Origin of the sequence: Pseudoalteromonas caenipelagi (assembly GCF_013140855.1) — a bacterium.
In the GTDB taxonomy this organism is placed as follows: Bacteria; Pseudomonadota; Gammaproteobacteria; order Enterobacterales; family Alteromonadaceae; genus Pseudoalteromonas; species Pseudoalteromonas caenipelagi.
Genome location: NZ_JABBPG010000001.1, coordinates 173,015 through 288,357 on the forward strand (window position 1 = coordinate 173,015; position 115,343 = coordinate 288,357).

Annotated in this window: 84 protein-coding genes and 1 riboswitch (2 of these 85 running past the window's edge); of the genes, 53 read left to right on the top strand and 31 right to left on the bottom strand. The window is 40.6% G+C overall.

The features are described from left to right. The 11 genes from HG263_RS00795 to HG263_RS00845 all read left to right on the top strand — a co-directional run. On the top strand, nucleotides 1-2,909 hold the 3' portion of the coding sequence (locus tag HG263_RS00795) for a non-ribosomal peptide synthetase/type I polyketide synthase (protein WP_171624187.1). The gene continues 7,048 nt to the left of window position 1, outside the view; only the last 2,909 of its 9,957 coding nucleotides appear in the window; its start codon lies off the left edge, out of view; the stop codon is at nucleotides 2,907-2,909. Nucleotides 2,910-2,911: 2 nt separating this feature from the next. Further along, nucleotides 2,912-12,841, top strand: coding sequence for a non-ribosomal peptide synthetase (locus tag HG263_RS00800; protein WP_171624188.1), 9,930 nt, complete (start codon nucleotides 2,912-2,914; stop codon nucleotides 12,839-12,841). After that, nucleotides 12,838-24,936 carry a non-ribosomal peptide synthetase gene (locus HG263_RS00805; protein ID WP_171624189.1) on the top strand — a complete coding sequence of 4,033 codons (12,099 nt, stop codon included), beginning with the start codon at nucleotides 12,838-12,840 and terminating at the stop codon, nucleotides 24,934-24,936. Before HG263_RS00800 ends, HG263_RS00805 begins: the two co-directional genes overlap by 4 nt. Nucleotides 24,937-24,995: 59 nt before the next feature. Further along, nucleotides 24,996-25,958, top strand: coding sequence for a TauD/TfdA family dioxygenase (locus HG263_RS00810; protein WP_171624190.1), 963 nt, complete (start codon nucleotides 24,996-24,998; stop codon nucleotides 25,956-25,958). Between the two features lie 97 nt (nucleotides 25,959-26,055). Continuing rightward, nucleotides 26,056-27,423: a serine hydrolase domain-containing protein gene (locus tag HG263_RS00815; protein ID WP_171624191.1), complete on the top strand. Its 1,368-nt coding sequence runs from the start codon at nucleotides 26,056-26,058 to the stop codon at nucleotides 27,421-27,423. A gap of 208 nt (nucleotides 27,424-27,631) precedes the next feature. Further along, nucleotides 27,632-28,183: a YcjF family protein gene (locus HG263_RS00820; protein ID WP_171624192.1), complete on the top strand. Its 552-nt coding sequence runs from the start codon at nucleotides 27,632-27,634 to the stop codon at nucleotides 28,181-28,183. Between the two features lie 69 nt (nucleotides 28,184-28,252). Then, nucleotides 28,253-28,426, top strand: coding sequence for a hypothetical protein (locus tag HG263_RS00825; protein ID WP_171624193.1), 174 nt, complete (start codon nucleotides 28,253-28,255; stop codon nucleotides 28,424-28,426). A gap of 100 nt (nucleotides 28,427-28,526) precedes the next feature. Beyond that, the gene (locus HG263_RS00830; protein ID WP_171624194.1) at nucleotides 28,527-30,188 is read left to right on the top strand and encodes a cyclic peptide export ABC transporter; all 1,662 of its coding nucleotides are present in this window, start codon (nucleotides 28,527-28,529) and stop codon (nucleotides 30,186-30,188) included. Then, nucleotides 30,185-31,327 (top strand): prohibitin family protein, encoded by a 1,143-nt coding sequence (locus tag HG263_RS00835; protein ID WP_171624195.1) that lies wholly within the window; start codon nucleotides 30,185-30,187, stop codon nucleotides 31,325-31,327. The genes HG263_RS00830 and HG263_RS00835 overlap by 4 nt, the downstream gene beginning before the upstream one ends. A gap of 133 nt (nucleotides 31,328-31,460) precedes the next feature. Next, nucleotides 31,461-32,138 (top strand): transporter substrate-binding domain-containing protein, encoded by a 678-nt coding sequence (locus HG263_RS00840; RefSeq protein ID WP_171624196.1) that lies wholly within the window; start codon nucleotides 31,461-31,463, stop codon nucleotides 32,136-32,138. Between the two features lie 66 nt (nucleotides 32,139-32,204). Beyond that, nucleotides 32,205-32,456, top strand: a complete 252-nt coding sequence (locus tag HG263_RS00845) for a YkgJ family cysteine cluster protein (RefSeq protein ID WP_171624197.1) — start codon at nucleotides 32,205-32,207, stop codon at nucleotides 32,454-32,456. A 45-nt stretch (nucleotides 32,457-32,501) separates the two neighbouring features. On the opposite strand, the gene HG263_RS00850 is transcribed toward HG263_RS00845, so the two are convergent. The 4 genes from HG263_RS00850 to HG263_RS00865 all read right to left on the bottom strand — a co-directional run bounded on the left by HG263_RS00850 (nucleotide 32,502) and on the right by HG263_RS00865 (nucleotide 37,717). Then, nucleotides 32,502-33,050: a DUF4136 domain-containing protein gene (locus HG263_RS00850; RefSeq protein ID WP_171624198.1), complete on the bottom strand. Its 549-nt coding sequence runs from the start codon at nucleotides 33,048-33,050 to the stop codon at nucleotides 32,502-32,504. Nucleotides 33,051-33,115: 65 nt separating this feature from the next. Further along, complete coding sequence (locus tag HG263_RS00855) at nucleotides 33,116-35,908, bottom strand: Mks condensin complex protein MksF (protein WP_171624199.1); 2,793 nt, start codon at nucleotides 35,906-35,908, stop codon at nucleotides 33,116-33,118. Then, a complete protein-coding gene (locus tag HG263_RS00860) occupies nucleotides 35,905-36,456 on the bottom strand; it encodes a condensin complex protein MksE (RefSeq protein WP_171624200.1) in 552 nt (183 codons plus the stop codon). Before HG263_RS00860 ends, HG263_RS00855 begins: the two co-directional genes overlap by 4 nt. Then, on the bottom strand, nucleotides 36,443-37,717 hold the full coding sequence (locus tag HG263_RS00865) for an MksB family condensin complex protein (protein WP_171624201.1): 1,275 nt from the start codon (nucleotides 37,715-37,717) through the stop codon (nucleotides 36,443-36,445). The genes HG263_RS00860 and HG263_RS00865 overlap by 14 nt, the downstream gene beginning before the upstream one ends. A 150-nt stretch (nucleotides 37,718-37,867) precedes the next feature. On the opposite strand from HG263_RS00865, the gene nhaD reads away from it, so the two are divergent. From nhaD to HG263_RS00885, 4 genes are all read left to right on the top strand, one after another. Then, the gene (nhaD, locus tag HG263_RS00870; RefSeq protein WP_171624202.1) at nucleotides 37,868-39,115 is read left to right on the top strand and encodes a sodium:proton antiporter NhaD; all 1,248 of its coding nucleotides are present in this window, start codon (nucleotides 37,868-37,870) and stop codon (nucleotides 39,113-39,115) included. Nucleotides 39,116-39,239: 124 nt separating this feature from the next. After that, nucleotides 39,240-39,412, top strand: a riboswitch (Lysine riboswitch). An 86-nt stretch (nucleotides 39,413-39,498) separates the two neighbouring features. Further along, the gene (lysC, locus tag HG263_RS00875; protein ID WP_171624203.1) at nucleotides 39,499-40,845 is read left to right on the top strand and encodes a lysine-sensitive aspartokinase 3; all 1,347 of its coding nucleotides are present in this window, start codon (nucleotides 39,499-39,501) and stop codon (nucleotides 40,843-40,845) included. A 184-nt stretch (nucleotides 40,846-41,029) separates the two neighbouring features. Beyond that, the gene (locus HG263_RS00880; RefSeq protein ID WP_171624204.1) at nucleotides 41,030-42,352 is read left to right on the top strand and encodes a sodium-dependent transporter; all 1,323 of its coding nucleotides are present in this window, start codon (nucleotides 41,030-41,032) and stop codon (nucleotides 42,350-42,352) included. 399 nt (nucleotides 42,353-42,751) lie between these two features. Then, nucleotides 42,752-43,648 carry a phytanoyl-CoA dioxygenase family protein gene (locus HG263_RS00885; protein WP_171624205.1) on the top strand — a complete coding sequence of 299 codons (897 nt, stop codon included), beginning with the start codon at nucleotides 42,752-42,754 and terminating at the stop codon, nucleotides 43,646-43,648. A gap of 79 nt (nucleotides 43,649-43,727) precedes the next feature. On the opposite strand, the gene HG263_RS00890 is transcribed toward HG263_RS00885, so the two are convergent. Beyond that, nucleotides 43,728-45,878 carry a carbohydrate binding family 9 domain-containing protein gene (locus tag HG263_RS00890; RefSeq protein ID WP_171624206.1) on the bottom strand — a complete coding sequence of 717 codons (2,151 nt, stop codon included), beginning with the start codon at nucleotides 45,876-45,878 and terminating at the stop codon, nucleotides 43,728-43,730. 252 nt (nucleotides 45,879-46,130) lie between these two features. Between HG263_RS00890 and HG263_RS00895 the strand changes: the two genes are divergently transcribed. From HG263_RS00895 to HG263_RS00910, 4 genes are all read left to right on the top strand, one after another. Further along, nucleotides 46,131-47,486 carry a DASH family cryptochrome gene (locus HG263_RS00895; RefSeq protein WP_171624207.1) on the top strand — a complete coding sequence of 452 codons (1,356 nt, stop codon included), beginning with the start codon at nucleotides 46,131-46,133 and terminating at the stop codon, nucleotides 47,484-47,486. Next, nucleotides 47,483-47,635 (top strand): DUF2256 domain-containing protein, encoded by a 153-nt coding sequence (locus HG263_RS00900; RefSeq protein ID WP_171624208.1) that lies wholly within the window; start codon nucleotides 47,483-47,485, stop codon nucleotides 47,633-47,635. Before HG263_RS00895 ends, HG263_RS00900 begins: the two co-directional genes overlap by 4 nt. Further along, on the top strand, nucleotides 47,632-49,203 hold the full coding sequence (locus HG263_RS00905) for a cryptochrome/photolyase family protein (protein WP_171624209.1): 1,572 nt from the start codon (nucleotides 47,632-47,634) through the stop codon (nucleotides 49,201-49,203). Before HG263_RS00900 ends, HG263_RS00905 begins: the two co-directional genes overlap by 4 nt. A gap of 122 nt (nucleotides 49,204-49,325) precedes the next feature. After that, nucleotides 49,326-49,949, top strand: coding sequence for a LysE family translocator (locus HG263_RS00910; protein ID WP_171624210.1), 624 nt, complete (start codon nucleotides 49,326-49,328; stop codon nucleotides 49,947-49,949). Between the two features lie 5 nt (nucleotides 49,950-49,954). Here HG263_RS00910 and HG263_RS00915 read toward each other — a convergent pair whose 3' ends face one another. Both HG263_RS00915 and HG263_RS00920 read right to left on the bottom strand, forming a co-directional pair. Beyond that, entirely contained in the window at nucleotides 49,955-50,542 is a 588-nt protein-coding gene (locus HG263_RS00915) for a hypothetical protein (RefSeq protein WP_171624211.1), read from the bottom strand. Nucleotides 50,543-50,831: 289 nt separating this feature from the next. Next, nucleotides 50,832-51,551 (bottom strand): substrate-binding periplasmic protein, encoded by a 720-nt coding sequence (locus HG263_RS00920; protein ID WP_171624212.1) that lies wholly within the window; start codon nucleotides 51,549-51,551, stop codon nucleotides 50,832-50,834. A 231-nt stretch (nucleotides 51,552-51,782) separates the two neighbouring features. Between HG263_RS00920 and HG263_RS22530 the strand changes: the two genes are divergently transcribed. The 5 genes from HG263_RS22530 (at nucleotide 51,783) to HG263_RS00945 (ending at nucleotide 58,740) form a co-directional block, all read left to right on the top strand. Next, the gene (locus tag HG263_RS22530; protein ID WP_281358232.1) at nucleotides 51,783-51,998 is read left to right on the top strand and encodes an RNA polymerase sigma factor; all 216 of its coding nucleotides are present in this window, start codon (nucleotides 51,783-51,785) and stop codon (nucleotides 51,996-51,998) included. An 11-nt stretch (nucleotides 51,999-52,009) separates the two neighbouring features. Next, nucleotides 52,010-52,381: a DUF6768 family protein gene (locus HG263_RS00930; protein ID WP_171624214.1), complete on the top strand. Its 372-nt coding sequence runs from the start codon at nucleotides 52,010-52,012 to the stop codon at nucleotides 52,379-52,381. 124 nt (nucleotides 52,382-52,505) lie between these two features. After that, complete coding sequence (locus tag HG263_RS00935; protein ID WP_171624215.1) at nucleotides 52,506-54,545, top strand: winged helix-turn-helix domain-containing protein; 2,040 nt, start codon at nucleotides 52,506-52,508, stop codon at nucleotides 54,543-54,545. A gap of 195 nt (nucleotides 54,546-54,740) precedes the next feature. Next, nucleotides 54,741-56,900, top strand: a complete 2,160-nt coding sequence (locus tag HG263_RS00940; protein WP_171624216.1) for a tetratricopeptide repeat protein — start codon at nucleotides 54,741-54,743, stop codon at nucleotides 56,898-56,900. Nucleotides 56,901-57,297: 397 nt separating this feature from the next. Further along, entirely contained in the window at nucleotides 57,298-58,740 is a 1,443-nt protein-coding gene (locus HG263_RS00945; RefSeq protein ID WP_246239849.1) for an amidohydrolase family protein, read from the top strand. Nucleotides 58,741-58,971: 231 nt separating this feature from the next. Here HG263_RS00945 and HG263_RS00950 read toward each other — a convergent pair whose 3' ends face one another. Further along, nucleotides 58,972-59,355, bottom strand: a complete 384-nt coding sequence (locus HG263_RS00950) for a VOC family protein (RefSeq protein ID WP_171624217.1) — start codon at nucleotides 59,353-59,355, stop codon at nucleotides 58,972-58,974. A 108-nt stretch (nucleotides 59,356-59,463) separates the two neighbouring features. Here HG263_RS00950 and HG263_RS00955 point away from each other — a divergent pair, with 108 nt between their 5' ends. Then, entirely contained in the window at nucleotides 59,464-59,895 is a 432-nt protein-coding gene (locus HG263_RS00955) for a hypothetical protein (protein WP_171624218.1), read from the top strand. 24 nt (nucleotides 59,896-59,919) lie between these two features. On the opposite strand, the gene HG263_RS00960 is transcribed toward HG263_RS00955, so the two are convergent. Further along, a complete protein-coding gene (locus HG263_RS00960; protein WP_171624219.1) occupies nucleotides 59,920-62,019 on the bottom strand; it encodes a hypothetical protein in 2,100 nt (699 codons plus the stop codon). A gap of 75 nt (nucleotides 62,020-62,094) precedes the next feature. Here HG263_RS00960 and HG263_RS00965 point away from each other — a divergent pair, with 75 nt between their 5' ends. Both HG263_RS00965 and HG263_RS00970 read left to right on the top strand, forming a co-directional pair. Then, a complete protein-coding gene (locus HG263_RS00965; protein WP_171624220.1) occupies nucleotides 62,095-63,834 on the top strand; it encodes an MFS transporter in 1,740 nt (579 codons plus the stop codon). 106 nt (nucleotides 63,835-63,940) lie between these two features. Beyond that, entirely contained in the window at nucleotides 63,941-64,909 is a 969-nt protein-coding gene (locus HG263_RS00970) for a hypothetical protein (RefSeq protein WP_171624221.1), read from the top strand. 185 nt (nucleotides 64,910-65,094) lie between these two features. Here HG263_RS00970 and astB read toward each other — a convergent pair whose 3' ends face one another. Next, on the bottom strand, nucleotides 65,095-66,435 hold the full coding sequence (astB, locus tag HG263_RS00975) for an N-succinylarginine dihydrolase (protein WP_171624890.1): 1,341 nt from the start codon (nucleotides 66,433-66,435) through the stop codon (nucleotides 65,095-65,097). Between the two features lie 156 nt (nucleotides 66,436-66,591). Between astB and HG263_RS00980 the strand changes: the two genes are divergently transcribed. From HG263_RS00980 to HG263_RS01000, 5 genes are all read left to right on the top strand, one after another. Next, nucleotides 66,592-66,942 carry a metalloregulator ArsR/SmtB family transcription factor gene (locus tag HG263_RS00980; RefSeq protein WP_171624891.1) on the top strand — a complete coding sequence of 117 codons (351 nt, stop codon included), beginning with the start codon at nucleotides 66,592-66,594 and terminating at the stop codon, nucleotides 66,940-66,942. Between the two features lie 14 nt (nucleotides 66,943-66,956). Further along, nucleotides 66,957-67,967, top strand: a complete 1,011-nt coding sequence (locus HG263_RS00985) for an ArsJ-associated glyceraldehyde-3-phosphate dehydrogenase (protein WP_171624222.1) — start codon at nucleotides 66,957-66,959, stop codon at nucleotides 67,965-67,967. Between the two features lie 5 nt (nucleotides 67,968-67,972). Beyond that, on the top strand, nucleotides 67,973-69,178 hold the full coding sequence (gene arsJ, locus HG263_RS00990; RefSeq protein ID WP_171624223.1) for an organoarsenical effux MFS transporter ArsJ: 1,206 nt from the start codon (nucleotides 67,973-67,975) through the stop codon (nucleotides 69,176-69,178). A 709-nt stretch (nucleotides 69,179-69,887) separates the two neighbouring features. Further along, entirely contained in the window at nucleotides 69,888-70,202 is a 315-nt protein-coding gene (locus HG263_RS00995) for a hypothetical protein (RefSeq protein ID WP_216628326.1), read from the top strand. A gap of 260 nt (nucleotides 70,203-70,462) precedes the next feature. Continuing rightward, nucleotides 70,463-70,900, top strand: a complete 438-nt coding sequence (locus HG263_RS01000; protein ID WP_171624224.1) for an acyl-CoA thioesterase — start codon at nucleotides 70,463-70,465, stop codon at nucleotides 70,898-70,900. A gap of 237 nt (nucleotides 70,901-71,137) precedes the next feature. Here the strand turns inward: HG263_RS01000 and HG263_RS01005 are convergent, their stop codons facing one another. The 7 genes from HG263_RS01005 to HG263_RS01035 all read right to left on the bottom strand — a co-directional run bounded on the left by HG263_RS01005 (nucleotide 71,138) and on the right by HG263_RS01035 (nucleotide 78,467). Further along, nucleotides 71,138-71,452, bottom strand: coding sequence for a hypothetical protein (locus tag HG263_RS01005; protein WP_171624225.1), 315 nt, complete (start codon nucleotides 71,450-71,452; stop codon nucleotides 71,138-71,140). 393 nt (nucleotides 71,453-71,845) lie between these two features. After that, complete coding sequence (locus tag HG263_RS01010; protein ID WP_171624226.1) at nucleotides 71,846-72,601, bottom strand: gluconate 2-dehydrogenase subunit 3 family protein; 756 nt, start codon at nucleotides 72,599-72,601, stop codon at nucleotides 71,846-71,848. A 2-nt stretch (nucleotides 72,602-72,603) separates the two neighbouring features. Further along, complete coding sequence (locus HG263_RS01015) at nucleotides 72,604-74,283, bottom strand: GMC family oxidoreductase (protein ID WP_171624227.1); 1,680 nt, start codon at nucleotides 74,281-74,283, stop codon at nucleotides 72,604-72,606. A gap of 1 nt (nucleotide 74,284) precedes the next feature. Then, nucleotides 74,285-74,977 (bottom strand): 3-keto-disaccharide hydrolase, encoded by a 693-nt coding sequence (locus HG263_RS01020; RefSeq protein WP_171624228.1) that lies wholly within the window; start codon nucleotides 74,975-74,977, stop codon nucleotides 74,285-74,287. Between the two features lie 24 nt (nucleotides 74,978-75,001). Next, nucleotides 75,002-76,222, bottom strand: coding sequence for an MFS transporter (locus tag HG263_RS01025; protein WP_171624229.1), 1,221 nt, complete (start codon nucleotides 76,220-76,222; stop codon nucleotides 75,002-75,004). A 25-nt stretch (nucleotides 76,223-76,247) separates the two neighbouring features. After that, the gene (locus HG263_RS01030; RefSeq protein ID WP_171624230.1) at nucleotides 76,248-77,300 is read right to left on the bottom strand and encodes a sugar phosphate isomerase/epimerase family protein; all 1,053 of its coding nucleotides are present in this window, start codon (nucleotides 77,298-77,300) and stop codon (nucleotides 76,248-76,250) included. Nucleotides 77,301-77,306: 6 nt separating this feature from the next. Beyond that, entirely contained in the window at nucleotides 77,307-78,467 is a 1,161-nt protein-coding gene (locus HG263_RS01035) for a Gfo/Idh/MocA family protein (protein WP_171624231.1), read from the bottom strand. A 162-nt stretch (nucleotides 78,468-78,629) separates the two neighbouring features. Here HG263_RS01035 and HG263_RS01040 point away from each other — a divergent pair, with 162 nt between their 5' ends. The 3 genes from HG263_RS01040 to HG263_RS01050 all read left to right on the top strand — a co-directional run bounded on the left by HG263_RS01040 (nucleotide 78,630) and on the right by HG263_RS01050 (nucleotide 83,516). Beyond that, on the top strand, nucleotides 78,630-79,355 hold the full coding sequence (locus tag HG263_RS01040) for an AraC family transcriptional regulator (protein ID WP_171624232.1): 726 nt from the start codon (nucleotides 78,630-78,632) through the stop codon (nucleotides 79,353-79,355). 448 nt (nucleotides 79,356-79,803) lie between these two features. Then, nucleotides 79,804-80,463, top strand: a complete 660-nt coding sequence (locus tag HG263_RS01045) for a YoaK family protein (RefSeq protein ID WP_171624233.1) — start codon at nucleotides 79,804-79,806, stop codon at nucleotides 80,461-80,463. A gap of 344 nt (nucleotides 80,464-80,807) precedes the next feature. Next, complete coding sequence (locus tag HG263_RS01050) at nucleotides 80,808-83,516, top strand: TonB-dependent receptor domain-containing protein (protein ID WP_171624234.1); 2,709 nt, start codon at nucleotides 80,808-80,810, stop codon at nucleotides 83,514-83,516. A 452-nt stretch (nucleotides 83,517-83,968) separates the two neighbouring features. On the opposite strand, the gene htpX is transcribed toward HG263_RS01050, so the two are convergent. Then, nucleotides 83,969-84,823, bottom strand: coding sequence for a protease HtpX (gene htpX, locus HG263_RS01055; protein ID WP_171624235.1), 855 nt, complete (start codon nucleotides 84,821-84,823; stop codon nucleotides 83,969-83,971). Nucleotides 84,824-85,015: 192 nt separating this feature from the next. Continuing rightward, nucleotides 85,016-85,543 carry an NADPH-dependent FMN reductase gene (locus tag HG263_RS01060; RefSeq protein WP_171624236.1) on the bottom strand — a complete coding sequence of 176 codons (528 nt, stop codon included), beginning with the start codon at nucleotides 85,541-85,543 and terminating at the stop codon, nucleotides 85,016-85,018. A gap of 107 nt (nucleotides 85,544-85,650) precedes the next feature. Between HG263_RS01060 and HG263_RS01065 the strand changes: the two genes are divergently transcribed. Together HG263_RS01065 and HG263_RS01070 are read left to right on the top strand one after the other, a co-directional pair. Next, nucleotides 85,651-86,553, top strand: coding sequence for a LysR family transcriptional regulator (locus tag HG263_RS01065; RefSeq protein WP_171624237.1), 903 nt, complete (start codon nucleotides 85,651-85,653; stop codon nucleotides 86,551-86,553). A 128-nt stretch (nucleotides 86,554-86,681) separates the two neighbouring features. Next, nucleotides 86,682-86,978: a DUF6172 family protein gene (locus HG263_RS01070; protein ID WP_171624238.1), complete on the top strand. Its 297-nt coding sequence runs from the start codon at nucleotides 86,682-86,684 to the stop codon at nucleotides 86,976-86,978. A 95-nt stretch (nucleotides 86,979-87,073) separates the two neighbouring features. On the opposite strand, the gene HG263_RS01075 is transcribed toward HG263_RS01070, so the two are convergent. Further along, entirely contained in the window at nucleotides 87,074-89,029 is a 1,956-nt protein-coding gene (locus HG263_RS01075) for an acyltransferase family protein (protein ID WP_171624239.1), read from the bottom strand. A 69-nt stretch (nucleotides 89,030-89,098) separates the two neighbouring features. Beyond that, nucleotides 89,099-89,692 carry a rhombosortase gene (gene rrtA, locus HG263_RS01080; protein ID WP_171624240.1) on the bottom strand — a complete coding sequence of 198 codons (594 nt, stop codon included), beginning with the start codon at nucleotides 89,690-89,692 and terminating at the stop codon, nucleotides 89,099-89,101. A gap of 82 nt (nucleotides 89,693-89,774) precedes the next feature. On the opposite strand from rrtA, the gene ggt reads away from it, so the two are divergent. The 7 genes from ggt to cspE all read left to right on the top strand — a co-directional run bounded on the left by ggt (nucleotide 89,775) and on the right by cspE (nucleotide 96,974). After that, the gene (gene ggt, locus HG263_RS01085) at nucleotides 89,775-91,538 is read left to right on the top strand and encodes a gamma-glutamyltransferase (RefSeq protein ID WP_171624241.1); all 1,764 of its coding nucleotides are present in this window, start codon (nucleotides 89,775-89,777) and stop codon (nucleotides 91,536-91,538) included. A gap of 172 nt (nucleotides 91,539-91,710) precedes the next feature. After that, on the top strand, nucleotides 91,711-93,405 hold the full coding sequence (locus HG263_RS01090) for an NAD-dependent malic enzyme (protein WP_171624242.1): 1,695 nt from the start codon (nucleotides 91,711-91,713) through the stop codon (nucleotides 93,403-93,405). 161 nt (nucleotides 93,406-93,566) lie between these two features. Beyond that, entirely contained in the window at nucleotides 93,567-94,319 is a 753-nt protein-coding gene (locus HG263_RS01095; protein WP_171624243.1) for an ABC transporter substrate-binding protein, read from the top strand. Between the two features lie 54 nt (nucleotides 94,320-94,373). Further along, nucleotides 94,374-95,084 carry an SIMPL domain-containing protein gene (locus HG263_RS01100; protein ID WP_171624244.1) on the top strand — a complete coding sequence of 237 codons (711 nt, stop codon included), beginning with the start codon at nucleotides 94,374-94,376 and terminating at the stop codon, nucleotides 95,082-95,084. Between the two features lie 104 nt (nucleotides 95,085-95,188). After that, a complete protein-coding gene (locus HG263_RS01105) occupies nucleotides 95,189-95,836 on the top strand; it encodes a sulfotransferase (protein ID WP_171624245.1) in 648 nt (215 codons plus the stop codon). A 76-nt stretch (nucleotides 95,837-95,912) separates the two neighbouring features. After that, nucleotides 95,913-96,485, top strand: coding sequence for a MiaE family protein (locus tag HG263_RS01110; RefSeq protein ID WP_171624246.1), 573 nt, complete (start codon nucleotides 95,913-95,915; stop codon nucleotides 96,483-96,485). Nucleotides 96,486-96,764: 279 nt separating this feature from the next. Next, nucleotides 96,765-96,974, top strand: a complete 210-nt coding sequence (cspE, locus tag HG263_RS01115; protein WP_070985466.1) for a transcription antiterminator/RNA stability regulator CspE — start codon at nucleotides 96,765-96,767, stop codon at nucleotides 96,972-96,974. Nucleotides 96,975-97,043: 69 nt separating this feature from the next. On the opposite strand, the gene HG263_RS01120 is transcribed toward cspE, so the two are convergent. Beyond that, the gene (locus HG263_RS01120) at nucleotides 97,044-98,666 is read right to left on the bottom strand and encodes a methyl-accepting chemotaxis protein (protein ID WP_171624247.1); all 1,623 of its coding nucleotides are present in this window, start codon (nucleotides 98,664-98,666) and stop codon (nucleotides 97,044-97,046) included. A gap of 206 nt (nucleotides 98,667-98,872) precedes the next feature. Here HG263_RS01120 and HG263_RS01125 point away from each other — a divergent pair, with 206 nt between their 5' ends. Together HG263_RS01125 and HG263_RS01130 are read left to right on the top strand one after the other, a co-directional pair. Continuing rightward, nucleotides 98,873-99,946 carry a porin gene (locus tag HG263_RS01125; RefSeq protein WP_171624248.1) on the top strand — a complete coding sequence of 358 codons (1,074 nt, stop codon included), beginning with the start codon at nucleotides 98,873-98,875 and terminating at the stop codon, nucleotides 99,944-99,946. 10 nt (nucleotides 99,947-99,956) lie between these two features. Then, nucleotides 99,957-100,364: a type 2 periplasmic-binding domain-containing protein gene (locus HG263_RS01130; protein WP_171624249.1), complete on the top strand. Its 408-nt coding sequence runs from the start codon at nucleotides 99,957-99,959 to the stop codon at nucleotides 100,362-100,364. 333 nt (nucleotides 100,365-100,697) lie between these two features. Here the strand turns inward: HG263_RS01130 and HG263_RS01135 are convergent, their stop codons facing one another. Further along, nucleotides 100,698-101,096, bottom strand: a complete 399-nt coding sequence (locus HG263_RS01135) for a hypothetical protein (RefSeq protein WP_171624250.1) — start codon at nucleotides 101,094-101,096, stop codon at nucleotides 100,698-100,700. Next, the gene (locus tag HG263_RS01140) at nucleotides 101,096-101,743 is read right to left on the bottom strand and encodes a hypothetical protein (protein WP_171624251.1); all 648 of its coding nucleotides are present in this window, start codon (nucleotides 101,741-101,743) and stop codon (nucleotides 101,096-101,098) included. Before HG263_RS01140 ends, HG263_RS01135 begins: the two co-directional genes overlap by 1 nt. Before the next feature lie 367 nt (nucleotides 101,744-102,110). Between HG263_RS01140 and HG263_RS01145 the strand changes: the two genes are divergently transcribed. The 6 genes from HG263_RS01145 to HG263_RS01170 all read left to right on the top strand — a co-directional run bounded on the left by HG263_RS01145 (nucleotide 102,111) and on the right by HG263_RS01170 (nucleotide 108,697). Beyond that, the gene (locus HG263_RS01145) at nucleotides 102,111-102,494 is read left to right on the top strand and encodes a response regulator (RefSeq protein WP_171624252.1); all 384 of its coding nucleotides are present in this window, start codon (nucleotides 102,111-102,113) and stop codon (nucleotides 102,492-102,494) included. Beyond that, nucleotides 102,491-103,396 (top strand): AAA family ATPase, encoded by a 906-nt coding sequence (locus HG263_RS01150; RefSeq protein WP_171624253.1) that lies wholly within the window; start codon nucleotides 102,491-102,493, stop codon nucleotides 103,394-103,396. Before HG263_RS01145 ends, HG263_RS01150 begins: the two co-directional genes overlap by 4 nt. A gap of 131 nt (nucleotides 103,397-103,527) precedes the next feature. Further along, a complete protein-coding gene (locus HG263_RS22630) occupies nucleotides 103,528-104,331 on the top strand; it encodes a DUF58 domain-containing protein (protein ID WP_171624254.1) in 804 nt (267 codons plus the stop codon). After that, nucleotides 104,321-106,264, top strand: coding sequence for a transglutaminaseTgpA domain-containing protein (locus HG263_RS01160; RefSeq protein WP_171624255.1), 1,944 nt, complete (start codon nucleotides 104,321-104,323; stop codon nucleotides 106,262-106,264). Before HG263_RS22630 ends, HG263_RS01160 begins: the two co-directional genes overlap by 11 nt. Then, nucleotides 106,261-107,583 carry a Na+/H+ antiporter family protein gene (locus HG263_RS01165; protein ID WP_171624256.1) on the top strand — a complete coding sequence of 441 codons (1,323 nt, stop codon included), beginning with the start codon at nucleotides 106,261-106,263 and terminating at the stop codon, nucleotides 107,581-107,583. The genes HG263_RS01160 and HG263_RS01165 overlap by 4 nt, the downstream gene beginning before the upstream one ends. 253 nt (nucleotides 107,584-107,836) lie before the next feature. Next, nucleotides 107,837-108,697: a gluconeogenesis factor YvcK family protein gene (locus tag HG263_RS01170; protein ID WP_171624257.1), complete on the top strand. Its 861-nt coding sequence runs from the start codon at nucleotides 107,837-107,839 to the stop codon at nucleotides 108,695-108,697. Here HG263_RS01170 and HG263_RS01175 read toward each other — a convergent pair. From HG263_RS01175 to HG263_RS01190, 4 genes are all read right to left on the bottom strand, one after another. Further along, the gene (locus HG263_RS01175) at nucleotides 108,684-109,034 is read right to left on the bottom strand and encodes an Hpt domain-containing protein (protein ID WP_171624258.1); all 351 of its coding nucleotides are present in this window, start codon (nucleotides 109,032-109,034) and stop codon (nucleotides 108,684-108,686) included. The two genes, HG263_RS01170 and HG263_RS01175, sit on opposite strands and share 14 nt — an antisense overlap. Nucleotides 109,035-109,423: 389 nt before the next feature. Beyond that, on the bottom strand, nucleotides 109,424-109,855 hold the full coding sequence (locus HG263_RS01180; protein ID WP_171624259.1) for an acyl-CoA thioesterase: 432 nt from the start codon (nucleotides 109,853-109,855) through the stop codon (nucleotides 109,424-109,426). Then, nucleotides 109,852-110,691 (bottom strand): M23 family metallopeptidase, encoded by an 840-nt coding sequence (locus tag HG263_RS01185; RefSeq protein ID WP_171624260.1) that lies wholly within the window; start codon nucleotides 110,689-110,691, stop codon nucleotides 109,852-109,854. The genes HG263_RS01180 and HG263_RS01185 overlap by 4 nt, the downstream gene beginning before the upstream one ends. Then, nucleotides 110,684-111,541, bottom strand: a complete 858-nt coding sequence (locus tag HG263_RS01190) for a 6-carboxytetrahydropterin synthase (protein WP_171624261.1) — start codon at nucleotides 111,539-111,541, stop codon at nucleotides 110,684-110,686. The genes HG263_RS01185 and HG263_RS01190 overlap by 8 nt, the downstream gene beginning before the upstream one ends. 195 nt (nucleotides 111,542-111,736) lie before the next feature. Here HG263_RS01190 and fabA point away from each other — a divergent pair, with 195 nt between their 5' ends. Further along, entirely contained in the window at nucleotides 111,737-112,252 is a 516-nt protein-coding gene (fabA, locus tag HG263_RS01195) for a 3-hydroxyacyl-[acyl-carrier-protein] dehydratase FabA (protein ID WP_171624262.1), read from the top strand. A gap of 65 nt (nucleotides 112,253-112,317) precedes the next feature. On the opposite strand, the gene rmf is transcribed toward fabA, so the two are convergent. The 3 genes from rmf to HG263_RS01210 all read right to left on the bottom strand — a co-directional run. After that, nucleotides 112,318-112,488, bottom strand: a complete 171-nt coding sequence (gene rmf / locus HG263_RS01200; RefSeq protein ID WP_152086001.1) for a ribosome modulation factor — start codon at nucleotides 112,486-112,488, stop codon at nucleotides 112,318-112,320. A gap of 685 nt (nucleotides 112,489-113,173) precedes the next feature. Continuing rightward, nucleotides 113,174-114,463, bottom strand: coding sequence for a metallophosphoesterase (locus HG263_RS01205; protein WP_171624263.1), 1,290 nt, complete (start codon nucleotides 114,461-114,463; stop codon nucleotides 113,174-113,176). Between the two features lie 39 nt (nucleotides 114,464-114,502). After that, nucleotides 114,503-115,343 carry the end of a TonB-dependent receptor gene (locus HG263_RS01210; protein WP_171624264.1) on the bottom strand. It continues 1,937 nt past the right edge of the window, so 841 of the gene's 2,778 nt are visible here — the last part of the coding sequence; its start codon lies off the right edge, out of view; its stop codon occupies nucleotides 114,503-114,505.

Below are 115,343 nucleotides of genomic sequence, written 5' to 3' on the forward strand. Positions count from 1 at the left end.
CCCAGCCGCTGATCCGCTTTGTGTTAATTCAATCACCAAACGATTGCTACTACCTGAGCGTGATTGCGCACCATTTGCTTTATGATGGTATGGCAATAACACAACTTATTAATGCAATAGCGTGTGGTTATAATGATGATGAGGGGAAAAATAATCCGCAATTTATCGATTTTACTCACTATAACTGCGCACTGAATGAGTATTGTCAATCGTCTCGTTATGCTCATGACGAGCAATATTGGTTGGCACAGTTACGAGGTATTGAGCCGCTCTCACTTGCAGTTAAAACGAATGCCCCAAGCACACACAATTACGAAGTGGATGGTGTTAAATATGCAATTGCCCATCAGGCGATAGATAATCTTAAAAACCTTGCTAAATCATTGGGAGTTGGACAGTTTGCAACGCAATTGGCCATGTACGTTTTATGGTTAAACAGATTAACGCGGCAAAATACCATCGCGGTGCTTATTCCCGTTTCTTGTCGGCAGTTACTGGCAACAAATTATGATAGTGATGAGTTAGACAGCGGCTTAATCGGCTATTGCACCAATATTTTGCCAATCGTTGTAGATTGTACGCCTCATGCCAATGTAGGCACTTTAGTAAAAGCGGTGCAAACGCAGTTGCTAGATGCATTTGAACATCAATATTACCCATATTCTGCACTGGCAAATCAAGACTTGGACTTACCTACTGTCATGTTCAACATGGATAAGGTCGGTGCGTTACCTGAATTTAAGGGAATAACCGCTAAGAATATTGACACTTTGGCCAAATATAACCAGTTCGAGTTGTCTTGTAATATTACGTGTGTTGGTCAGCAATGGTCATTACAGCTTGAATACAATAAAGGAAAGTTTGATAAAAGCTGGATCGAAAACAATCTACGTCAATTAATAGGGTTGTTTGGCCAACTAAAAGAATCTGATCTGTTAGAGAGCAAAGCGTGCTCATTACTGGATAATCAGGCTTATCAGCAGGTACTGTTATCTGCGTTTCAAAACGCACAAACGCAGACTCTGCAATCGGTGTTTTTAGATGATTTTGCAGATATGGTTAAAAAGTATGGCCAAAAAACTGCAGTAAAATGCGCTGAAACACAGCTGAGTTATAATGATTTAGATAAGCGTATTAATCAAATGGCTCTGTACTTGCGCACCAAGGGGATCGGTGAAGGCCAATTGGTGGCTATTGCTTTACCAAGACGCAACGAGTTACTGATAAACCTACTTGCGGTGCTCAGAATCGGTGCCGCATACTTGCCTTTAGATTTAGCTTATCCCATGCAGCGTATTAAAGATATATTGGAAGATGCACAGGTTTCGTTGCTAATTTGTGATAGCACAACGGATGTTAGTGAGCTAACAGAAACTGTCAGTTGTGATGTGATGAATTTGGACAACGAAGCTGAACAAATCGATATTCAACCAAACACTGAACTTAGTAATTGTGTAACCGCCGAACATACAGCATATGTCATTTATACCTCAGGCTCGACTGGTAAGCCTAAAGGTGTTGAGATCTCTCATGGTGCACTAAGCAACTTGCTGCGGGCTATGCGTGATAAACCAGGAATAACGCGTGATGACAAAATGCTAGCCATTACCACCATCGCTTTTGACATCGCAATGCTTGAGTTATTTTTACCGCTTACTGTGGGTGCGCAAACGATTATCGCGACTGAGCAAATATGTAGTGATCCTGAGGCTATCATTGAGCAGCTGGGTGTACACTCAGTGACGCATATGCAAGCTACACCAACATTGTGGCGCTTGTTGTTAAACACGGATAGTTGCAGTGTAGCGGGCCTTAAAGTGCTATGTGGCGGCGAGCCACTAGACAGAGTGTTAGCACAGAAGATGCTCACTGCTGGCGCTGAGCTTTGGAATATGTATGGTCCAACTGAAACAACGATATGGTCGTCTGTACGGCAAATAGATAATGCCAGCCAGATCACCATTGGTAATGGTATCGCAAGTACAGGGCTATATGTTATGGACGAACATGCTCAGTCTAAATCACTGCCACTACCCATTGGAGTATGGGGGGAGCTATGGATAGCGGGCGATGGTTTGGCGAAAGGTTATCTAAATCGTACAGACTTGACGCAGCAGCGATTTATAGATCATCAATTTGATGAACAACTGTCGCAACGGGTTTATAAAACCGGAGACCGAGCTCGTCGCCTCGCCAATGGAGAGATTGAACTACAAGGTCGCCTTGACCAGCAAATTAAGCTTAATGGTCATCGTATCGAGTTGAATGAGATTGAGTATCACATCTCACAATTACTAGGTACAAGCGATATAAAAGTGCTGGTATTAAGCGAAGCGCAAAACGCGAGTATCTTATGTGCCTATGGGGTGGATAAAGGCAACTTATCATCTAGTTGGGCATTACCTAAACTACGCCAGTCTCTTACAAAATATCTACCAAATTACATGCTTCCTGAGCAGCTTTGTTGGCTTCATGAGTGGCCTAAAACAGCCAATGGTAAATTAGATATTAACGCGCTACCCAAATCGCGAGCAGTGCAATCTTACAAACCAGCACAACTTAGCTCACCCACAACATTAAGTGAAGAAAAGTTATTAAAGTACTTCGAGCAAATTTTGAAGACTTCGCATTTTTGCACGACTCAGAGCTTTTTTGATGGTGGTGGTAACTCGGTATTAGCTATGCAATTGGTGTCAAATATTAATAAAGGGTTTGATATTAGAGTAACCGTTGCCGATGTGTTCGACTACCCAAGTGTCAGTCAGCTTGCGCAGCGAATTGATGACCTCATGCAAGCGAGAGCTGCATCCGGCGCAGTGCCAAAAGTTCAGCAGGTGAGTGACATTATCAGTGGCAGGGATATTGGTGACGCCTTAGCCGATCAATCCATGACGGAGATGGACTTGTAACTATGGATACGATAGCAATAGAAGAATTTTTAGCTGACTTAGATAGTCGTGGTATTTATGTATATCTGCAAGGTGGCAAGCTAAAACTAAGAACAAAACTAGAGAGTGTGCCTCAGGCTTTATTAGCCCAAATTAAGGCTAATAAAGAGCATCTGATAAGTTACATGAGTCAGCACGACGACAAACAAGGGAATTTATCTAGCGCTCAGCAAAGGATCTGGTTTATTTCTCAGTATGAACAGCAGTCATACGCTTATAACATGGCCGGTCTGATTAAGCTTTCTCGTGCTATCTCTGCCAATGCCTTGAACTTTGCAATAAATAGCTTGTTGTCTCGTTACGATATTTTAAGAAGCAACTTCTTTGATAGTGAAAGTGGCGGGATTCAAAAAGTAAACGAAGAATATCAGTTTAGCTTAACTGTACGACCAACTGACCCTAACACCTCAAAAACGAGTTTAATTAAACAACTACATAATGAGCTGACATACTGCTTTGATTTAGCAAATGAGCTGCTCATTAGGGGGACTTTATTTGCAGACGAGTCGGGTGAGCAAGGGCAATGGTTGTATTTGTCGATGCACCATATTGTTGCTGATGGCTGGTCGGTTGGTTTATTTGTTCAAGCCTTGTTAGAAGAATTGAGCGAACGGACTGCTGCCAATGATAACCCCTTGCAATATAGAGATTATGTGTATTGGGAGTCGCAATTTAGACAAACTGACGATTATCAAAAGCAGCTTGCTTATTGGCAAAACCAACTTAGCAGTCTTGAGTTGTTTGAGCTACCAACTTGTCATGCTCGCTCGGCGAGTAAAAATTATGACGGCGACACCATTTATTTTACGGTTGCTAATGATTTGCTGTCACGCTTTGAGCAACGCTGCCAGCACATCGAAATAACACCATTTGTTGGCTTTTTAAGCGTTTTTTATGGTTTATTGTATCGCTATAGTCATAAGCAAGATATCACTTTAGGTGTGCCCGTTTTAAATCGCACTCAAACTGAGTTTGAAGATATGATTGGGTGTTTCATCAACACCTTACCGATGCGAGTTAGGCTTGAACAGTCAGTTACTTTTGCGCAGCTTGCCGCTATGGTTAAGGACATGGCTAAACATGCTTTAGCGAACCAAAATGTTGCACTAGAAGACATTATTTCAACATTGAATTTACCAAAATCGAGCGCACACTCAGCTTTATTTCAAGTACTGTTTAATTACAATGGTGTTGATACAGATAAGCTTTCAGCGCATGGGTTATCTGCTGAACTAGTTCCTCTTGATAACCACAGTGCAAAATTTGATTTAACGCTTAATCTGTCACGAAATGGTTCGGGCTTAACCGCAAATATAGATTACAGCACACAGTTATTTGATAGCGCGTTCATAGAAACGTTTGCGTCTGATTTTATCGCACTTGTAGAAGCATTTTGTGACCAACATCAGCAAAGTATTGCACACGCAAGCTTACCCAGTGTGCAAAAGGCAGATCAGCTTTTAACGCATCAACCTACACAACAACAATTTGTGAGTATTGTTGAGCTAATTACACAGCAAGCTAAAAAACATCCTCAAAAGGTCGCCTTATATGACGACGGTGACAATAAATATAGCTACGCAGAGTTAGACTCACTGAGCGCGCAATTAGCCAGCGGCCTGAGAAATAACAGGCGATATACTGATGATAAAACTGTTGCATTGCTCGTGAATCGCTCTGCGGATAGCTTAGTGGCAATGTTGGGAATAATGCGAGCTGGCCTTGCGTATTTACCGATTGAGCAGGGGACGCCGTTAAAACGCATTTTAGAGGTATTAAATCAAGCTAACAGCACCCATTTGATCACCATTAATTCAGATGTATTGAGTGCCGACGACACAGCAAAACTCACTGATGAATCAATTATGGTGAATGCATACGAAACGCTCATCGCGAACGAAGCATTCATAGGGCCCATAAGTATTGATACTAAACCTGATGATTGTGCCTATGTTATGTTTACTTCCGGGTCTACCGGTGTGCCAAAAGGGGTGATGGTACCGCACAGAGCATTAGCGAGCTATATTCAGGGCGTTGGTGAAGTTATAGAGTTTACCTCTCAGACAAAGTCTGCGGTACTGACGGGTCTTGCTACTGACCTGTGTTTAACAGGTATTTACCCTGTGTTAGCGAATGGCGGAAGTGTTGTATTTCTTGCAGCAAAGCAATCACAGCTTGAGCCGCAATTTATTGTCAATGAGCTACAAAGACAGCAAATAAATTTAGTTAAGATCACACCTTCTTTTGCCAATGAAATATTGCCGTTAGCCATCAAACAGAAATCCTCAACAGTGGTCAAGCAATGGGTTTTAGGCGGCGAGCCTTTGACTGAATCTTTGGTCCAAGCAGTCCGCGATTATTGTCCAGATGCACATATATATAACCACTATGGTCCTACTGAAACATGTATTGGGGTGAGCGCTTATAAGTTGGCGTGGAACAGCGAGAGCAACTGGGGGAGCTATAGCATTGGTAACGGGTTTTCTCATGTTTACTTAAAAGTGCTAAATAGCTATTTACAAAGTGTTCCGGCAGGTAGCGCAGGAGAGCTATTCATCGGTGGTGACAGTGTAGCGTTAGGCTATATCAATGCACCTGAAATCAATGCAGACGCTTTTGTGACAATACAAGGACAGCGCTTTTATCGTACTGGAGACAAGGTGCGATTAAACAATGCGGGGCAACTTGAATATCTTGGCCGCTTGGATAACCAAGTTAAGATACGTGGCTTCAGAGTTGATTTACAAGATATTGAATCTAAGTTAAATGCCTTGGCGCAAGTTAAGTCTGGCGTTGTCATCAGCAAACCTCAAGCAGACTCTGCAGCGCTTGTGGCGTTTGTAGTCCCTGAGCCAAATGGATTGAGTACTGCGCAAATACAACTGCATATAACAGCGGATTTAAAACTATACTTGCCAGAGCCAATGGTGCCAAGTGTGATTGTTGTGTGTGAACAGTTACCTATGCTTGCAAATGGTAAAATTGATCGCAACGCGCTTAGCGTACAACCTCTACAATTGGATAGTGCAAACTTTGTTGAACCTAGCACTGACGTGCAAAGGACGCTAGCAAATATATTTGAGCAGTTAACCGGGCGCACCCGAATTGGTATACACGATGATTTCTTTGCTATCGGTGGACACTCCTTACTGGCGATGAAACTACTCAACAGGGTAAGAGATAGTTTTGAAATATCGCTGTCACTCAAAACAATTTTTGCAAATCCAACGATAGCTGAGCTTGCTGAATGTTTACAGCGCGCACAAATCGACAGTGCCGACAAAAATAGCAATAAGGGTTACAAACAAAATGAAAGTGTGCACTTTGGTACTCACCATCCCTTGTCATTTTCACAGCAAAGACTTTGGTTTATTGATCAATTTCAAGGCCATAGCAGTCAATATAATTTGCAAGGGATATTTAAATTACATGGTGAGCTTGACCGTAATGCGCTAGAAGCCGCGTTCAATAACATCATTGAGCGTCATCGTATTCTAAAGTTCAACTATAAGGTTGAATCAGGTGCTGATGCTCTGCAATTCGAAAATGAGCTAGCAAAATTTTCGTTAGTATTTCACGATTTAACAGCACTTGATGCTCATCATCAAAGTAACCGAATTGAGCAAACGATTGAGTCTGACTATAAGCACAGTTTTGATCTAGAACGAGATTTAATGATTCGCGGGCAGTTGATTCGGTTGCAAAATACAGAGCACGTGTTGATTGTTACTATGCATCATATTGTCTCAGATGGGTGGTCAATCGACATTCTTTGCAAAGAGCTAACGCAATTTTACGCTCAACATATTAGAGGAGAGCTGCCATCATACCAGCAACTGTCAAACAGTTATGTTGACTATGTTTATTGGCAGCGTCATCAATTTCAATCAGCCAACAATACAAACGAACTTGATTACTGGCGTACAAAACTGGCTGGCATTCCTAAAGTACACGACTTGCCGACGGATAGAGCACGACGCAACGAATCGCTCGTTGGTGGAGCGCTATATTGTCAGGCGATGCCTGCCAGTTTAGAAGCTAAATTACGTGAATACATAAAAGCGTCTGGGCATACATTATTTTTGGTATTACAAACCGCATTTGGCGTATGGATGAGCCGTTTATCACAGCAGCAAACAATCGCTTTAGGGACCCCTGTATCTGGTAGAGAAACGAGCGAATTTGAACCACTCATTGGTAATTTTATCAATACGCTGGTGTTGTATAATGAGGTCAACCCAGATAATACCTTTGCACAAGCGCTTTGCTCTTTTAAACAGACGCTTAATGAAGCGTTGCAAAACCAATCTATCCCTTTCGATTTACTCGTTGAGCAGTTAAATGTTGAGCGAAACATTGCCATTCACCCGCTGATACAAATTGTTTTTAGGGTCAATAATCAAATTAACGAGGCGTTACAACTAGAAGGGGTACAGGTTGAACTGCTTGATGCGCCAATTCGCCAAGCTAAGCTCGATTTAGAAGTCAGTGTTATTGATAGTCACGAACAGATAGTTGTAGAGTGGCTGTATGATAACGCGCTGTGGGATCAAAAGAGCATTGAACGCTTTTTTGCACAGTATTGTCATATTATCGAACAGTGTTTAACTCACTCAGATACCCAGTTAGCTAAGCTAGAAGTATGCTCTAAAGTTGAACAAGCGCAGCTGTTGAAGTATGCGCGTTATGTAGAAATTGACGCTGTGCAAGCTCCAAATTGGGTGCATAAATTTAGCTTATTAGCCCAGCAACAGCCCGATCATATTGCTGTTCGAAACAACAATACCTCGCTTACCTACGCTCAGTTGGACATGTTGTCTAACCAACTGGCGCATAGCTTACTAGAAATGGAGTTCTCTGTTCAAAGTCGAATCGGCATTTTGTTGCCAAGCAGTATGCATATGGTGCTCGGTGTTATAGCCATATTAAAAGCGCAGCACGTCTATGTGCCATTGCATATTGACACGCCAGTAGATGGGCTAGCAACTATCGTCGATGATGCAAATATGACGCTCATCTTAGCGCTAAGTTCAGATGCACCTAGATTGATTGAATGTGGTACTGACTTTTTATTGCTTGATGATATTTTTGAGCAACAGGGCAACTTTAGTATCTATCCAGCAACTTACCCTGAAGTGTTCCATACACACAACGCTCATGAGCTACTTTGCTACATCATTTATACATCGGGCTCTACGGGTAAACCAAAAGGCGTGGCTATCACTTACAGCAATCTAAACGCTTATCTGCAACATGCCTGTACACAGTACATAGAGCACACTGAAGAGCTCAAAGAATCCATAGTCAGTACGCCGCTTGCTTTTGACGCTACGGTAACATCGCTTATTCCGATGCTGATCACCGGAGGAACCGTTAACATTCTATCGGACGATGCGTCGCAGCTCTCAGTACTGACAGAGGCGTTATTTCATTCGCCTAACAACGTGTTATTTAAATTAACACCAGCTCATTTACAGGCTATACAAGCACTATCTGACGGTTTATTTAATTATGATTGTAAACATATCGTCGTGGTAGGGGGAGAAGCTCTGCCTGTTTCACTGATCAGCTCCTTAAAAAATAGACTTCCGCAAGTTAGTTGGATAAATGAATATGGACCAACCGAAACGACCGTAGGATCGAGCATTTATACCGTTGAACCGCATTTCTCGCTCCGTGATCTAGAAAAACTGCCTGATATGCCTATTGGTTTACCTATCGAGCAGGTTGGCATGATAGTGGTTGATAAATTTGATCAGCTTGCCCCATTTAACACGCCTGGTGAGCTGCTGATCTGTGGCCCTGTGGTAAGTCCAGGATATATAAATCAAACCCCATTAAATGATAAAAAGTTTGTAGATATCCGCGTACCTTTCAAAGAAGGGACTGTAAAGCAACGCTTCTATCGCACGGGAGATATTGTTAAATGGTACTCGAAGGATGGGATTGTCCCCAGTTACATAAGGTTCTGTGGGCGTTCTGATGATGTAATTAAACTACGTGGTTATCGTATTGATACAGGTTCGCTATGCCATCACATCAGAGCATTTGACGCGATTGTTGATTGCGCAGTAACGATGGATGTGGACGGGGCATTTCTATGTGCTCATTATGTTGTCACGCCACACTCATCATTTGACGTTAAAAAGCTCAAAAAGCACTTGGCAAACAAGTTACCGGCTTACATGGTGCCAAGTAAATTCAACCAAGTTGAATATTTACCTCTGACACCTAACGGCAAAGTTGATTTAACCGCGTTACATACACAGTTTGTTAATGCTGCAGTGCAACCGCCTGCAAAAATGGAGCTTGCCACTTTAACCGCGCTGCAAGCTTATTTGTTGCAGCTTTACAGCGAGATGTTGCAAGCGCCCAATGTGATGTTGGAGGACAGCTTTTTTGAATTAGGTGGCCACTCACTGCTGGCAATTCGCCTCATTAGTCAAATCCGAGCAGACAAAAATTTTGATATCACGTTAGAGCAATTGTTTAAAACCCCAAGTGTTTTGTCTCTTGCCGAGGCTTTAGAACAATGCCCGTTAATTGATGACAGCAATATCATTGTTTCAGTGTCTCGCTCAAAACGCCTCCCTTTGTCTTATGCTCAGCATCGCCTGTGGTTAATAGAGCAAGTTCAGCAAGGCGCTACCCAATATCATATGCCGGCTAGTTTTGAACTTACAGGGGTGCTGAATATCAATGCTTTTCAACAAGCATTAAACGCCGTGATTAGTCGCCATGAAGTATTGAGAACGCATATTTTGCCAGGCAGCAGTGGCGAAGCACCAGAGCAGCTCATAAATGAACGGTTTGACGTGCCGTGTGTCGTTCATGATTTATCGACGAACGATGATGAGGCAATCGCTGACAAAATAGCAAACTTAAAAAAACAAGCGCTTTTAGCTCCGTTCAACTTAACCACCGATGTATTGCTACGCGTGATGATTATTAAATTGTCGGCGCAGCACCATCACATCCACTTTAACATGCATCATATTGCCAGCGATGGTTGGTCAATGGCCATTTTGGTAAGAGAGTTCATTGCTTTTTATCGCCACTTTAATGGTGAAAGTGGTTTTCAATTACCAACCAAATTAAGTCAACCATTACAAATTCAATATGCTGATTTTGCTTATTGGCAACGACAGCTAGCACAGCAAAAAGAGGTAGAAAATTCGCTCAACTATTGGCAAAATCAATTGCAGAACATCCCAAGTTTGCATCAATTGCCTTTGGATAAACCAAGGCCTTCATTACAGCAATTAGAGGGTGAAACGTATACTCAGTATTTGTCACCTAGCATTACGCAGGCTATCCATAAACAGTGTGCTCAGCAAGGGGTAACCCTGTTTATGTGGTTACACAGTGTGTTTTCATTATTGGTGATGCGCTTTAGTCAAACCTCAGATGTATTAATTGGTTCACCAGTTGCGGGTAGAGAACAGTCGGAAGTCTCTGACTTAATTGGTTTTTTTGTTAATACACTGGTAATTAGGGCGCAAACTGAAGGGACGCAGAGCTTTGCCGCATTTTTACAGCAGCAAAAAAATGTAATTGTTGATGCATTTAAACATCAGACTGTGCCTTTTGAGCAACTAGTTGAGCTGTTACAGCCTGAGCGAAACTTAGCCCATCAGCCCTTGTTCCAAATTTTATTTGCTCTGCAAAATAATGAAGTAACTGAGTTTGAACTCCCTGATCTTCAAATAACTCAATTGCCTACACAAGCGCATAACATGAAGTTTGACTTAGAAGTTAATGCCATTGAGCGAGATTCGGGTATTGAACTGCAATGGAATTTTGCAACATCGTTATTCAAACGAACCAGTATCAAACAACTGGCTGACTCGTTCAGCGTAATGATTACGGCGTTACTTGAAACGCCTAGTTTGAACATCGCCACAGTCCCTTTGAACACACCAGAGCAGCAGCTGTATCTTGCAAACCTTTTTGCTCCGAACCAAAGCGATGATGAAAACCGTTGCGATGAGGTGCATTCATTGGTTACGCAACTTAATCAAGTGATGACTCGCTGCGCTGATGATGTGGCAGTGATAACGTCCAGTGGCATGCAGTTAAGTTTCTTTGAATTACAGCAAAGAGCGCTGCAACTGGCCGCGTTGTTAAGGGCTAACAATGTTGAAAAAGGCGATAGGGTAGCGATTTGTTTGCCTGCCTCAAGCGATATGATTGTAGCAGTCATTGCTACGTGGTATGTGGGGGCTGCATATGTGCCAGTTGACCCTAAATTACCAATTGAACGCGCTAATTTTATCATTCAAGATGCACGCGTCAGTTGCTTAGTGACCAATACGCAAACTCAGCAACTTGGTATCGCTGAGTATTGTGAACAGGCTGCAATCGCTGTAGCAAATATAGATGAATTGACACAGCGCAATATAACGGATGTGCTCAGTGCCGAGGTTAAAGTAGCGGCAGATGATCTTGCCTATATTATCTACACATCAGGTACAACAGGACAGCCTAAAGGCGTGGCTATTAGCCATGCAAATATTAGCGTCTATTTAAATCACGCCCAAGCACACTATTTAGGTGAGCGACAAAAAGTATCCGTTTTGAGCACGCCTTTGGCTTTTGATGCTTCGGTGACCAGCATATGGGCACCATTGCTTAGTGGCGTTGCTGTTATGGTACTGCCTGACGATGACACGCTTATAGATACTTTAGCGAGTCAGGTTTTCTCACCAACGTCAGGGTTGTTTAAACTCACGCCCGCACACTTACAAGCGCTGCTAAATTATCTTCCCGCGCAGCCAGTGTTAAGCACCCATGTAATGGTAGTTGGCGGTGAAGCCCTGAGTGTTCAGTTACTAGAGCAGTTCGCTCACGTATTACCCAATTGTTTATGGGTTAACGAATACGGTCCGACAGAGGCGACGGTAGGTACTTGTGTTTACAGCGTTAATAAAGATGATATCCAAAAGCTGATCACCCAAGGAGAGCATAACGTACCTATCGGACGAGCAATAATGAACACGCACCTGTTAGTAGTTGATGAGCATCAACAGCTAGTGCCGCTTGGTGTTTGTGGTGAGCTATATATATCTGGAGCAAACTTAGCGCAGGGTTACTTCGATAATCAGGCACTAACCAAAGACAAATTTGTGTCTATGACCTTACCAGGTAAAAATAGTGCAACTCGTTACTATCGTAGTGGCGATAAAGTTCGTTGGTTAACTGACGAGCAAGGTGAGCCGACGCAATTACAGTTTTACGGCCGCTATGACCATCAAGTGAAGCTCAGGGGCTATCGAATCGAATTAAGTGAAGTGGAGCATCACTTAACTCAGGTGCCACAGGTTGAGCAAGCGGTTGTATTGTTAAACCAACAACAAGAAGCACTTGAAGCATTTGTCGTCCTCAAAGAAGATGGCAACAGTCCAAAAGACAAACCCTACTACGTGTTAAGTCAAGAGCAGCTTGAGCCGTTATTACAGCATGTTGCTAAATTTTTGCCTCATTACATGCAACCGAACAAAGTGATAGCTCTAAATGCTGTGCCGCTTACCATAAATGGCAAAGTCGACACTAAAAAGTTGCAATTAATCAGCAATGAAAGTGAGCTAATTACACAAAAAGTTTCGCCACGTAACGAATTAGAAACCTCGCTCACAGAGATTTTTGCCGCGCTACTTAATGTGCAAAGTGTTGGTATCACAGATAGCTTTTTTGCACTTGGCGGGCATTCTTTATTGGCAACACAATGTGCTTCCATAATTAAAGAGCAGCTCAATATAGACATTCCAGTCAAAGTACTATTTGAACGTCCAACGATTGCAGCGTTGTCACAGTGGTACGCAATCAATCAAGCGGCTGAAAATATTAATCCCCAAGATAGCACCAGTGATACTTCTGAAGAGATGTTTTTATGATGAATGAGCAGACAATACAAATTGAAAACTTAATCGGCGAAGCACTTGCAGCAGGTGTCACTTTGTATGAAAAAAATGGTGGATTGGCGTTCAAACAAACACGTGACTTTCCACCAGAGTTAAAGGCAAAGGTTGTTGCCCATAAAGCTCAGATTATTGAGTATTTTGTTACGCGCAAACAAGCTCAGCAAATGAATCAGGCATACACCAAGGAGCAGTTAAAGCCATATCCAAGACCCGCAAAGATCCCATTAAGCTATGCACAGGAAGGGCTTTGGTTCGTTGAGCAATTACAAGGTGGTGAGCAATATTATATGTCAGCTGTGTTTAAGATGCGGGGATATCTTAAAGTTCAGTTATTTGAGCGAGCAATAGCGCAAGTTGTGCAGCGGCATGAAATACTCAGGACACGCGTTGTCGTTGATCAACAAGGTGTACCACAGCAAATTATTTCACCTGACATATCTGTACCATTTGTTGCTGTTAATATTAGCGAAGGCAAAAGCCATGTTGATTTAGAGCATGCACAAATTAAAGAAAAACTATTGGCTGAAGCGGAACAGTTAATCGAGGGTTTTAAAAAAGAGCCTCTTGATCTTGAACAAGGGCCTTTGTTACGTGTGTTACTCATATGTCTTGATGATGAATATTGGCTTACCTTTAACATGCACCATATCATCTCCGACGGTGCGTCTTTGCTATGTTTGGTTAGTGAGCTTGAAACTCACTACAGCGCACTACTTGAAGATAAGGCTTATGAAGGGCCACCATTACCCATTCAATATGCCGATTACGTGCTGTGGCAAAGGCAAACTTTAAACGACGCATATTTAAATAGCGCAGTAGCGAAGTTACGTAGCAAACTTGCTGATTTGGACCCGATATTATCACTGCCTACGGATAGACCAAGGCCATCGGTACAATCTACGAGTGGACAAATATACCGCCAAATGCTCGATGGTGAACTCGCTCAAACGTTGTTAAAGCAAGTAGCGCAGCATCACGTTACGTCATTCATGTGGGTGCTTAGTTGCTTTATGTTGTTTATTGGTCGTATTAGCCAAAATGAACAAGTCGCACTGGGCACACCTGTTTTGGGCCGTAACCACCCTGAGCTTAACAATTTAATCGGCTTATTTGCCAATACCATAGTGATCCCAGCTTCACTGGATGATGAGAGTCAATTTAGTCATTGGTTAGAGAAACAAAAACACACCATACTCGAGGCATTTGAATATCAAGCTGTGCCGTTTGATAAGTTGGTTGATGCGCTGGGGTGCAAACGCGATTTAAGTCACCATCCGTTGGTTCAGATTTTGTTTACTCTAGAACAAGCCAGCGACAGTCATTTTGTATTACCTAACTTAACCATTGAAGAGGTCAAACCCAAAACTAATCACCAGTGTGCAATTAAGTGTGATTTAGAACTGAATGTGCAGTTATCAGAGCAAGGCATATTACTTAATTGGAAATTTGATGATGCACTGTACGACTTAGACACAATTGTGCACTGGGCAGACAGTTTTGCAGTGTTGTTAGAGCATGTTTGTGTTTATCCAGACACGCCTTGTGTGCACATACCCTTGTTAGACGAACAGCAAACTCTGCAGATATTAAAGCAACCTCAATGCACACAGGTACAGTGGCCGTCAGATACTCATCTTGTTGAGATATTTGAGCGCCAAGTAACGCGTTACCCTGAGCAAATAGCACTCGTAGATGAAAACTCGACGTTAACTTATCAAGCACTTAATTATCGGGCTAATCAATTGGCTCATTTACTCATAGATCATGGAGTAAAGGCAGAGCAGCTTATACCTGTGAGTGTGACACGTAATGTTGATATGGTCGTCACCTTGCTTGCTATTTTAAAAGCGGGCTGTGCGTATGTGCCAATCGACCCTGATTATCCCGCTGACCGTATTGAATACATCATCAAGGATGTTGGTGGGGATGTGTTAATCTGCGACAGCACAAGTGCCGCCGTTTTTGACTTTTTTGGCATGCAGGTGATTAATATTAGCGAGGCTGAAACAAGTAGCATTCATAACGGCAACGCTAACCTGAGAATGCCAATCTCGGGGAAAAATCTGGCCTATATGATTTATACGTCGGGTACGACAGGGCGGCCAAAAGGTGTACAAATTGAGCATCGCCATGTTGTGCGATTACTTTTTACTAATCCCAATTTGTTTGATTTTAATGAACATGACGTATGGACCTTATTTCATTCGTTTTGCTTCGATTTTTCTGTGTGGGAAATGTACGGCGCTTTACTATTTGGTGGCCGACTTGTTGTTGTTAGTAAAGAGGCCTGCAAAGATAGCGAAGCATTTGCAAAATTACTGATTGAGCAAAAAGTCACAGTTTTAAATCAAACCCCTAGCGCGTTTTATGTTCTGCAAGATAACATGCTCAAACTCGATAGGGCGCTGCAAGCGAAAAACCGTATTCGTTATGTTATTTTTGGTGGTGAAGCGCTACAACCTGCTAAATTAAAGCCTTGGGCGCTGCAATTTACTGATAGCAAACTCATTAATATGTACGGCATCACCGAAACAACCGTACATGTTACTTATAAACAAATAACGCATAAAGACATTGAACAAGGTACCAGCAACATAGGTAAGCCAATACCTACCACATCTTGTTATGTGCTTGATAAGCATTTACAGCCTTTGCCCTATGGTGCAATTGGCGAATTATATGTGGGTGGTGAAGGTGTTTGTCGCGGCTATTGGCAAAAAGAAGATCTTAATAAGCAGCGATTTATCACTAATCCATATAGTGAACACGCCAGCAGGCTTTATAAAACTGGCGATCTTGCTCGCTCCCTTTGCAATGGCGAGCTAGTCTATGTAGGTCGAATTGACGACCAAGTAAAAGTACGGGGCTATCGTATTGAGCTTGGTGAAATTGAAAACCAACTTCGCACTCACCCATGGCTTTTAGAAGTCGTTACTTTGCTCAAACAAGATGAAGCACTCGGCTCATCAATTTGTGCATTTGTTGTGTTAGCCAAAGAGGCGCATTTTGAAGATTTAACAGCGCAGATCCAGCACTATCTAAGGCAAACTCTACCGGAGTTTATGTTGCCTACAAGCATAACTTCGGTTGCCAGCATGCCTCTGACAAGTAACGGTAAAGTAGATAAAAAGGCATTATTGGCACTAGCAACATCGACACCTCAGCCACAGCCTTTCAACGCGCCAAATACTGAGTTTGAAAGGCAAATAGCGGATTGCTTTGCTCAAATATTACAATTAGACAGTGTCGGCCGTGACGATCACTTTTTCCGACTAGGTGGGCATTCTTTATTGGCAACACAAGCAATCACTCAGTTGCGTGAAAAAGCCAAATTAAATGTAACACTCAAAGATTTATTCCAACGTCCAGAAGTTAAGTCATTAGCACAAATCGCACAACATAATCACCATTATATCGGACAGACTTCTGAGCAATTGAAATTAACGAGTCGCGAGCATCATGGCGATATACCTTTGTCTTTTGCGCAACAACGTTTGTGGAGCATCGATCAAATTCAACAAGGTAGTCTTGAATATCATATGAGCGCAGCCTTTGAACTGTGTGGGCAGCTAAACATAGATGCGTTTACCCAATCCTGGTATTCGATAGTTGAGCGTCATGAAGTATTAAGAACATGTTTTGTATGTTCAAAACAAGGGCAGCCGTACCAGCAAATCAAACAATCCTATGATGAGCTTGTGAACTATGTTGATGCAAATGAACTGACAAACGAGCAGCAAGAAAGATTGTGGCTAAAAATACTCAGGGACGATAGACAAACGCCATTTAAGCTAAATCAAGATATTATGCTGCGTGTTACCTTACTAAAGCTGGGCGTCGATAAACATAGACTGCTAGTGAATATGCATCATATCGCCAGTGATGCACAGTCTTTGCATATACTCGTTAAAGAGTTTACGCAGTTTTATCAAAGCTACGCGTTTAAGCATGCCTTGCCAGAGGGATTAAGAACGCCGTTGTCTGTTCAATATCGAGATTATGCTATTTGGCAACGCGATGTAATGAACGCAGAAAAGCTGCATGAGCACGCACAATTTTGGCTAAGCCATCTTGATGGTGCACCACCTTTGCACCACTTACCAGTGGATAGTCCGAGAGCCAAACAGCAGATTACTAAAGCAAAGCTGTATCAACTGCAATTTTCCAAGCAGCTTGGTGCGGCTATTCGCGCACATTGCCAACGCTTAGACATAACCTTGTTTACTTGGTTACATACTGCATTTTCGTTAACCGTAGCACGATTTAGTAATAGCCATGATGTGGTTATCGGTGCTCCTTTTTCAGGCAGAAATCATACTCAGTTGGAACATATGATTGGCTTTTTTGTAAATACTTTGCCAATCAGAACCGTGCTCACCGATGATATCAGTTTTGAAAGCTTGTTAGCGCAACAAAAAGATCTGCTTGAAGATATTCATATGCATAAAGAAATGCCTTTTGAGCAGATCATTGAAAGATTAAAACTAACTCGAGACTTGAGCCATCAAAGTGTATTTCAGCTGACGTTTTCACTTAATCCACAGATTGAAAGCGAGTTAAAACTTCCAGGAATACACGCTGAAGCAATTGATGAGCATGCTCTGAATGTGAAGTTTGATATTGAATTAAGTTGTCATGAAGACGATGCACAACTGCGTTTTAACTGGGTATACAACAGTGCCTTGTTTGACGAACAAACTATCGAATCGTTGGCTAGCACGTTTAAAGTATTGGTTGAGCAAGTTATAGAGCAACCAGCCACAGCGGTAAGTACTTTGCCATTGCTCACTAAATGTCAGTCTCAGCAACTAGTTATTCAAGGTCGTCACACTGATGAAGCTTACTCCCGTACGGTATTAGATGAATTTATTGAAATGGCTAGTGCTGATAAAGAGCGTACCGCGCTTATTGACTCAGATACAAATCAACATGTCAGTTATAAATGGCTACATCAGCGTAGTAATGAACTAGCGCAGTATTTAATTGCCAAGGGGGTCAAGCACGAACAATGCATTGTAGTAAGCATGCCTTTTGGTTCAGATCTGATTGTTGCCATGCTTGGTATATTAAAAGCTGGTGGCTGCTATGTACCGGTTGACCCTAATTATCCTCAACATAGAATAAACTTTATTAGCGAAGATTGCAGTGCTGCGTTTGTGATAACGCGCAGTGATCACATTGATAAATTTAACGTGCTTGCTAACGTAGCCTCTCGCATTATATGTATAGATGACTACTATACCGAGCAGGATATAATCAATCATGTTCATAGCGAGCATTGTCTGCCTTTAATAAATTCACAGCAGCTTGCGTACGTGATTTATACATCAGGTACTACAGGCAACCCCAAAGGGGTCATGATCCCACATTGTGGATTAATGAATCTATGCAACTGGCATAACCGCAGCTTTAACGTAAACGATCACAGTGTGGCAAGCCAAACTGCAAATATTGCGTTTGATGCAGCTGCTTGGGAAATTTGGCCCTATCTATGCGCAGGTTCTGCCATTATAACTGTGCCTAAGCCTATATTAAATGCGCCAGATAAACTCGCGCAACTATTTACACATTACAAAGTAACACATTGTTTTCTTGCTACACCAATTGCTGAGGCGATATTGGCAGATGATGCTTTCACTCCTCAATATTTGACTTATTTGTTGGTTGGAGGAGATAAACTTAATCGCATTGATGTGTCTTCACTGCCATTTTCTATCATTAATAACTATGGCCCGACAGAGGCGTCGGTCGTGACCACTTCAGGGGTTGTCACATTATCTAATAAAGTGCCAGATATCGGCGAACCGATAGATAATACTTATTTGTATATTCTTGATAAGAATAAACAACCAGTGCCTGCGGGGATGATAGGTGAGTTATACATCGCAGGGTTGGGTTTGGCTCGCGGGTATTTGAACTTAGCAGAACTTACTCAGAAACGCTTTGTGATGTTAGATACACCTACTGGGCAACATGTTAGGGCCTATCAGTCAGGGGATCTGGTAAGGTTAAATGAAAATGGCAAGATAGCTTATATTTCGCGCCTTGATAATCAAGTTAAATTAAGAGGCTATAGAATCGAGCTTGGAGAGATCGAGCAGGTTCTTTTATCTTGCCTTGAGCTTGACGAATGCGTCGTTCAGCTTTGCTCCTTAGCAAGTGGTGTAAAGCAGCTGGTGGCATTTTTGTGTTTCGATGCAGCCTTGTTTACTAAGGAGCGCGTTGTGCAGGTTGTGCAAAGCCATTTATCAGCCAAGCTACCGGCATACATGCATCCCAGCCACTATATCGCGCTTGAGTCGTTACCATTAACACCTCATGGTAAGGTTGACCATCACGCTTTAAATGACCTGGTCAGTACACTCAACCCGCAAATTCGCGATGAGCTACAAACAGTAGATAAACATCACAATTCTGAGACCCTAGAAGGGAAGCTATTAAACTTATATCACAACGTATTGAATACGAAGCACTTACGGCTCGATGATGACTTCTTTGCGTTTGGTGGGGATTCGATATTAAGTATTCAAATAGCGAGTCGCTCTCGTGCATTAGGCATAGAAATATCTGTGGCTGATGTGTTTAACTACAACACCGTTGGCCGTCTTGCTGAACATATTAAAGGGTCGCAAATAGCGTCTTCTAGTGCCGACGCAGTCTCTTCGCATAGTGGGCCGATTGCCCCTTTACCCATACAAAAGTGGTTTTTTGAACAAGCATTTGAAAAACCAACGCATTGGAATCAGGCGTTACTGTTATCGACGGATAAACTTCTAGGCGTCGGGCATATGCAACTAGCCTTAGATAGCATAATTGAATTACATGATGCGTTGCGTTTGACTGTTAATAGTCACAATGAGTTGGCAGTACAAGCGCGAGTGCACAGCCATGAAATATGGCAAGGATCTGACTTGCGTGAAAGTCGTCAATGGCAGTGTGATTTATTACAAATAGCGAATAAAGCGCAGCAAAGCTTTGAGTTTATCAACAAGCCACTGTTTAGAGTTTGTTTTTTCAAAACTCCCCAAGACGAATCTCATAACAGACTGCTGATTGTTGCGCATCACTTGATCATTGACGGTGTTTCGTGGCGTTTGTTGCTAGAAGACTTTCAGCACGCTTGCGAACGTGCTGTTGATGATCAGCAAATAGTGTTACCAAAACGCACCGCATCACTCTATCAGGTGAGTCAATTTTACTTAGATCTGGCGCAGCAGCAAGATTTTCTGGGGCATTGGCAATCGCTTGTTGAGCGTGGTGCAGATAGTGTCTCTATGTTGCAGTTGCGAAAGCTAACAGATGGAGAAACACCAAAAGCGACAACATATAAGCATGTTTGTTCTGAGCAATTAACCGATGTGTTGGTTCAAGATGCCAATATGGCTTATAACACTTCTGTGCAGGTGCTACTACTTAGTGCATTACAGTGGTGCGCTATGGTGCATTATCAAACGCGTTCACAAATTATTATGCTTGAAGGCCATGGTCGAGAAATGCTCAACAAGGCCGTTAAAGCTGAGCGTTGTATCGGCTGGCTAACAGCCATGTATCCATTTCACCTATTTAGTAATGCAGCCTCTTTACATGAAGTAATTTGCACTGTTAAAGAACAGCTCGCGTATGTGACGGACATTGCCAGTAGCTATGGTGCGCTGCGTTATGGCCATCAATCACAAGATATCCGCCAGTCATTGCATATTAATAGCCAGGATAAAATTTTCTTTAATTATTTAGGGCAGCTAGACAATGCGATAAATAATGACGCTCTGATAGCTGGTGCCAACGAGGAAGTCGGCGCTTTACACAGTGACCGTAATCATCTGTATTATGGCCTACAGATCACCGCAGCCATCAACAATGGCAGGCTCTCGTTTAACTTTGATTACGACGCTAACAGGCTCGATAGTGCAGACATTGAAAAATTAGCAACCCATTTAGAAGAGAGCTTAAAGGCAGTAGTTGCGCATTGCTCGAATACTCAGCTTCGTCAATATACGCCAAGTGATTTTAACTTATTAGCGGGCGTTTCTAGGCTTCAATTAGACAAGCTGATTGCGCCTTATAATCACCAAATTATTGCCGACATTTACCCACTTAGTATGCTGCAAAAAGGCATGTGGCTGGTGAGTCAACGTAATGCATTTAGTAAAGATGTGCCGTATCTAGAGCAAGTTTCTATGGTGTTTGATGGCGCGTTTGACGTTGAAGCGTTCAGTTACGCTTGGCAATGTCTGTTAAAAACGCACAGTATATTAAGAACCGCATTTATCAAGGCAACGGACGAACCTTTACAAGTGGTAATAGAAAGCGTGGAATTACCATTACAAATTGATGATTCCGAGCTGTTTTTACTCAGTGGTATGGCTGAACATGAGTATCTTAAAACGCTAGCAGAGCTTGAGTACAGTGAAGGGATAGACCTAACCGTAGCGCCTTGTATGCGACTGCGGTTGGTGCCGTTATTAGGTAATCGTTATGGGTTCATTTGGACTTATCATCATTTAATAATGGACGGATGGTCACAGCCAACATTATTTGCCAACCTATTGTCCTACTATAGTGCTCGAATAGGTGGTCAAACTGTCAAAATTAAAGAAGATAAATTCAAAGATTACATTGCGTATCTGCAAAAACAAAACGGCAGTGCTGAGCAGGCGTTTTGGCAGAGCTATTTATCGGGTGTTGATGAGCCAACGTTGTTGGTCAAACATATCACCTGTGACCATACGCTAGATGAGCGTAAAGTGGCTCAAATTGATATTGCAATTGACTCGCAATTAAGGTCCCAGCTGAATCAATTTGCTAAAGCACAAGGGTTTACGCTTAATCATATTCTGCAAGGTGTTTGGGGTTATTGGCTGAGTATTTGTTGTGACAGTGATTATGCGCTATTTGGTCAAACCATCTCTGGTAGACCTTCAGATTTGACGGATGTTGAGCAACGTGTTGGGTTATATATAAATACCCAAGCGGTAAAGCTAGATGTTGATATAAATGATAGTGCGTTAGTCTACTTAAATCGGGTTAAACAAAACCATTTACAGCTTGCAACATATTGCCATAGCGCACTGACACAGGTGCACGACTGGAGTAATATTGATAATGGTAGTGAGCTGTTCGATGCATTATATGTGTTTGAAAATTATCCAACAGCACCGCTTGATAACGCCGATGAGGTCCCATTTGAAGTCCAAAGTCAGCAATTTGTAGACCATACACATTACCCACTGACGTTGGTTATTGGAGATTCAGAGCGGTTAACATTAAGTCTTTGCTATGATTTAAGCCTATTTACCCATAAAGTTGTAGAGCAAAGCCTAGAAACATTGTGCCATTTATTGCGTCTATTCGTTACGCAACCTGATGTACCTTTATGTAAGCTACCTTTGTTAGCTGATGAGCAGCTGCATCAAAGCACATTAGACACTTTCAATACGACATTGCTGAGCAATGAAATAGTTAGTTTTGAGCAAACCGACAGCTTAGTGCAGCGCTTTGAGCAAATGGTGGCGTTATACCCAAATAAACCAGCGCTACAGTTTTATAACTCACACGACTGTATAGAAATGAATTACGCGCAATTGAATGAGCGCGCAGAAAAGCTTGCCAGTTACATCCACCAACAGCTTGGGCAATATGCTCAGCAACCCATTATTGCAATTTGTTTAGATAAGCGTTTTGAACTAGTTATCTCGGTTGTAGCTTGCTTGAAGCTTGGCGCTGCTTACTTGGCTATTTCACCACAATTACCTCATGCTCGTCGCCATTACATGGCTGACAATGCAGGTATCGCCGCATTGATAACAATTGACAGAGACTGGCAGGGCAAATTACCGGCAGCCAAGATAATTGATCTAAACACGCTTTCGTCAAATGTTCCTGACTTGCCTATCCCAAATATAGATAGCCGTGGTGACAACCTGTGTTACGTGATCTATACATCAGGCACAACGGGTACTCCTAAAGGAGTGATGGTGGAACAAAGTAGTGTTCTCAATTATGTGGCATTTTTGAGTAAATGTTACGGCATTACGCACACAGATAATTATTTGCAGTTTGCCAGTTGTAGCTTTGATGTGTTTGCAGAAGAAGTATTTTGCTCGCTACTTAATGGCGCCACACTTGTAATGGCAGACACAAATCAATTGTTAACAGCCCGAGGTTTGGCAACAGTTTCTAGCAAATGTTCCCTTACATTAATGAGCTTACCAACGGCATATTGGCACATGTTAGCTAAGGAGCGTGTTGATTTAGGTGCTCAGCTAAGATTGATCACCATAGGGGGGGAGCAGATGCAAACGGGCGCACTGAATGTGTGGCAGCAACATTACGGTGAATCAATTCGCTTAATTAACGCCTACGGCCCAACGGAAGCGACAATATCAGCAACGCTAAAAGATGTGACGCACTTACACAACGAACGATTGTCGATTGGTCTGCCAGTCGCAGGGGCTACACTTGCAATATTTGATAAACATGGACGTGTATTACCTGAGTACATGGTTGGCGAGTTATATATATCGGGTGTTTGTTTAGCCAGAGGGTATTTAGCAGATAAAGCAAAAACAGATAGTGTCTTTATTTACGACAAGGCAAACGGTCAAAGGTGGTATAAAACCGGCGACAGAGTAAGAATAAACGCCAACGCAGAAGTAGAATATTTAGGCCGTTTAGATGAGCAAGTGAAAGTGCGAGGTTATCGTATAGAGCTTGCAGAGATTGAGCGCAATTTGTTACTCAATAAACACATTGCGCAATGTGCAGTGGTGATACGACAAGATAGTAATGGTGCAAATCAATTGGTGGCATTTCTGATAAGCTGTATCGCCAACATAAGTCTTAGCGATGTTCGCCAAGCTTTGTCTGAGCGATTACCCCAATACATGCTACCGGAACACTTCAAATTACTAGATAGTTTACCACTTACAAATAACGGAAAAGTAGATAAAAAGCAGCTCGCAGCTTTAGCACAAAACATTAATAGAAAACAACGACGCTCAGAGAGTGAACATAAAACACCGCTACAACGGGCGCTATCAGCTCGATTAGAAGAGCTACTTAATGTAGAGAATATCAACATGCATGAAGATATCTTTATGCTAGGTGCCCACTCTTTAATTGCGATGCGTTTGATTGGTGAACTTAGTGATGAACTCGATCTCGATTTACCCATAGAGCTGATATTTGAAAATCGAACAATTGCAACGCTTAGTAATGCGTTACAAAAGCGAATTAGACGTACATCAGTGGCCTTAGAGGATAAAGCTGTTTTATGTTTACAAACAGGGCAGCAGGGTTACACACCAATTATTTTAATAGCAGGGGCGGGAGGTCTATTAATGGCATTTCAAAGCTTAGTGCAAGGCCTTGATGAACGTATCCCTGTCTATGGTTTACAGCCAGATAAAATAGTAGATGAAGACAAGACGATTAATTCTGTAACCTTAACGGCCTCGCATTATTTGTCTGAGTTAGAAAAAGCAGGTGTGTGTAACGCGCACATTATTGGACATTCATTTGGTAGTTTTATCGGCTATGAAATAGTTAGGCAGGCAGCGCAAAAAGCGGCCCAGTTTGAATTGTCACTAACCGTAATAGATACGCCATTACCTGTGACTGTACATACGCCAATCAACGATGAACAGTGCAGTCAACTTATGGTGGACAACATCTTAGAGTTCTTCTATATATCATTATCTGACACTCAGCAACAAGACTATAGCGCGCTTAAGCCTGAGCAAAGATTACGCTGGATATTTAAAGTTATAAACGCCGCAGGATATCACTTTTCAATTTCACAGCTCAGCAGGTTTGCCAAAGTGTTTGCTGCGCAGCTGAATGCACCAGTACAGCTTCAGCCTATTGAAGCTACATCCGCCACCGCTGTGATAAAAGCTACTCAGACGAGTCATTTTGAAGGTCAAGATATTAAACCTGATATGGGGTGGAGCATATTATGTGGCGCTGTAGAGACCTATGAAGTTGAAGGTAATCATTTGAGCATACTGCAAAAATCGCATGTAGCGGCGGTTGTGAAGATTTTAGAAAAGAATTACGTTTTGAATTAACAGTTGTAAAATATTTGTTCTACATTGTACACCTTACCTAGCTAAAGGATGGGAAAAAAATGGACCAGTTACTGTCAGTAAAGATGGATACAAATTCAGGGGTTATTGATCATCGGATCCACGACCTTTCATCTGAAAAACAAAGTGGACTAGCATGGATAAAAAATCACATCGATGAGGTTAACCAGTGGGTAAACCAGGACGGGTTTGCCTTGTTGCGGGGTCTTAATATAGTAAGCAGCAATCAATTTAGCAGCATACTAGAAACAATATTTGGAGAGCCTTTGAGTCAGTATATGTACCGCTCTTCACCTCGCACCGCATTGAAAAATAACATTTACACCACCACCGAATATCATTGTGAGCAAGTGATACTTCAGCATAATGAAAATGCTTACTCAAATAAATGGCCAATGAGAATGGGCTTTTTTTGCGTGATCCCCGCAAAAAGTGGCGGTGACACACCACTTGCGGATAGTCGCGAGGTATACAAAAACATTCCCTTGGAAATACGCGAAAAGTTTGAACGGCTAGGAGTGATGTATGTCCGAAACTACGGTGATATAGACTTACCTTGGCAAGAGGTATTTCAAACAGATAGTAAGTGTGAAGTGGAAGCCTATTGCGACGCGAATGAAATTGAATATCAATGGTATGAAAACCGATTACAAACTCGTCAACGTCGTCCGGCTGTAGCGAAACACCCACAAACAGGTGAAAAGGTTTGGTTCAATCAAGCCCACCTTTTTCATGCCTCTAGTATTGACGGGCAAACATCAGATCTGATGCGAACAAGTATTGGCGAAGGTAAGTTACCTCGAAATGCATTTTATGGTGATGGCAGTGTGATAGCAGATGAAGACATACACGTTATAAACCAAGTCTACAAAGATCTGACTTTTTCTTACCCTTGGCAAAGAAACGATATTTTGTTGTTAGATAATATGTTGTTTACCCATGGTCGCCAAGCGTATTCAGGGGTTAGAAAAGTACTTGTCGGCATGGCAAAAATAGTTAGTTGAGTAGTTGTAAAAAAGAGCGCTCATATTCTCGGGCGATAACGTTTTGTTAGTAGTTGTGTGGTTGGCAAATAATAGACATTTGTTGAGGAAATAAACAATGAAATGGCTTTTGCATTCTCGGTTTAAAATTACGATTTTGTGTTTGATAAGCTTAATTTTGGCGTCTTGTTTACAAAAAAAGAGCGTAGCCAAAAATACCACAATTACGGCAAGTCAAATTGAAATGATAGCGACGACAGTAAACGACTACTGCGATAAAAACGTATTTTTCGGAACTATCTATATAACTTCTCAAGATAAAGTAGTGTATCAAGCAAATTGTGGTCCACAGAATATGCAGTATGGTGTTGAAAACACGATTAAATCTAAGTATCGAATTGGCTCCAATACAAAGGCATTTGCTGCTGCAATTTTAATGCGAATGTTGGATGGCAAAGATTTACGACAAGAAACAATTGGCGATCATTTACCTTGGTATCCAAAAAATCAATGCGCTGATGTGTCGTTACATCATTTGCTGACAATGTCCTCAGGCATTGATAATTACAGTGACAATGAGGAGGTCTACGATAACTATGGATGGCGGCCATTTTTATATGACTCGGCTTTAAACTTGAATGGCCCTGAAGACTTTAGTAATCGCTTTTGTACATGTACATCGCAAGATGATAAACCATCGTTTACACCGGGCTCTGAATATCAATATAGCAACTGTAACTATTATCTTATCGGCAATATTATCGAGCAGTTAGCCGCGGGCCAGCAAGGTGATATTTCGCGGGACTTTTGGTTTGCAAATCTACTTAAAGAACATATTTTAGATCCCCTAGCTATGAGCGACAGTGGCTCGTTTAGTCCGATAGGTATCTATAGCGATATGACGACAGGCTATATTTACAATCAAAACCAGTACTTACCATTAGCAAATGGCCGTCCTCCTGCGGTAGGTGGACCCGCACCTTACGAGGATATACTGGTCAATCCTTACAGTAACCCGCTGGTGTTGTATTCAGCCGGTGATATGTATTCAACAGTTGAAGATATGCAAAAGTGGGATCAAGGCTTATACACAACCAAGATCTTAAGTGAAGCACAAAAGTTAGCAGCCTTTGCTCCATACTCAAATACCAATAGCACTGAGTCTTGTGAATACTATGGGTATGGTTGGTTTGTAACTTATATCGACCCAAATCAATATGGGAAAGTTGCCAATTGCCCGCAAAATCCCAATGATACAAACCTCAGGCAATATGAGAAGTTTTTACAATACTCGGGAAGCTATCCGTATTCATGGGTAACCAGCTTTAATCGCTTAATTGAGCGCGACCAAGCGGTAATGGTTTTTAGTAACTATGTAAAAACGGGTACTGAGTCAGATTGTATTTCAAGTGAAATTAGAAACATTATCTTTTACAACGATAAGCACCGCAGTGTTAGCTGCCAAAGTGTGCTTAATGATGCTTAAGAGAGTCGTCAGTCTTTTCGAAAGGGAAATAGAGCAGTTGTATTTCGTTTTCACTTATCTTTGTGTTGTACGCAGGATAAAAGAATTACTTTTTAGCTCATGAAGTTAGAAAGTGAAAAAGGGCAAGTTAGCAACTAAGCTTTAATTAGTGTTTGCATAACTTGATATGTTTAACAACTGTTTAATTCAAAATCATAGAGGAATAAATATGACAGCGACAAAAACGGCGAAGGATGAAAAGGCGAGTGAGGCTAAGACCGAGCAAGATGCAAATCATGTTGAGGTTGAAAATCGCGAAGCCGTCGCACAGCTAATTGTCGATAAGTATACAAAGTGGTCGTTTGGTAGTGGTCTTATCCCAATACCGGCGGTTGACTTAGTAGCTTTGACAGGCATTCAAATAAAAATGATTGGTGAAATCGCGAAAGTGTATGGGCAATCATATAGTGAGAATAAGCTGCGCGGTACTATTTCAGCGGTGATCGGTGGTTCATTTCCACAAACATTAGGCGGGGCAGGCTTAAGCAGCTTTTTGAAGGCCGTTCCAATAATCGGCACTTTAAGCTCACTAGCGTTTATGCCTGTTGTATCAGCAGCATCTTCGCATGCTGTTGGCACAACGTTTATTCGACACTTTGAGCATGGCGGAACTTTGTTAGACCTTAATCTTTCGAGTATTAAGGATGACGTTTCTGAGATTGCAGCAAAGTATAGAAAAGACAAAGACAACGCAGATACACAAGTGAACGCTGCTAGCTAGTAGTAACTTGATAAACCAGCAGAAATCTGCTGGTTTATTTGTTATCTAACCAAAAACTAGGAATGTGATATGTTGGTAATACTATATTTGGCCTTGTGTATTCTGTCGGGCTACTGGGGTCGCAATACATTTGCAGGACCTGTTGGGTTTTTCTTGATCTCTTTAGTTTTTACACCCTTAGCTGGTTTATTGATTTTGTTTTTAGCTAAGCGAAGGGAGCCTGTTGCGGAGGAAGAAGAATAAACTTCTGAGCTTTTATTAATGCTCGCTTAGGTAAACATGGAATTTAAAGCTGCTCACTGTCACTTTCGTATTTGAGCAAAAAAATAATAAAGAAGCGCAAATGGTATTATACGATTTAATAAGTCGAAACATAAAAATAAAGAAACGGAACTTTGTTGCTCTCGGTTGTATTTCAGGTCTAGCTAACGCTTTGGTCCTTGCTTTGATCAATAATGTTGCTGAGAACATCTCTGATATTAATCGAGAGAATCACATTCTCTATTACTTGATTTTATTTAGCTTAACAATTGCTATTTACGGATTTACTCAACAGCGCCTAATGACTAAAGCTGCGAGGACTGTCGAAAAGGCTATCGCAGGACTGCGTGTTGAGTTATTTGAATGTGTACGATATACCGAGTTATCGACACTTGAGAAAATTGGTAAAGAGAGAATATTCAACACCCTTAGTAAAGAGCTACAAACGATTTCTCAATCGGCCCAATTGTTTGTCATTATTGGTCAGTCAATAACTTTAGTATTTTTCACCTCGCTCTATATTGCCTATCACTCGTTTGTGGCGTTTTTGGTTGTTTCGGTATTGATCATGTTAGGGGCGAGTATTCATCGACTTCGTGCTAATGAAATACAGAAAAACATGAAGTTATCATTTGAAAGTGAAAACATGCTTATTCACCGATTGTCTGACCTATTGGATGGTTTTAAGGAAGTTAAGCTCAGTAATCCCAGAGCGGATGACTTAGAAAACGAATTCATCGCCGATTCAACTCGAGCTAAAAATGCCAAAACCACTACACAAACCTTATTTGCAACTGACTTTGTACTGTCTCAAATTACATTTTTTGCGGCCACAGGCGCGATGGTTTTTATTGTCCCTTTGCTTTCAAATGTGTACACCGATGTAGTGATAAAGGTTACAACAGCATCTTTATTTTTAATTGGTCCAATCACCAGTATCGTCGGTGGTATACCCATTTATACCACGGCCAGTGAGGCAGCTAACAACGTCTTAGATCTTGAAAACGAGCTGAAGCTCGCGTCGCAAAAAGCACAAAAACAAGGTGCGAAAGGACCATCAGAAATTGGTACTTTTGAAGAAATTAAACTTGAGGGAGCGTACTATCAACACCATCGCCCTGAAGGAGAAAGACCGTTTTTTGTAGGGCCTGTGGATTTAACCATTAAACCCGGGCAAATCACCTTTGTGACTGGTGGCAATGGGAGTGGTAAAACGACCTTTATCCGCATGCTTACCGGGCTATATGAACTACAAGCGGGGCAAATACTACTTAACGGTAGAGCAATCACAAACAATGAACAAGACTTATATCGTAGCTTGTTTACCGCGGTTTTTTCTGACTTTCATTTATTCAAACAGTTGTATGGGATCCGTGTAGGCTCGCAGCAAGAAATTGATGATTGGTTGGTGTTTTTAGAAATGAATACAAAAGTGAGCGTTGAAAATAGTGAGTTTTCTACAGTTGACTTATCAACTGGTCAGCGAAAACGTCTCGCTCTACTTAGCACTATTTTAGAGAACCGGCCTATTTATATTTTCGATGAGTGGGCGGCGGATCAAGACCCAATTTTTAGACGCAAATTTTACGAACAAGTGTTGCCTAAGTTAAAAGAACGCGGCAATACAGTGATTGCGATTACTCATGATGATGCATATTTCCATTTAGCGGATGTACATTTAAAAATGGTAGAAGGACAATTAATGGAACATAACATGGCAGGCAGTGAGGGGGTTTCCTCATGAATATAATTATCCCACCAGATATAGGGTTATTAGCCCTAGGTGCATTATGTTTGGTGATAATTATCGCCAACATTGTGATGCGCGTATTAAAGCGTTATTACCCTAAACTACGAAACCGGATCATATCTTGGCGCTTTAGGGCTGGCGTGACCTTGTTGATATTATTGTTTTTGATTGTTGCTTTGGTCCCAGTGGTATTTATTAGGGTCGACTCGGGGGAAGTCGGGGTGTTATGGAAAAGACTCGGGGGAGGGACATATTTAGAAAAACCATTTTCCGAAGGTACAGTATTGGTAATGCCGTGGGATAAGCTTGTGATTTATTCTAGTCGCTTTCAAACCGCAAATAGAGAGGTACATGCGATTACCAATCAAGGTTTACGTATCACGCTTGATGTTACCGTGCGTTATCGCCCAGTTGTTAATCATATTCCATTTTTACATCAGCTAGTTGGAAAAGATTATGTCAACGAGATGGTGATACCTGAAGTAAGCTCTGCGGTGCGGGTGATTGTGTCTAATTATACTGCTGAGGAAGTTTACGGTTCTCAGCGTATGGATGTTCAAGCACAACTGCTTGGTAAAGTGCTGAACGAGCTTAAATTACAAGAGCAGACAATCTTAAAAAATGCCTCAGAAGGCATGCAAGGACACGCGTTAGTGAACTTGGATGATGTATTGATCAGAGGTGTCAACGTGCCAGAAAAGGTACATAATGCGATTATATCTAAAGTAAATCAGCACTATTTACAGCAAGAATATGATATGCGTTTAGAGGTTGCAGAAAAAGAAGCACAGCGTAAAGAAACAGAAGCCAGAGGTATTGCTGCGTTTCAGAAAATGGTGAGTGGCGGTATCTCAGAGACTTATTTAAGATGGCGAGGTATAGAAGCGACAATAGAGCTAGCTAAGTCCAATAATGCAAAAGTCGTTGTTATAGGCGGGGGGAAGGACGGTTTACCGCTCATTTTAAATACAGAAAATAGCTTGGGCCCTTCGTTATCAAACGCACCGCAACACAACAAAAAGCAGGCTGATGTTAAAAAGGGAATAGAGAAAAAAAATGACAAAGAGCTAGTTTACCGAAGCCCTACAGCAAGCGCCCATATTCCGCTAGAAGAGGTTTCACAGCCCAAGTAAAATTATATGCCACACAACAGGTGTGGCATATACTTAGTGCGACACGTATCTATTTGTATGTTTTCGCGTTGATTAGAGCTATTCTTTATATTGATACAAAGAACATTTTTTATCTTTTAGGTTAAGGGGTTGAATGAAGCATAGTGTCATTGTGTTGTTATTTTTGTCATGCAACCTGTTTGCTAATGTAGTAAAGCAAGAAAATACACCTTTTGTTATAAGCTATGTGGAGCATAAAGGGATCATTCACTATTATGTGCCATTGTTGGCCAAGGCTTATCGTAAAATCGGAATCGAACCAACGTTTGAATTGATAAACGATAAACGTGCTTTGAAGCTATTAGATCAAGGTGTTATAGATGCAGATACAGCCAAATCATTAGAATTTATTGACTCTTATAAAAATATTATTGTTGTGCCAACACCAATAAGCCAAATAGATGTGGTTCTACTTTGTCAGCCAAAGTTGCAATGTGATTTATCTGTATTCAAAAATTCAAATCGCTCGTTAGGTTTAATCGCGGCAAAAGAGTTTTATACAGAGCTGTTATCCGACAGCACGATTAGCCTAATCGAGTTTTCAAGTTTTGAGACACTTCTTAAAATATTTAGCCAAGATAAAGTCGATTATGCAATTGTTGTATTTGATGATTACACGAAGGATGTATTGGCCAATTACCCAAATCACTTTTTTATACAACAAAAAATTGGCTATCACCTGTTACACAAAAAACACCGCGCTATTGTTGAGCAACTCGATGAAGCGATTAAATCAGTCCGAGCGCAGGGCGGATTTATAAAATCAAATTAAGCGTTTTCGAAATCGACAGCAAAAGTGATACACTACGCGTTATGTCAATTATAAGTGAGATAATGCGTGGAGTGTCGTCTACATTGTGGTGCTTGCTGCATCGCGCCAAGTATCAGTTCTAGCTTTCCTAATCACCCAGAAGGTAAACCTGCGGGCGAGCGTTGTAAAAACCTCACAGATGACAACTTGTGCAAATTATTTGGTAAACCAGAACGCCCCAAAGTGTGCCATGATTTTAAAGCAACCGAATGGGTGTGTGGCAATAGTTCGACCGAGGCTATTGCTATCTTAAATGAACTAGAAACGATGACAAACTAAGTTTCTGTGCTAAAAGGCCAAGCATCGCTTGGCCTTAGATTTTTATTACTGCACTTTGGGTGGGAAGTTTTGCAAAATATCACCTACCGTTTTATTGATTGATGCTTCTCTTTGCTCTGGTGTTTGCTTGTTACGCAATCTACCTTCTTTAGCACCACGCCAAACTAATTGTTTAGATGCATTGTCAATCACATCAATGACCAGTGTGCCAACATCATACTCTCGGGTTGTGGTGTGGGTTTGCACGCCCCAACCCCAGTAATTCCAACGTACGCCATAGCTGGTATTGAGTGTGTCTGCTTCAATTTTACTCTCTACAGAGGCGTGGTAGTTAATTAGCATATCAGCATTAGCCTGTTCGACTAATGCAATACCTTGGCTTGATAAGGTTTGCGCAATTGCAGCGCGAACGCGTTTTTCCATCAACTCATTGATTTGATAGTCACTTGCGCTGGCTTGGAGTTTTGCATCTGGCGCCCAAGCAAAGGTTTTATAATTACCAAACTGAACCGACTTATCATAATCCCAATCAGGCGATGATGAGCACGCGCTGATGAGTAATAGTAGTGCTGTTAATACAATATGTTTGAACATGTTAAGTCTCCTTGGCCCAGCGGATTTTCAACGTCCGCTGGGTATTCTTATCAAACCTTTTAAGATCAGACTGTTTGCGCGGTATTATGTTCCACTTCTATCCAGTCTTTCTCATCTACCCAGTTTTGGCTGCCATTTTTAACGCTACGAATTGGTACTAAATAATCGCAACTAATTTGTGGTTTAACCGATGCAAAAATAGGAACAAACCCAAAACTCAAAGCTGTTTCAATGATGGCTTTTTGGTTTTGTGGGTCAATGTCAGCCGCTTCGTCGATATAAATAGGAATACGATAAAGCGTTTGTTCTTGATCAGAAAGCAAATAGCGAATAAACAACATACCACATAATAACTTAATGGTAATACGAGTACCGTTTGAGCCAGCAGAATCAATTTTATCAAAATGTTCAGTTTCACCAGCTCGGTTAACAACTTCAAAGCGAATATCAAATAAGTCTGTTAGCGTAAGCCCTGCTTTATCGCTGGCTAACTTAATCAAATGATCTTTAGCCTCATTAAGGGCTTTTTCATCACTTGGCTGAGATGATAAAAGGTCAAAGTTATCGCCTTTTTCATAGTTATCTGACGTACTAATAATGGTATCAATACTATCAACAAGCATTTTACGCGGGATAACATTAATCTTAAATGACTGTAAATTTGATATGCGATGCTGACTGATACCTTTGTTAAAGCTATTCATTTCACGGCGAAGCCTATCGAGATCTTCTCGCAACCCTTTTATAGTTGCTGCAACCTCTGTAAGTGCAACGCGCGCTTGACGGTCAACGGCGTCTCGCTCGTTATCAAGATTATGATAAGCGCTGATAAGTTTTGCATATTTACTATTTTCATCAGTTTCATTGTCAAACTTAGTGATGCCCGCGTTATAGATATGCAAATAGGTATTACGGACATTAACTGCCAAGTTTCTTAACTCGTTACACTCTTTATTAAACTGATGCACAACCTCGGCTAAATTGTCGAAATCTAATTTAACGTCCACAGGATAGGGCGTTTGCTTACCTGTGAAGATGTCGAGCGTATGGTCAATTCGCTCTGATTTGACCTGTCGTAACCTGTCGCTTTGACGGGTGAGTAAGTCTTGCTTACTTTTGATGATAGAGCGTCTATCAGAGATAGAGCCTGCGTTGCGTTGAACATCTTGTAAGTATTCGTCAACTTGGTCTCTCTCAGCATTTAGCTGTTCACGCAACAACTCCTGCGCATCGACCGATTGCAACATAGTTTGGTATTGCTCAAAACGTTTCAGCGCTGCTTCTAGACCCATTAACTCATCATATAATACATCTCTTTCTTGCTGCTTTTGTGCCACATTTGCTGCAACTTCACGCTGTTGCTTAAATTCAACTAAAGATTGCTGTAGGGCGTTAAGTTGTGCCTTTAGTTGCTCTTTGTTTTCGCCACTTTGCATTTGCACTGGGCTTAGTTTTTTCAGCTTTATCGTCGCGCCTGGTAGGGTAAGTTCACCCCCTTTAACACTTGCCGATAGTAATTCTAAGAAGCCGCCAAAAGCATCGTCATCGGTAATCGTGATATCACCAAGATTTGTGGTCGCAAATGACAACAAATCAGGATTTAAAATCCGCGATATCTCTTCAACTTCTTTGAGCGATAAATCCTCACGCATACGAGTAAACAAATTGAACTCTAAGTTTTTAAGCTGCAACTTTAAGCTTTTGATTTGTTTTTGTGTTTCGTTAATTCGGTAATCTAAAGTGTGTAAACTCTGACCTTGTGCGCTATTGATTGAAAAAGACAATTGCTCATATTCTTTTTTTAACAGTTGCAGGTTGGTCTTGAGTGTGGCGTGATTCGTTAGTTCAAATTCAGTTTTCAGCGCAGAAAAGTCAGTAAACCACTGTTCAATTTGTGTTTGGCGGCGTTCAATGTCTCTGGACTGTTGCAAGTACAGCTGTTGTTTTTGTTCAAAATCATGCTTTTCTTGCTCAATGTCTCCAAGCTGGGCGCTAAGTTCAGCCAAATGTTCTTGCTGATATTGGTCATAATCAACAAGCGCTACGTCAATTTTTGGCGCGAAGGCGGCTAACTTGCCTTTGATTGTTGCTTCACTATCTAACATGCTTTCAAGCGCAGCAATTGGCTCTTGCATCGACTCAAGGGCATTGAGTTCACGACGAGCTCGATTTACCTTGTCAAATGCGCGCCGCCATACCTCATAAAAATCAACGCGAGAGTTAGACATATGGCGTTCAAACACTCTGAGCATAAAGCGTTTTACATCATTGGCTCCAAGCTTATGCAAGTTTAAAATACGGCGAAAAATCTCTTTATAAATAGCGGCGTCTTGAACATTGTTTAGCGGGATCATTTTTAGATTGACGTCGCCGTCATACGGTGTTGCGCCGCCAGTGAGTAGCGCGTTTAGCTCTTGCGCTTTTAATTCAATTGGTTTTTTACCCTGCGCTTCAAGATGCTTAAAGAGTTTAGTGTACTTAATAATGCTCTTTTGTTGGGTAAAGTCATCTAAGTTCAATTTGCCTGGAAAACAAAAAAATTGATGCGCAAATCCTGCGATTTTTCCAAGCCCTGCAACGCCAATCACAACATCGCCATGGGGAAGGTTAGCCTCTAGCAAGATATACGATTGGTCGGTCGAAAAATAAAATTTACGCGTTTCTTCAAGATCGTGCCCATCCCATTCAGTTAAACGTAAGTCGTTGATTAAGGGAAATTGTAGGGCGTTGATAACCGAGCTCTTACCGGTATTGTTAGGTGCACATATCGAAGCACTTTTATCTAACGGGATGACGCACTTTGCATAACCTGCGGTGTTTAATAGTGCCAGCTTACTTAAGCCATATAACTTACTCATACTTCTTCCTCGAGTTCGTCAAAACTGTCTTCATTTACTTCCATTAATGCGTCGATATATCTGTATATAGGTGCTAGATGCATAAAACCTTGTTCAACTTCTTTTGCTAGGCCTAAGCGAACCATTCGTAGGTACACGTCTTTACGTAAATCAGAGCCAGAGAAAATCTCAAGCTGATCAAACAAATGTTTATTGAGTTGTACTAATGTTTGCATAAGCTCCAAATCAGCGATTTCGTCAAACAGTGCCTTTAGCGGGTCTTTACCTTGGTTTGCATAGTGTTCGATTAAAATAAACACAGTTAATGCTATCGCTCGAGATATTTTGCCCATATTGGGTGTGCTTTCGTCGCTTGCAAGATAATAAAAACCACGTGCATCATGCTGAAGATCATGACCGAGCGCATTAAACAGCGCTTGATAAGCCTCTATATGTTGATCGAGTTGTTGCCATAAAGTAGTGTCTTGCTCACTGATATGATAACCACTGACTAACTTTTTATTGATAGCTTGCAGCTCACTGAGCTCAGATAAATTAATTTGTGTCATTAGGTGTTTCTTGTACTTTGCTTGCATTGAACGGGTATAGCGCGAAGGTATGGTCACAAATGGTTACTTTGCTTCGCTGTGTATCTTGTTGTAATTCAAAATGTCCGTCGCTGATCAGTTTTTGGTATAAAAACAACATTTCATCGGCATCAAGACTAGGGTAGTGTTCGCTTAAAAAGCCCAGCAATGCATGGCGCTGATTGCCCTTACCAGTAAATTGCTTGGTGAATGATGTGCGAACATCGTTATAATCTGGAATATTTGGGCTTTGGTAAGCTGGCACATCGGTATGATCAGGTAATTGATAATCCTCATGCTCGAATTGCGCTAAGCTTGCCATATAGGCAACCATATGTCGTTGTTGACCAAGCGAAAAACGCTGAATATCAGAGACAAAATCTGGCTGCACAGGTGTCAGCATTCTATCAACACCGCGCTTTCTAATTAAGCCCAATACTTTAGCGGCTTGCCTTGTGATCAAGGTGTTGCGTCGTAGCTCTTCACGCAAAGGCATCAGCATATCGGCACTTTTACGCAAGCTTTCACGACCAATGAGGTGCATATCTAAAATTCGGGTGCGTAGCTGTTCTAACATGCGCTTGTCGTTTGCACCGCGGCCAAATAATTCTATGCTTTCAATTTGATTGCTGATCTGTTGTTCTATAACGGCAAAGCATGCATGAAAATCGCCGCGAATATCGACCATTTCGAGCATTGGTTCTATGTATTCATCGAAGGCTTCGATCACCGCTTTATAACGCTTTTGCAGAGAGAGATTACTACTATCGGATTTTGCTTGCTCTACAAGGTTAAAAATTGCGCTTTCGTTATGTTGAAATAATTTCACAATCTTTCTTACGCGTTCATCCATGATACGGCTAAACCGGCGTAATTCACTAAAATCACCCTCATCACCCGCTTGTTGTAATCGGGTTCCTAGACGTTCTAAATCTTTTACAAGTACGGTAATTTCTTCTGCTAAACCAAGATCTTCTTCTTGCAATAAGAAACTAGCAAAATCGGCTATCGCTCGGTTTATTTCTAATTGCGAAGATTTTGCCAGAGGTATAATAATCTCTTGATTTAGCAGACGGTTTGTCTCTTTGAAAATCCGTTCGCTGGTCCACTGTGGGTTTTTATGTTTTATGACGTTTTGAACGTCTTTTAGGCTGAAATCGGTCATTTTAAACCGTTTAAAAAGCAGCTCTAACACACCCCAATGTTCATTGAGTGTGTTCAATACTTTTTTTGCTGGGATCATAACTTTCCAGTTTGTATCAATTTTATGACAAGCAGGGTAAATTAATTACTTGTAGCCGTAGCGAATACATGCAGCAAATGCTATTCTTCGCGCCGATTTACACGTTACCTTCAAACTCTATTAATTTTACTTACAGGTTGTTTACGCAATATGGTTACGCCCATTATCCTTACCCTGATAGCGATTGCGTTCGTGCTTATCGTTATAGAGGATATCATCCATGTAAACAAGGCCAAAACTACCCTTTTTTTTGGTACTTTATGTTGGATTATCGCTTTCATATCTCCGATTCATGGGCAAAGCCCAGAAACTGTACAACATCAACTAGATCATAACATTCTTGAAATTGCCACTCTATGGTTATTCTTAATGGCTGCAATGACATTTGTTGCTTATTTGAATTCCAAGGGGTTTATTCAAAACATCGTTCATCGCGTTATGCCAGCGCAGATAAGTGAACGTAAGCTTATGTTTTTAGTTGGTATATCTGCTTTTGTGTTTTCTTCAATTTCAGATAATATCACAGCAACGCTGATTTCTCTTGCAGTTGTTATGTCTTTGAAATTAGACCCCAAAAAGCTAATTAAGTACGCAACGCTGATTATTTTTAGTGTTAATAGTGGGGGCGTGTCGCTCATTACTGGTGACGTAACGACTCTGATGATCTTTTTAGCTGACAAAGTCACTATTCCTGATTTATTACTTTTGATAGCACCAGCTTTGACGAGCGTTATTGCGCTGGCAGCTATGCTGTCGGTTGGTATGAACAGTACCTTAGAATTTAATAAAGATGAGCAAAGGCGAATAGAGAAAACAGACATTACGATTGCAGTTATCTTTATGTCTACGATCTTCGCAACGCTATTTTTGAGTGTTCAGTACCAAGTACCCCCGCTTTTAACATTTCTGTTTGGCTTATCTTTAATGTTTTTAGTTGCGCAATTTTTAATGCGCAAAAAAGACGTGAACAAAAAAATCATCGACTATATTCGCGAAATTGAATACGACACGTTGCTGTTTTTCGTTGGGGTGTTGTTGCTGGTTGGCGCATTAAAAGAGGTGGGCGTACTCGCCATGTTTACTGATTTATATGTATACATGAGCCCAGAATATGCAAACTACTTAATGGGGTTATTATCTGCTGCTGTAGATAACGTACCGCTTACCGCGGCATTATTAAAAGCAGATATCACGATGACGGCACAACAATGGTTAATGTTTACCTATGCAACTGGCGTGGGCGGCTCTATGTTAGTGATTGGCTCAGCTGCGGGTATTATTGCTATGAGTAAAGTTAAAGCATTGACCTTTATGAGCTACTTAAGAATGTCATTGTATTTATTGATTGCTTATACATTAGGTTATGCTGGCGCATATATATCTGGCCAGTTTATCTAAATATTTTTTAGCCATTTTAGGTAATAAAAACTTGACACCTAGACGGCTAAAAGATACTTTCTATCAGCCCACTAATTAGTTAGTGGGCTTTTATTTTGTTTTGATTCAGGTTTATCAAGGCAAAATATACAGAAGAGGTGCGATGCTTAGGTATTTAACAGTAGGTGACGAAAACCAGTGACTGTTGAAGAGGGAAGTATTCGCCGAGGAGAGTTATGGTACGTCGCCATCACTTTTCGGTTTACGGGGCTGAATCCTCGGAACTGTCACCGTTATTGGTGGAGAGCTTCTGGCAGAGGTCAATTCAACTATCTTTCAGTACCTTTATTGCCAAGTTCTCCTGTTTTTTATGATTGCTATTGAAGCGGTCAAAAGGAGATATCATGAATTCGCAGTACACAGTCGCAAAGTTTGGCGGAACAAGTGTAGCCGATTATCCAGCCATGCATCGCTGTGCTCAGATTATAAATGATGACAGTCAAGTTAGAGTGGTCGTTGTTAGTGCAAGCGCAGGCGTTACAAACCATTTAGTCACGTTGACTCAACAAAAAGCAGATGAAGCACAACGTCAACAGTTAGTGCAAGCTGTTATCGATATTCAAAATGCCATTCTCGCTCAGTTAAGCCTAGATGCTGATCTAGCACAGGGATTTGAGCAAACACTCGTAGAGTTTAAATCGTTAGCCGCGTTGCCCGCCTTGAGTGCGCAACAATGTGATGAAATGCTGAGCTTTGGCGAGCGTCTGTCATCGTATTTATTTACCCAAGTGTTGCGAAATTTAGGCTTAAATGCTGATCGCTTTGATGTGCGTACAGTTTTGAAAACCGACAACCGCTTTGGTAAGGCGTCACCTGATATTGAAGCGACAGCAAAAGCAGCACAACAACGCTTAGTGCCTTTGTTAGATGATAAAGTGCTAGTCACGCAAGGGTTTATTGGCAGTGATGTTTATGGTCAAACAACAACATTAGGAAGAGGTGGCTCAGATTATAGTGCCGCATTGCTTGCTGAAGCGATTCACGCAAAAAGCGTGCATATCTGGACAGATGTTGTCGGCATTTTTAGCACCGATCCTAGATTGTGCGTAAAGGCGTCACCGATTGCGCGTCTGAGCTTTGATGAGGCTGCTGAAATGGCCACGTTCGGTGCAAAAGTGCTACATCCTGCAACAATTCTGCCTGCGAGTCGAAGCGGCATCGCAGTATTTGTCGGTTCAAGTCGCGATCCGCAAGCGGGTGGAACATGGATTGAGCGCGAAAAATCTACAGCGCCTGGAATTAGAGCGGTAACACAGCGTAAAAATCAGATTTTACTGACTCTCAAGAGCCCAGAAATGCTTCTGGCCAGTGGCTTTTTGGCCAGAATATTTACGATATTAAGCGCACATAATATTTCGGTTGATTTGGTTACAACTTCTGAAATCAGTGTGGCAATTACCTTAGATAATGCTCAAAATGCGTCTCGCCCAGAATTGGAGCAAGCGTGTCTTGATGAATTAAGTGAGTTTTGTCATGTTACGGTTGAAAACAACCTCACATTAGTGGCATTGATTGGCTCTGAAATCCAACTCAAGCAGCATGAAATGAATTTAATGAAAGTATTAAGCGAATTTAATATTCGTTTGATTTGCCATGGTGCAAGTAAACACAACCTCTGTTTTTTGGTGGAACAATCCCATTCGGATCATGTTGTGCAGTCTATTCATGAAAAACTGCTAGAGTCTGCATAATATAATCCATATAGTGGCACCTAAAATACATTCTTGGGTGCCACCTAGGGGGATTAATTTACCCTACACATCAAATACGTCTTAAGTTTTCAAGTAACAGAATATCATGGACCTATTTCGTTCGCATTTCTTAACAACTTAAGTATAATCAGCCGTCTAAAACAATAACTAAATTATAAATAATATGGCTCAATTGCGAGATGGTTTTCAAAGCCGACTTGGCTTTGTTCTGGCTGCAGCAGGCGCTGCAGTTGGTCTAGGTAATATATGGGGGTTTCCTACCCAAGCTGCAAATCACGGTGGCGGCGCGTTTTTGCTGGTTTACTTTATTGTTATATTTCTGTTAGCGCTTCCAGCACTATATACAGAGCTCTACTTGGGACACCAAGCGCAATCTAACCCGGTAAACGCACTCAGACAGGCTTGGAAAGAAAAAGCGCCAAAAATAGGTGCAGGGGCTGGTTATTTAGGCTTGCTCGGTGCAATTATTATGCTGAGTTTCTATTCAATCGTTGCAGGTTGGATGCTGGCATTTTCTCTTGAACCACTGAGTCGACTTTTTGGTTTTGAGCAAGCTAGTGAGTTTTTAAAAAGTGACTCTACACTAAGAAACTTCATTTTTACCCCACTCATGTTGCTACTTACAGCCAGTATTATATTAAAAGGGGTTAAGTCGGGTATTGAAACTTGGTCAAGACGACTCATGCCAATGCTACTTTTACTGTTAATCGCGCTTATTGCCTATATCGCCACGCTAGATGGCGCATCAGAAGGTTTTAGCGCTTATTTAGTACCCGACTTTTCTAAAGTGACTGACCCTGACTTGGTGATTGCAGCAATGGGGCAGGCGTTCTTTTCATTATCTTTGGGCGTTGGCTGTATGATGATTTACGGCTCGTACCTCAAGCCAAATGAAAACTTACCCAAACTAACATTGAGCGTTGCTGCTCTGGATACAGGTGTTGCATTTTTAGCTGGTTTGTTAATTGTGCCTGCAATTTTTGTGGCACAGCACAACGGTGTGGAGGTTTTTCAAGATGGTAAGTTGGTCGGTGAGGGACGATTAATATTCGCCGTATTACCCGAGCTGTTTTCAAGTATGGGCGCAATTGGTTTATGGGTTGGGTTAACTTTCTTTGTACTGATGTCAATCGCATCGGTGACATCGACGATTTCTTCAACTGAAATACCAGTATCGTTTTTAGTTGAAAGCCATGGTATGCAACGAAAAGGGGCGACGTGGCTAGTGACTGCAATTGTCTTTAGCGTATCTAGTACCATTATCGTAAATTTTGAATGGTTGTTTGGCTTAGTCATAACACTGCTTACACAATATCAGCTGCCATTAATGGGCTTGTTTTATTTTGTAACTGTTGGATGGATATGGAAGCGAGGTAATCAGTTAAGCCTTGAGTGCAAAGGAGCACATTACTGGTTTGCCCAATATGTTCGTTTTGTTTGTCCAATATTAATGACAGCTGTATTTTTGAATGTCGCTTTTAAATAATATTATTTCTTATATTTAAGGCTCGTTGAAATATGTACGTTATACACTTAGGTGAATTAGTTTAATCCTTGGAAGGTATTGTATCTAAAGGTAAAACCTAGGTTGAGGTGGTAAAGCAATTTATTTATGGTTATCATGACATATTAAAGCTATTCTACATTTAGACTGCTGTTTTATTTTTAAATATTGGATTTATTAGAAGTATGCCGAGTTCATTAAAACATAAGCTGAAGGAAATTATTGGAATTACATCTTGTACGGCGACAATTTTATTTGCCGTGATAGGTATATTTTCCTTAAGTGAATACATAACTTATTATGGTTCCATATTTATATTATGCATGATAATCGGAATGTATAAATATGCATGATTCGATACAAAGTAATAGATTGCTAAATATGGCTCTAAAAGAAAATGCGGTTTGTTTTTTGGAGCCACTTTATGAAGAACGTGTCATCGATAAGCTCAACGCTGCGTTAGATATAATCTTTGCTAACAAAAGTGGCGAAAGGCGCTATGCGGATGCTTTAGAGTTATATCAATCCGGTGTTTTTAATGACATCGTAACACCCAAACTTATCTCATTGATTTTCAGTTTTTTTCCTAACCCTGTTCTATATCACTTTCATTCATATGAAATAACAGGTCAACAAGACAAGCCTCATATCGCAGCTGATAACTTTTTAGATGGATGGCATAGAGACATTGACTGTATATACGACATCAAAACTAAAGGCGTCCAGCATATAACTTTATTTATCTACCTTACTGATGTAAATGACGGAGATGGTGCGTTTGAGATCTGTAATAAAAATTTAGGCTTTTTTTCTAGATTGTTCAAAAACTCAAACTTCTTTCGTGTGACTGGAGAAAAAGGTCATACTTTTTTATTTAATAGAACGGCTTTTCATCGAGCTAGCCCAAATAGAAATTCTAAAAACCGACGTGTTCTTAAGATTTCATTTCAAGACAAAAGCACGGTAATGCCACCATTAAACGTAAATATAAAAAGCCATGAAAAGCGGTTCAAAATACACCAAACTATGGAAAATATAAATAAGTCTGACATCGTAGTCAGGTCCTTATTCGGAGATAAAAATATTTGCAACCATGATGTATCGGCTAAAGTAAAAGAGTTCTATTATAAAGAGGCACTAAATGAATTAGTGCCTGAACATGATGTCCTGTTTAAATGTCCGATGAACTTCTTACAAGAGTTTAGGGCAGTTGCTAAAGATATAGTGTATCTTAAACATTTAGTCTTTTCTCAAATATTAAGATGTATAAAACGCTAGCGTGATATTCTTTTTCTGATTACACAAGCTTTGTGATTCCATTTATTTATGAGAGATGGTTAATCCTCAAACATCCAAGCTACCAACGATTTATGTAATTTAATTTTATGGTCTTCTCGTCAAAGCTTGTTGTTCTTTCATGCCAGCCATCCTCTAAATCATAGCCTTTGTTTACGCTGATTTGGTACAGCTCGTCTGGGGCGCTTTGATATCGTAAGCGACTGAAAATAGATAAGCTATCTGCTCGAGTATTGTGCTGGATTAGCGTATTCCAAGACCACTGGTTGTTAAAAGCGATACTTGCTTTAAAACGCGTGTTGTACATGTTTTCGCTTAAAATATTTTTGCTGTAATAGTGATGATGCCTACTAAGTTGAAGTAAGATATGCTTATTAGGCTTGTAATTAATTTCCGCAAGCACTTGCTGTCGATCACTGTCATAAAATTCGCCTGAACTGAGCGTTATGTTGCCAAAAACACTTTGATCTGTAGGTGTGCGATAATACGCTTCCCACTGGTCAAAACTATAATCCTTAGCCTCAAACCCAATACTTCTCCCCATTGCATAATGCTTCTTTAATCGCTCTTTCCTTGCGATATATTGAAGTTGAAAGATTGATGAGTTTTTCATTTCTATACGCATCGGTCTGATGAGGTACTTTTTGCTCAGCCAGTTGTTGTTTACATCATTACGTTGATAGTAGTGATAGTTAACTTGGTAGTAATTTATATATTCGCTCAGAACTCCAGACTGCGGACGTTCTCTAAAGTGTGATACCAGTTCATAATAATTAATGCCATTTCGGTTTACAAAGCCCAGTGCAGGATTGAAATCTTCCCCCAAATATCGATACTTTGTTCGCAAGTATACTCGGTCATTGGGTAAGGTTATCTGTGCACCATATGCCTTGGTATCTTGCTCAGGGTACATTTTTTGCGTTTGCTGATACCAAGCAAATGCTCTGATCTGTTGATTGTCGAATATATCGTTTGCATAGCGGTAATCAACGCCAAAAAGCCGGTCATTATCTCTGCTATTGGCGCTGCCATCTGTTAACATTGCGCCAAATTGATGCGCTTCACCAATTTGGTGTTTAACTCGCGCAACAGTTAGTTGGGTTTTATCTTCTGGCTGGCCATCTTTTTCTTGGTTTACACTGAGTAAGCCAAAACTTGTATTACCTAACTTACCAGTCAACTTTGTACCCCAATCAATATCTAATACGCCACTTTGTGGCCCTTGACCAATTGTTCTGGAGTAAAATGGCATACCATTGTAGTCATCATTGTTAAAGTCACCAAAGCTAAATACCTGACTATCCTGTAAAAAAAAATCCCGCTTTTCTACAAAAAACTGGTTAAAACGAGTCATATTAATATCTACCTCATCGACATCGGTGCCAGAAAAGTCGGTATTTAGGGTAAGCACGCCAGTGACACTGGGTGTAAATTTATAAAATGCGTCCAAAGAAGGAGTCCACTTTGACTCTTTAGGGTTGTCTTTAAAACTGATGCCTGATTTAAGCTCTATGCCTTTTCCTTGTGAAAGCCCGTGAAGATTTGTTATTTGTGCAACTTGTGGCGCAGTCCAACCTCCATTTTGAGGATCATTAATGTTCCAGTAAATTTGTTTGTATGGCTTGGAGAGTTTATGTCGTAATTGTAGGCCCCAATTGCTTTTGTTAGGGTCAAATGACACCGACTGCATCGGTATGGCCATCTCAACGCTCCATCCTTGCTCTGTGCGTTGGGTTTTTGCATACCATATTGTGCTCCACTGTGCGATATATTGCGTCCCATCAACTAAGCCATCTTCTCTTACACCGGATGGGGTAACATGAAATAAATAGGCATCACGCTTATCAAAGTTTGTGTCTAATGTTATACCAAAGTAGTCTTCATCCCAGATCCTATCACCTTGAGTAAGCACTCTGTCTGTGATTGTCTTTGCTGGTTGAGTGATTTGTGCGGCAATGTATAGATACGATTCATCGTAGGCAATTCTTGCTTTAATGGGGTATAGAGCGTCTTTGCCTAAGTTAGGTCTAAATTCAACAAACTGATCAATAAGCTTTGCACCTTGCCATTCTTGTTCATTCACATAGCCATCAATAATCGGCGATACTTTCAATTTGGTCATACTGAGCGGTGACCTTTTAAACTCGTTATTGGCATGTACCGTGAGTACCGGTAGCAATAAACTAAGGGTTAGGCAGTTAGCGTAGTTCATATTTTTTTCCTGCTTAAAGTAACTTTGCAAAAGAGTGCCTTAGCGGCCAAGGAAAGGCGTGAAAAAGTGGGGAAATTGCGTGACAAAAAGGTGATTATTGAACTTTTACTCTGTAATACATTGATCTTACTCGTTTGTTTTTGCCTAACTGAATTTTTGTAGCCTCCTTACCATTACTTTTATTTGCAAACTGAACTTTTTTTTTTAACTGCCCGTAGACATATAAGGATGTGTTTAAGGAGAGAGACCGCAATGTCTAAGGCGCTTTATTGGTTTACGCATGATTTGCGACTTAATGATAATACGGCTTTAGAAGCGCTTTTGAATCGCCATGACGAAGTTGCTTTTATGTTTGTAATAAACAGCGATTGGTTTAAACCAACAAACTATTTTCAAAAAAGTATGGGCGTACACCGTTGGCAGTTTTTGAAAGGATCTTTAAAAAACTTACATAGTCAACTGAGTAACCACGGCCACCGTTTAATACTGAAATGGGGCAATCCTGTGACTGAGATTATGGACTTTGTTGAACAGCATAAAGTCACACACATAGTCACCTCTGTGCAGTTTGGGTTTTACGAGCAAAAGGAAATAGAATCAGTTAAAGCGCAACTCCCATCAGTGACAGTCAACAGCTATTGTACAAGCACTTTGTTTAGTGAAGAGCAAATTGTTACTGAGCAAACTCCCTTGCAGTCATTTTCGGCCTTTAGAAAGTACGTGGAAAAACAAAATTTTGCCGTAAGAAAACTGAGTTCTAAAGACATTGCTTTATGGCCAAAGTCCATCGATGTACAACCAGTAGAGCACAGCGACAGTGTTAATCATGTTCTTGATAAGGTTGAGCGAGATTTGATTTGCGACGAACCGCTTGCCGAGCTGCAGTTTTTGGGTGGAGAACAAGGCGCACTTTCACATATTTGTGATTACTTCAGCTCCTCAGCGCCGCTAACGTACAAAAAGACTCGTAACGAGCTAGACGGCAAATATAATTCTACCAAGTTTAGTCCGTACCTTGCGATGGGCAACGTATCTCCAAGATATATATGGCATGAGCTTATTAAGTACGAGCAAAGCCGTTGTAAAAATGAGTCAACATATTGGATTGGTTTTGAGTTGTTATGGAGAGAGTACTTTCAGTGGTTACTTAAAAGCCGTGGTAAATCATTTTTTCGATTTCAGGGGGTAGCAAAGAGCAAGCCATTAACCAGTTTTTACGCACATAGGTTTACTCAGTGGTGTAATGGAAAAACAAAGTATCCCTTAGTTAACGCCTGTATCAACCAACTTAACGCAACAGGGTATATGTCTAATCGCGGTAGACAGATAGTTGCGAGCTGTTTGGTTAATGAACTGGGTGTTGATTGGCGTTATGGTGCTGCTTATTTTCAACAGCAACTTATTGATTATGATGTGGCTTCAAACTGGGGGAACTGGCAATACATTGCCGGTGTCGGAGTAGACCCTCAAGGCGGCAGACACTTTAATTTAAGCAAGCAGACTCAACTGTATGATAAAAATGGGGATTTCATAAAGAAATGGCATGGTGAGTATGACGACAAGCATGTCTATGATTTGGTTGATGAAGCAGATTGGCCCAACATATGAATAAAAAATATTTACCTACAAAAACCTGTGCAGTGTGCTTGTTGCCATTTTCTTGGCGAAAAAAATGGCAAAGAGATTGGGATAAAGTCAAATATTGCTCAAAGCGCTGTGCTTGTGCCCGTCACGTTATTAAAAAGGTGGTCGAATGAAAGACAACTATAAAATTTTGAGGTTGGTACTGGGTGATCAACTCAATGCACATCATAGTTGGTTTAAAGATAAAAATGACGATGTGGTTTATGTTATCGCTGAGTTGCATCAAGAAGCATGTTACACCACCCACCACATCCAAAAGGTCTGCGCGTTTTTTTGTGCGATGGAGAACTTTGCGTCTGCACTTAGTACAGCAGCTCATCATGTGTTACATCTAACACTAGATGATACAGTTCACTACCGAACCTTACCTGAGTTATTGTCAGTATTGATTGAGCGTTATGATATTAAACAATTTGAATACCAGCTACCAGATGAATACAGACTAAAAAAGCAATTGGAGGAGTTTTCTAGCAATCTCAAAATTGCTACAAAACCATTTGAGACAGAGCATTTCTATTTAAATGAAAACATGCTCAAGACGGATTTTAAAGCAGGAAAAAGCCATAGAATGGAGGCCTTTTACCGTAAAATGCGCAAGAGATTTAACATTTTAATGCAAGGCGACCAGCCTCTTGGCGGCAAATGGAATTATGACGAACAAAATAGAAATAAGCTCAAGAGTGGTGATCACCCAAAAGTCCCTGAGCCGTTACTGTTTCAAAACGATATATCATTAATCGTTGCACGTATTAAGCGACACAAAATAAAAACAATTGGTCGCATCAATAACAGCTTATTATGGCCTGTAACTCGAACACAAGCTAAAGAGCTTGTAGATTACTTTTGCCAACACTGCCTTGAAAACTTTGGCCGCTTTCAAGATGCGATGAGTTGTGAACTTGACGATGTTTTTGGACAAAAGCAGTGGAGTTTGGTGCACTCTAGGCTCTCTTTTGCTCTAAACAGCAAGATGATCAGTCCTGCTTTTGTCGTCAACAAAGCCATTGATTTTTATTTGAAAAACGACAAGCGTGTGTCGCTTTCGCAAATTGAAGGCTTTGTTAGGCAAATAATAGGTTGGCGAGAGTTTATTCGCGGTATCTACTGGGCTAATATGCCAAATTACGCACAGCTAAATTCTCTATCTGCACATAACCCATTGCCAAGCTGGTTTTGGGATGGCAATACTAAAATGAATTGCCTTAGGTATGCGATTGTTCAGTCACTTGATTTTGCTTATGCGCATCATATTCAAAGATTGATGGTAACTGGCAATTTTTGCTTGTTGGCGGGTATCAACCCAGATGAAGTGGAACAATGGTATTTGGGAATATACATAGACGCACTAGAGTGGGTAGAAATGCCTAACACCCGCGGTATGAGCCAATTTGCTGATGGCGGTATTGTCGGTTCGAAAGCTTATGCAGCGAGCGGGAATTATATAAAAAATATGAGCGATTACTGCGGCAAATGCGATTATGACGTAACGCAAATAGTTGGTGCAAAGGCCTGTCCCTTGAATTCTTTATATTGGCGGTTTATGACTATTCACGAAGCTAAGTTTAGTAATAACCCAAGGCAAAAATTAGTTTATGCCAATTGGCGTAAAAAGGCACAAAGCCATCGGGAAGAAATACTTCAGCAAGCAGAAACTTACTTAATAGAGGTTGAAAACCTCTAAGCGATAGAGTGTAAAGGGCCTTTACACTCATTTACCTCACTTTCAGCAGTTGTTTTAACTAATTTGGCTGACATCCTCTTTTATATTTCATACCATATTGCTTTAAATATAGGAGACTATGAATGGAAGTTTCTACTTGGTTGAGTTTGGCTGCGATATGTATTTTGGGTGCTATGTCACCAGGCCCTAGTCTCGCAGTTGTTCTTAAGCACTCTTTGCATAATAGTGCATTACACGGCATTGTAGCGAGTATGTCTCACGGCGTAGGCGTGGGTTTATATGCCATGATCTCATTGCTGGGCTTGGCTGGATTGATCAATCATTATCCTGCATTATTTCAAGCCATGGTAATAGGCGGTGCAATTTACCTAGCGTACATGGGGATAAAAATTCTAACAAGTACATCTAAAGGCGTAGAGATACGTTCAGAAAAGGCTACAGTAAACTATAAACAAGCGGCGCAAGATGGATTTGCGATAGCATTTTTAAACCCTAAATTAGCGGTGTTTTTCCTCGCTCTTTTTTCGCAGTTTATTGTGCCTGAGAAGCTTGATGGCGCAACAGCGTTTATAATGTGTGCAACGGTATTGGTTATCGATACGGCTTGGTACTTTTTTGTATCAGTACTAAGCGCAAAAGCTAAGCAAAAATTTGATTTACAATCCAAACAAGGGGTCATTGATAAAGCCCTTGGTATTGTATTTTTGTTACTCGCAACACGTGTAATTATAAGCCAATTTGCTTAACTCTTTTAATCTAGGGTTTCACTATAAAGTTCGAATATCGTTTGTTTAAGCGCTGCTAAACCCTCATGTATATTCATAATTTCAAGCGACACCGCGGTGTCGTTTACAACTCTTGAAAGTTCAACTTCAAAAGTTGCCCTTTTACCGTCTAACAATTGCAGTTCCAAGACATCTTGCGTTAAAGCCTCTTTGAGCGTCATAGCCATAAAAGGGTGAGTTCGAATAACGAGTCCTGATAATGATAATGATAAAACAGGGAAGGGCGTACAAATTGATGGGGCCTTTAAAACAATACCAGACAAACGTCGGGTTACCCAGTAACGGTTACTCGACTCAGCATTAAATATATTTGGTAAGTCACAGGAAAAAGTTGCTGAGCCATTGTCCGACGTATGTATATGTGCGGGGAAATAGACGACCTCAGAGTTTATTTTAGCTACAAGTTGAATGTCAGATGCTTGGCTCAAAGTATGTAACCAATGTTTGAGTTGTGAAGCATGGCTCTCTTCTAAGCATATATCAAAGTGGGGCTCGTTTTCATCTTTGAGTACTTGTGAAATAAACTTAGTTTCTTCCTTTGACAATTTCATCATGTAAGGTCCATAAAAACAATACTGGTTAAACAATGCACAACCTGTACCACTTATAGCAAATATAGTGAGTTTAAGATCATTTACAATAATTGGCTATTACAGCTCATTACAGACTTCTAAGATCAAAAATACTCTATAACTTATAGCGGCTTATGACTATATCGGCACAAAGTGCTTATTATTTAGTCTTTATATTAGTCTAATTTACTCAATAATGTATTATTATTGGTAACAGTCACAGTGGTGGGATCTTGAGCATGATATTACTTTGCTATCGTTAGACTCGCGATTAGTGATCCGTTGATAATTTACGCGTAAAGACTTCATGTTCAGCCCTTGAGATGATTTCGTCAAGTCCGCCATTTTGGCTTAACTCTTGAAGCTTGTCGTTTACGCGTTTTATCAACTTTACGTGGTCTTTTCTTATGTAATGATATAAGGGGAGCCTATCAAGGCTTTTTTTATGGGCGACGATATTTGTTATGCCTAAACTCTTAAGTACGACCAAACCATCCATTCTGTTTGTAATAGCAATATCAGCAAGCCCTGCCTGCACTAATTTAAACATTTGCGCCGTATTATCTGTATCAGTGACATTCTCAAAGCCTCTTGTAATGTTTTCAGTATGTTTTACACCTCTTACTTTAACAACCTGATATTTTGCAAGATCCGATGGATTATTGATTTTGATTGAGCTGCCTTTTTTGGTAAAAACCATGGTCTCAAGGAAATAGTAGGGGGTTGGCACTCTCGTAGTTGAGTGGGTCTCGTACCCATAACTATATATACGCATGATTTCTCCATCATTAGACCCTTTTGCTGTAGTGTGCTGGGCTCTTTTTCCGGGTAAAGGGGTAATTACGATGTTTATCCCTAACTGCTGGTATACTTCAGTCAAAACAATGCGACCAACTTCTTGTTCTGTAAGGTAGTTAATTGATGCGAAGTGATATGTTTCACTGTGTAAAGTAAAACTAACAAGGGTAAATAACAACAGTAGATACTTCATAGCTCACTAAAATTTACTTAATTAAACAGTAAGTTGCATGCGCTTAGTATAGCCTATTTGAGCAATACAATGACAATGTAGTTGTATTAAAATGGGACGAACTTATTGGTATGAAGTTTATTTACACAAATTGGAACCTTTTTTTGCCTTAACGTGCCTATTATAAAAGCGTTTATTATTTTGGAGTGTTATGAATGCAAGTGAAATAGCAATACACATTGCCGACACCCTTTGAGGAAGGATATAGGTCTGCATTACGATATACTAATACTGATTAATAAATTACCGGATACGCAACGTCACATCGTGTATTTATTTTACTTTGAGCAGATGACGCTTACAGATATTGGTGCTGTACTTGAGATGGCGATAGGTATGGTGAAGTCTACTTTGCACAGAGCGCGAGCAACGCTTGCACAGTTGGCAAGTGAACAAACAGAGAGTTAGGAGCATTGAAGATGAATATTGATGAGAAAATCAAAGCGAGCTTAACAACAGAGCAGCATCATTTGGATACAATTATGAGCGACGATAGAAGCTTGTTTAATCGCTTATCAGATATCTATCAAGGTAGTATGCGTGTTTGGGTTATTTTGTCGAGTATTGCAGCACTAATTATAACATTTGGCTTCGTATATGCGGGTTATCAGTTTTGTATTGCTACGACTGTCTCATTACAAGTGTTTTGGGGCGTCTGGTTTATTGTTGGCTTGCTGAGTCAAATAGCAATAAAGCTATGGTTGTTTATGGAAATGAACCGAGTTGCACTGCTAAAAGAAATAAAGCGTAGTGAATTAAATATATTATCGGCAATGAGTCAACAGAACTAACTCATTACTCAGTATGAAAGGCGTTGTTTAACAGCGCCCATTCACATTTTAATACATATTACTATTTGCATTAATCAACAAACCTCTTACTATGCTATCGCGCAAAAGAAAAAAGAAAATTTAAATGTCAGTATTACAGTTCGGTGAATTTCAATTCGATCCTGCTTTATCTCGTCTATCAAAAGATCTTACTGTAGTAAATCTTGACCCTCGGCAAATTGCTTTGTTGCAGTACTTTTTAGATAACCCTCATAGAATAATTAACCGTGATGAATTACAGAGTAAAATTTGGAACGGCATTATTGTTACAGATAACGCAATTAATAAGCTGGTTGCTAATTTGCGTAAGGCTTTAGGTGATGATGCCAAAGAGCCTAAATATATTCAGACAGTTCCAAAGCAAGGCTATCGTTTTGTATGTGACGTTACCTTAGTGGAATATCAGGTAAGGTCGACCAGTGCTTCTGGTCAATTATCCCTCCCCAAGTCCAAGCCTGTAAAAAGATGGTTAATCAGCACAGTATTGGTACTAACTTTAACCGCTGTATTTGTAGCAATAGGGTCAATGTCTACTGCGTATCACTATGGAGATACACAAACGTTAAGTCGCTTTCATGGCTCAAAAAATACGCCGGTATTTATCGATGGCACAGAAAACATGCTGTTTATTAACGCCACTCAAAGAGGAAAAACGCTTTGGTTAAGCGATAGTAAAACTGCTGTGCCGTCACAAATAGATATGGGCGACCAAAACATAGAAGAGCTAGTGAGCTACCAAAATGGAGCGCTTCTTTACAGGGGCAATGGTCCCGAATGTGGTTGGTTCAGCACTACCTACGATAAAAACAATATTAGGCTATCAGATGATAAAAAACAGTTTTCTTCGTGTGCTGAGCTAACAATACATAGCTCACAATTTGCTGCGCGTAGCCAAACACTTTATGTTTTGGGTCACCCTAAAAGGTATGAGCATGACAGTAAGTTGTATAAAGCTCAAGAGGGGGAGCCGCTGCAAAGCGTTTATATTGAGCTGGGTAGTCAATGGCGTATGGCGTCCCTTGATATACATCCAACAAAGGACCAACTCCTTATCACTGCTCATTCACTCGCTGGCAAAACAGGCGTCTTTGCCTACCAAGCTGCCACGGGTAATGTAGAGCAAATAAAAGAATTGACTACAATTGTTGAACATGCGATTTGGGACCAAAACGCTCAAGGCATTTTGTATATTACACCTGCGCCAAATAGTCGATTGATGTATCAATCATTACAAAGTGACAGCGAAACTTTAATTGCGAACGTTAATGAGAGACTATGCTGTAACACTGTGCGTCATCCAAATGGTGTAGATTATGTGTTTGTCAGTAGCGATAAAAATATTGATATAAAGTGGTTATCAACCAATTATGTATTAGATAACAGTAGTGTTATTGACAGAGAGCCATTATTTGCCCATAACAAAGCGGGGCACTACTTTTTATCAAATCGCTCAGGTCATACACAAGTGTATTATCAAGCACCTAATGAATCAGCAAGACTGGTGACGGAATTAGCGCACAACTTTAGAATTAAATCTATGGCGCTGTCAGATGACGATGCATTTTTACTTTTGCGAGGTTTACATCGCCTATGGTTAGTGCCGACACAACAAGAATCACAAATTAAAGATACTTTTATAGACGGATATATACACGGTCAACAATGGCTCACCAAAACTCTGTTTGCTATCACAATTAAACAGCAGGACCAAAAACAAGTTTGGATAATGAACACCGACATGCAAAAAGTCGCGCAGCTAAACAGCGAATTTTCATATGTTCTAGCCGATCCTAAGCATCCTGATGTACATTACTATGTGGATAAAGAAAACACCTTATATCGCGCACTTCCCGAGCAAATTCTCGTCAACGTTAGCGCTGAACAACTGTCACTGATAGGAGATTTACCCGAGTTTTCTAGACTGTTGGTAGAAGATAATACGCTCTATGTTGTAAGCCGTTATGGAGAGACATTAAGCACGTATAAAATAGCTGATACTTTGCAGCCGCTTGCCAAACAACCGTTAAATGCCTACTTAGGATTTGATGTAAAAGATGGCCAAATTATCTATGCGGGTAAAACGCACTACCGTAGTGAAGTATATAGAACAATAGCAACCGAGTAGGGTGCTACTTATATAATAGTTCTTTGTAACCTGACCTTTGCTCTGAAGTGTTAGTTTATCTTTGTGTAATTATTTGTAATTTCAGAACAGTTCCATAAATAGGTTTATTTGGGTTAGACTGTCACTACGTTTGCTGTAATTGTGTTGAAGGCCGTGTTTAATAAAGTTTATCAAACATGTAAATACCTTGTCGTAATGACCTTATTTTTTAGTGTGAGTTTGTCTGCTAACGAAACTTGGCAGGAATTAGAAAAACAGTTGAAGCAGGAGCTAAATCACGATTCAAACACCTCTTTGATACATGCGCAAAACTTACTTAAAGACCCGCAGTACAGTTTTAAGAACAACAGAGACGCGTGGTTCACATTTAATCTTTATCTTACCTTCTCACAAATCAACCTAGGCCAATTCGACGAAGCAAAAGAAAACGCACAAATGCTGTATAAACAGAATGATGCTGAGCATTTTCCGGTGCAAAGGGCTGAATCGGCGTTATTAATTGCTATGATCGCGGACCGGCAAAGTAATGTAAATCTTAGCAAAACCATGGCCAAAGAAGGCTTACAGTTGCTTGGCGACGATAAATCTAAACATGCAATGTTAAGCGCTGACCTGTATTCACTATTAAGTGGTAGTTATAGAGATCAAGCAGACTATGATCAAGCTATCGCCTATGCAAAGCTAGCTTTGGAATATAGTAAAGGCGATAAATCTAAATTGGCGACAATGCACAATCAGATTGGTGTATTGTATGACTATACTGGCAACCTCGAACTTGCGCTTAAGCATCATGAAGAGTCACTGATTATTCGTAAAGAGAATGACAATCAGCAAGGAATATCAGATTCTCTTTACAACATAGGCGAGATTTATAGGGATATGAAGCAATATCCAAGTGCTTTATCACACTTCAAACAGGCTTTACAGGTTGACCAATCATTAGGCAACCCTTATCACATAGCTAATAGCCACGGTAAATTAGGCCAAGTATATACCTCTACCAACGAACTTGAACTAGCCAAAGAACATATACAAAAAGGACTTGAGCTAACGCGTAAGATGCACTCGAATAGTGACACAAGCTGGCAGTTGAGCAATATGGCACATGTTTTCATGGCAGAAGGCAACCTTGAACAAGCCAAGCAGGTATCAGATGAAGCTTTGCAGCTAGCCTTAGAAACAAACGCTAAACGCACTGAACATACTGTTCGTATGACACTGTTGGACATTGCGATGAAGCAGCATGATGTAGCAGAAGCACAAAAGCAAATATCGATTTTACTGGCTATGAAAAACATAGGCTTACAGTATGAGCAAGAATTACATAAAACTAGGGCGCAGTTATACGAAGAGTCCGGTGATATTGGTGCGGCGTATCAAGCGACTAAAGACTACCTTCACGCTCGACAAAGACTTTATGAGTATTTGGAAAAGAAACAGACACAAAGATTAAAACAAAATGTAGAAGTGATCCGCCAAGAGCAAGCGCTTAACTTACTGCAAAAAGAAAAAGAGCTACAACAATTCCAATTGGATAATTTGAAATTGCAAAGGGGTGTTGCACTGCTAATTATGTTGTTGGTTGTTGGCGTGTTATTGATGATCTACTTTAGACAGATGGCCAAACAGCGTATGGCAAGTTTAAAAGCACATATGTTAGCCAATAGCTTAGAAGAGAAAAACCAACTGCTGTCTGATGTTGCCCATGAGCTAAGAACTCCACTTACAGCCTTGAAACTCTCTATAGAGTTACTAGAACACAATATTGAGCCCGATATAGATAAAGCCTATGCCAAAGTTCACGGCAAAATATCGCAGTTAGATAATCTGATAAGAGATATTTACCATTCTGCGCAATACGATAATAACGTCATGCAGTTATCTAAAGAAAGTTGTGATCTCAATGAACTAATTGATGATGTGGTGGGGGATTTCGAAGGCCAATTTAAGCAAAAGCACCAAGCATTATTGGTACATAAGCCGACATCGCCTCTTATGTGCAATGTGGACCCTGAGCGCTTTAAGCAAATAATAATAAACTTGCTAAATAATAGCTTGGCTTACACTTACGAGCACGGGCAGACGCAAGTTTCATTAGAGTCAATTACGAGTAGCAATAAACAGAGTGTAAAGCTAATCGTATCCGACTCTGAGCCGGGGCTTGAAGAGCCTGAATTAGAAAAAGTGTTTGATAGATTGTATCGCGTAGAGTCATCGCGAACGCGAGATTTGGGCGGCTCAGGATTGGGGTTGGCCATTTGTAAGCAAATCGTGCTCGCACATGGTGGAAGCATTTACGCAAAACAAAGTAAATTAGGTGGGGTAGAGTTTACGGTAACGTTTAATAACTTATAACCAGTTCATTAAATGAGCAGAGGTTGTTTTCAATTTTTACTCATTGTGAGTAGAGGCTTTCATTGGCGTTTCTAACAATCAGAGACCGTCAATATGACTAACTTAAGTGATGCAAAAGCCTATGCCCTGAAATCTGGTCGTTTACAAAAAGGTGCTGGACTTTGTTCATCAATAAAAAATCTGCAGTGGTAAAAGGTTGCTATGCGCTCACCGAACCTGGAATGGTTACTTTTGATGTGAAAACATAAAAGTAACTAGCTTTACACGTCCATTTTTTGATAATTTAATAATGGCTGTCTAGGTTATTCGTTCATTGCCACTATGACACAATTTGGCGAAGTGGCCGGGGAGTCCCTATCATTCGTTAGCTATTTAATTAATCTCACATGGAAGTATCATGATTAAAGCATTATTACTCTCAATTTCATTGTTTTCTGTTGCCTCATCAGCGAAGAACTTAGTTCTAATTGAAAATGTCACTATCATTTCACCTCACTTGCAAGCCCCAAAAGTGCAGATGAATATATTAATAAGTGATGGACGAATTACCGAAATAACTAGCAAAAAGATTACATCCTACGATCATAAAATAAATGGTATGGGCAAATTTTTAACGCCAGGTCTTATGGATAGTCATGCGCATGTATCATCAATCCCTGGTATGGGGTTTGGTGTTGAACCCGTAGCGATTAAACATCCGAAACTCGTAAAAGCTTATTTTGAACAACAACCAAGAAGCTTTTTATATCATGGGGTCACTCAAATACTTGATCCGAATCCGGGAGTGAGTTTCAATTATTTTACTTCCGCGTCTCTTCGTCCGGATTATTTTCGCTGTGAAGTACTAACATCAAAAAATACCTTTCCATATGTAGAGAAAAGAGACGATCTATCAAGATCAATGTTTACGTATCTAATTGATGAAAATGCACAAGCAACCGAAGAAAATTCTGTAGAAAGATTAATTGCTAAGATTGCCCATTCAGGTGCTTCATGTATAAAGCTTTATTTTGAAGACGGTTATGGTAATGCTAACCAATGGGCAACACTTTCAACTAACACGCTAAAACGTATCAAGCTATCTGCTAAAAAATCTAATTTACTCATAGTAGCCCATGCGAATGCCTTAGATATGCAGCAATTAGCACTTGGTGCAGGTGTTGATGTTATCGCTCATGGCATGTGGAATTGGGGACAATATAATCGCGAGAAAAATATTCCTAAGGAGATATCTAACACTCTAGATATAATGATTAATGACGAAGTAGGCTATATGCCTACACAAAGAGTGATTGCTGGTTTAGGTGAAGTAATGCTTCCTACTATTACTAATTCCCCTGAGTTTTCATCTATTACACCTAAGTCACTTATAGATTGGTATAGAACAACGGAAGCGCAGTGGTTCAAAGAAGAGCTTCGAATTGGCTTTGATGGAATGCCTGATCAATCAATTTCAGATGCATTTTTATATGGGCGAATAGGAAAAGGGAATAAAATCATTCAATATCTAAGAGGTTCTAACCATCCTATTTTATTGGCTTCGGACTTCCCCGGAAGCCCTAGTTTTGCCAATCAACCTGGGCTGACAACCTACCAAGAAATGAAAGCGATGATTACCGCAGGGCTATCGCCCGAAGAAGTGCTGGCGGCCGCAACCATTAATAATTCTAAACAATTCAAAATTGATGATGATTACGGTACAGTCGAAGTTGGCAAAATTGCTAACCTTCTGTTGCTTAAAGCAAACCCCTTAGACTCTATAGAATCTTGGAACAGTATAGAAACGATTATTCTGCATGGAAAACCGATAGCTAGAGAAAGTTTGGTGGTCAATAAATAGCGAACAAAAAACTAAACAAGAACAAAAGCAGTTGGTTAGGTTTTGCTTCATATTTTAACCAACAATTTCTGTCCGCTTAAGTGGCCGTTAAAATTCGTCTAATTTACTCGCAATGCTTGAACGACTTTGAATAGCACGTTCGCGCCTGTCAGATTTGATTAGAGCCCTGTTTTCGAATCTGACAAGTTATTCACATTGTATGTTGATATCAAGCTATAATTTTTATTTTAATCAGTCAGTTATCAAGTGGGTCGCGCAAATTTTATTGCCCGCGGGGTCACGTAGATAAGCCAAGTATAGCTTTCTTCCTAATCTCTCTCTAAGACCAGGGGGCTCTTCGCAACTCGTACCACCATTAGTAATTCCAGCAGCATGCCACGCCTCAACCAGCTCGGGACTCTCAACTTTGAAGCCGATTGTCATGCCATTACCATGAGATGCTGATCCACCATTAATAGGCAAAGTGAGTCCTAAAATGCCCTGAGAGTTTACATATAAACATCGGCCATATTCGTCTATTTCGCCCGCTGGATAACCCAGCACGGCTAAAATGGCATCATAAAACTGTTTTGATTGGGCAATGTCTTTGGCCCCTAGCATAATGTGGCTAAACATAATTTTCCTTTTCGTTATCTTCCAACAGCTTTAATTTGCTATATTTTAAAGGTGTTGTCGAGCAGTTGAGGTCGATTTGCATCAAAATTTAGTTAGGAAATTTTTCTTATGAGTGCACTTGCCAGTTATAAACAATCGGTATTAATTGTGAGCTGTGCACTTTACTTGGTATCGCTGTGCTTACCCGCATTACATTTTGCTGAGCAAGCGTCTTTGGCTGGCTATTCACTGTTGCTATGGGGGTGGTGGGGGGTTGTTACATTAGATCCCGCTTGGTTTGCTAACCCACTGTTTATTATCGCCTTGGTCCATTGTTATTTAAAAGGCTATAAGCGTGCTGCGATATATTCAGGTGGGGCACTAGTATTAGCGCTGAGTTCGTTTAAAGCTAAGCAATGGTTTTTTAACGAAGGAGGTGGGACGCCCATAACAGGATTGGGGGTAGGGTTTTATATATGGATAGTTGCGATTATTGTCTTGCTAACTTTTAACCTTGTATTGGCGCGACAAGCACACAAAAAAGCTGACCATCCACGCTAACAGAGGCCAGCTGACGCTAGGCGCTTATTTTACAATCGATTCTGATAACTGCAGTGGTTCGCCATCCACATCTAACCTTGCTTGTATCTCAATGACACCTTCGCTCAACTGAACAAAGTTTGAGATATCTGCAAACCAAAACTTTTGTTCGTATGGCTTAATAGTGACCTGTGTTGTCCACAGTTTTCGGCTTTGTTCGGGGTGCTTAAATGAATAGAAATTTACCGACAATGTGCCACTCGTCTCGCCTGAGTAAGGGCCAGACATAGTGATAGTCAACCCATCTTCGCTTTTTACTGCCATCTGCACTCCATCAAAGGAATCATCATAGCGTGGCGAAGGGTGAGCTTGAGGTTCTTTGTGTTTTATTAACGGTTGCCATTGTGTTTGTAAGATATCTAACTGGCGACTTAATTCTTTATGCTCACTGGGAGTTTTTAGTTTTTTAGCCAAGTTAGATAATTGCGTGCGACAATCGTTAAGTAGCTCTAATGCGTCTTCACAGGTATTAAGCAATTCAACGAACTGGTCGGTGTTACTAAAGTACCAAGGATCTGGGTTATTCTCACTTAAATTAGGTAATGTAAATTTATGGCTATGTAAGTACGGAGTGATTTTATGATTCATGCCATTTCCTAACACGCTGACTTTATTGTCATTAAAGGCACTGTTGGACGGAAGTTTGAATTTTAGAGTTTGGTGATGATGTTGTGAATAAACAGAGGTTAAAAGCTCATCATTACGTTGCCTAACCGAAAATACTAAGGCGTTATTCTGGCTTAAATCTTTCTTTAATTCGGGCCTTAAAGCAAGCATTTGTTTACCTGCTCCTAACTCAGATAAATCTAATTCGAAACGATTTGCGCCAACAAGTGTAAGCGGTATTGATTTACCGTTACTGTAAAACGCTAAACCAATTTCACCTCGTTTAAGTTGTGACGGCTCTAATTCAAGTTTTGCAGCATACAACCATTGCGTGTCCTTAATTTGTATTGGTAATTCAGGTTTTGGAAAATCAAGCGTTGGATGGTGTGCGGTTTTACTAGGAGAAATATCAAGCTGATGATTATGTTTTGCATCATCACTACGAAGCCAATACGCATTGCCATCTTGCTCCCATGGCCCAGACACAATATTAAAAGTAGGCTGAATGTTTTCTACAAACTGGGCAAATTGTTTTTCTAACGTTTGCCAATCAGCAAAGGTGCTTTTTAGTAATTTATTTGCAGTTGGTAGTGTCAGTTCAGAGTGAGGGTTGAGTGCCATTAACTCTTGCAAATATCGTTTAAAATACAATTGGCGTATCGGGTCCGACATTAAAAAGTGAATAACAAAAAAGTTAAGGCCTCTTTTGAGCTCTGGGTCGTCATTGATTTGTTCAATCGATGGGTTGTTGCTCTGTTCATATTGTTCAAGCCCAGTGGTGATGTAATTCATCGGGGCTCTATCAAATACCATTACTGTTAGTTGTTTTTTATCAGGGTTATAAACGTGGCTTGCGATTGAGTCAGCGAGCCCTTCTGTGATCCAGTTTGGCGCCCATGTTGAGTGTCCGTTTAACGCCATATGAAATGCATGCATTGTTTCGTGAATGACGATGTAACGTTGATGGTGTTCTCGATGGCTCGGAAAGTTATAGCCTGCTCGGTTGTAATACATGGTTTCGCCGCCTGCGGTTTTGTGGATCCCCCTTAAAAAACCATCATCCAGCATTGCTTCTTTTAATCTTGCTCGTGAACTACCATACACAACTGCAATACGTTGACTGTTAATATTCTTAGGCTCCATGCCAAATAACTCAACATAGTGAGGGTAGGCCATTTCTAAAAGTTCGAGGTATAAACGCACTTTTTTTTCAGACAAATCACTTTTTAAAGCAAAATGTTTGCTTACCCACCAGTTATAGCCACGGCTATTGCCAATTTTGCCATTACTGTATGTCGAAGGAATTGTCTTTCCTAAATAAGCAATATGAATATCTTCCAAAGTACTGGTTCGGCCAACTACATGAACGTTTGCACGCATATTTTTTATATCATCGGTGCTGATTTTTGATTTTTTTGCGGTTTCCAGCCCTGTGCAACCCACCGCCAAGAGTAAAAAAATTACTAATAACTTTCGCATTATGGTGTTCTCATTTTTATTAATTAGGTATATTGTATTCAATATACGCTCACTATATCAATCCTAATTATCAAAATGAATAACAAAAAAAATACCACAAAGTATAAATTTGGTTCTGGGTTCTATGTTGCCAATATCATGGAGATATTTGAGCGGCTGGCTTGGTATGGGTTTTTTGCTGTTTCGTCTATTTATATGACAACGCCATTAAGCCAAGGGGGGGTTGGGTTCACAGACATTCAGCGAGGTGCAATACAAGGGATCATTCCTTTCTTTTTATATCTATTACCCGTATTAACTGGCGCATTAGGCGATAAGCTTGGCTATCGACGTATGTTCATTATCTCTTTTAGTATTATGACGCCATGTTACTTTTTGCTTGGACACGTTAAGTCGTTTGGCTGGTTCTTTATAGTACTCAGTGGTATCGCTTTAGGAGCGGCCTGCTTTAAACCGATTGTTGTTGGTACTATCGCACACAGTACCAATGATAAAAATAGAGGCTTAGGGTTCGGTATTTTTTATACCATGGTAAACATTGGCGGTTTTTTGGGGCCTTTAATAGCTGGTTCAATGCGCGCAATTAGCTGGGATGCGGTCTTTATGATGTCAGCATTTTGGATTGCTATTAATTTCATTCCAGTACTGATATTTTATCGTGACCCGCCGTCGTTACAAACAACATCTACACACCTAAAAAGCGTTATAACTCAAGCTCAAACCGTTTTAGGTAATGCTAGATTTGCGCTGTTGGTATTTGTATCAATCGCACTATTTATGGCTGCAGGCGTTGGTTGGTTAAGCTACCTACACAGCGTGTTTTGCATTTTGACTTGGCTGGGTATAAACGTGCTATGGCATTTTGTTGGCAATGAAAACTCTGAATCTTGGTGGCGTCAAAAGGTGCGTATAAGTAATGCTAGATTTGCAATTTATTTGCTTATCTTATCGTTGTTTTGGAGTGTTTATAACCAGTTATTTTATACCTTACCGCTTTTTATTCGAGACTTTGCAGATACTCGTGACTTAGTCAATTTTATCGCAATGTTTGGGCAAGGTGCGATTGAGTTTTTTGCCTACGTAGACAAAGCCGCCATTGGACAGGCTTTACACGAATTATCAATCACATTGGCGTCTGGCGGAGCCGTTGACTTTGAGGCGTTAAGACTTGAATGGGTACATTTAAAAGTAAACGTACCTCTGGAAGATTTAAAGCTGTTAGTTGCTGATATGGCAGTATTGAGCGACCCCGTGAATGGGCTACAGTCAATTCACATCGCTCAATTTACCGAGCAACTCCTAGCATATCGACAGATAAACCCTGAGTATCTTATCAATCTGGACTTTGCAGCGATTGTAATACTGCAGATTTTAGTAAGCTATTTATGCCAAAAGTTTAACCCTATGTATGTTCTAGCCTGCGGGTTAGTTATCACGGCTTCTGCATTTATATTACTAGCCAGCAGCAACCATATAGTAAGTGGTATTTTGGTGACAACGGTTATTTTATTGATTGCGCTAGGAGAGATGTTTACGTCGCCTAAAAGTCAGGAGTACGTGGCATTTATCGCACCAAAAGAGCAAACCGCAGTGTATATGGGCTACTACTTTGTTTCTATGGCGTTGGGTTTTTTATTTGCAGGCTTTTTGTCAGGCTGGAGTTACAGTGAGCTCGCTTTGAAAGAAGGCAAGCCCGAGCTGATGTGGGGCGTCTTCTCGTTAATAGCGCTTGTAGCTTGTATTTCTCTGCTTATATTTCAGTCTCATGTAACTAAACATCAAACAGAAATTGAAGGATCCACGAATTATTCATAAGTTGGGCTTTAAATTCACTAAATGTACTTAAAGTTTAGCTTTACGAGTAATAACCAAAGCAGAACAGTTATGTTCATTTATAAATCTACAAATTAAGGAAAGTATTGTGAAATTTAAATATATAAAGAATACCGCAATAGCCCTCGCTATAACTACGTCAATGGCTACTGTAGCGAGCGAAGAGACTACGAATTCAACTCAGCAGCTGGTTAAAAGCGAGCTTGAAATCTCTGAATCTGCTTATATTCAGGGCTTGATAACCACAGAACTAATTCGCGGTTGGATTTTAGACGGTGCTAAAAGTGCCATTAAAGGGGGAGCAAAGGATTTCATCTCTAACTTGCTATTTGGTGGGGGAGAAGCAGGCCCACAGATTGTTCGTTTACATGCTGAAGATTTGCAAAAAATTGAAAATTTGGTGTTTGGAGTGATCATAAATGATGCTGTTCATGATGCTAAGAGCCAGCTCGCTTCATTCAGCAATACTTTTGATTACTATCAAGATTCCCTTAGTGGCAGTAATTTCGACCCCTCTATATTGACTTCGTTGTTGTTTTACGTGAATGCATTACGTGAACATAGGGCTTATGACTCATCATATAATAGTAATGCTTATGCGCTCACTTCTTCTTATTCTCTAATTGCAACCCTCAACTTGGCTGTACTTACAGAACGCCATGTTAAAGGTTATGTAAGTGAGGCATTTGTTAAATCGCAGGCCAGCGCTATGGCGAGTAAATTGGCATCATTAGGCGCAAAGGTTGATGCAAAATCTTACTCTATGGGAGGAGTGCAAACATTTGGAAGTCGTTGTTTTGGTGGCCGTTCAGTACCAGCTTTAAGTGCTGCTGCAGAGCAAGAACAACCAGATAATAGTATAATGGCACCTTTAGATTGTATGGTTGGCGCTTCATTCCCTGGAAAGCCGACTAAACGTTGGAATGCAACAGATATTGGATTACGCCGTGCTGAAGACCTCGCATATGAGTACTTATCAGCTATGCGCGCTGAATACCGTAAGGAAATTAAGGGTGAAGATTTTGAGTCTGTAATCAGTAAGTTACGGAATTTATAGAACCTTATATAAACAGAAGGGAAATAAAAATTTTGAAACTCTTGATTGTATACAATATATCATATATTGTTTACAGGCGTTTAATGAGTGTACTTATTAGGCGAATTGCAAATACAAAGTATTAGTTATTATTTTCCCTAAGTTGTAAGCCCAGCTCTGCTGGGCTTTTTTAGTTTCAAATTTGGCTAACGTTGAAATTGATAAACACTTCCAAGTGCGAGTATGTGTGTTAACTCATCTAGCGCCGTCTGTGTTTCAACAATTAATTGCGGATCTGCAAGGTCGTTATCTGTTAATTTGTCTCGATAGTGTTTATCTACCCAAGTTATTAATGTTGAAAACTTATCATCACTCATCATAACCTCGGGGTTTACTTGGGCAAGTTCTTGCTCGGTTAATGCAACTCTTAGCCTTAAACAAGCTGGGCCGCCACCATTTTGCATGCTTTGTCTAAGGTCAAAAAACTTAACGGTATTGACAGGGTTGTTCATGGACAGCAAAGATTCAATGTATTGACTCACGTTGCTGTTGTTTTTGCACTCCTCTGGTGCTACCAGCATCATAGAGCCATCTTCTAGAGAGACTAGCTGACTGTTAAACAAGTAGCTTTTTACTGCATCTTCAACACTAACTGATTGCGTTGGCACCTCAACAATATGAAGCGGTTTGTCACCAATGTATGCTCGATTAATCTTGTCTAAGGCTGAGGGTTGGTCTAAAAATGCTTGCTCGTGGCATAACAGTACATTTTCATTTCCCACAGCGATGACGTCATTGTGGAATACTCCTTGGTCGATCACCTCTGGGTTTTGTTGGATATATATAGCTTGGCTGTGATTAATATGGTGAAGTCTGGCGATTGCTTGGCTTGCTTCTAGTGTTTGCCTGGCAGGATATTTTTTAGGCCCTTGGATTGAGTTATTAAGACTACTTGCACCATACACAAACAATTCAAGTCCTTTGCTACCATGGCTATCACATAAACGCGTGTGGTTGGCCGCGCCTTCGTCGCCAAAAAAAGGCTGTTCGGGTAAATGAGTATGATGCACAAAATAGTCGTTGTTGTTGAACATTGCTTTAAGCAAGGCGGTCGTCGTCTGTGGTTCTAATGAACGGTGATATTTATTATTTAAATTGGCCGCAGTGAAATGCACTTTATTGTCTTGTGTATCTAAAGAGGGTGAAACGGTTGCTGCATTAGCAGTCCACATCGCTGATGCAGAATAAACTGCTCGAAGTAAAACGGGTGACTCTTTAGCTGCTTTATTGATCACTTGCGAATCATTGCCAGTAAAGCCCAAACGCCTGAGGGCGTCTACATCGGGACGAGCATGGGGCGCAAACACACCTTGTTTTAAACCCATATCATGCATTGCTTTCATTTTTGCAAGCCCCTGAAGGGCAGCCTGTTTTGGGTTTGAAACTGCATCGGCATTATTTAATGAGGCCACATTTCCATAAGATAGCCCTGCATAATTATGGGTTGGTCCTACTAAGCCATCAAAATTAACTTCTAAACTGGCCAGATTATTATTCATGTCATGTTCCTGTACTGTTGATGTGTTACTGAGTATGACAAGAGTCACGCTATAATCAATTGCCATTCGATTTCATAGAAAAATATTGAATATATGGATAAACGAATATATGATTTTCCATATATTCTAGTAGTCGAGAAAAATATGGACTTACTTACGTTTTACAAAGCACTCGCTGATAACACGCGATTACTGTGCCTGTTATTAATTGAACAGGAGCAAGAACTGTGTGTATGTGAATTAATGGCAGCACTTGAACTTAGCCAACCAAAAATCTCACGTCACCTTGCACAACTGAAAAAGGTAGGGATTGTGACCGATCGCAAACACAAGCAATGGGTTTATTACCGTATCAATGAACAACTAGCAGACTGGGTTAAAAGTGTAATCACCCAAACCTATGAACATAATCAAGCATTTTTACAAACCGCCACAGACAAACTAAACAGCATGGGATCACGACCAGAGCGCGTGGCCTCTTGTTGCAACAACTAATTAGGACTAACACAATGACAATCAAAGTAGGAATTAATGGATTTGGCCGTATGGGTCGTCTTACCATGCGTGCGTTATATGCAAGCAACAACATAGACATTGTTCATATTAACGACCCTGCGGGAGATGCACCGACACTGGCTCATCTTATGAACTTTGATTCGGTGCACGGTCGTTGGAGTTTTGAAGTAGATGCAAATGATCAGCATATGCTGATTGATGGTCATAAAATTAGTGTGTCTCATAATAAAGAAATTGCCCAAACTAATTGGTCTGGCTGTGACTTAGTGATTGAAGCATCGGGTAAAATGAAAACCAAAGCGTTGCTTCAAGGTTACCTTGACCAAGGCGTTAAACAAGTTGTGGTAACTGCGCCAGTCAAAGAAGAGGGCGTTTTAAACATTGTGTATGGTGTTAATCATCAAGAATATGATGAAGCAAAGCATGACATTGTAACTGCAGCGTCTTGCACCACAAACTGCTTAGCGCCAGTTGTTAAGGTCCTGCAAGACAAAATTGGCATTGAACACGGCTCAATGACCACTATCCACGACATCACCAATACGCAAACGATTTTAGATGCACCTCATAAAGACCTCAGACGTGCTCGAGCGTGTGGTATGAGTTTGATCCCAACAACAACGGGTTCTGCAACGGCTATAACACACATTTTTCCTGAATTAAAAGGTAAATTGAACGGTCATGCGATCCGTGTACCACTTGCCAATGCATCAATCACCGACTGTGTGTTTGAAGTTAGTCGAAAGACGACCATCGACGAAATAAATGGCTGGATGAAACAGGCTGCCGAAGGTGAGTTAAAAGATATTTTAGGCTTTGAAACACGCCCGTTAGTGTCAATTGACTATCGTACCGATCCACGCAGTTCAATTGTGGATGCACCATCGACCATGGTGGTCAATGGTACGCAAGTTAAAATGTATCTTTGGTATGACAACGAGTGGGGCTATGCAAACCGTACCGCCGATCTGGTTCGTTACGTTGTTGCTAAGCGTTTTGTATAAAGACGATGGTAAGACAGCTCTCAAGTGAGATAAAACAGTATCTCATCATAACTGGTAACTATTGGGCTTTTACCCTGACTGATGGCGCGCTGCGCATGCTTGTGGTGCTTTATTTTCATCAGCTTGGATATAGCGCGATTGCCATTGCGATGCTGTTTTTGTTTTATGAGTTCTTTGGCGTTGTAACTAACTTGCTAGGTGGCTGGTTAGGAGCCCGCCTAGGACTCAATAAAACCATGAACCTTGGTTTAGCTTTGCAAATAATTTCACTGGTTATGTTGGCCATAAATCCGCAATGGTTAACGGTCGGCTATGTTATGGCAGCACAAGCGCTGTCAGGCATAGCAAAAGACCTAAACAAGATGAGCGCCAAAAGCGCAATCAAGCTGCTAGTACCTGAAAATGCAGACGGTACACTCTATAAATGGGTTGCTAGGCTCACAGGGTCTAAAAACGCACTTAAAGGTGTTGGCTTCTTTCTAGGTGGTGCATTGTTGGCAGCTATGGGTTTTGTGGGCGCTTTATGGGCGATGGTTGGGTTATTAAGCGTTGCTTGGGTGTGCAGTTTAGTGTTGTTAAAACAAGATTTAGGTAAAAAGAAGTTTAAGCCTAAATTTAGTGAGCTGCTATCCAAAAGTCGTCAAATCAACATTTTGTCTGCAGCCCGATTGTGTTTGTTTGCATCTAGAGATGTTTGGTTTGTGGTCGCCTTGCCAGTATTTTTGTCATCAACCTTTGGCTGGGATCATACCCTTGTGGGGGGATTTATGGCCGCTTGGATTATTTTTTATGGCATAGTGCAGGCCAACGCGCCAAAAATTACTAACCATAAAAACAAACCTAAGATACCGGCTAAGCAGTTGACGTTTTGGGCAATGTTACTAACGATAATCCCTGCTTCTATTGCGGTTGCACTGACAAACCAAGTCGCCCCAATGTGGGTGATTGTTATCGGCTTGCTATGTTTTGGTGGCGTATTTGCGATTAACTCATCGCTGCATAGCTACTTGATTGTTAAATTTGCTGACAGTGATGGTGTCTCACTCGATGTTGGCTTTTACTACATGGCAAATGCTGCGGGTAGATTGTTTGGTACTGTGCTCTCTGGCGTTATCTATCAAAGCTATGGCCTTGAAGCGTGTTTGTGGCTATCAAGCCTTTTGCTGTTGATAACCGTGATAATAAGTAAGCAGCTAGGTTACCAGAGTTAATTGCTAACAATAGGGGAGGTAGCCGTGTGGTATCTCCTTTATTGATTTGTGGCTGTCGATTTTTTTAGAGTAACTGTTCTCGGCTTAACTGAATCTATATTTAAAAATGCTTTGTTAAAGACTGCTAAGCGCTTTTAATGCCTGCGCTTGGGAGCCTTGTGCTACATGTTGTTGATTGACAAGATGACTTCCTAATAACTCAACTTCAGCGTAACGAGTATATTGGGGGGCGTGTATAAATGGGCTCTTGCACCATAGTTAAAAAGGGAGACTTCATAAGCAATTCCATTTGTTAAAATGCACTGTTTTTATATCCAGTTCTTTGTCCAATTACATTGTTATGGCCCAATATGTCCAATTTTAACGGAGTGTTTTTTGAAAGCTTTTTAGACTTTGTTTACATTGAAGTTTTTACATGAAAAAATAGGTACACGTAATATGGCCCCGTTTTGTAGGTATTTATTCCTACATTTTCGCAGAGAATAAGCTGTTATACGTTTCAGGAGTTCAGTGTTGGCAAAAGTTATATTGCAAGGGTTTATAGTCGTACCAGATTCAGACCTTGAGATAGTAAAACACCCATAAAAGCCTCACATTACAAGAGGCCGGTTGCTTTTTGTTCGTTCCTCACTTATTTTAGCCACCTCCAATTTGCCGCATAAAACGGCGTTACAACTCATAGCCCATTAGTCAATTAAGGAGATTTAACTTGAAAAATGCATTAATAATATTCGTCATGCTACTTTCTGTGCAACCTGTTATAGCTGCAGAAAATTATCAATCGGGAAAAATTAAAAATATCACGGCTACAACAGACGGTCTGATGGTAATGATGGATACGAGGTTGCCGTCAAACTGTGAAGGAACGCCTTACGGTTGGATGTTAATAGAGCAAAAGAATACCACAATAATTTCTGTAGTATTGGCAGCGTGGGCGTCTCAAGCCAAGTCTGGAACTATATATACATCCGGGCGTCCGGATGGTGGTTATTGTTTAGTCATTCAATTTGATCCTGCCAACTAAGTTGTAACAGGCGTGCCAGTAAAGTAGTGGAGTTACATCTCATTTACACAGGTTCAAATGTGGTTCTGTCTAAAAAAATATGCCCACAGGACTCAAACTCAAGAGGACTTTTCTGATTATAAAACATCATTAGGCCCATGAAATTTGGATGAAATGATCGACTTCCTTAGCGAAGAATATGATAATCTTTTGCCAAGCGCTTGTTACTGGTACGATGAGTTGTTACTCTCAAATCAGTAACAAAAACTAAAGGCAAAATCATGCAAGAATTTTTCGAGAAGTTTGCAGTTAATACCAAAATTAATGTGGTATGGGGAGAAATGGATGCGTTGGGGCATGTGAATAACGTGTCGTACTTTCGTTACTTCGAAACCGCACGAATAGATTTTTTAAAACAAACGGGGCTACTTTCTATATTATCAGAACCCACATATAGCCCTGTGTTACGCGATACTTATGCGCAATACAAACGACCGGTAACTTTTCCAGATACTTTGTATATCGGCTCATATATTACCGATATAAAAGAAGACCGCTTCACCATGTGCTACGAGGCGTTTAGTGAGTCACAACAGGCAGTATGCACAACAGGGTATGCAACTGTGGTGATGTTTAATATGAAAACAGGGCAAAAGTCGCTGATCCCAGAGCATATATTGACCATACTTAAGCAATACGAGATGGACATCAATCAATAGGGTCTTGGCGCCTTATCCTGTTCAGTGCTGGTAATGTACGATTACCAGAAAGGTTAACTAAATTCAGTTAACCTTTTTAGGGCTTATAGATGACCAAACTTTTTAGGCGTTAGTTGGTTGGTGCATTAGAAAGTTAATGCTATTGGGTTTTACTGACTCAAATATACAGCTCTCAAAGTAGAGTAGGCAAACTTTGAAGTAGGCGTCTACAGTTACTTCGTAAACCTTACTTTCATCTTAATGCACTGTAATTGGGAGATCGTTTACCACCAATGATTGACCATTTTTCTGCGCGCGAAGAAAGCTTGAGATCAAAACGTCATTAGACAAGGAGCTAATATCATTAACCTCCTCAACCATGCAAAACGTAACAGACTCCCAGCCTAAATCTTTAATAAAGGTTTTAAGCTGATTAATGTTATCTTGATAATTTTCATCGGTTGTTAGCAGGCCAATAGAGTGTTTGTTGCCGGGTTTGTATTTGCTATGGTGTGTGGTCGAACATTTAGCGTATCCGCTTAACACATACACTGTATTTGTGTTTTGATTCATCTTGGTGGCACTCTTAATTTTTGTTACTTTCCATACGCTCATGCACTTTTTAAACCAAGCTTGAAAATACACTCGCATTTATTGCTTAGGCATTGAAAATAAGAGAGAAATTGCTACTTATCCTGAAAAAGGTGTCAATTTTTTGTGATACTGAGCCCGGCTTGTACTAATGAGTTACATTTTATGGACTGGCACTCAAACTTGTTTGAAGCGAATGAATGGACGTCTAAAGCTTGAGAGGTTGGGCTTCAACTCATAACTTGTTATAGGTTAAGGGATAAATTTGCGTATTAATTTTCCAAAGTTGAAACCGAGCAAGAGATCTTTGTTTTATTCTAAAAAAGCAGGGGAGTACCCCCTGCACTGAGTTAAAAATAACATAAGTGGGCAAAGTTAATCGGTATAGGCATACTCGCTTAGACCAAGTTCAACTAAAACCTGATCTAAATGGGCTTTTGCTTCATCTGAAGGCCCAGGGTAATCACCAGCAATGGGAACATTGCCAAGGTAACCTATGTCTTTACAGCCTTCAGGTGTACAGAAAAAGGCTGCGAGCACTAACTCTTTAAAGCGCAAAAAGGCTTTACCAATACGCTGAAATTGCGCAGGTGTTTGCTCGTTTAAAAACGCAATATCATCTAAAATCGCGCGATGTTGCTTTTCGCTAAGCGCAACAAATTGCTTTTTAAAACGAAGCTGTGCTTCATCGTTAAGCCAAGCTAATGAATTTAAAATTTTAATTCGGTCGCGCTGTTGGCCTTCATAAGGCGCGCTCACCCACTCATTGATCACTGCCGGTACTTGTAGCTCGCTGGCTGAAGGAATATCACCTTCGCGCGGTATTATATAATCAGCTAATAGAGCCACTAATGTCAGTTCGTCTGCCGTTAAGGTCAGAGGCCATGGTGATTCAGTTGGCATCACTAAATTAGGATCTTGACCATAGCCTTTAGCTGTCACAGGCTTAATATCTAAATCAGGCCAATGCGCTTTTGCAGAGACTGCGATGTCATCTTCAAGTACTTTTGTGCAGCCAGTTGTTAGACCAACCGCTGAGCCAGCTGCTAATAAACCAAGCCATTTTAATGACTCTCGGCGACTCATGTTAGAAACATAGTTATATGATTCATGTTCGTTACGATGATGCATAATTAAAGTACCCCGTTATCGATTTGTTGAGCAAGCCACGTTGAATTACGCATTGCCAGTGTCATGATGGTGAGCGTACAGTTTTTATGAGGGTTTGAAGCAAATACACCCGCATCCATAACAAATAGGTTATTACAATCCCATGTTTGACCCCATTGATTGGTGACAGAATCTTTCTTTGAGCTCCCCATTCGTGTGGTACCCACTTCGTGGATAATTTCGCCGCCTTTTGAAATTGCTTTTTCAGCTGGAGGGAGGTCGCCAACGGTTGCGCCCATGTTTTCTAAGATTTGCTTCGCGGTTTTTAAACCATGTTCGATTTGCTTTAACTCTCTATCAGACCACTTAAAGTGGAACTTTGATACCGGAATACCCCATTTGTCTTTAACGTTTTCGTCTATTTCCATATAGGTATCTTTGTTCGGTAGCATCTCACCACGAAGGGCAAAACCTACGTAAGAGCCATATGCATCACGAATTTGCTGTTTAAGGGCAGGGCCGTAGCCTTGTTTATCACCCGACACACCAGAGCCCGGTTGTCTAAAGCCACCACCAATTTCAAAGTGATAACCCCGTGGAAAGTCTAACTCATTGTTAGCTTGTGCTTTATGACCCCACCAAGGAATAAATAAATGATTAGCGGTATGGCCATCTTCGTTATAACGAGGGCGACCTTTAAGTGCTGGAATTTGCGCACCTAACCATGCCCCAGTCGAGTCCATTAAGTTTCGACCGACTTGGCCACTTGAATTAGCAAGGCCTTTAGGATGCTTCTTGCTCTTTGAGTTTAGTAAAATACGTGCTGATTCACAGGCACTGGCGGCTAAGATAACCACATCAGCATCAATGGCATGCTCTGTGACCGTATGTTTATCAACATACGTTACCCCAGTTACTTTACCTTGCTCATCAACCTTAACTGATTTAACCATTGCATCGGTAATTACTTTTAAGTTACCCGTGGCTTTTGCCATTGGTAGGAGCGATGTCGTGGTTTGAAAAGCAGCACCAATCGAGCAACCAGAGCCACATGGTGTTGCATAAAAACAGGCCATGCGGTCATCTTTAGGGCGGGTTAGTACCGCGCGGTGCATAGGCACTGCTTGAATTCCAATTTTCTTTGCAGAAGCAGCAATTAAAAGCTCAGGAACACGCGGTTTTGGTGGTGGCTGTAAAATACCGGGTGATGAATCAGGCATATCTTCATGGCCGGTATTAGTACCACATACACCAACAAGCTCTTCTGTTTTATCGTACCAAGGTGCTAGATCAGCGTATTCAAATGGCCAGTCTGCACCGTGACCATCACGGCTTTTACCTTTAAAATCGTGCTCACTAAAGCGTAATGAATAACGGCCCCAATGGTTAGTTCGACCACCTAGCATACGTGCACGCCACCAGTAAAAGTCACTGCCCTTAGCGCTAGTATAAGGTTCATCAGGCACTTGCCAGCCACCATCAACGGTTGCATCGTAAAAGCCAAAATTTTTGTCTTTATTACCAGCACCCATAAGCGGGGCTTCGTTGTTACGGCGAAACATCGGGCTTTCTGCTTTCGGGTCATAATTACGACCGGCTTCAAGTAATAAGACTTTGTGACCAAGTTTGGTCAGTGTATAAGCAGCCATTGCACCGCCAGCACCAGAGCCAACCACTAATACCTTATGTTTAAAATCAGACATCTCATAGCTCCTTAATTTTTATATTTTTAAACCACACTTTGTCACCGTGGTCTTGGAGCCCAATATGTCCTTGCTCTGCTGTTGCAAAGTTTTTCCAGCTTGCAAACTTGCTGCCTTTAACAAGTGTATTCCATGTTGTACTACCAATAACAATGCTGGTAGTACTGATACCGTTTTGCCAGACTTGTAAGTGGTTGTCTTGCATTTTAATGCGAACATGGTTCCAGCTATTTGCAGGTTTGTGTGCCGCAGTTGGCGCTGCAAATAAATCGTAAATTGAACCCGCTAAGTGAGAATCAATTTCGGTATCTGGGTGTTCTTCGTTGTTGATAATTTGAATTTCAGGAGCATGTGAGTAAATCATCTGCCCAGTTTCATCAGCCAGTACGAAAATGCCACTATTACCCTTGGTAGAGATTTTCCAATCAATCAGTAATTCAAAATTTTGGTACTGCTTTTTGGTTAGCACATCACCGCCACCTTTAGTTAATGTCATAGCGCCATCTTCAACAACCCATGCAGGGTTTAAAGATTCGCTTTTAAAATTGCGCCACAGCGACATATCTTTGCCATCAAACAATAACTGCCAGCCAGCTTGTTTTTCTTGTAGTGTAAGCTGATTGTCAGCCGTATTAGCGAGTGCACAGCTACTAACGGTAAGCATTAAAGTCAGTGCTTTAAAAGATTTAAACATAGTGTTCCTCGACGATTTACTTGCTTAAGATGCACATTTTTCGGTGCGTTTGTTGTTATTAACTACTAAATGCAACCCAATGAATGCGACGATTAAAATAATTGGGAAGATCAGTAGATTTTGTAATACAGCCTGTCCGGCTAAAATTTCAATTTGTTCAGCGCTTGCACCACTTGCCTTTGCCGATGAACGGGCAGCGTCTATCCAACTACCAATTACAGGGTTCCAGATGCTCATAGCAAACATGCCAGCACCGCCCATCAATGACATACCCAGCGCTCCTGACTTTGGAATGTATTCAGCAACGCAACCAAGCATGGTCGGCCAAAAGTAGGTAACGCCTAGTGCAAATAGCATAGCTGCCAGATAAATCATGCTGCCCTTGGCTTGACTCATCATAAAAATACCTAAGCTTGCACAAATGGCAGAACCAAGTAACACACCGCTAGGATTAAGCTTATGAACAATTGGACCCGCAAAGAATCGGCCAACAGCCATTAAGCCGGTGATTAAGGCTAATACCACCATAGGAGAAGCCCCTGAAGAACCTAAAATTCGCTCAATCCATTGTTGTGTACCAAACTCAGTAGTTGCGGTGAACGTCATACACACAATTAAAAAGATGTATAACGGCGTGAATAAGTTGCGAATATTACTGGTGGTTGAGTGAGTACGGATATCAAAACGAGGAAACTGAGCTTTAATTAGCATAGCGCCATAAATAACAGTTGGAACTAAAATTAATGCCACTTGCCACTGCCAATTTAGGCCCGCTCCCGACATAACGTTAGAAGCAAGTGCGCCAATCACAATGCCACCTGGAAACCAAACATGAAAACGGTTTAGCATTGTGGTGGTATTTTTAGGATACATTTCTGCAATCAGTGGATTACAGCCAGCTTCAACAGAGCCGTTAGCAAAACCAATCAAAAAGGTAGAAACTAATAAGCCCCAGAAGCCATCGGCAGTAATAGTAAAAATCAGACCAAGTAAATGACAGATAAACGCTAACACCACTAATTTTTTAGCACCAATAGCGTTATAAATAATACCGCCGACCATAGTTGCAACGGGAAAGCCCAAAAATGCCATAGCATTCACCCAACCAAGTTCGGTGTCGGTTAAACCAAATTCGCTGCCAAGTTGACCTAAAATACCAGCACGGATAGCAAAGGTCATAGAGGTCACAATCAGTGCTATACAACAAAGCCGAAAGACTATGCGGTTATAATTATTGTTGTCCATATTGTGTGTCCTATCGTTATCGGTTTTATAAACCTAAAATTCGATTATTACGCACAGTGTTTGTTGTGCCACTGGCAAAATCGTCAAAGGCTTTGTCCGTTGGGTTTATTATGTGAGCTTTAATAAACTCAGCACCTTCTGTTGCTCCATCTTCAGGGTGCTTTAAGCAGCATTCCCATTCAAGTACAGCCCAACCATCAAAACCATATTGAGTTAACTTGCTGAAAATCTGCTTAAAATCAACTTGCCCATCTCCTAAAGAGCGAAAACGCCCTGGTCGGTCTTGCCAGTTTTGAAAACCGCCATATACCCCTGAGCGGCCATTGGCGATAAATTCGGCATCTTTGACATGAAAGGCTTTAATGTGCGAATGATAGATATCGATAAACGCTAAATAGTCGAGCTGTTGCAATACGAAGTGGCTCGGATCATAAAGAATATTAACGCGCGGGTGATTATCTGTTGCCGCTAAAAAGCGCTCAAACGTCACGCCATCATGAAGATCTTCACCCGGATGCAATTCATAACACACATCCACACCATGCTCGTCAAAGCAATCCAAAATCGGTAACCAACGATTGGCAAGTTTGCTAAAGCCTTGCTCAACAAGCCCGTGTGGGCGTTGTGGCCATGGGTAAAAGGTATGCCATAAAAATGACCCCGAAAAAGTCGCATGGGTTGTTAAACCAAGGTTCTTGCTTGCTTTTGCTGCCAGCATCAGCTGCTCAGTTGCCCATTTTGTACGTGCTGCAGGATTACCTTTTACATGCTCTGCGGCAAAGTTATCGAACATTTCATCATATGCAGGGTGTACAGCAATTAACTGGCCTTGCAAATGGGTTGATAGCTCTGAAATTGTAAGTCCATACTCGGTGGCAATACCAGTGACTTCATCGCAGTATTGCTGACTTTGGGCTGCTTTTTCTAAATCGAAAATTTCGGGGTTAGAGGTTGGTACTTGAATTGCTTTGTAACCTAAACCGCTTGCCCACTCACATAAGCCACGAAGGCTATTAAAGGGGGCTTCTTTAGAAATAAACTGCGCCAAAAAAATTGCTGGACCTTTGATTTTATTCATTCTTTATTATCCAACCTGTAATTTTTGCCACTTGATGTCTTGCTTTGATGAAGCAACTACGTGCTCAATAAATGCCATACCACGCATAGCTTCATTGATGCCAGGTACATCAAATGATGAGTTTGTTACGTGGTCGCCTTGTTTAAATGCGTGAATTTGCGCAGCAAAATTGCGGTAAATATTAGCAAATGCTTCAAGGTAGCCTTCTGGGTGACCTGCAGGAGCTCGCAGTGCGTTTTGTGTGTCAGGGTGTAATTCACCCACACCGGCTCTGAGTAAAATAGACGGTTGGTTGTGACCACGCAGCCATAAACTATTAGGCTCAAGCTGTGACCATTCAAGGCTTGCCTTGTCGCCGTAAATGCGTAGCCGTAAGTTGTTTTCATCGCCTATTGCGATTTGGCTTGCCAGTAAAACACCTTTACAGCCATTATTGAATCTAAGTAGCACGGTACCATCATCATCAAGGGACCGACCATCAACGACATGGTTTAAATCAGCACAAAGCTCTGTAATTTCGAGGCCAGCAACATACTCGGCTAAGTTAGCCGCATGCACACCTATGTCGCCCATACAGCAGCTAATACCAGACTTACTCGTATCTAAACGCCAACTTGCTTGTTTTGAACCTTCGTCTTCACTGTGAGATAACCAGCCTTGGGTGTACTCTACAATCACTTTGCGAATCGTGCCAAGCTCACTGGCTTTAACGCGGTGTTTAGCTTCTTTTATCATGGGGTAACCCGTGTAAGTGTGGGTTAAACCGTATAAAACTTGCTGCTTTGCAATGATGGCTTGTAATTGTTTTGCTTCTGCAAGTGTTAGCGTTGCCGGTTTATCTGATAACACATGAATACCATGTTCAAGTGCCATTTTGGCCACGGGAAAATGCAAATGGTTTGGTGTTACAATTGCCACAAAGTCGATACGCTCATCAGTAGGTAATTTTGCCTCTGCGGAAAATAAGCTTTGGTAACTGTCGTAGCAACGACTGCTATCTAGCCCCAGTAATTCGCCGGTTGCTTTACACTTATTAGCATCTGAACTAAATGCGCCTGCAACAAGCTCTATCATTCCGTCTAATCGCGCTGCAATACGATGAATAGCGCCAATGAAAGCACCTTCGCCACCGCCAACCATCGCCATGCGGATTTTAGCTTTGCTCATATTAAGCGCTCCTAATTTAAATAGCGTTAGCTACTTTTAATATCATGATGTTGATAATAGGAAAGCTTGAGCAACAAGTGATAATAAAAATTCGGTTGGCAATGCAACAAAATCGGCGTTTAAAATATATGTGGCTATTCGGGATAGAGACAAAATCAAGCAATGGATATACATGAAATAATAAAAAAATCAGGTGTAAATCAGCTGATTGCTGCATTTGATTTACTGCCAGATATTCTCTTTTGGGTAAAAGACACCGATAGTAGAATCTTGCATTGTAATCAACATTTTATTGAGCATCAGGGTTATAAAACCCTAGAGCAAATTTTGTTAAAAACAGACTTTGATTTTTCGCCAAAACACTTAGCGTTTCAGTACGTCAATGATGATAAGCGAGTGATGGAAGGCTTCATAGTGACTGACCGTTTAGAGCTTAATCAAACCCAACAAGGTGAGCTTGGTTGGTTTTCAACATCAAAGCATGCTTTAAAAGATCACGATGGTAATGTTATTGGCACTTATGGTGTGACTCGGCACTTACAAAAAACCTCAAAAGCGCTTTCTCATGTACGTGCTGTTGAAGAGCCTGTGAAGTTTATTCGTGAGCATTATCATCGTCAGATCAGTATTGATGAATTGGCGGAGCTTGCACACTTGTCGGTGAGTGCCTTAGAGCGTCGCTTTAAAAAGCACTTGGCGAAAACGCCAAATCAGTTTATCAATGAAGTCCGTCTCGAAAATGCCCGCAAGCTACTGATTGAAACACAGCTACCGATTTCACAAGTTGCTTATCAATGCGGATTTTCTGAACCGAGTTACTTCAGCAAACAATTTCGGCGTCTGTTTGGTGAAGTTCCGTCACAAATGCGCTCACAACTCGGTTATTAACTAGTCTCTCTAACCATTAGAATCCCCTTTTTTTGCCCTTGGGCAAGAGTTAAACGCGCTTAACTTGCATCATATAACCAAGGAGTATGGCTGCTCCAATGCCTCCCATCAAGGAGACTATTTCAATTCTAAGTTTAATGAGTGCACGATGGGATTATCACGGAAGTGTCAAATCAGTTTGTCAGGTACCCGTTATTTTCTTTGTTCGTCACGCATTGTTGGACGGTGAGATAGGCTTACAGGTAATCGCCGAGGTAGGGTAGAAGATCACTTGTTGTTTTTAGCACGGTGTTTTGTGTTGATGTCTGTGCCTATACGGTGATGAGTCGTCACTCTCACAGTCTAATCAGGACAAATAACAGTTGGATTTTGCTCCTGTGTCGCTTATCTTAATCAAGTTATATTTGCCCTATGTTTGGGCGTTAGCGGTAAAAGGGGAGTTCGAACTTTGATATCTCAACTGCCAAAGTGGGTAGAACTTGGCGCCTTCATTTTAGCTTTCATTGCTGGTTGTGTTAATGCAATCGGTTTACTCGGCTTTGAACACCAGTCGGTGTCTCATCTTTCAGGAACAGCAACTCTGCTTGGTATTGAGTTATTAAGTCATTCGCTTCAAAAAATACTACACCTTATCGGCATTTTAGTTTCATTTTTAGTGGGTGCATCAATATCAGGCTTTTTACTGCATGGCTCTACACTAAAATTAGGTAGACATTACGATACAGCTCTTTTCGTTGAGTGTGTTATGTTGTGTTTATCATCATGGCTTTTATTTTCAGGCTCGTTTTATGGCCATTTCTTTGCTTCAGCAGCATGTGGCCTTCAAAATGCTCTGGCTACAACATATAGCGGTGCAATTATCAGAACAACTCATGTCACAGGCATTTTTACAGATCTTGGTATAATGTTGGGGTCTATTTTTAGAGGAGAGCCTCTTGATAGACGAAAGGCCTCGCTATTCTTATTTATAATATTTGGGTTTGTTTTAGGTGGCACAGCTGGCGTGTTATTTTACACCGAGTTTTTATTCAAAGCCTTGTTTATTCCTGCGGCTTTATGTCTGGTTTTGGCGGTTATCTATCGCGTGTATACTAAAAGTCACAGCTAGCAAGCGCATTGAATAACAAAGCACTCAAATTTAAGTCTTTGAGTGCTATTTCACACTTCTTAGAGCAAAATGCTTTTTGGCAAACATAAATTGAGTTTCAGACAATAATCGCTCATTCACTATTCTCAAATATAAATGGTCTGTCCAGCGATGAACGTCGCACGTAACCACATGATATAAAATTGATTTATTTAAATCCGCCCCGATGTGATGTCTTAAAACGGGACATTTTTTTAATAAAACCCTGGATTGTATACAATATATAATATATAAATATAGCGAGGTTATTCGAAAACTCGAAACGCTTCGATATATGCACATAATTAATAACAAGAGAGAAATCAATGAAAACGACATTTCTGGGGTTGGATCAAAAAGCATACAGTCGTTCACTAATAGCATTGGCTGTTGGTACAGCATTTTCTGGATCTTTCTGCGTGGCGGCAGATGAAACCGAAGTAAAAAAAGTGCCTGAGCGCATTCAAATCACAGGTTCACGCATTAAACGTATTGATATGGAAGGCGCAGCGCCAATCACAACTATCAGTGCTGAAGATTTGCAAAATGCAGGTTTTGCGACCGTAGGAGATGCACTACGTAATTCAAATTTAAACTCTTTTGGCTCTTGGGGCGGTGGCTCAAATAATGGCTGGGGATCGCAATCTACCGTTCAACTCAAAGGCTCTGATGTTCAACATACTTTGGTATTGCTAGATGGCACAAGAATGGCAAAATCCCCCGTACTCAATGGTGGTGCTGCAAACTTAAATACAATACCGATGGCAGCTGTGGATCGCATCGAAGTATTAATGGACGGTGCGTCGGCGATTTACGGCGCTGATGCAATCGCAGGCGTTGTTAATATTATTCTTAAAAAAAATCTGGATGGATTACAAATTGGTGGTCGCCTAGACAGACCGACGCAAGCGGGTGGCGATTCAAGTAACTTTTATGTCAGCGGTGGCCTTGAAAGTAGTAAAGGGAATGTTGTATTTAGTTTTGAACATTATGAAAAGCAAGTGATCTTGAACTCTGAACGCTGGTATACAAGCCCATTTGTTGTAGAAGGCGGGGATCCGAACGATATTCAAGACTGGGTAAACATATCACCTACGGGCCGGGTATTAAAACAAGGTGCTGCAGGTGGCTGGATGTGGGAGCATCCATTTGCGAATGAATCAGATTGTGCGAGTGTCTACGGTGATAAGTTTGTAGGTGTTCTTGAAGATAGTGACTACCCAGGTGACACTTTATGTGGTTACGACTACACCAAAGCCTCGGCAATTTCTACGTCACAAAAGCGTGATAATGCACTTGTTAATTATAATTACCAGATTAACGACAGTTTGAAGTTTGTTGCTCGTACATATTGGGCAAAAAATGAAACGATGGATATATCCGCACCAGTACCTGCGAGCATTAAGGTCCCAAATGGTCTGCCTGCTTACACAACAGATGAAGGCATAGAGCTCAAGGAGCTAAAAGCAGACCCAGATGCAGGTATAGGTTATCGTTTTGATACAGCTGGACAGCGACTTGCGGAACACCATGACACTGTCTTTGACTATTTGGTGGGTTTAGAAGGTGAAGAAGATAATTTTAACTGGAATGTATCTTATACCTATAACAAATATACAAACTTTACCTGGGGAACGGGTTACTTGCTAGATGGCGCACAAAATGACTTAGTTGGTAGTTGGGATGAGGAAACTAACCGCTTTGTTGGCTGGGACCCTAGAGATCCAAACTCTGAGTTGCCCTTAGGTGCAGCTGCAAACTATGATAAACGCATGGTATCAACCCAACGAGAAGTACAAGCTGGTATAGGCTTTGACTTGTTTGAACTTGCAGGTGGCAGCGTAGGGTTTTACTTTAATGCAAGCTACAGAGAAGAAGCCCTAGATTCAAAGGTAGATGCGTTAGCAGAAGCTGGTCTTATCCTTGGTGGTAACGGTGGATCTGGCGGAGCGGGCGACCGTGATATTTCAGCACTGTCTTTTGAAACTGTATTACCTGTTCTTGACAACTTAGAATTAAACTTAGCGGGGCGATATGATGACTACTCTGATTTTGGCAGCACGTTTAACCCTCAGATAGCAGTACGTTATAACCCTATCGAGGAAGTCGTTGTACGCGCTTCTTTTGGTACTGGTTTTAGAGCACCGACTTTATCTGACTTATACAAGGGAACAACCGAAGGGTTTATTAGTTTAATTAACTACCCACTTTGCCAATCTAAGGGCGAAGATATTGATTCATGTACCACCAAAGAAACCGCACCAGTGCGCTCTGGCGGTAACTTAAAACTAGGGCCAGAAGAATCAGAGTCTGTTAACTTAGGTTTAGTGTGGGATATTTCGGATAACTTTGATGTGTCGGTTGATTACTGGCGCTTAGATACTGAAAACCTGATTGATAACATCGACAACGATGAATTACTTAAAGCCCAGGCAAAGTTAAACCAGGCGGCCGCAGGTCAGTCGGTTTCGAGCGTGTATCCAAATACGCATGTTGCTATTTTGCCCAATGGCCGTATTGATTACCTCATCAACACCACGGTTAATATCGGCCAAAGTGAACGCGAAGGTCTAGATATTAAATTTAATACCAATCATGAAACAGACTTTGGCAGCTTTAAGTCAGGCTTCGCTATTTCTAAAATGTTGAAATATAAGTGGACTGAAATTGATGGTGGCGTAAGAAGTTTGACCGACAACCAAGGTGGTACAGAAGGTCTACCTGACTTACGTATTAACGCAAGTTTGGACTACAGCATTGATGCGCACTCACTAAATTACTTCGCAAATTACATTGATAGCCAAATTACAGATGTTTATGTAGATAATAGCGACAGCGTATTCTTTGAAGTAGGCTCTGTTATTTATCATAACTTAAAATATTCGTACAACACGCCTTGGAACAGTGTTATCAATGTTGGTGTGACGAACCTAACTAATGAAGAGCCAAGGTTTAATAAAAGCGGTAATTATGACCGTGACTTATATGACACACGAGGGCGCACTTATTATGTAAGCTTCAAGCAATCATTTTAAGTTGTCTTATTAAAAAAAGCCTCAAGTTATCTTTAATTTGAGGCTTTTTCAATTATATTCAATTTCGTAATATGGTATTGGCACGACTTATAATTCAACGTCATCCGAGCAGCTTTACGCCTTTCATGACAGTAAAGGAAGCGAGCTTAATTCACTAGGCATTTCAACTCATTCGCTAATAGCGGTTTATACGCAACGGCTCTGGTTTTGCTTGTCAGATTTCTTAAGATACAGGCTACACTTTATAGGTAGAGTAGACAAATAGAGGATACACTCTATGCCAATAAAATCAGGGCCCAAACGAAAAAACAATGATGGAACTCCAGATAAAAGACAACGCGTAACAAAAGAGAATAAAAATAAGCACAAAAAGCTAAAAGAGCACAAACATGAAAAAGGGGACTGAAATAAAAAAGCGCCCATGTAGGGCGCTTTGTTGGGCTAGTAATTCATTATCTAAGTGCTTGAATGCGTTGTTCAAGCGGTGGGTGAGATGCAAACATCTCTGATAAGCTTTTACCCGATGCAATACCAAAAGCCATCATTGAGCCTTCAAGTTGCGATTCTTGGTTTTGCTTTAATCGCTCTAACGCGGCACGCATTTTGTGCGCCCCAACTAAGCTAGCAGCACCTTTGTCAGCTGCAAATTCGCGTTTACGGCTGAAGTACGCCACTACGATTGACGCTAAGATACCAAATAGCATTTGGAAAATTAGGTCAAACACAAAATACGCCCAGCCAGTACCTTCTTCATCACCTCTAAAGAAATTATCTACAATGCCAGCTAGCACCTTTGCTAAGAAGATTACAAAAGTATTTACCACACCTTGAATAAGCGTCAGTGTTACCATGTCACCGTTTGCAACATGTGAGACCTCATGTGCTAATACGGCTTCGGCTTCATCTTGACTCATGTTATGCAGCAGGCCAGAGCTTACCGCAACTAGGCTGTTATTTTTACTCGGCCCCGTGGCAAAAGCGTTTATCTCTGGGCTGTCATAAATGGCAACTTCAGGCATTTTTATGTTGGCCTGTTGTGCTTGACGCGCAACAGTTTGCAATAGCCAATGTTCTGTTTCATTTCGAGCTTGTTCTATGACCATCGCACCAGTTGATTTTTTTGCTATCCATTTCGACATAAATAGCGAAATAAAAGCACCACCAAAACCAAACACCAGAGCGATAAGCATAATGCCGCTGTAACTTCTGGACGAAATTCCAAACACCGACATTAAGACCGATAAAACCACTCCCAACACTAGCATTACAGCTAAGTTAGTTAGTAGAAATAACACAACGCGTTTCATAATCACCTCAGTGAAATAACAAAAATCAAACTCTGCATACTTTGCATACAGACTCATATATCTAAGGAGTAAAATGGGGTAATTTAAAGCACTAATCAATAGCGATAAGTGCAATAAAATAGAAAAAGTTGCGGTTTTTATCAGTTAATTTTTTGTCAAGAGCCAAACAGAGTGTTTGGCTCAGATTATTTCTTATAACTGCAACGAAAAAGTCGATTGTTTCAATTCTTGCTTTAAAGCGTCGTCTTTAATTTCACCTTTTTCACTGTCAAAAACATCATAAAAACTTGGCACCGAAACACTGGCTTTTACGTCCATTGCAAAAAAAGGTGCTGAGCCTGTTGCGCTCGCTAAAACGCTTTTTGCACCGCCAGGTCCTGGTGACGTAGCGAGCAACACCATTGGCTTATTTTGATACACCTTTTGATTAATACGAGATGCCCAATCAAATATATTCTTATAAGCTGCAGTGTAGGTACCATTGTGCTCCGCAAATGACACAATAATCGCATCGGCTTCACCGATTTTGTTATAGAACTGCTGAGCTTGGACTGGTATTCCAATTTCGTTCTCTCTATCCGCGCTGTAGATTGGCATTTCAAAGTCATTCAAATCAATTAACTCAACCTCTGCGCCTTCAACGAATGACGCAGTGTACTGCGCTAATTGTTTGTTAATTGATTGACGGCTGCTACTTGCTGCAAATGCTAAAACTTTCATAACACTCTCCTAAATGGGTTTGTTTTGTTGTATTCATTTTATGCAACCCAGTGTATATTGACATTCAAATTTATTTAATAACTCATTTGTAAAGTTACTATTTCCATATGGCTAATAATATTTTTGATGGCATTCCAATATTTGTGCAAGTTGTTAAAAGTGGTGGTTTTGGTGCTGCAGCCAGTGTACTAGGGCATTCAAATTCTCACATTAGTAAAGAGATCAACAAACTTGAAGAACGCCTCGGGGTAAGGTTGCTCAATAGAACCACGCGTTCCATTGCTTTAACCCCCGAAGGGGAGCTCTACTATGGCTATTGTGAGCAGTTAGTCAATGACGCCACTGATGCATTTACACTTTTAACGCACAATGACAACAACCCAAAAGGGGAGTTAAAAATAAGCTGTCCGATTGGTATTAGTCAAAGCTACATACAGCCTGTGATTGAAAAGTATGTACAAAGTTACCCCAATGTTAGACTCAATATCGATCTTAGTGATAAACGAATCGATGTGATTGCGGATGGGTTTGATCTTGTGGTGCGTGCTGCGCCAGAGCTTCAAGAATCGAGTTTAATTTGTAAACGATTATTTTCGTGCCCTACATATGTTGTTGCTTCGCCTGATTATATTGCGCGTTATGGCCGACCTCATCACCCTAAAGAGTTAACAAATTACGATTGTATTTGTTATTCGAACCTCAAATCTCCAAACAAGTGGGAGTTTGTAAATGCTCAAGGAGAACAGTTTACTGTCAACGTTAGACAAAAAGCCTTGTTAAATAACGGTAATATGCAAGCGGCAATGGCATGCGCTGGCATCGGAATATGTAGATTACCTGAGTTTTACATTAAACAAGAGTTGGCTCAAGGGCAGTTAGAAGTGCTATTTGAACAGTGCCCACTGCCACAAGTAAATGTGTACGCCATTTACCCAAGTAAAAAACATCTTTCACCTAAAGTTCGCTGTTTTATTGATTTGTTAGAGGAGAACGCGAGAAGTATCCGCTAAAAATGCTTTTATTTGCTAATAGCCAGTGCTTTTAATCGCCTGTAAACATTTAATGCGTTAAAATAGGGCAACACTTTCCTAAACTTCGATAACCATTGTGTGATGGTTGTCCTGACATTGAGAACACCATGAGAAAAAACTTTGCGTTAACGCACCCAAAACTAAAACCTGCTCGATTAGTTGATGCAATTAAGTATGAAATAAAAAAATACCTCCGTAGAGAGCGCAATAAAAACTTACCTGCTGGGGCTGATTTTTGGGACTTTGACTGTCGTTTTGGTGCGACGCAAGAACAAGCTGACGTAATTAAAGTTGCAGAAATAAACAAGCACATTGATCATGCGGTTGGTGCCGAATTACCTTCTTTTTATCTCGAAATCCTGGCAAAACCTGGCCATAGAGCGCCATTATTGGATGAAGAGTAATATAGCATTTAATAGTTTCGAACATTGTTGATGTAATAAAGCATGCAAACTCTCAAGTTAAGCGCATAAAATCTGCGCTTAACTTGAGTTTGGGGTTACAAAAAACTCGGGTTTTGTTTGATAAACCGTTTGCCTAGTTCAATTGAACCCAACAAATTTAAATGATTGTTATCACGATAGATCGGTATGTTATTTAGGTAGGTTGGGCAGTCACTTCCCTCGCAAAAAATAGACTCTACTGAAACAAATGATGCTTGCTCAGTGTACTTATCTTTTAGAAACGCAAACGCATTGCTAATATCGGGAAAAGCAGCTGAAGTAGCGCTGACCCTGCAGTCTTCTAGCTCGTCAGATGTTCTATTTGCATGGACTTTCAAAAAACAACGGCTATTATCAACTTTTTGTCTTGGTAGCATTTCAATAACGATAGGGTAAATGCCAGCTGCAATTAACTGATTAAGCGTAATTTCTATAGTCTCATTTAAGGCTGCTATTTTATTCTGCTCGTATTTTGACAATAGGTTACCTTGTGTATAACCAGCCCAAGCGCCCGCTAGGAATACATACCGAGGTTTTTTATCTAATATATAGGCCAACGCGTCATTATTCCTTTTTATGCAGGCTTCTCTAGCGTTAGTTGTATTTACATACAAAGATAGTAATGGAGGGCAATTACCACGTGATACTTCCAAAACTTTTATATCAAAATGTTGTCCTATTACATCCACAAAACCATTAAAATGGTTTGCGTGTGAGTCTCCCCATAAAACTGCATCTATCTTAGATTTTTCTTTATTGCCAAGCATGCACGTGTGCGATTCACTAATCGTCACGTCATTTGTCATACAAACACCCTTTCCCTGTTCAGGTTTACTATGAAGCGCCACTTCTGCTTGCACGATAGTTTGGTCAAACCTGTGAGGGAAAAACTGTGCATTATGAGCAACAAAGAAAACTAAAACTAATGCTGCTGCAGGTGCTGTATACAGTAATAACGCGACTTTTTTGGTCTTTATTGTTTTTGAGTGTCTAGTTGGGTTTTCTACGTACCGCCAAGTTAAATAAGCTAATAACATTGATAAAGTCGCAACACAAAGCTGGACAACAGCGGTAAATTCAATACCCAATACTTTTAAGTAAGAAATGATAGGCCAATGCCATAGATACAATGAATATGATATGAGGCCTATAAAAACTAAATATTTGTTGCCAAGCACTGAATATGACCAACAACTTAGGTTTTTACCAGCGATTATTATACCTGCTACGCCAAAACATGGTAAAAGCGTCAGCAGCCCTGGGAACTTATCTTTTGAGTCAATATTCATTGCACTTACTAAAATTAAAGCGAGTGAAATTACAAATATGCAATTTGAGGCAAACTTGTTTAGGTTAAAGTGTTCAGGATAATGATACAAACATACCGCTACGGCAGTACCAATCAAAAACTCACCAGCTCTACTGGCAATAAAATAGTAGGCCAACTTAGCGCTATATTGAGTCAAAAAATATGAGACCAAATACGCGGCAATCAGGCTGAATATTAGTATTAAAGCTCTTAATTTGTGTTTTGACAGCTTCATCCACAATACAATACATAATGGCATAAATAAGTAAAATTGTTCTTCTACGGAAAGAGACCAAGTATGCAATAAAGGGGCTTCATGAGTGGTGGAGGAGAAATAACCACTTTCATTAAGCATAAAAAATATGTTGGAGAAAAACAGCGCAGACGCAATCGCGCTTCTTAAAAGGTCACTAAGTGCATAAGGCGTGAGTATAATAATACCAGCAATAATAGTGGTCACTAATACCGTTAAGTATGCAGGCAAAAGCCTAGTTGCACGTCTAATGTAGAAGTCAATGTACGAAAAATGATTATTCGCATTCGCTTTTATAATGATACTGGAAATTAAAAAGCCTGAGATGGTGAAAAATACATCAACACCTATAAAGCCACCAGTTATAAAAGGAATGTCCAAATGGAATAATAATACTATTAGGACTGCAATTGCTCTTAGTCCATCAATATCAGACCTATATTGTGTCATCAGCTAAGTCGAAGCCTTCTTAAAAACGTAGGGGGTGATTTGGCCGCAGACCATACACGAACAGCGCTGTTAAGGCAAATTAGGCGTAGTTCTGCGAGCTAATATCAAACAGTAGCAAAAATATAAAAACAGACCGCCAATAGCCCCAATCAAATGTGCTTCTATGGCCACTCTAGAGTCAATGAGCATACCAACTTCAACGCTTGGCCCTTGTACTTGTTCCCAAATTAATTTTGCCCAAATACCTATAAACAACAAAATACCAGAGCGCATGCCAACTTGAATATCTTTAAGCGCTCCCCACACAATCACTCCATGTAACAGACCACTTAAACCTGTATAGATCCCAATGTCAGGGCAAAATAACCAAATGCCTAGACCGGTCCACAGAGCTAAAAATATTATATGGAAGAAGTACTCTTTAGCAGAGCGGTGCTCAGCATGTAAAACCCATATAAAAACAATACCAATAACGTTGAGCAGTAAATGAGTCCAATTACTATGCATAAATTGGCCTGTGAAAACACGCCACCATTGTGCAGGTACTAAATCCCTGTCGAATGCAAAGAGCGAATGCGTATCGAATAGCATTAATAAAGTACTCACTAGAATGAGCGTTATTGGGGGGAGGGTGTAGCGCTTGCTTAGAGGTAGATCAATCATGGTATTTGGCAGTTATTTTTTGCATATTGTGCCTGTTTGCTTTTATCATGCCAATGTTTTCAATGAATATAAGTGATTATAAATGAAATACGCACTGCACCTAGCGCTCTTGTTTTTACTCAGTAGTTGTACTTCGAATGATAACGCTCAACACAGTCAAAAACGAGAAACACGAGAACCGGAAGCTGCAACGGGCTTACAATATAAAGAACAAGTTTCAGCACAGCAATTTATGGTTGCAGCTGCAAACCCTTACGCCGCAAAAGCTGGGCAATCAATGCTCGCTCAAGGCGGTAGCGCAATTGATGCGGCAATAGCAACACAACTTGTGCTTACCTTAGTAGAGCCTCAATCATCTGGTATTGGGGGCGGTACGTTTATTTTATATTTTGATAAAAAGAATAATAAGCTCGTGACCTTTGATGGTAGAGAAACGGCCCCCAATAAGGCCGACCACACACTCTTTTTGGATGAAAATGGCAAAGCGGTCCCATGGATTAAAGCTGTCGTTGGTGGGCGCTCAGTGGGCGTACCTGGGGTATTACATGCTTTTAAACAAGCTCATCAGCAATATGGGACGTTACCTTGGGAAACGTTATTCGAGCCCGCGATTAAACTAGCTACTGAAGGCTTTGTGGTATCACCTAGGCTGAACATGTTACTGGAGAAAAAACTCAACCCAGGCCTGACACAATTGTCTCCTGCAAAAGATTATTTTTACCCCAATGGTGAAGCGCTTAAAGTGGGTGCTGTAAAGCAAAACCCCGAACTTGCGAGTGTATATCAACAAGTAGCAAAAAATGGCATACGCGCATTTTATCAAGGCGAAAATGCTGCACAGTTAGTAAGCGCGGTGCAAAATGCCCAAATAGCGCCAGGTAAGCTAGATAAAAATGATTTAGCAGAGTATACAAGCAAGCAGAGAACCCCGATTTGCACCGATTATCACCAATATAAGGTTTGTTCGATGGCACCACCTAGCAGTGGTGGTATAGCCGTATTACAAATCTTAAAATTACTTGAAGGCAAAAATCTTTCACAATATGCGCCAAACGACCCACAAGCACTGCATTTATTTACGCAAGCGTCACGTTTGGCTTTTGCTGATAGAAACCATTATGTGGCCGATCCTGACTTTGTAACGGTTCCTACAAAAGCGCTGCTAAGAGATGATTACCTGTTAAAACGTGCAGCTTTGATAACAGACCAAGACAACCACAATGTACCTGTGGGAGATCCCACCCAAGGTGCCATTGCTTATGCGCAAGGTGACGGTTATGAATTACCTTCCACTACTCACGTATCAATTGTTGATAGTCAAGGCAATGCAGTGTCCATGACCAGCTCTATCGAAATGGCGTTTGGTTCAACCGTTATGGTGAACGGTTATCTTTTAAACAATCAGCTTACTGATTTTTCTTTAAGTCCTAAAAAAGAAGGGAAGTGGGTTGCTAATCGTGTTGAAGCCAACAAGCGGCCTCGTAGTTCAATGTCACCAGTGATGGTATTCAATCCAGATGGTAGTTTACGCTTGGTTGTGGGCTCACCGGGTGGAAGCCGTATTATTAACTACGTTGCACAAACTGTGATAGGCGTACTAGATTGGCAATTAACGCCTCAGCAAGCAATCAATTTACCCAGAGTCACTAACCGTAATAAATATACGACACTTGAAAAAGGTACCGAACTTGTAAACTTAGTGCCGTTCTTTAAAGAAAAAGGCCACAACGTGCAGGTAAGAGATTTAAACTCCGGGTTACATGCTATTGAAGTAAAAAATGGTAAATTATATGGTGGTGCAGACCCGCGCCGCGAAGGCATTGCGTTAGGCGAAAACACACGATAATCGTAGGCTTAAAAGTAAGTTTACGATATACTGTACGGCCCTGTTTACAGAAAATACAATCTGTAGATGGGGTCTTTTACATTGGTCTGATGTGAGTGAAATTCATTGAAATTTAATCACTTTGGGCAATAATGATCTCTCAGCCTATAAAAATGTGTCAAAACTTGTAAATATGACTAAACAAACAGATCCTAATTATTTATACATTCCATACTCTGGTCCTAATCTTTTAGAAACGCCGTTACTTAATAAAGGCAGTGCATTCAGCCAACGTGAGCGAGAAAGCTTTAACTTAGCAGGTTTATTACCACCACGTTATGAGACCATTGAAGAGCAAGTTGAGCGTTGTTATCAACAATACTCAAGCTTTAGCGACAATTTAAACAAGCATATTTACCTTCGAGCGATTCAAGACAACAACGAGACGCTTTATTACCGTTTGGTGCGCGACCATTTAGAAGAAATGATGCCAATTATTTATACACCAACAGTTGGCGATGCTTGTGAAAAGTTCTCTGATATATATCGTAGTTCACGAGGCTTGTTTATCGCCTATGAAGAACGCCATCAGATTGATGACATTTTACGTAACGCTACTAAAGGTAAAGTAAAAGTCATCGTTGTAACTGATGGGGAGCGTATTTTAGGCCTAGGTGACCAAGGGATAGGCGGTATGGGTATTCCTATCGGTAAGCTATCTTTATATACCGCATGTGGAGGTATCAGCCCAGCCTATACGCTACCTGTAATGCTTGATGTAGGTACTAACAACGAAAAGTTGCTTGCCGACCCAATGTATATGGGCGCTCGTCATAAACGTATTAGCCAAGAAGAGTATGACGAATTTTTAGAGCTATTTATTTGCGCGGTTAAACGTCGCTGGCCAAGCGTGTTATTACAGTTTGAAGATTTTGCCCAACCTAACGCCATGCCGCTGCTTAAACGTTATCGTAACGAAATTTGTAGCTTTAATGATGATATTCAAGGTACGGCTTCAGTGACTGTTGGCTCATTGCTCGCTGCATGTCGAGTCAAAGGCGCAAAGCTATCTGACCAAAAAGTGGTATTTGTTGGCTCTGGTTCTGCCGGTTGTGGTATTGCAGAGCAAATAATCAGTCAAATGGTGGCCGAAGGCATATCAGACGCGCAAGCGCGCAGCCAAATTTATATGGTAGATAGGTATGGCTTGCTAACAGAAGGTATGGAAGATCTTCGAGATTTCCAAGCTGCCTTGGTACAAAGCAAAGATGCACTAAGTGACTGGTCATACAGTGGTGACTATGCAGCGCTCTTAGATGTAATGCACTGTGCCAAACCTGATATTTTGATTGGAGTGTCGGGTCAGCCAGGATTATTCACGGAGCAAGTTATTCGTGCTATGCACAACGGCTGTGAACGTCCTATTATTTTCCCGTTAAGTAACCCATCTCGCCAAGTTGAGGCTCATCCAAAAGACGTGATTGAGTGGACTCAAGGACAGGCTATCGTAGCAACTGGCAGTCCGTTTGACCCAGTAAACTTTAACGGTACTGTTTATCCTATTCCGCAGTGTAACAACAGTTATATTTTCCCTGGTATTGGTTTAGGTGTGATAGCAGCTAAAGCCACGAGCATTACTGACGCCATGTTGATGGTTTCTAGCGAAACCTTGGCTGAATCTTCTCCATGGGCGAATACTGGCAAGGGTAGCTTGTTACCAGCACTTGTTGAAATTGAATCGCTAAGTAAGCGCATTGCATTTGCAGTTGCCAAAAAAGCGATGGAAGAAGGTGTTGCACTAGAAATGTCAGACGATGCAATATGGGCGGCAATTGAAAAGAACTATTGGTTGCCAGAGTATCGTAACTACAAGCGTTGTAGTATTTAATGAATTATTGAGCCAGCACAGTGAATGCTGGCTTTTTTATATCTATAGTTAATACACAAACCAAGGAGGTAATTTTAAACTAATGTTTTGAGAGTTGTATGAAATACCTTTTGTTAAGCGCTTTTATATTAAGCTTGTTTATTAGTAGAAGTCACGCTTTGGTGATTGATTTAGCATCTGATTTTGACCCAGCAAAAGCCAATGAACCTACTGATGCCGCCATGGTAATTTTAATGAAAGTGCAAAAAGCTTTAGATGGCAAGCTTATCTTTAATCATATACCAGCAAGCAGAATTAGAGAGTGGCGTGAATTGGATAGTCATCCCACCACTTGCCTTTATAATAAAGCTAAAACGCCAGTTCGTGAAAAACAGGCTCTCTATAGCAAATTCCCTTTTACCGCATTTCCTGCCAATCGATTAATCGTACATAGCAATTTGTCTCTTCCCGAGAGTTTATCAATTGACGAACTTATTACAAAGTACGGTTTGCAGCTAGGCGTGGCGAAAGGGCGCTCATATGGAGAAGAGATTGACCTCATGTTGGCAAAGATAAAAGACCATGTTTTTGTAAATGAAGGCGCCAACAGTGCAGCTAGGCTTAGAAAGATGTTATTACAAGACAAACTTGACGCTATCATAGAATACGCGCCAGTTTTTAATTACGACCATCCACATAAATCTCGTCAAAAAGACATTACTTTTCATAAGATTTCTGGTGCGCCAGATGCAACATTTGGCTATTTTGTTTGCTCTAACTCAGATGTTGGTAAACAAGCAATTACTCTTTTTAACCAAGCAATGGATGACAAGCAATTACAGCAAGATATTATAGAGTTTCACCAGGACTTGTTTTTTGAGCAAGAAAGCATTTTTATTCGCCAATCATTGCGGGCTCAATTTCTCGTTCAGTGATCATTAAGTGTAATATGATTCAATACAGCTAATTGCAACCAAAGGAATTTAATTATGCGTATTTTAAGCGTGTTAGCCGCCTCTCTATTTAGTGTAAGTTCATTTGCCAGTACGGTACCTGATGACCCTCACCTGTATGTTCAAGGGCAAGCGAAAATACAGGTTCAGCCTGATAGAGCAACCATAAGAGTGGCAATCGTTGAAAAGAGTAAGCAGCTGCCCGAGGCCAAGCAGAAAGTTGATGATATAATGGCCAAAGCCATTAAACTAGCTAAGCGGTTCGACATTGAAAAAGATGATATTCATGCCGAGCAACTTAATGTTTATCGGCAAACTCGATATAACCGCAACACTAATGAAGAAGAGTTTGAAGGATTTAGAGTAACCCGTAGCTTAACGCTTACTTTGAAGAAAATTGAAAGCTATCCAGAGCTACTTCAAGCACTAGTGGACACTGGTATCACAGAGTTTAACAATACAGAATTTAGCGTTAGTAACCGCGAAGAGTTAACCGACAAGTTAAAGTTAAAGGCAATAAAAGACGCCAAATTAGCGGTAAAGGAATTAGCCGGTGCGTTTGATGTAGAAGTGGATAAACTTTATTCAGCGTCGTTTGCGCCGATCAATGCGCCTACCGTGCCTTATCTACGCCAAGCGCCAGCAATGAAAATGATGGACTCTGAGTCAGGTAGCTATAAAGAAGCGTACAACACTGGAGCTATTACGATTGAAGCGCAAGTGTATGCAATCTATTTAATTAAGTAATAAAACCCTTTGCAATGATAGGTACTCCCCAGTGCCTATCGTATTTTTAACCCCTTTGTTATAATAACCGCTTTGCTATGGAATGGGCTGTATAGCTAAAGTTTATGAGTCGAAAGATCTTTATCATAGGTTTACCAAGAACCGGCACTACCAGCGCTTGTATCGCATGTTTAGAACTTGGATTTGCAACTGCACATACGGCTTATACAATACAAACGTTTAAAAATGCACAGGTTATAGCCGATACCCCCATTTTTAACGATTACCAATCTCTCGCGCAGGTATACCCCAATAGCCGTTTTATCTACTTAGAACGTGACCTAACATTATGGTTACCGTCAATCTCGCAGTTATTAAGCAGAATGGCAGCTAATTTGCTAAGAGATGATGGTGGGTTCAATGACACCATCAAGCGCTGCTTTTTAGATACTTTTAAAGGCCTTACCCCGGATTTAGCAAGTGATTATGACTTTTTACAGCGCTGCTATGAAACTCACAAAGCACAAGCTTTGGCATTTTTAAGTACCAACAAGTTAGAACACATAATCCTAGATATATCAGCCTCTGACTCGCTAGAGGTGCTCTGCAATTTTTTAGGTGTTGCAAATAGCAATCTCAAAGCAATGCCTTTCACAAATAAAGCTGGCAAAGTTACCGCTTGGAATAGCGTTCGCCACCCACTAAAAGTTGCATCAACACGAAATGGTAAAGTAGATAAAGATGCTTTGTTATTGCCAGCACTGGGCAAGTGAACCAGACACTTTGCGTCACAACACTAATACGATAGAATGGCCGCAATTTTATGCCTTATAGCCTTATGAATTAGTTATGTTTGAACTTAAATACCACACCCCATTTGAATGGACACATAAAGTCATTGCAGACTTTGGTACATTTTTACAAGATCATGCCGCAGCTGAAAAAAAAGCATCAGGAATGGCAGTATCTATGCTAAGTCATTATCCTGATAGAATTAAATTAGTAAAAGCAATGACGGATCTTGCGATTGAAGAGATGATCCACTTTAAGCAAGTACTTAAATTAATGACCGAGCGCGGTATAACGCTTGGGAATGACCAAAAAGATCTTTACGTTAAAAAAATTAGAGCTTTGTTCAGAAATGGCCGCGATGAGTTTTTAATTGACCGTTTATTGGTTGCGGCGGTTATAGAAGCGCGAGGCCATGAGCGATTTTCTTTAGTGGCAGAAGCGCTTCCTGAAGGTAAAGAAAAGGATTTTTACGTTGCGATTGCAAAGTCTGAAGAAAAGCACAAAAACCTATTTGTAGAATTAGCGTACGAATACTTTGATAAGCAAATGATTGATGAACGATTAGAAGAGATCTTAATTGCCGAAGCAAAGATATGCGAAGAGATCCCCTTTACTGCTGCACTTCATTAATTTTTTAAAAGCTTTGGTGGTGTTGCAGGGCAGTTACCCACCAAATTGGTTAAAAAATAACAAAACTCAGAAATAACTGAAAAAATTTAGTTGACTTAAGCTCATAATTCTATATAGTGGGCTCCAGCTTAAAAGTAAGAATATATACACACTCCATTTCGAAGCGTTAACGTTAGTACCTCCGTCCTGTAGTTTTTAAATATCATTTATTTTTTGTGCTATTCCGTCTGACTCTGATGATAGTCAGCAATTTAAAATTTAATTTACAGGATAGATATTATGTCTAACACAGTTACTGGTACCGTTAAGTGGTTCAATGAGTCTAAAGGTTTTGGTTTTATCGCTCAAGAAAATGGCGCAGACGTATTTGCTCATTTCAGCGCAATCAAAGGCGATGGTTTCAAAACTCTTGCTGAAGGTCAACGCGTTGAATTCACTCTAGCTCAAGGCCAAAAAGGTCCTCAAGCAGAGAACATCGTTGCACTTTAATTTTTAAATAAATTAAGTGAAACAAAAAAGGCAGCTTAAGCTGCCTTTTTTAATGTCCAAATTCCGCTATTAGAGTTTAAATTTAGAAGTAGAGTCTAATAGGTTATCTGATAGTTTATGTAAATTCTGCGCAACATCTCCTACCTGCACCAAAGCTGTCATCGTTTCTTCAAACGAACTATGCATATTAGAAACGTTGTCTACTACCATCGCAGCAACCGAAGTTTGTTCTTCGGTCGCAGTAGCGATTTGTGAATTCATGCCATTGATTGCCAATATTTGCTCTGAAATAAGTTGAATTGAGTTACCCGTTGCCTGTGCGGCTTCGGCATTATTGGTTGCCATATCTCTAGCTGTATTCATGGCATTCACAGAATCTGACGCCGCGACTGTCAGTATATTAATAAGCTCGCGAATTTCATTGGTTGATTTAGCGGTTCGTGACGCCAATTCACGTACTTCATCTGCAACCACCGCAAATCCTCGACCTTGTTCACCAGCACGAGCAGCCTCAATGGCGGCGTTTAGAGCGAGCAGGTTAGTTTGCTCAGCAATGGATGTAATAACGTTTAGAATTTGAGTCACGTTTTGAGTATCGTCGGCCAGTTTGTTAATTGTCACTGCTGCTTTATTAATCTCTTCGCTTAAGTCTTTAGATTGCGCAACAGATACATTTATTTGCTTTAAGCTTTCATCTACAGCGTTCTCTGCAAGCTCTGCAGCCTGAAACGCTGAAGCTGCTGATTGAGAAATATCTCCAACGCTTTGTTTCATCTCTTCCATTGAGTTTCTAACTACCTCAGCATCGCTGGATTGCTGCTGGGTGGCGCGTTCTGCGGACTCCATACCTTGTACTAAGCGAGTCGAGTTTTCCATTAATGGCTCAACTACAGCAATAACATCTTCAACCGTACCGCGTAACAGATTTATAAATGCATTGAAGTTTTTCGATACTTGACCAATTTCATCTTCAGATGAAACGGTCAGTTGCGAACTTAGCGACCCTTTACCTTCTGCGAGCAGATGCAAATTATCGGCAGCCTCACCAGCGGAAGAACTAATACCTCTGGCTATCATTACTGCAAGTACAATCACCAATGCAAGCGAAACCACCGCAACGAAAAACATCATCGTTAAGGCATCGTCAGCGTTTGACTTGGTATTGTTGATAAGCTCAGAAAAACGCTCATTAGCGCGCCTTTTATCATCATTGAGAGTTTTTAATATTCCTTCAAATAAATCGCTTTTCTGTTTAGCTATTTGTGGCAACTTGGCAAAATCGGCGGTGCCATCAATCATGCTGGTAGCGATTTGTTTTGCAATTTTCCCGTACTGTTGTAGATCCCTTACTGTATTCGAGGTTGGGAAATTATCATTTAGAGTAGGGACCTGTTGCAGGTTTTCAACCAGCTTTTTCTGCGTGGCCGCAGCTTTGCTGATTAACTCAGCGTCCCCAAAAGTGACCGATTGAGTATAGGTTTCGTCAAGTGTTTGCATTGCAGTGACGTTTTCAGACGTAAGAATTAATAATTTGTAAGTTTGGTTTTCTAATTCATCAAGTGAGCGCTGATTCTCCAACAAAGAGGTATAGTTAATCATTACCAATACAATAAATGCTGCAACTGCAACTATGGTTATCGCATGGATTTTTTTTGAAATACTCATGTTTTTAAAATGCAATAAGTTCGACATATAACACCTTGTAATATAACAATGTGACAACCTAAGTTGCGTTGTTCCTTGCTAACAGCCTTTTTAAAGGCTTAGCTACCGTTATTTGGCACTTTCCCCTAATGATAAGCTTAGCCATATTCCGATTTTTATCAATAAAACTTTCTTTTTCGTAGGGTTAACTATACTTAGCATGCCAATAACTCATAAATTAGGCGGAGCTATCTATGAAACTAAAAACTACTCTCTTGATCGCTGCTCTGTGTTCTACGACAGCTCATGCAGAGATTAACATTTCAGGTTTTGCAAGTATAAACGGTGGTAAAGTGCTCAGCGGTAACGGTGCACCTCAATATGATATTGAGCCCTCGTTTCTTGCTGACTATCCGATCGTAAGTACATATACAGAAGATTTTTCCTTTTCACCAGAGTCACTTATAGGCCTGCAGGTCACAGGTGATTTAGGCGAAGGGTTAAGTGTTACCGGGCAAATTGTTGCACGTGGTGCCAATGACTACGACGCAGAATTTGAATGGGCTTACATATCTTATGAGCTGAATGATAACTGGACGATTCAAGCTGGTAAGAAGCGGTTACCACTTTTTTACTACTCAGATTTTTACGATGTTGGCTATGCCTACGTATGGATGCGACCGCCAGCTGACAACTATACATGGCAAATATTTAACTATGAAGGGGTAAATTTGTTATACAACGGTTCTGTTGGAGATTGGGGACTGTCAGCAAATATTTACACTGGTAAAGAAGATGACGACCAAAATAAGTTGTTATCTGACTTCTTTTTTAGAGCGCCGGTTCGTGAAATCTGGGAAGACATTTTAGGTGGCGTAGTTAACTTAAGTCATGATTGGCTAGAAATTCGTTTAACGCATATGCGCTATACCAACAAACGCTTTGTTAATGGTGAACCAACCATGTGGAATGGTAAAGATACACGGGATGGCAAGTTTTATGGTCTTGCAGTAAATGCAGACTTTGGAAACTTTTTTGTGTTATCTGAGTTAAACCGTTTAGAGCTAGACAGCGACTTTGATACCTACATGATCAGTGCAGGTTATCGCTTTGGTGAAGTAACACCATACGTTATGTACTCAAACTATGAGCAAGATGGAGATGGTGATACCGAGAAGCACGATACTACTGCTGTAGGTGTACGTTGGAATTTTCATCCTTCCGCTGCATTTAAAGTGCAATATGACAGAGTTAAAGATGATTCGTTTGACTTCGCCGTTGCCGGCGACAGTAAAGCACTCACCTTTGGCGTTGACGTAGTATTTTAGGAGCTAAGCGATGAAACATTTAATTTATTTAGCATTTTTAGCGCTAAGCGCTCATTCATTTGCAGCCGTATCAGTGATTGTTCACCCAAGTAACGCAAGCACAATTGATGATTCGACCATTAATCGAATTTACACGGGTAAAGAGAAGTCTTTCAGTAACGGTAACAAAGTTATTCCCATTGGCCAAGATGCCGGTAACCCAGTAACAGAAGAGTTTAATACTAAGGTGTTAAACAAGTCATCTGCACAGCTAAAAGCGTATTGGTCAAAACTGATCTTTACAGGGAAGGGCACACCTCCTAAAGAAGCAGCCAATGACGCTGAAGTGATCCAGTCGGTATCCAGCAACCCTGATACCATCGGCTTTGTATCATCAAGCGCTGTAACGGGTGATGTGAAAGTGGTTAAAGAATTTTAATCAACCCAATTTACCTTACTAAAAACTCGCTCTATGGAGCGAGTTTTTTATTTATGCGCGCTAATATATTTGCCAACTGCCTTAAATTTTTCTTTGGTGATAGGAAGGTAGAGCATAAACATATTAAAAAGATGGCTTTTAACATAATATATTTGCGTCATAATTTTCGCTTATTTTAAGTAATGTTGGCTATTGGTAACCAGCCTATACACGCAAGAGCTTGGGAGTGGCATATGCTCCATTGTTTCACATCGCCCATGTTTCGAATTATTAGCGAGTGTAAAAACTGATGGAGCTAAGGGGAGGGGGAAAGTGGTTTACATAGTATATGGTTTATTCTTTTGCATTGTTCATCGAATCGACCAGTTTATCTATTTCATCCGTCACAATGCGTTTGTACTGCAATCTAGCATCAGTTTTAGATATTAAGCCTTCGCTTTGACCTTGCTTTAGCAAAGCTATAGCGTACTCAGCCTCATAACTGATCTTAGGTCTATGCAAGAAATTCTTCCAATTGAGTATAAATATTCCAAGAGCAATAAGATAAGCAATATTTATCTTACTGAGTTCTTCTGTGACGGCAGCAGCAGGACTAACAAACAGAGATACAATAGCTAATAACAAATGTAATATGCATCCAAACAGCACCCCCATTGATGTAGCAACAGGATCTTTAACAAACAAAAGATCTAAAGCCATTTTAATGTACTTGGTCAGAGTATTTAAATCCATTATGCTTTCACTCCAACGGGACGATTCAGGCTATGGGTTTCACTAGCAGATTGGAATGCTCTTATTTTTTTACCTTTATCAAATTTGTTGCCCCCATCACTTGTAATAAACTGTAGTATTTCCCTAGCTTCATACTCATTGTCACCGTAAAAGCCTTTGTCAATTCGATACTCAAGAACTTTGTGACTCGCTTTAATAGCAATAAGGAAAAGAAGCGAACCAATCCCCATACCTAAGGCTGAGCTCGTAAAACTTGTGAATAAGCCAAGAAGGGTTGAACAAAGTATGTTCAGCAGTAGGCATTGTACTGCTTTATAGTCTCTCCTAATTCGTTTTAAAATCAACGTACCGATAATCGTATCTTTATCGATTTTGAATGTACCTTGGTCTAGTAAACTAATACACTTTGATAGCAACCCACTAAAAATAACTGAAAAGAACTTTATTCTAATTTTATAACTTTCAACAGGCTTGGCATCGGTGGCTTGTCTATGGACGGCTATATATATTTCTCTCGCTAATTTTTTGCTAATTTCAACTTTTTCAAGTTCAAAAACATATCTAAGCAGGGTTCGCCTAGACGCTAACCCAAATCTAACACCACTTTTATGTGCCTTTTCCAAACGCTCTCGTTTTCTTTTATCCATACTTTCCCTTGAATACTTAAGCTGCACTTCTTATTGACTTAATGATAGCACCTTATGTATTGATCAACACGGTTAGAAAATGAAGGAGAGTTGGAACACATAAAAACATCTTAAATAAACCAGCATCAATAGACGCTAAACATAGAAACTTACACCATTTAACATAATATAAATTATGGGTCATTAAGTGTCTTTGTGTGAAGCTACCCCGATTGTAATACCCCAGTAACTTTAAAGTCCAATACTAGACGGTATCGGACATTAAGGTTTTTTATACCTAAACATCGAATTGTAACGCCAAAGTTATTGAGCTTGCGGTTTTGATGCCTTAGTATGTTTTTATATCAACAATATGAAGTATCGTTATATGGAATTCGTCAAACCACTGGAGCCGATTTTAATAATCGACGACTCACAAGATATAAGAGATTATCTTAGTAATATTCTGACCGACTTGGGCTTTGAAGAAATTTTTGAATCTCAGGATTTTGAATCAGCAAAAAGCCTACTCACTAGCAACCCCCCTAATGTAATCTTCCTTGATATTGAACTTCCAGACACCGACGGCACACAAATCTTAGAATATATTAATGACCATTATCCAAATACGCACGTTATTATGTGCTCTGGTCATAACAGTCTTGAGAATGTACAAAATACCTGGGAGCTTGGCGCTAAAGGATTTATCGCAAAACCTTTTAATGCAAAAAAAGTTGATACAGTATTAAAACGTATAGAAATGATTGCATGAGTCATTCAATAGAAACTATCACGTCAAAGTTGTCTCATATCATTTTCGGCAAAGAACACCAAATAAAACTCGCGGTTTGCAGTTTATTATGTCGTGGTCATTTGTTGATTGAAGACTTACCCGGTATGGGTAAAACTACGCTTTCTCACGGACTGGCGGATGTACTTGGCTTGAGCTACCAGCGTGTACAATTCACCAGTGACTTACTGCCAGCTGATGTTCTTGGGTCTGCAATATTTAATGCCAAAGAACATCAGTTCCATTTTCACCGCGGACCAATTTTTAGCCAAGTGTTGCTTGCAGACGAAATAAACCGTGCAAGCCCCAAAACACAAAGCGCTTTGCTTGAGGCTATGGAAGAAAGGCAAGTCACAGTTGACGGTATCAGTCATCCACTGCCAGAGCCTTTTTTTGTAATCGCAACGCAAAACCCGTTACATCAAGCAGGTACACATCCTCTCCCCGAGTCGCAATTAGACCGCTTTTTTATGCGTATTAGCTTGGGTTACCCAAGTGAAGAAGCTGAGAAAAAACTGATATTGGGTGTTAAACGCCAAAGCGAGAACAATGTTGAACAGGTGCTCGATAAAGCGAGGCTAATCGAGTTACAAGCACAATGTAATGAGGTTCACCTTGCGCCAGTTGTGGTTAATTATATTCTTGCATTAGTTCGGTATACCCGTGATTGTGGGAAGTTTTCAGATCCCCTTTCGCCACGTGCCAGTATTGCATTGGGCAGTGCTGCAAAAGCATGGGCACTGATGGATAACCGAGACTATGCCACACAAGATGACGTGCAAGCTGTGTTTGCAAGTATTGCCGCTCACAGGCTTAATATTCCATGTCATATACAAGATAACGCAGTATCGGACATTTTGTCAGAGGTTGAAATACCACTTTGATGTTCGGCACGTTTAACCAGCTTTTTGCGCGCTTTATTCGAAAAAAGCACACCGCAGACTCAATCACTTTTAAACACAATACCATCTACATACTGCCCTCAACTATGGGCACGGGCTTTATAGGTGTATGTGTGCTTAATTTTTTATTGGGTATAAATTATCAAAATAACCTTTTACTAGCAGTATCTTATCTGATGATAATGCTCCTAATCATTGCACTGCTCTATGGTTATTTAAACTTCAGCGCTAGCGAGATAAAGTTAGTTACGGTTAATTCTGCACATTGTAATACCCCGCCCTCAGTTACTTTAGCAATAGCCACAAGTAAGCCGTTGCTTGATCTAACGATTGATAACGAGGCATTGGAAGAGCCGATTCATATTCTAAATGTCGAAAAGCCTATTTTGCACTGTGTGTCATTTAAGGTTAAACGCGGTAAACACTTAGTTGGGCAATTTAAATTTATGAGCCACTTTCCATTTGGTTTAGTAAGTGTTTGGAGCTATTTGTATCTCAACAAGTTTATTTATGCATACCCAAATCCACTCGAAAGCAATGACCCTATTTATGCGTTTACATCAAATGAAAACAGCAATGATCTTTGTAGTTCCTCGCCAATTGTAGACGAATTTAAACAGTTGACCCCTTATCAATCTGGTATGAATATGCATCGAGTTTCTTGGAAACACTATGCTAAGTCGCAGCAGCTTCTGGTAAAAGAATACGAAGGAGAGCTGGGCAGCCAAGTAGTAAGATTTGATTATGATCTGCTACAAGGTACTGTAGAACAACGATTGTCTAAACTAAGTTATTTGGTATTAGAAGCCGAAGCATCCGACACGCTATATGCATTCAAACTAGGTGGTTTTGAGCTTTCGGCAAACCGCGGAGAGGCACATAAAATTAAGTGCTTGGAGGCTTTGAGTGACTACTAATTCACTGTTCTTCACGCTTAGCTATTTAATAATAACACTACTGCCCTTCACCGAGTTTGGTTTTGCATTTAATGCGCTGATGATGTGTTTAGCTGTTTGGCATAGCGTGCTATTGAGCCTTAATAAACAAGGAATACGCAATGCCATTTTAAACGCTGTGGCTTTAATTGGTATGGCTATCACGGTGATGTCAATAGGTTTAAAAAGTACAGTAAGTGTTTTTGTCGCACTCATGTTGTTAGCTTGCCAACTAAAAGTAATTCAGGCAACAACACTTAAACAATGGCGACAAGTTTTAGTATTAAACTTTTTTACTTTTCCTTGTGCGTTTTTATTCTCGCAAAGCCTATATGTTGCGTTACTTGTGCTGATTATGCTCGGGTTTAACCTTGTTTTAATGCAGACCTTGCAAAAGGTAGGCACATTCAAAGCCGCTGGCCAGTTTGTCATTTCTAAAATAATGCTTAGTTGCATACTGAGCGTCTTCTTAATTTTGTTTTTACCAAGACTGCCTGCTTTTTGGCAGATGCCGGGGCCACAGCTTGCGAAAACCGGATTATCTGAAACTGTAAGCCCGTTTAGTATTTCCAAGTTATCACAATCAGATGAACTAGCCTTTAGGGCATTGCTCAACGAGACAAGTATTCAACAAGGCCAAACTCCACTTTATTGGCGTGCCATCATACATGACAAATTTGATGGGCAGCAGTGGACCATAGCAAACTTACAAAAAGCCCCTATTAGCTATAAAAAACGTGATGAGCTGCCCTCTTATACAATTATTGCACAACCGAGCAATACGCCTTGGTTATATGCATTAGGGTTTTCAACCAGTCCAACTGCTCTGGTACAAAGTAGCTACTTTGGTACTTTGTTTAGAACCGATAAACTAACCTCAACATTTGAGTATGTGGTAACACCGGCAAAAGGCAATGCCAACACTACCCTGTCCGGCTGGCAATATCGAAACAACACCACAATTGTAAAACGATTAAATCCTCGCGCACAAAATCTTGCACAGCAATGGGATCAACAAACGAACACAACGGCAGAGTTTATCACTGTGATGCGCAGATACTTTATAGAGCAACAATTCAGCTATACATTGAGCCCACAAGTTACGACATCAGAGCATATGGTAGACCAGTTTTTATTTGAGTATAAAAGTGGTTTTTGTGGGCATTACGCATCTACAGTAGCCATGATGATGCGAAGCATTGGTATACCTGCCAGACTTGTGTCTGGCTATTTGGGCGCTGAGTATAATGAAAAGCAAGGCTATTTCAGTATTTATCAATATGATGCGCATGCTTGGGTAGAATATTTTGTACCAAATGAAGGGTGGAAAAGCTTAGACCCAACCGCCTGGGTCTCACCCGAAAGACTGCAAGGCTCACTATCTCAATACCAACCTTTGGCCAACGAATTTCAATCAAATCTAGGCATGAGCTTAGCTGCTTTTTCTGACTTTGCGTCCATCAATTGGCTACGGATAAAACTTGAAGAGCTTGATTATCAATGGACGCGATGGGTATTAAATTTTGACCAACAAAAGCAAACTTCAATGTTAGAAGCTATGTTAGGTAAAAATTATCAACATTTCTCTGGTGTAATAGCAATCCTCACCTTGGGCATGATATTCACAAGTTTATTTTTTTATATTCAATTGAATAGCAAGAGCAAAGAACCAGATGCAATTAAGCATTATCGTCGATTGATTGCATTATCATCTATCAACCTTGAGCATACAGCACCAAAGCAATCGATAGCATTATTACAACAGCAGTTTCCACAGCAAAGCGATGCATTAATTCGGTTTTATGCTGACTTTTCTGCAAACCGCTATCAGGGAAAAACTTTTGGCAAAAATCAAAACATTCATGCCAAAAATTTGATAAATTCAATAAAAACAAAAGCAAAGAGAACAATATGAATGCAGTAATTATAGGTGTTATATTAATGCTCGGATTATCGCTAGTTCGCGTTAATGTAATCGTGGCAATGACCGTCAGTGCAATGGTAGCTGGACTGAGTGCAGGACTGGGTTTAACCGACACCATGAACGCGTTTAACAGTGGGCTTTCTGGTGGTGCGGAAATAGCGCTTAGCTACGCTATGTTAGGTGGCTTTGCCGTTGCTATATCAAAGTCAGGGTTAACCCATATTCTTGCGCAAAAGTTGCTCAGTGCTGTTGAAAGCTCTGACGAAACCCACACTCGCATGTTAAGTTTTACTATCATGGCAATCATTTTATGCTGTGCGATAGCATCACAAAATTTAGTTCCTGTACATATCGCATTTATACCCATACTGATACCACCTTTGCTGACTTTGCTAAACCGACTTAATTTAGACCGTCGAGCAATCGCCTGTATATTAACCTTTGGTTTAGCAACTTCTTACATGGTTTTGCCCTATGGTTTTGGCGGCATCTATCTTTATTCAATATTGCACAAAAATTTATATGATAATGGCCTAGACATGATCAACACACAAGTACCCATTGCGATGATCATTCCTGCAATCGGGATGTTCATTGGCCTTATTATCGCGGTATTTTTTAGCTACAAAAAAGCGCGAGAATATCGTCATAATGAAGCTGCAGAAACTGCGGCTGCGAAAGAAGTTGAGAACCCTAAAAAGGTGATGATCATCGGTTCCATTGCAGTAATAAGCTCACTCATAGCGCAAAATGTCAGTGGTTCAATGATATTAGGTGGCCTTGTTGGGGTAATGATGTTCAGCGTATTTGGTATAGTAAAATGGGAGCAAAGCTCCGACGTTTTTAGTCGCGGTGTTGCAATGATGGCGATGATAGGTTTTATTATGATCTCGGCCCAAGGGTTTGCATCAGTAATGAAAGCAACAGGTGATGTAGCAAGTCTCGTGAGTGCTTGCGCTGATTTTATTGGCGACAACAAACCGCTTGCTGCAGCAATGATTTTATTAGTTGGTTTGTTAATAACCATGGGGATTGGTAGCTCTTTTTCGACAGTGCCTATTATCGCCACTTTGTTTGTCCCACTGTGTATGGAAGTAGGATTTTCGGTAATGGCAACCGCTGCACTAGTAGGAACTGCAGGTGCTTTGGGGGATGCTGGCTCTCCGGCATCAGACTCAACTTTAGGACCCACATCAGGCCTAAATGCCGACGGACAGCATGACCATATTTGGGACTCAGTTGTGCCTACATTTATTCACTTTAACATTCCCCTACTCATATTCGGCTGGATAGCAGCTATGGTACTTTAAATAGATTTGCAACGCGCTTCGAACAAGCGCGTTGCTTTTACTTTATTTATATATCTGGTTTAAAGTGTTTTTCGTTTTTTATGGCTGCACCTAATTCAATATAAGCGCGTTTGTTTGATTAGTTACGAGACCTGCTAGATGTTCATCTATAATGTTCCACCTCTATCTATAAATTTTTGCTCAGCTGTATACTGAGATTTGTGGAATAGTCTATGCTTGTATATCTGCACTCGTTATAAATCAGTTGTCTACAATGAAAATAGTATGTTTAGGTGGGGGCCATGGCCTTGCGCAAGTATTAAAAGCGATCAAACCTTTAGCGAGTAATCTAACCGCGATTATTGCCACGACGGATAATGGTGGTAGTACTGGTCGCTTGAGGCACACTCAACAATGCGTTGCATTAGGTGATATTAGGCGCTGCTGCTTAGAGCTTGTAGAAGACAACTCATTACTACATACTGTATTCGGACATCGTTTTAGCGGCGGAGAACTCGAAGGTCATAGTCTTGGTAATCTGGCATTACTAGGTTTACTACAATTAACCAATAGCGCGACTGAGGCCGTTGCACAATTCAATGCTATTTTAGGCAACTCTCAAACAGTCCTCCCTATGTCTGATGAACCTGTCGATCTCGTTGCAACGATGCAAAATGGTCAAACCTTCATTGGTGAATGTGAAATAGATGCATTAAACCAGTTACCCGAGCGTATTTGCCTTACCAAACCTGTTAATGCCCACGAAAGTGCGATAAAAGCAATAAATGATGCGGACGTTGTATTAATTGGCCCAGGTAGCACTATATCTAGTGTAATGCCCGCACTTCTGGTAGGTAATATTGCACACGCACTTCAGAGCACCAGCGCATGTAAGATATTTGTAGAAAATATCTCACGAGAAAATAGTGTTATGGCACAACTTAAAGAAGAAACTGTTGTTAATTGGCTAAAAAAAATGGTCGGTTATAAGTTTTGTGATATGAGTCTCTCCCCCGCAGCAATTGCACAGATATCAAATTCCGCACTGTGTAGCAGTCATTGCGCAAAGCATTTGCATAATATCGAGCAATTGCATGTTGTGTTTACTCAATTGCTGTTAGTTAAGAGTGATTAGCTTGCTTGCTGACTATCAGTTTAATTGCATCTGAGAAAGCTTGTTCGGCTAAAGTTGTTGCTTTTTCTATCAATGGGGTTAGCTCACAGAGCTTAATATCATGGTGCTTTGCGGTCATTTCTATTAACTCGCACTTTTGTGCTAACAGACATGCACCAAAACTGCTGCTATTGCTCTTTAAGATATGTGCAAGGTATTGAATAGCATCAAGACTGTCGCTGATGGCTAACTCTTTTATTTGTTCACGTGATTCAGTTACATAAACACTTAAAAGCTGCAGCGCCAGCTCCTCCCCTACATCATAAGACAGCTGCGCAAATACCTTTTTATCTATCACAATAGTTTCCTTGGAGGTTTCAAGAGTTACAAAGTTATTGTTGTTGATTAAACAAACTTTAATGGCAGTGAATCTCATATTATTGTATTAGCCATTAGTTAAAGTGTAGTGCGCTTTTCTATAAAGAGCACAGTAATCACCATCAATGATAGAAATTTAAAAGCTGCAATAAGTTGCTTTAAAAAACGATTATTGTAACTGCTGTTAGCATGGGGGGATATGTGATTGTTGAATTTTCGCCATGACTGCATATCGCAAATGCCTTGGTTGCTCCTTTGTTAAAATGTATTCAATTGACCGCACTAATGCTGAGTGATAGCTATTAAAAACAACTGTATGATGTGTTCTTTATTATCCATACATATAGCCACATTAGTGGCTAATAAAATTTAACAAAAACCAGACAGCATTTTGTCGCAGACTACAGGTGTAGGTCTGTGGTTGTCATCAACAGCTACAAAGGTAAAGCTACCAGAAATAGCCAAATGCTTATCGTCTTTATGCATACGTTCTAGATAGATTTTTACTTCAACTTTTAAGCTTGTATTACCAACATGAACTACGCGCGATACCAGCTCAGCAAAAGTACCTGCAGGAATAGCCTCTTTAAAGTCTACTCTATCAGATGAAATTGTTACCAAAGGCTTTCGACAAAACCTAGTTGCAGCAATAAAAGCAGCTTCATCCATCCAAGCCAAGGCGTCACCACCAAATAGCGTATTGTGGTGATTTGTTCTACCAGGAAATACTGTTTTAGTGATCGATGTTACCGAATCTTCAATACGTTTTGCAATAATTGCTTCTTTATCTATCTGTGTCATTTGTTACTACTTTTGCTCGCCAATGTATCTTGCATTAATAATTGAGGGTCTAGTCGCTCGTTATACCAATTAAAGCGCCAATCCAAATGGGGGCCAGTTACCCTACCCGTTGCTCCGATATCTGCAAAGTGGTCACCAGTGCTTAACTTATCGCCCACTTTGACATACAGTTTATTTAAATGAATATAGGTAGAGCTTATACCATAGCCGTGGTCAACAATCACTGTGCCACCGCTGTAATACAAGTCTGGGTCTGCAAAAGTCACAACGCCAGGCAGCGGTGCTAATACAGGAGTGCCAGTCTTATTTGCTATATCAAGGCCATAGTGCGGATTACGCGGCTTTCCATTAAAAAATCTCTGACTACCGTATACTCCCGAAATCCGACCAAGTGCAGGTCTAAGTACTGGCTGTTTAAAGTATTCTAGATTTGACTCTGTCGCGCGTGCCTGTCGAACGGCTTTCGCTTCCGCGCGGATCCTTTCAAGCACCGATTTAGGAGGCGACACATATTTTTTTTCAACGCCAGTGATTTTATCTATTTTAAATTCCCGCTGACTGATAACGATTTCTTTTTCGTGCTTGACTTGCTTATTATCAACCCACGTTAAAACATGTTTAGGCTGCGCATCTCTCCCAAACCCGAACACAAACTCGCCGCTGGGTGTAAGTTTGAGCGGCTTGCCATTAAAGCTTACTTTGCTCACGTTATCTAGTTTGCCAATAACCATGCCACCTTGAGTGAGATTGCCTTTTAACTCGAGAGCATGTGCTTGTAGTGTAAGCCCCAGTGAGCAAAGTAATCCACTTAATATCACAACGCCCTTTTTAAGCATGGGCAATGGCTCCTTTACCAACGCCTTCATACGCTTTAACGGTAATCGCTTTATCAGGCATCTGTTGCTTGATTTGCTCTGCAAGGTACTCTGCGATGCACTCGACCGTGGTATCACAAGGTAAAATATCACAGCGAGTTTCACTAATAGCCAGCTCAAAATAACCTTGCGTAGACTCATATGCAAAACAGATGTCACTTTCTTTAGCTGTAACAAACTTAAGCTCTGTCGACTGAATGATATCTTCACGCGTACCTAGGTAGATATCTTGCCATTTGCTTGACCACTCTTTTTGTAATCTTGGGTGCTTCATGCCATCAACAAACACACCAATTTGTGAACGATGACCATGAATTATACGTTGGCAATTGCCATCATGTTTTTTTAGGCCATGACTATAGTGGTAATAAAAGCTTTCGCTTCGTTCAGGTCTAAGCTCAATACCTATGTCTTTCACATTACTGGGCATATTTGGCATGATGACGGACTTTAAGAATTCGATCACCGTTTGCTCTGTCACTTCTTCACCTTCAATTAAGCAAACGGCTTCTTGGGGCGCACTCATCGCTAGGTGATTAGCATCCCCAAAGTGACAGTCTAATTCAACTCTACCTTTTTCGATTTTAACATCACCATTTAAGCCTTTCGCAACGGCCAATTTATGATCAATCGTTTCATCAATGATGCGTTTGATTTGTTTTTTAACCAAAGCAAAATCCAAAACCATTGATTCATCGTTTAGTTGTCCGTGTAAAGTCATATCGACTATCCAACTTTCACCAACTGCGCCACGTTTGTTACAAAGGAAAGAAAAATCAATGACTGTTAGTGCATCTACAAAAAGGATCATAAACTTCCGGTAAATTAGTTTAATACTAGGGCTATTATAAAGTTTTTTAAGACAAAGATCGCCCTATAAGCGTAGGAGAATTCAATTTTAATGAGAATTATTCTTACAAAAGTACAAATTTTAACTGTTCAGAGTTGTTTAGCGTACATCTGTACGCTAAAGTAACCCCGAAATTTTTAGCAAAGATTGTGAACTATGGAACCAAAAAATAGCTATACAAAAGAAGAATTAATAATATGTGGTCGTGGTGAAATGTTTGGCGAGGGTAATTGCCGCCTGCCCAGCGATAACATGCTAATGATGGACCGCATCATCGAAATAAACGACAACGGTGGCGAATTTGGCAAAGGTCATATCATTGCTGAACTAGATATTGACCCTAGCCTTTGGTTCTTTGACTGCCATTTTAAAGGTGACCCTGTCATGCCAGGTTGTTTAGGTCTGGATGCAATGTGGCAGCTTGTTGGCTTTTTCTTAGGCTGGTCTGGTGGCCCAGGTCTCGGTCGAGCTCTAGGTGTAGGCGAAGTTAAATTCACCGGCCAAATTCTTCCTACCGCTAAAAAAGTAACATACCGAATAGATATGAAGCGTGTTATCAAACGTAAACTGTTTATGGGTATGGCTGATGGTACAGTTGAAGTTGATGGCCGAGTTATCTATGAAGCCAAAGACCTAAAAGTAGGCCTATTCCAAGATACAAGCGCTTTTTAATACCAATCCGCTTAAAACAACAAAGCCCCATTATGGGGCTCTGTTGTCTCTAATACGGTTTGTTGTTAAGTTTTAAAGGTATTACGATTTTCAATCGCTTCGCGCCATCCACCCAGCCATTCAGATCTTGGCTCAACTTGTTGATATGGACATAACTCTTTTGATCTACCTGCTAGCCCTGCTTTAAATCCTTGTGAATGTGCTCTTTCTAAGCGATCTCTTTTCTGTCTCTTCATAGGTAAAATCCTCACCTTTTTTTCAACGATGTTGTGGCTGTAATCGATATAATTACAATCGTCATCAACATTTAATAATTAGTTAATAAACCTGTCGTTATCAACCTAATTGGCACTATATTTATGACCAACAGCGGAGGTTTAAGTTTACTCCATTGATAACACAGTATTTGTTTTTTAACTGATGTGTATCTTGCGCACATCACGCGTTATTGATTAATTGAGAACAACCAGCGCATCTATTAGCTACTTTTTACTTTTATAAAAAAGCGCAGCAGCAATTGCACTGGAATAGAGCAGGATTGGCCAAACCTTCATCTTCAATAAATCACATAAGGTAAAGGCATGCAATGATCTTTATCAATAGTTATATATCAAACATTAGGAGAAAGATAAATAATCTAACAATTAAAAGTTATTCAAGAAATTAATTTAATAAATACCACAAAACAAGCTTGTTTTCGGCCAAACCAAAGTAAAAAAACATTCATAATTTTGACATAAAAACTTTTCGTTTCAATTCAATATCAAAGATACATAGTCATACAAAGGGGACTTTAAAATGTAACAAATGTCCCCATATAGGCTCTGGTGTAACACCATATTCGGTTGTATAAAATATCGCGTTTAGTTTTGTGCGATGTTCATTTAAATAGCTGCAACAGTTTTTTGAAACATGACATTATTAGTGGCTTCTATGGCTAAAGCTAAAACTGCGTTCTTTTATCAGTTTACCCGTTCCATCTTTTGGTGTGCTATAAAAGTTAACTGATAACTTATCTAATACGTTATCAAGTTCAATGTGCGCAAACCCCCAAGTAAAACTTTTAGCCCAAACTAAGTCATATTCAGGATATTGACGCGCTTGGTACTGAGCAAAAGGCGTATGAGTCCCTCGCATTTTTGATGCCGCACCACTGATTATCAACGGCAACTTTGGCTTTGCATGATTAGGCGGTAACACCCGAGTACAATCATCCGTTAAAAGCTCTAAGTCGTGTTCATGGCCCGCAATATAAGCATCTGCGTACTTACAAAGTTCAGGTAAAATAAGCCTTCGCAAAACATGCCCTTCATCGTATTTAGTACCGCCAATTGACCATAAAATGTGGTGACCATACACGATTTTCCACTTGGCGGTTGAGTTTTTTAATCCGCTTGCGAGCCAAGCTAGTTGCTTGTGATCTTCACCATTTAATGGTGTTTCATGCTGCTCAATGTCTTCTACTTTAGCTTGTCCTTTTGCAAGCGCACTCGCTAAGCTTTGTTCCGACCCATCCTCATTAAGCGGAACTTCGTAGTAATGTTGGCCAGCCAACAACATATTGGTATCAATCACAAAAAACTCGACATCACTACCCGGCACTCCTCGTTTGAAGCGATAGTAGCCTTGCTTATCCATCACAAAATTTGGCTGCTTCGCCATCCAAGCAGTTTGCAGTGCAACCCCTTTACGCGACGTTTTCCAATCGTGATTGCCAAGTGCCGAATAGACCACCAGCGACTCATTGCCTTTAAAAAGCGGCTTAAGTGGATCTAAAATGAGGTCATTCATGCGTTTTTCATCATCTTTGCCATCGTTCGCGTCAGCGCCATCTGGGTAGATGTTATCCCCTAACTGAATCGCAAATTCGCATTCACGTGTTTTGCATAGCCTAGCCATCGCTTGGCCCACTGCTTTAGCGCCACTTTGCTCCGTGGCAATATTGGTATTTGGATAAATAAATATTGGAGCATGATCGAACTCCTCTATTGGCCTGTGATCATCTAACCAATCTTGTTTTTCAGACGCTATAAACTGGTTTTTATTTTTTGGATGCTTGATATGTTTTTGCTTTGGATAGTCAGTGCTGTAACCACCATCACCAAATGCTAAAAAACTTATTGATGAACTATCGTTGTCCGTGTCTTTGGCCGTTGCATTAACAGAAGCAATGGCTAAACAAAATGCAGATAGGGTAAAAATGTATTTCATATTAATTGCAGCCAATTTGCATTGGCTGCCTCCACAAACTTATAACGAATTAAAACTCACACCGAACTCATAAGAGCGACCATAGCTTTCATATTGATAGTTGTACTGGTGGGCACCGTGATAAAGGTAGTACGGTTCGTCGGTTAGATTTATGGCGTTGAAATATAACTGGAATTGTTCAGTGATATTATATTTTGCACTTAAATCAAGTTGTAAATGAGCATCTTGGTATACTCGCTTTCCTTGCTCTTCGTGTTGAAAACTTTTGCTCTTGTAGCTTGCGCTAAGTCGGGTAGAAAGCAGATCGTTTTCATAGCCAAGCATCACGTTAGCCACCGTGTCAGATTGATTTTGCAGCTTATGATCCGCATCAATAAATGTAGCATTGCTGCTAAACATCAATCCGTTACTAAAGTTCTTGCTAAAAGCCAGCTCTACGCCGTTTAAATCGGCGCTGCCGCCATTGCGAGCTTGCATTACTTCTTTGTAACCTGACCAAACGCCTAAGCCTTGAACTTGCTCTATGGCAATAAAGTTTGAGATGTCTTTATAGAATAGGCCTGCTGAAATAACACCTACCCCAGATAAGTAATATTCAATGGAAAAATCAAGATTGTTAGATTCGTACGGATCCAATTCTGGATTGCCAACTTCTGCTTTGCGTTCAATTTCAATGACGCCATCGTCAATGGATGTATCTGTCTCTATGATCGCAAATGCCGCTGAGTCTGAAAACTTTGGTCGTGCAAGCGTGCTAGTATAGGCAAAACGGGTAATTAAATTATCCTTATATTCATAGCGAACAGTTAAGTTCGGCAGTAGATGATCGTAATCTTTGTTAGCGTGCCACTTGGAGATGTTGGTTTGCTCAATATCGTTC

What these genes read in the sequence shown, in the direction of transcription:
- HG263_RS00800 (WP_171624188.1), top strand. Translation starts at nt 2,912, where the DNA reads ATGGATACGATAGCAATAGAAGAATTTTTAGCTGACTTAGATAGTCGT.
- HG263_RS00805 (WP_171624189.1), top strand. Translation starts at nt 12,838, where the DNA reads ATGATGAATGAGCAGACAATACAAATTGAAAACTTAATCGGCGAAGCA.
- HG263_RS00810 (WP_171624190.1), top strand. Translation starts at nt 24,996, where the DNA reads ATGGACCAGTTACTGTCAGTAAAGATGGATACAAATTCAGGGGTTATT.
- HG263_RS00815 (WP_171624191.1), top strand. Translation starts at nt 26,056, where the DNA reads ATGAAATGGCTTTTGCATTCTCGGTTTAAAATTACGATTTTGTGTTTG.
- HG263_RS00820 (WP_171624192.1), top strand. Translation starts at nt 27,632, where the DNA reads ATGACAGCGACAAAAACGGCGAAGGATGAAAAGGCGAGTGAGGCTAAG.
- HG263_RS00825 (WP_171624193.1), top strand. Translation starts at nt 28,253, where the DNA reads ATGTTGGTAATACTATATTTGGCCTTGTGTATTCTGTCGGGCTACTGG.
- HG263_RS00830 (WP_171624194.1), top strand. Translation starts at nt 28,527, where the DNA reads ATGGTATTATACGATTTAATAAGTCGAAACATAAAAATAAAGAAACGG.
- HG263_RS00835 (WP_171624195.1), top strand. Translation starts at nt 30,185, where the DNA reads ATGAATATAATTATCCCACCAGATATAGGGTTATTAGCCCTAGGTGCA.
- HG263_RS00840 (WP_171624196.1), top strand. Translation starts at nt 31,461, where the DNA reads ATGAAGCATAGTGTCATTGTGTTGTTATTTTTGTCATGCAACCTGTTT.
- HG263_RS00850 (WP_171624198.1), bottom strand. Translation starts at nt 33,050, where the DNA reads ATGTTCAAACATATTGTATTAACAGCACTACTATTACTCATCAGCGCG.
- HG263_RS00855 (WP_171624199.1), bottom strand. Translation starts at nt 35,908, where the DNA reads ATGAGTAAGTTATATGGCTTAAGTAAGCTGGCACTATTAAACACCGCA.
- HG263_RS00860 (WP_171624200.1), bottom strand. Translation starts at nt 36,456, where the DNA reads ATGACACAAATTAATTTATCTGAGCTCAGTGAGCTGCAAGCTATCAAT.
- HG263_RS00865 (WP_171624201.1), bottom strand. Translation starts at nt 37,717, where the DNA reads ATGATCCCAGCAAAAAAAGTATTGAACACACTCAATGAACATTGGGGT.
- nhaD (WP_171624202.1), top strand. Translation starts at nt 37,868, where the DNA reads ATGGTTACGCCCATTATCCTTACCCTGATAGCGATTGCGTTCGTGCTT.
- lysC (WP_171624203.1), top strand. Translation starts at nt 39,499, where the DNA reads ATGAATTCGCAGTACACAGTCGCAAAGTTTGGCGGAACAAGTGTAGCC.
- HG263_RS00880 (WP_171624204.1), top strand. Translation starts at nt 41,030, where the DNA reads ATGGCTCAATTGCGAGATGGTTTTCAAAGCCGACTTGGCTTTGTTCTG.
- HG263_RS00885 (WP_171624205.1), top strand. Translation starts at nt 42,752, where the DNA reads ATGGCTCTAAAAGAAAATGCGGTTTGTTTTTTGGAGCCACTTTATGAA.
- HG263_RS00890 (WP_171624206.1), bottom strand. Translation starts at nt 45,878, where the DNA reads ATGAACTACGCTAACTGCCTAACCCTTAGTTTATTGCTACCGGTACTC.
- HG263_RS00895 (WP_171624207.1), top strand. Translation starts at nt 46,131, where the DNA reads ATGTCTAAGGCGCTTTATTGGTTTACGCATGATTTGCGACTTAATGAT.
- HG263_RS00900 (WP_171624208.1), top strand. Translation starts at nt 47,483, where the DNA reads ATGAATAAAAAATATTTACCTACAAAAACCTGTGCAGTGTGCTTGTTG.
- HG263_RS00905 (WP_171624209.1), top strand. Translation starts at nt 47,632, where the DNA reads ATGAAAGACAACTATAAAATTTTGAGGTTGGTACTGGGTGATCAACTC.
- HG263_RS00910 (WP_171624210.1), top strand. Translation starts at nt 49,326, where the DNA reads ATGGAAGTTTCTACTTGGTTGAGTTTGGCTGCGATATGTATTTTGGGT.
- HG263_RS00915 (WP_171624211.1), bottom strand. Translation starts at nt 50,542, where the DNA reads ATGATGAAATTGTCAAAGGAAGAAACTAAGTTTATTTCACAAGTACTC.
- HG263_RS00920 (WP_171624212.1), bottom strand. Translation starts at nt 51,551, where the DNA reads ATGAAGTATCTACTGTTGTTATTTACCCTTGTTAGTTTTACTTTACAC.
- HG263_RS00930 (WP_171624214.1), top strand. Translation starts at nt 52,010, where the DNA reads ATGAATATTGATGAGAAAATCAAAGCGAGCTTAACAACAGAGCAGCAT.
- HG263_RS00935 (WP_171624215.1), top strand. Translation starts at nt 52,506, where the DNA reads ATGTCAGTATTACAGTTCGGTGAATTTCAATTCGATCCTGCTTTATCT.
- HG263_RS00940 (WP_171624216.1), top strand. Translation starts at nt 54,741, where the DNA reads ATGACCTTATTTTTTAGTGTGAGTTTGTCTGCTAACGAAACTTGGCAG.
- HG263_RS00945 (WP_246239849.1), top strand. Translation starts at nt 57,298, where the DNA reads ATGATTAAAGCATTATTACTCTCAATTTCATTGTTTTCTGTTGCCTCA.
- HG263_RS00950 (WP_171624217.1), bottom strand. Translation starts at nt 59,355, where the DNA reads ATGTTTAGCCACATTATGCTAGGGGCCAAAGACATTGCCCAATCAAAA.
- HG263_RS00955 (WP_171624218.1), top strand. Translation starts at nt 59,464, where the DNA reads ATGAGTGCACTTGCCAGTTATAAACAATCGGTATTAATTGTGAGCTGT.
- HG263_RS00960 (WP_171624219.1), bottom strand. Translation starts at nt 62,019, where the DNA reads ATGCGAAAGTTATTAGTAATTTTTTTACTCTTGGCGGTGGGTTGCACA.
- HG263_RS00965 (WP_171624220.1), top strand. Translation starts at nt 62,095, where the DNA reads ATGAATAACAAAAAAAATACCACAAAGTATAAATTTGGTTCTGGGTTC.
- HG263_RS00980 (WP_171624891.1), top strand. Translation starts at nt 66,592, where the DNA reads ATGGACTTACTTACGTTTTACAAAGCACTCGCTGATAACACGCGATTA.
- HG263_RS00985 (WP_171624222.1), top strand. Translation starts at nt 66,957, where the DNA reads ATGACAATCAAAGTAGGAATTAATGGATTTGGCCGTATGGGTCGTCTT.
- arsJ (WP_171624223.1), top strand. Translation starts at nt 67,973, where the DNA reads ATGGTAAGACAGCTCTCAAGTGAGATAAAACAGTATCTCATCATAACT.
- HG263_RS01000 (WP_171624224.1), top strand. Translation starts at nt 70,463, where the DNA reads ATGCAAGAATTTTTCGAGAAGTTTGCAGTTAATACCAAAATTAATGTG.
- HG263_RS01005 (WP_171624225.1), bottom strand. Translation starts at nt 71,452, where the DNA reads ATGAATCAAAACACAAATACAGTGTATGTGTTAAGCGGATACGCTAAA.
- HG263_RS01010 (WP_171624226.1), bottom strand. Translation starts at nt 72,601, where the DNA reads ATGCATCATCGTAACGAACATGAATCATATAACTATGTTTCTAACATG.
- HG263_RS01015 (WP_171624227.1), bottom strand. Translation starts at nt 74,283, where the DNA reads ATGTCTGATTTTAAACATAAGGTATTAGTGGTTGGCTCTGGTGCTGGC.
- HG263_RS01020 (WP_171624228.1), bottom strand. Translation starts at nt 74,977, where the DNA reads ATGTTTAAATCTTTTAAAGCACTGACTTTAATGCTTACCGTTAGTAGC.
- HG263_RS01025 (WP_171624229.1), bottom strand. Translation starts at nt 76,222, where the DNA reads ATGGACAACAATAATTATAACCGCATAGTCTTTCGGCTTTGTTGTATA.
- HG263_RS01030 (WP_171624230.1), bottom strand. Translation starts at nt 77,300, where the DNA reads ATGAATAAAATCAAAGGTCCAGCAATTTTTTTGGCGCAGTTTATTTCT.
- HG263_RS01035 (WP_171624231.1), bottom strand. Translation starts at nt 78,467, where the DNA reads ATGAGCAAAGCTAAAATCCGCATGGCGATGGTTGGCGGTGGCGAAGGT.
- HG263_RS01040 (WP_171624232.1), top strand. Translation starts at nt 78,630, where the DNA reads ATGGATATACATGAAATAATAAAAAAATCAGGTGTAAATCAGCTGATT.
- HG263_RS01050 (WP_171624234.1), top strand. Translation starts at nt 80,808, where the DNA reads ATGAAAACGACATTTCTGGGGTTGGATCAAAAAGCATACAGTCGTTCA.
- htpX (WP_171624235.1), bottom strand. Translation starts at nt 84,823, where the DNA reads ATGAAACGCGTTGTGTTATTTCTACTAACTAACTTAGCTGTAATGCTA.
- HG263_RS01060 (WP_171624236.1), bottom strand. Translation starts at nt 85,543, where the DNA reads ATGAAAGTTTTAGCATTTGCAGCAAGTAGCAGCCGTCAATCAATTAAC.
- HG263_RS01065 (WP_171624237.1), top strand. Translation starts at nt 85,651, where the DNA reads ATGGCTAATAATATTTTTGATGGCATTCCAATATTTGTGCAAGTTGTT.
- HG263_RS01070 (WP_171624238.1), top strand. Translation starts at nt 86,682, where the DNA reads ATGAGAAAAAACTTTGCGTTAACGCACCCAAAACTAAAACCTGCTCGA.
- HG263_RS01075 (WP_171624239.1), bottom strand. Translation starts at nt 89,029, where the DNA reads ATGACACAATATAGGTCTGATATTGATGGACTAAGAGCAATTGCAGTC.
- rrtA (WP_171624240.1), bottom strand. Translation starts at nt 89,692, where the DNA reads ATGATTGATCTACCTCTAAGCAAGCGCTACACCCTCCCCCCAATAACG.
- ggt (WP_171624241.1), top strand. Translation starts at nt 89,775, where the DNA reads ATGAAATACGCACTGCACCTAGCGCTCTTGTTTTTACTCAGTAGTTGT.
- HG263_RS01090 (WP_171624242.1), top strand. Translation starts at nt 91,711, where the DNA reads ATGACTAAACAAACAGATCCTAATTATTTATACATTCCATACTCTGGT.
- HG263_RS01100 (WP_171624244.1), top strand. Translation starts at nt 94,374, where the DNA reads ATGCGTATTTTAAGCGTGTTAGCCGCCTCTCTATTTAGTGTAAGTTCA.
- HG263_RS01105 (WP_171624245.1), top strand. Translation starts at nt 95,189, where the DNA reads ATGAGTCGAAAGATCTTTATCATAGGTTTACCAAGAACCGGCACTACC.
- HG263_RS01110 (WP_171624246.1), top strand. Translation starts at nt 95,913, where the DNA reads ATGTTTGAACTTAAATACCACACCCCATTTGAATGGACACATAAAGTC.
- cspE (WP_070985466.1), top strand. Translation starts at nt 96,765, where the DNA reads ATGTCTAACACAGTTACTGGTACCGTTAAGTGGTTCAATGAGTCTAAA.
- HG263_RS01120 (WP_171624247.1), bottom strand. Translation starts at nt 98,666, where the DNA reads ATGTCGAACTTATTGCATTTTAAAAACATGAGTATTTCAAAAAAAATC.
- HG263_RS01125 (WP_171624248.1), top strand. Translation starts at nt 98,873, where the DNA reads ATGAAACTAAAAACTACTCTCTTGATCGCTGCTCTGTGTTCTACGACA.
- HG263_RS01130 (WP_171624249.1), top strand. Translation starts at nt 99,957, where the DNA reads ATGAAACATTTAATTTATTTAGCATTTTTAGCGCTAAGCGCTCATTCA.
- HG263_RS01135 (WP_171624250.1), bottom strand. Translation starts at nt 101,096, where the DNA reads ATGGATTTAAATACTCTGACCAAGTACATTAAAATGGCTTTAGATCTT.
- HG263_RS01140 (WP_171624251.1), bottom strand. Translation starts at nt 101,743, where the DNA reads ATGGATAAAAGAAAACGAGAGCGTTTGGAAAAGGCACATAAAAGTGGT.
- HG263_RS01145 (WP_171624252.1), top strand. Translation starts at nt 102,111, where the DNA reads ATGGAATTCGTCAAACCACTGGAGCCGATTTTAATAATCGACGACTCA.
- HG263_RS01150 (WP_171624253.1), top strand. Translation starts at nt 102,491, where the DNA reads ATGAGTCATTCAATAGAAACTATCACGTCAAAGTTGTCTCATATCATT.
- HG263_RS01165 (WP_171624256.1), top strand. Translation starts at nt 106,261, where the DNA reads ATGAATGCAGTAATTATAGGTGTTATATTAATGCTCGGATTATCGCTA.
- HG263_RS01170 (WP_171624257.1), top strand. Translation starts at nt 107,837, where the DNA reads ATGAAAATAGTATGTTTAGGTGGGGGCCATGGCCTTGCGCAAGTATTA.
- HG263_RS01180 (WP_171624259.1), bottom strand. Translation starts at nt 109,855, where the DNA reads ATGACACAGATAGATAAAGAAGCAATTATTGCAAAACGTATTGAAGAT.
- HG263_RS01185 (WP_171624260.1), bottom strand. Translation starts at nt 110,691, where the DNA reads ATGCTTAAAAAGGGCGTTGTGATATTAAGTGGATTACTTTGCTCACTG.
- HG263_RS01190 (WP_171624261.1), bottom strand. Translation starts at nt 111,541, where the DNA reads ATGATCCTTTTTGTAGATGCACTAACAGTCATTGATTTTTCTTTCCTT.
- fabA (WP_171624262.1), top strand. Translation starts at nt 111,737, where the DNA reads ATGGAACCAAAAAATAGCTATACAAAAGAAGAATTAATAATATGTGGT.
- rmf (WP_152086001.1), bottom strand. Translation starts at nt 112,488, where the DNA reads ATGAAGAGACAGAAAAGAGATCGCTTAGAAAGAGCACATTCACAAGGA.
- HG263_RS01205 (WP_171624263.1), bottom strand. Translation starts at nt 114,463, where the DNA reads ATGAAATACATTTTTACCCTATCTGCATTTTGTTTAGCCATTGCTTCT.